At 33.6% G+C, this 115,343-nt stretch carries 108 protein-coding genes and 2 riboswitches (1 of these 110 cut by a window edge); of the genes, 46 read left to right on the plus strand and 62 right to left on the minus strand.

The genetic code is table 11. The features are described from left to right. The 6 genes from ED556_RS11920 to ED556_RS11945 all read left to right on the plus strand — a co-directional run. A protein-coding gene (locus ED556_RS11920; RefSeq protein ID WP_296324046.1) for a sterol desaturase family protein crosses the window boundary here: on the plus strand, positions 1-780 show its 3' portion. 105 nt of this gene lie to the left of the window's left edge; 780 of the gene's 885 nt are visible here — the last part of the coding sequence; the start codon falls outside the window, past its left edge; its stop codon occupies positions 778-780. Positions 781-816: 36 nt separating this feature from the next. Continuing rightward, complete coding sequence (locus ED556_RS11925) at positions 817-1,704, plus strand: DUF547 domain-containing protein (protein ID WP_296324049.1); 888 nt, start codon at positions 817-819, stop codon at positions 1,702-1,704. After that, positions 1,697-2,389, plus strand: coding sequence for a TIGR04283 family arsenosugar biosynthesis glycosyltransferase (locus ED556_RS11930; RefSeq protein ID WP_296324052.1), 693 nt, complete (start codon positions 1,697-1,699; stop codon positions 2,387-2,389). Before ED556_RS11925 ends, ED556_RS11930 begins: the two co-directional genes overlap by 8 nt. A 33-nt stretch (positions 2,390-2,422) precedes the next feature. Continuing rightward, positions 2,423-3,538 carry a helix-turn-helix domain-containing protein gene (locus ED556_RS11935; RefSeq protein ID WP_296324055.1) on the plus strand — a complete coding sequence of 372 codons (1,116 nt, stop codon included), beginning with the start codon at positions 2,423-2,425 and terminating at the stop codon, positions 3,536-3,538. Positions 3,539-3,660: 122 nt separating this feature from the next. Next, positions 3,661-4,155 carry a hypothetical protein gene (locus ED556_RS11940; RefSeq protein ID WP_296324058.1) on the plus strand — a complete coding sequence of 165 codons (495 nt, stop codon included), beginning with the start codon at positions 3,661-3,663 and terminating at the stop codon, positions 4,153-4,155. Between the two features lie 12 nt (positions 4,156-4,167). After that, complete coding sequence (locus ED556_RS11945; RefSeq protein WP_296324060.1) at positions 4,168-4,728, plus strand: YceI family protein; 561 nt, start codon at positions 4,168-4,170, stop codon at positions 4,726-4,728. On the opposite strand, the gene ED556_RS11950 is transcribed toward ED556_RS11945, so the two are convergent. The 7 genes from ED556_RS11950 to ED556_RS11980 form a co-directional block, all read right to left on the minus strand. After that, on the minus strand, positions 4,729-5,457 hold the full coding sequence (locus ED556_RS11950) for a metallophosphoesterase family protein (protein WP_296324063.1): 729 nt from the start codon (positions 5,455-5,457) through the stop codon (positions 4,729-4,731). 67 nt (positions 5,458-5,524) lie between these two features. Next, the gene (locus ED556_RS11955) at positions 5,525-6,787 is read right to left on the minus strand and encodes an outer membrane protein assembly factor (protein WP_296324066.1); all 1,263 of its coding nucleotides are present in this window, start codon (positions 6,785-6,787) and stop codon (positions 5,525-5,527) included. Positions 6,788-6,818: 31 nt separating this feature from the next. Then, positions 6,819-8,087, minus strand: a complete 1,269-nt coding sequence (locus tag ED556_RS11960; protein ID WP_296324068.1) for a POTRA domain-containing protein — start codon at positions 8,085-8,087, stop codon at positions 6,819-6,821. 61 nt (positions 8,088-8,148) lie between these two features. After that, positions 8,149-8,892 carry a hypothetical protein gene (locus tag ED556_RS11965; protein ID WP_296324071.1) on the minus strand — a complete coding sequence of 248 codons (744 nt, stop codon included), beginning with the start codon at positions 8,890-8,892 and terminating at the stop codon, positions 8,149-8,151. Then, on the minus strand, positions 8,885-9,889 hold the full coding sequence (locus ED556_RS11970; RefSeq protein ID WP_296324074.1) for a glycoside hydrolase: 1,005 nt from the start codon (positions 9,887-9,889) through the stop codon (positions 8,885-8,887). The genes ED556_RS11965 and ED556_RS11970 overlap by 8 nt, the downstream gene beginning before the upstream one ends. 36 nt (positions 9,890-9,925) lie before the next feature. Next, positions 9,926-10,837, minus strand: coding sequence for a hypothetical protein (locus ED556_RS11975; protein WP_296324077.1), 912 nt, complete (start codon positions 10,835-10,837; stop codon positions 9,926-9,928). A 54-nt stretch (positions 10,838-10,891) separates the two neighbouring features. Further along, positions 10,892-11,602 (minus strand): DUF547 domain-containing protein, encoded by a 711-nt coding sequence (locus tag ED556_RS11980; protein ID WP_296324079.1) that lies wholly within the window; start codon positions 11,600-11,602, stop codon positions 10,892-10,894. A gap of 229 nt (positions 11,603-11,831) precedes the next feature. Here ED556_RS11980 and ED556_RS11985 point away from each other — a divergent pair, with 229 nt between their 5' ends. The 6 genes from ED556_RS11985 to ED556_RS12010 are packed head-to-tail and all read left to right on the plus strand — an operon-like array spanning position 11,832 to position 18,841. Continuing rightward, the gene (locus ED556_RS11985) at positions 11,832-13,136 is read left to right on the plus strand and encodes an FAD/NAD(P)-binding oxidoreductase (protein WP_296324082.1); all 1,305 of its coding nucleotides are present in this window, start codon (positions 11,832-11,834) and stop codon (positions 13,134-13,136) included. Positions 13,137-13,138: 2 nt separating this feature from the next. Then, on the plus strand, positions 13,139-14,764 hold the full coding sequence (locus tag ED556_RS11990) for a 4Fe-4S dicluster domain-containing protein (RefSeq protein WP_296324085.1): 1,626 nt from the start codon (positions 13,139-13,141) through the stop codon (positions 14,762-14,764). Then, positions 14,764-15,234: a hypothetical protein gene (locus tag ED556_RS11995; protein WP_296324087.1), complete on the plus strand. Its 471-nt coding sequence runs from the start codon at positions 14,764-14,766 to the stop codon at positions 15,232-15,234. The genes ED556_RS11990 and ED556_RS11995 overlap by 1 nt, the downstream gene beginning before the upstream one ends. Then, on the plus strand, positions 15,231-15,947 hold the full coding sequence (locus ED556_RS12000; RefSeq protein WP_296324090.1) for a glycosyltransferase family 2 protein: 717 nt from the start codon (positions 15,231-15,233) through the stop codon (positions 15,945-15,947). Before ED556_RS11995 ends, ED556_RS12000 begins: the two co-directional genes overlap by 4 nt. Continuing rightward, positions 15,944-17,434, plus strand: a complete 1,491-nt coding sequence (locus tag ED556_RS12005; protein ID WP_296324093.1) for a cellulose synthase family protein — start codon at positions 15,944-15,946, stop codon at positions 17,432-17,434. The genes ED556_RS12000 and ED556_RS12005 overlap by 4 nt, the downstream gene beginning before the upstream one ends. 24 nt (positions 17,435-17,458) lie before the next feature. Next, positions 17,459-18,841 (plus strand): glycosyltransferase 87 family protein, encoded by a 1,383-nt coding sequence (locus tag ED556_RS12010; protein WP_296324096.1) that lies wholly within the window; start codon positions 17,459-17,461, stop codon positions 18,839-18,841. Here the strand turns inward: ED556_RS12010 and ED556_RS12015 are convergent. Continuing rightward, on the minus strand, positions 18,838-19,134 hold the full coding sequence (locus ED556_RS12015) for a hypothetical protein (protein ID WP_296324098.1): 297 nt from the start codon (positions 19,132-19,134) through the stop codon (positions 18,838-18,840). The two genes, ED556_RS12010 and ED556_RS12015, sit on opposite strands and share 4 nt — an antisense overlap. Positions 19,135-19,357: 223 nt before the next feature. On the opposite strand from ED556_RS12015, the gene ED556_RS12020 reads away from it, so the two are divergent. Together ED556_RS12020 and ED556_RS12025 are read left to right on the plus strand one after the other, a co-directional pair. After that, positions 19,358-19,774 carry a carboxypeptidase-like regulatory domain-containing protein gene (locus ED556_RS12020; RefSeq protein WP_296324101.1) on the plus strand — a complete coding sequence of 139 codons (417 nt, stop codon included), beginning with the start codon at positions 19,358-19,360 and terminating at the stop codon, positions 19,772-19,774. 5 nt (positions 19,775-19,779) lie between these two features. Next, positions 19,780-20,829 carry a hypothetical protein gene (locus tag ED556_RS12025; protein ID WP_296324104.1) on the plus strand — a complete coding sequence of 350 codons (1,050 nt, stop codon included), beginning with the start codon at positions 19,780-19,782 and terminating at the stop codon, positions 20,827-20,829. Between the two features lie 41 nt (positions 20,830-20,870). Here the strand turns inward: ED556_RS12025 and ED556_RS12030 are convergent, their stop codons facing one another. The 12 genes from ED556_RS12030 to rsgA all read right to left on the minus strand — a co-directional run bounded on the left by ED556_RS12030 (position 20,871) and on the right by rsgA (position 33,834). Then, a complete protein-coding gene (locus ED556_RS12030; RefSeq protein WP_296324108.1) occupies positions 20,871-21,974 on the minus strand; it encodes a hypothetical protein in 1,104 nt (367 codons plus the stop codon). 54 nt (positions 21,975-22,028) lie between these two features. Beyond that, positions 22,029-22,835: a hypothetical protein gene (locus tag ED556_RS12035; protein WP_296324110.1), complete on the minus strand. Its 807-nt coding sequence runs from the start codon at positions 22,833-22,835 to the stop codon at positions 22,029-22,031. Continuing rightward, on the minus strand, positions 22,822-23,385 hold the full coding sequence (locus ED556_RS12040) for an RNA polymerase sigma factor (protein WP_296324113.1): 564 nt from the start codon (positions 23,383-23,385) through the stop codon (positions 22,822-22,824). The genes ED556_RS12035 and ED556_RS12040 overlap by 14 nt, the downstream gene beginning before the upstream one ends. Positions 23,386-23,521: 136 nt before the next feature. After that, a complete protein-coding gene (locus tag ED556_RS12045; RefSeq protein WP_296324115.1) occupies positions 23,522-24,499 on the minus strand; it encodes a polyprenyl synthetase family protein in 978 nt (325 codons plus the stop codon). Positions 24,500-24,589: 90 nt separating this feature from the next. Then, a complete protein-coding gene (gene rlmN / locus ED556_RS12050; protein ID WP_296324119.1) occupies positions 24,590-25,630 on the minus strand; it encodes a 23S rRNA (adenine(2503)-C(2))-methyltransferase RlmN in 1,041 nt (346 codons plus the stop codon). Between the two features lie 104 nt (positions 25,631-25,734). Further along, on the minus strand, positions 25,735-26,784 hold the full coding sequence (gene queA / locus ED556_RS12055) for a tRNA preQ1(34) S-adenosylmethionine ribosyltransferase-isomerase QueA (protein ID WP_296324122.1): 1,050 nt from the start codon (positions 26,782-26,784) through the stop codon (positions 25,735-25,737). Positions 26,785-26,850: 66 nt separating this feature from the next. After that, positions 26,851-28,083, minus strand: a complete 1,233-nt coding sequence (locus ED556_RS12060) for a 3-phosphoshikimate 1-carboxyvinyltransferase (RefSeq protein WP_296324126.1) — start codon at positions 28,081-28,083, stop codon at positions 26,851-26,853. 37 nt (positions 28,084-28,120) lie between these two features. Continuing rightward, positions 28,121-28,447 carry a nucleotide pyrophosphohydrolase gene (locus tag ED556_RS12065; protein WP_296324129.1) on the minus strand — a complete coding sequence of 109 codons (327 nt, stop codon included), beginning with the start codon at positions 28,445-28,447 and terminating at the stop codon, positions 28,121-28,123. A 2-nt stretch (positions 28,448-28,449) separates the two neighbouring features. Beyond that, entirely contained in the window at positions 28,450-30,432 is a 1,983-nt protein-coding gene (locus ED556_RS12070; protein ID WP_296324132.1) for a DUF3857 domain-containing protein, read from the minus strand. A 20-nt stretch (positions 30,433-30,452) separates the two neighbouring features. Then, positions 30,453-32,354, minus strand: a complete 1,902-nt coding sequence (locus ED556_RS12075) for a DUF3857 domain-containing transglutaminase family protein (RefSeq protein WP_296324135.1) — start codon at positions 32,352-32,354, stop codon at positions 30,453-30,455. A gap of 73 nt (positions 32,355-32,427) precedes the next feature. Then, positions 32,428-32,880 carry a D-aminoacyl-tRNA deacylase gene (gene dtd / locus ED556_RS12080; protein WP_296324137.1) on the minus strand — a complete coding sequence of 151 codons (453 nt, stop codon included), beginning with the start codon at positions 32,878-32,880 and terminating at the stop codon, positions 32,428-32,430. A gap of 3 nt (positions 32,881-32,883) precedes the next feature. Continuing rightward, positions 32,884-33,834 carry a ribosome small subunit-dependent GTPase A gene (rsgA, locus tag ED556_RS12085; protein WP_296324140.1) on the minus strand — a complete coding sequence of 317 codons (951 nt, stop codon included), beginning with the start codon at positions 33,832-33,834 and terminating at the stop codon, positions 32,884-32,886. Positions 33,835-33,923: 89 nt separating this feature from the next. On the opposite strand from rsgA, the gene ED556_RS12090 reads away from it, so the two are divergent. Beyond that, on the plus strand, positions 33,924-34,574 hold the full coding sequence (locus ED556_RS12090) for a hypothetical protein (protein ID WP_296324143.1): 651 nt from the start codon (positions 33,924-33,926) through the stop codon (positions 34,572-34,574). A gap of 50 nt (positions 34,575-34,624) precedes the next feature. Here the strand turns inward: ED556_RS12090 and ED556_RS12095 are convergent, their stop codons facing one another. Genes ED556_RS12095 through ED556_RS12110 form a run of 4 tightly spaced genes read right to left on the minus strand, consistent with a single transcriptional unit; the run spans position 34,625 to position 38,548 of the window. Continuing rightward, the gene (locus tag ED556_RS12095) at positions 34,625-35,707 is read right to left on the minus strand and encodes a bifunctional 3-deoxy-7-phosphoheptulonate synthase/chorismate mutase type II (protein ID WP_296324146.1); all 1,083 of its coding nucleotides are present in this window, start codon (positions 35,705-35,707) and stop codon (positions 34,625-34,627) included. 18 nt (positions 35,708-35,725) lie between these two features. After that, positions 35,726-36,577 (minus strand): prephenate dehydrogenase, encoded by an 852-nt coding sequence (locus tag ED556_RS12100; RefSeq protein ID WP_296324150.1) that lies wholly within the window; start codon positions 36,575-36,577, stop codon positions 35,726-35,728. 1 nt (position 36,578) lies between these two features. Then, positions 36,579-37,724: an aminotransferase class I/II-fold pyridoxal phosphate-dependent enzyme gene (locus ED556_RS12105; protein WP_296324153.1), complete on the minus strand. Its 1,146-nt coding sequence runs from the start codon at positions 37,722-37,724 to the stop codon at positions 36,579-36,581. Further along, entirely contained in the window at positions 37,721-38,548 is an 828-nt protein-coding gene (locus tag ED556_RS12110) for a prephenate dehydratase (protein ID WP_296324159.1), read from the minus strand. Before ED556_RS12110 ends, ED556_RS12105 begins: the two co-directional genes overlap by 4 nt. A gap of 293 nt (positions 38,549-38,841) precedes the next feature. Here ED556_RS12110 and gldA point away from each other — a divergent pair, with 293 nt between their 5' ends. Continuing rightward, positions 38,842-39,735 (plus strand): gliding motility-associated ABC transporter ATP-binding subunit GldA, encoded by an 894-nt coding sequence (gene gldA / locus ED556_RS12115; RefSeq protein ID WP_296324163.1) that lies wholly within the window; start codon positions 38,842-38,844, stop codon positions 39,733-39,735. On the opposite strand, the gene ED556_RS12120 is transcribed toward gldA, so the two are convergent. The 23 genes from ED556_RS12120 to ED556_RS12230 form a co-directional block, all read right to left on the minus strand. Then, on the minus strand, positions 39,728-40,471 hold the full coding sequence (locus tag ED556_RS12120) for a head GIN domain-containing protein (protein WP_296324166.1): 744 nt from the start codon (positions 40,469-40,471) through the stop codon (positions 39,728-39,730). The two genes, gldA and ED556_RS12120, sit on opposite strands and share 8 nt — an antisense overlap. Further along, a complete protein-coding gene (locus ED556_RS12125) occupies positions 40,468-41,556 on the minus strand; it encodes an acyloxyacyl hydrolase (protein WP_296324169.1) in 1,089 nt (362 codons plus the stop codon). Before ED556_RS12125 ends, ED556_RS12120 begins: the two co-directional genes overlap by 4 nt. Before the next feature lie 38 nt (positions 41,557-41,594). Beyond that, positions 41,595-42,551: a methylenetetrahydrofolate reductase [NAD(P)H] gene (gene metF / locus ED556_RS12130; protein WP_296324171.1), complete on the minus strand. Its 957-nt coding sequence runs from the start codon at positions 42,549-42,551 to the stop codon at positions 41,595-41,597. A gap of 39 nt (positions 42,552-42,590) precedes the next feature. After that, the gene (gene metH, locus ED556_RS12135) at positions 42,591-45,260 is read right to left on the minus strand and encodes a methionine synthase (protein WP_296324174.1); all 2,670 of its coding nucleotides are present in this window, start codon (positions 45,258-45,260) and stop codon (positions 42,591-42,593) included. Next, positions 45,253-46,260 carry a homocysteine S-methyltransferase family protein gene (locus tag ED556_RS12140; protein ID WP_296324177.1) on the minus strand — a complete coding sequence of 336 codons (1,008 nt, stop codon included), beginning with the start codon at positions 46,258-46,260 and terminating at the stop codon, positions 45,253-45,255. Before ED556_RS12140 ends, metH begins: the two co-directional genes overlap by 8 nt. A 47-nt stretch (positions 46,261-46,307) precedes the next feature. Further along, positions 46,308-46,413: riboswitch (SAM riboswitch) on the minus strand. Between the two features lie 83 nt (positions 46,414-46,496). Then, entirely contained in the window at positions 46,497-46,784 is a 288-nt protein-coding gene (locus ED556_RS12145; RefSeq protein WP_296324180.1) for a rhodanese-like domain-containing protein, read from the minus strand. Between the two features lie 21 nt (positions 46,785-46,805). Then, on the minus strand, positions 46,806-47,693 hold the full coding sequence (gene cysM, locus ED556_RS12150; RefSeq protein ID WP_296324182.1) for a cysteine synthase CysM: 888 nt from the start codon (positions 47,691-47,693) through the stop codon (positions 46,806-46,808). Then, the gene (gene epsC, locus ED556_RS12155; RefSeq protein ID WP_296324184.1) at positions 47,690-48,439 is read right to left on the minus strand and encodes a serine O-acetyltransferase EpsC; all 750 of its coding nucleotides are present in this window, start codon (positions 48,437-48,439) and stop codon (positions 47,690-47,692) included. Before epsC ends, cysM begins: the two co-directional genes overlap by 4 nt. Positions 48,440-48,445: 6 nt before the next feature. Continuing rightward, complete coding sequence (locus ED556_RS12160; protein WP_296324186.1) at positions 48,446-48,766, minus strand: 2Fe-2S iron-sulfur cluster-binding protein; 321 nt, start codon at positions 48,764-48,766, stop codon at positions 48,446-48,448. Between the two features lie 5 nt (positions 48,767-48,771). Further along, positions 48,772-49,824 (minus strand): NAD(P)/FAD-dependent oxidoreductase, encoded by a 1,053-nt coding sequence (locus ED556_RS12165; protein ID WP_296324189.1) that lies wholly within the window; start codon positions 49,822-49,824, stop codon positions 48,772-48,774. Positions 49,825-49,832: 8 nt separating this feature from the next. Continuing rightward, on the minus strand, positions 49,833-50,408 hold the full coding sequence (locus ED556_RS12170) for a bifunctional precorrin-2 dehydrogenase/sirohydrochlorin ferrochelatase (RefSeq protein ID WP_296324191.1): 576 nt from the start codon (positions 50,406-50,408) through the stop codon (positions 49,833-49,835). 2 nt (positions 50,409-50,410) lie between these two features. Further along, positions 50,411-51,181, minus strand: a complete 771-nt coding sequence (cobA, locus tag ED556_RS12175; RefSeq protein ID WP_296324194.1) for a uroporphyrinogen-III C-methyltransferase — start codon at positions 51,179-51,181, stop codon at positions 50,411-50,413. Continuing rightward, on the minus strand, positions 51,181-53,262 hold the full coding sequence (locus ED556_RS12180; protein ID WP_296324197.1) for a HEPN domain-containing protein: 2,082 nt from the start codon (positions 53,260-53,262) through the stop codon (positions 51,181-51,183). Before ED556_RS12180 ends, cobA begins: the two co-directional genes overlap by 1 nt. A 28-nt stretch (positions 53,263-53,290) precedes the next feature. Further along, a complete protein-coding gene (locus tag ED556_RS12185) occupies positions 53,291-53,641 on the minus strand; it encodes a 4Fe-4S dicluster domain-containing protein (RefSeq protein WP_296324200.1) in 351 nt (116 codons plus the stop codon). Positions 53,642-53,653: 12 nt separating this feature from the next. Next, positions 53,654-54,901 (minus strand): GTP-binding protein, encoded by a 1,248-nt coding sequence (locus tag ED556_RS12190; protein WP_296324202.1) that lies wholly within the window; start codon positions 54,899-54,901, stop codon positions 53,654-53,656. Between the two features lie 94 nt (positions 54,902-54,995). Then, positions 54,996-55,901, minus strand: a complete 906-nt coding sequence (gene cysD / locus ED556_RS12195) for a sulfate adenylyltransferase subunit CysD (protein ID WP_296324204.1) — start codon at positions 55,899-55,901, stop codon at positions 54,996-54,998. 10 nt (positions 55,902-55,911) lie between these two features. Further along, entirely contained in the window at positions 55,912-56,520 is a 609-nt protein-coding gene (locus ED556_RS12200) for a phosphoadenosine phosphosulfate reductase family protein (RefSeq protein WP_296324206.1), read from the minus strand. Positions 56,521-56,527: 7 nt separating this feature from the next. Beyond that, the gene (locus ED556_RS12205) at positions 56,528-56,779 is read right to left on the minus strand and encodes a DUF2061 domain-containing protein (RefSeq protein ID WP_296324208.1); all 252 of its coding nucleotides are present in this window, start codon (positions 56,777-56,779) and stop codon (positions 56,528-56,530) included. 103 nt (positions 56,780-56,882) lie between these two features. Continuing rightward, the gene (locus ED556_RS12210) at positions 56,883-57,296 is read right to left on the minus strand and encodes an Rrf2 family transcriptional regulator (RefSeq protein WP_296324210.1); all 414 of its coding nucleotides are present in this window, start codon (positions 57,294-57,296) and stop codon (positions 56,883-56,885) included. Positions 57,297-57,321: 25 nt separating this feature from the next. Further along, positions 57,322-58,482, minus strand: a complete 1,161-nt coding sequence (locus tag ED556_RS12215; RefSeq protein ID WP_296324213.1) for an aminotransferase class I/II-fold pyridoxal phosphate-dependent enzyme — start codon at positions 58,480-58,482, stop codon at positions 57,322-57,324. A gap of 2 nt (positions 58,483-58,484) precedes the next feature. Next, positions 58,485-59,555 carry an aspartate kinase gene (locus ED556_RS12220; protein WP_296324215.1) on the minus strand — a complete coding sequence of 357 codons (1,071 nt, stop codon included), beginning with the start codon at positions 59,553-59,555 and terminating at the stop codon, positions 58,485-58,487. Next, positions 59,518-60,534, minus strand: coding sequence for an alpha/beta fold hydrolase (locus ED556_RS12225; RefSeq protein ID WP_296324218.1), 1,017 nt, complete (start codon positions 60,532-60,534; stop codon positions 59,518-59,520). The genes ED556_RS12220 and ED556_RS12225 overlap by 38 nt, the downstream gene beginning before the upstream one ends. 91 nt (positions 60,535-60,625) lie before the next feature. Next, positions 60,626-61,918 carry an O-acetylhomoserine aminocarboxypropyltransferase/cysteine synthase family protein gene (locus ED556_RS12230; protein ID WP_296324220.1) on the minus strand — a complete coding sequence of 431 codons (1,293 nt, stop codon included), beginning with the start codon at positions 61,916-61,918 and terminating at the stop codon, positions 60,626-60,628. Positions 61,919-62,036: 118 nt separating this feature from the next. Continuing rightward, positions 62,037-62,162, minus strand: a riboswitch (SAM riboswitch). Positions 62,163-62,443: 281 nt separating this feature from the next. On the opposite strand from ED556_RS12230, the gene metK reads away from it, so the two are divergent. The 3 genes from metK (at position 62,444) to ED556_RS12245 (ending at position 66,349) form a co-directional block, all read left to right on the plus strand. Beyond that, positions 62,444-63,697 (plus strand): methionine adenosyltransferase, encoded by a 1,254-nt coding sequence (gene metK, locus ED556_RS12235; RefSeq protein ID WP_296324222.1) that lies wholly within the window; start codon positions 62,444-62,446, stop codon positions 63,695-63,697. Between the two features lie 109 nt (positions 63,698-63,806). Continuing rightward, positions 63,807-65,732: a hypothetical protein gene (locus ED556_RS12240; protein ID WP_296324225.1), complete on the plus strand. Its 1,926-nt coding sequence runs from the start codon at positions 63,807-63,809 to the stop codon at positions 65,730-65,732. Positions 65,733-65,818: 86 nt separating this feature from the next. Next, complete coding sequence (locus ED556_RS12245) at positions 65,819-66,349, plus strand: hypothetical protein (RefSeq protein WP_296324228.1); 531 nt, start codon at positions 65,819-65,821, stop codon at positions 66,347-66,349. A gap of 55 nt (positions 66,350-66,404) precedes the next feature. Here ED556_RS12245 and ED556_RS12250 read toward each other — a convergent pair whose 3' ends face one another. The 5 genes from ED556_RS12250 to ED556_RS12270 form a co-directional block, all read right to left on the minus strand. Further along, the gene (locus ED556_RS12250; protein WP_296324232.1) at positions 66,405-69,152 is read right to left on the minus strand and encodes a TonB-dependent receptor; all 2,748 of its coding nucleotides are present in this window, start codon (positions 69,150-69,152) and stop codon (positions 66,405-66,407) included. A 41-nt stretch (positions 69,153-69,193) separates the two neighbouring features. Beyond that, positions 69,194-70,075 (minus strand): GLPGLI family protein, encoded by an 882-nt coding sequence (locus tag ED556_RS12255; protein WP_296324235.1) that lies wholly within the window; start codon positions 70,073-70,075, stop codon positions 69,194-69,196. A 90-nt stretch (positions 70,076-70,165) separates the two neighbouring features. Further along, positions 70,166-70,999, minus strand: a complete 834-nt coding sequence (locus ED556_RS12260) for a GLPGLI family protein (protein WP_296324238.1) — start codon at positions 70,997-70,999, stop codon at positions 70,166-70,168. A gap of 109 nt (positions 71,000-71,108) precedes the next feature. Continuing rightward, entirely contained in the window at positions 71,109-71,966 is an 858-nt protein-coding gene (locus ED556_RS12265; protein ID WP_296324241.1) for a GLPGLI family protein, read from the minus strand. A gap of 3 nt (positions 71,967-71,969) precedes the next feature. After that, entirely contained in the window at positions 71,970-72,356 is a 387-nt protein-coding gene (locus ED556_RS12270) for a hypothetical protein (protein ID WP_296324243.1), read from the minus strand. A 127-nt stretch (positions 72,357-72,483) separates the two neighbouring features. Here ED556_RS12270 and ED556_RS12275 point away from each other — a divergent pair, with 127 nt between their 5' ends. From ED556_RS12275 to ED556_RS12335, 13 genes are all read left to right on the plus strand, one after another. Further along, entirely contained in the window at positions 72,484-74,025 is a 1,542-nt protein-coding gene (locus ED556_RS12275; RefSeq protein WP_296324246.1) for a HAMP domain-containing sensor histidine kinase, read from the plus strand. Next, complete coding sequence (locus ED556_RS12280) at positions 74,018-74,701, plus strand: response regulator transcription factor (RefSeq protein WP_296324249.1); 684 nt, start codon at positions 74,018-74,020, stop codon at positions 74,699-74,701. The genes ED556_RS12275 and ED556_RS12280 overlap by 8 nt, the downstream gene beginning before the upstream one ends. A 66-nt stretch (positions 74,702-74,767) precedes the next feature. Continuing rightward, positions 74,768-75,562: a hypothetical protein gene (locus tag ED556_RS12285; protein ID WP_296324252.1), complete on the plus strand. Its 795-nt coding sequence runs from the start codon at positions 74,768-74,770 to the stop codon at positions 75,560-75,562. 3 nt (positions 75,563-75,565) lie between these two features. Then, positions 75,566-76,180: a deoxynucleoside kinase gene (locus tag ED556_RS12290; protein WP_296324255.1), complete on the plus strand. Its 615-nt coding sequence runs from the start codon at positions 75,566-75,568 to the stop codon at positions 76,178-76,180. An 82-nt stretch (positions 76,181-76,262) separates the two neighbouring features. After that, a complete protein-coding gene (locus ED556_RS12295; RefSeq protein ID WP_296324258.1) occupies positions 76,263-77,876 on the plus strand; it encodes a glutamate synthase-related protein in 1,614 nt (537 codons plus the stop codon). 3 nt (positions 77,877-77,879) lie between these two features. Beyond that, complete coding sequence (locus ED556_RS12300) at positions 77,880-78,626, plus strand: hypothetical protein (protein WP_296324260.1); 747 nt, start codon at positions 77,880-77,882, stop codon at positions 78,624-78,626. After that, complete coding sequence (locus tag ED556_RS12305) at positions 78,626-79,855, plus strand: sodium:proton antiporter (protein ID WP_296324263.1); 1,230 nt, start codon at positions 78,626-78,628, stop codon at positions 79,853-79,855. Before ED556_RS12300 ends, ED556_RS12305 begins: the two co-directional genes overlap by 1 nt. Positions 79,856-79,860: 5 nt before the next feature. Continuing rightward, positions 79,861-80,778: an adenylate/guanylate cyclase domain-containing protein gene (locus ED556_RS12310; RefSeq protein WP_296324265.1), complete on the plus strand. Its 918-nt coding sequence runs from the start codon at positions 79,861-79,863 to the stop codon at positions 80,776-80,778. A gap of 28 nt (positions 80,779-80,806) precedes the next feature. Next, entirely contained in the window at positions 80,807-82,756 is a 1,950-nt protein-coding gene (locus ED556_RS12315; RefSeq protein ID WP_296324266.1) for a thiamine pyrophosphate-binding protein, read from the plus strand. A 1-nt stretch (position 82,757) separates the two neighbouring features. Beyond that, a complete protein-coding gene (locus ED556_RS12320) occupies positions 82,758-82,967 on the plus strand; it encodes a hypothetical protein (protein ID WP_296324268.1) in 210 nt (69 codons plus the stop codon). A 2-nt stretch (positions 82,968-82,969) separates the two neighbouring features. Beyond that, entirely contained in the window at positions 82,970-83,371 is a 402-nt protein-coding gene (locus ED556_RS12325) for a hypothetical protein (RefSeq protein WP_296324269.1), read from the plus strand. Further along, a complete protein-coding gene (locus ED556_RS12330) occupies positions 83,371-84,399 on the plus strand; it encodes a Rieske 2Fe-2S domain-containing protein (RefSeq protein WP_296324272.1) in 1,029 nt (342 codons plus the stop codon). Before ED556_RS12325 ends, ED556_RS12330 begins: the two co-directional genes overlap by 1 nt. A 1-nt stretch (position 84,400) precedes the next feature. Beyond that, positions 84,401-85,198, plus strand: a complete 798-nt coding sequence (locus ED556_RS12335) for a hypothetical protein (RefSeq protein ID WP_296324274.1) — start codon at positions 84,401-84,403, stop codon at positions 85,196-85,198. Here the strand turns inward: ED556_RS12335 and ED556_RS12340 are convergent. The 3 genes from ED556_RS12340 to ED556_RS12350 form a co-directional block, all read right to left on the minus strand. Continuing rightward, a complete protein-coding gene (locus tag ED556_RS12340) occupies positions 85,185-86,165 on the minus strand; it encodes a phosphatase domain-containing protein (protein WP_296324279.1) in 981 nt (326 codons plus the stop codon). The genes ED556_RS12335 and ED556_RS12340 overlap by 14 nt on opposite strands. Positions 86,166-86,236: 71 nt before the next feature. After that, positions 86,237-88,618: a sodium-translocating pyrophosphatase gene (locus tag ED556_RS12345; RefSeq protein WP_296324281.1), complete on the minus strand. Its 2,382-nt coding sequence runs from the start codon at positions 88,616-88,618 to the stop codon at positions 86,237-86,239. Between the two features lie 112 nt (positions 88,619-88,730). Then, positions 88,731-89,258, minus strand: coding sequence for an inorganic diphosphatase (locus ED556_RS12350; protein ID WP_296324284.1), 528 nt, complete (start codon positions 89,256-89,258; stop codon positions 88,731-88,733). A 158-nt stretch (positions 89,259-89,416) separates the two neighbouring features. On the opposite strand from ED556_RS12350, the gene ED556_RS12355 reads away from it, so the two are divergent. Beyond that, entirely contained in the window at positions 89,417-90,520 is a 1,104-nt protein-coding gene (locus ED556_RS12355; protein ID WP_296324287.1) for a Gfo/Idh/MocA family oxidoreductase, read from the plus strand. 14 nt (positions 90,521-90,534) lie between these two features. Here ED556_RS12355 and ED556_RS12360 read toward each other — a convergent pair whose 3' ends face one another. Together ED556_RS12360 and ED556_RS12365 are read right to left on the minus strand one after the other, a co-directional pair. Further along, positions 90,535-93,045: a DUF5686 and carboxypeptidase-like regulatory domain-containing protein gene (locus ED556_RS12360; protein WP_296324290.1), complete on the minus strand. Its 2,511-nt coding sequence runs from the start codon at positions 93,043-93,045 to the stop codon at positions 90,535-90,537. Positions 93,046-93,130: 85 nt separating this feature from the next. Continuing rightward, positions 93,131-94,108, minus strand: a complete 978-nt coding sequence (locus ED556_RS12365; RefSeq protein ID WP_296324293.1) for a pyruvate dehydrogenase complex E1 component subunit beta — start codon at positions 94,106-94,108, stop codon at positions 93,131-93,133. A gap of 235 nt (positions 94,109-94,343) precedes the next feature. On the opposite strand from ED556_RS12365, the gene ED556_RS12370 reads away from it, so the two are divergent. From ED556_RS12370 to ED556_RS12395, 6 genes are all read left to right on the plus strand, one after another. Further along, entirely contained in the window at positions 94,344-95,090 is a 747-nt protein-coding gene (locus tag ED556_RS12370) for an electron transfer flavoprotein subunit beta/FixA family protein (RefSeq protein WP_296324295.1), read from the plus strand. Between the two features lie 18 nt (positions 95,091-95,108). Then, positions 95,109-96,071 carry an electron transfer flavoprotein subunit alpha/FixB family protein gene (locus ED556_RS12375; RefSeq protein WP_296324298.1) on the plus strand — a complete coding sequence of 321 codons (963 nt, stop codon included), beginning with the start codon at positions 95,109-95,111 and terminating at the stop codon, positions 96,069-96,071. Positions 96,072-96,241: 170 nt separating this feature from the next. Then, entirely contained in the window at positions 96,242-96,859 is a 618-nt protein-coding gene (locus ED556_RS12380; protein WP_296324301.1) for a bifunctional nuclease family protein, read from the plus strand. Between the two features lie 13 nt (positions 96,860-96,872). After that, a complete protein-coding gene (locus ED556_RS12385) occupies positions 96,873-98,591 on the plus strand; it encodes a nucleoside transporter C-terminal domain-containing protein (RefSeq protein WP_296324304.1) in 1,719 nt (572 codons plus the stop codon). 138 nt (positions 98,592-98,729) lie between these two features. Beyond that, positions 98,730-99,554 (plus strand): thymidylate synthase, encoded by an 825-nt coding sequence (locus tag ED556_RS12390; protein ID WP_296324308.1) that lies wholly within the window; start codon positions 98,730-98,732, stop codon positions 99,552-99,554. Between the two features lies 1 nt (position 99,555). Continuing rightward, positions 99,556-100,449 (plus strand): hypothetical protein, encoded by an 894-nt coding sequence (locus tag ED556_RS12395; RefSeq protein WP_296324311.1) that lies wholly within the window; start codon positions 99,556-99,558, stop codon positions 100,447-100,449. Positions 100,450-100,493: 44 nt separating this feature from the next. On the opposite strand, the gene ED556_RS12400 is transcribed toward ED556_RS12395, so the two are convergent. Next, entirely contained in the window at positions 100,494-100,790 is a 297-nt protein-coding gene (locus ED556_RS12400; RefSeq protein WP_296324312.1) for an isoamylase early set domain-containing protein, read from the minus strand. Positions 100,791-101,065: 275 nt separating this feature from the next. Here ED556_RS12400 and ED556_RS12405 point away from each other — a divergent pair, with 275 nt between their 5' ends. The 5 genes from ED556_RS12405 to lspA all read left to right on the plus strand — a co-directional run bounded on the left by ED556_RS12405 (position 101,066) and on the right by lspA (position 108,153). Continuing rightward, on the plus strand, positions 101,066-101,995 hold the full coding sequence (locus ED556_RS12405; RefSeq protein WP_296324315.1) for a dihydrofolate reductase: 930 nt from the start codon (positions 101,066-101,068) through the stop codon (positions 101,993-101,995). Between the two features lie 154 nt (positions 101,996-102,149). Then, complete coding sequence (locus ED556_RS12410) at positions 102,150-103,034, plus strand: ABC transporter ATP-binding protein (protein ID WP_296324318.1); 885 nt, start codon at positions 102,150-102,152, stop codon at positions 103,032-103,034. A 21-nt stretch (positions 103,035-103,055) separates the two neighbouring features. Then, on the plus strand, positions 103,056-106,637 hold the full coding sequence (locus ED556_RS12415; RefSeq protein ID WP_296324321.1) for a M1 family aminopeptidase: 3,582 nt from the start codon (positions 103,056-103,058) through the stop codon (positions 106,635-106,637). Positions 106,638-106,749: 112 nt separating this feature from the next. Next, a complete protein-coding gene (fabD, locus tag ED556_RS12420) occupies positions 106,750-107,643 on the plus strand; it encodes an ACP S-malonyltransferase (RefSeq protein WP_296324324.1) in 894 nt (297 codons plus the stop codon). A 12-nt stretch (positions 107,644-107,655) separates the two neighbouring features. Further along, complete coding sequence (gene lspA, locus ED556_RS12425) at positions 107,656-108,153, plus strand: signal peptidase II (protein WP_296324327.1); 498 nt, start codon at positions 107,656-107,658, stop codon at positions 108,151-108,153. 11 nt (positions 108,154-108,164) lie between these two features. Here the strand turns inward: lspA and galE are convergent, their stop codons facing one another. Continuing rightward, complete coding sequence (gene galE / locus ED556_RS12430) at positions 108,165-109,187, minus strand: UDP-glucose 4-epimerase GalE (protein WP_296324557.1); 1,023 nt, start codon at positions 109,185-109,187, stop codon at positions 108,165-108,167. Positions 109,188-109,191: 4 nt separating this feature from the next. Then, positions 109,192-110,349, minus strand: coding sequence for a DegT/DnrJ/EryC1/StrS family aminotransferase (locus ED556_RS12435; RefSeq protein ID WP_296324330.1), 1,158 nt, complete (start codon positions 110,347-110,349; stop codon positions 109,192-109,194). Positions 110,350-110,447: 98 nt separating this feature from the next. Here ED556_RS12435 and ED556_RS12440 point away from each other — a divergent pair, with 98 nt between their 5' ends. Both ED556_RS12440 and ED556_RS12445 read left to right on the plus strand, forming a co-directional pair. Beyond that, positions 110,448-111,704, plus strand: a complete 1,257-nt coding sequence (locus ED556_RS12440; RefSeq protein ID WP_366663753.1) for a glycosyltransferase N-terminal domain-containing protein — start codon at positions 110,448-110,450, stop codon at positions 111,702-111,704. A gap of 11 nt (positions 111,705-111,715) precedes the next feature. Next, positions 111,716-112,099 carry a hypothetical protein gene (locus ED556_RS12445; protein WP_296324336.1) on the plus strand — a complete coding sequence of 128 codons (384 nt, stop codon included), beginning with the start codon at positions 111,716-111,718 and terminating at the stop codon, positions 112,097-112,099. A gap of 39 nt (positions 112,100-112,138) precedes the next feature. Here the strand turns inward: ED556_RS12445 and ED556_RS12450 are convergent, their stop codons facing one another. Both ED556_RS12450 and ED556_RS12455 read right to left on the minus strand, forming a co-directional pair. Beyond that, positions 112,139-113,143 carry a LacI family DNA-binding transcriptional regulator gene (locus tag ED556_RS12450; RefSeq protein ID WP_296324339.1) on the minus strand — a complete coding sequence of 335 codons (1,005 nt, stop codon included), beginning with the start codon at positions 113,141-113,143 and terminating at the stop codon, positions 112,139-112,141. Between the two features lie 70 nt (positions 113,144-113,213). Then, the gene (locus ED556_RS12455; protein WP_366663754.1) at positions 113,214-115,325 is read right to left on the minus strand and encodes a thioredoxin domain-containing protein; all 2,112 of its coding nucleotides are present in this window, start codon (positions 115,323-115,325) and stop codon (positions 113,214-113,216) included. Between the last annotated feature and the right edge of the window lie 18 nt (positions 115,326-115,343).

A 115,343-nucleotide genomic window follows, 5' to 3' on the forward strand; every position in this document is an offset into this window, starting at 1 on the left:
TTAATCTTAATTTCAATCGCTGTTTGGCTATTAGAAATTGCTTTTCCTTGGCGTAAAAATCAGGCAATTTTTAGAAAAGATTTCTGGCTAGACACCTTTTATATGTTCTTTAATTTCTTTTTGCTTAATCTTATTGTTTTAATTGCATTATCGAACACTGCGGCAGAATTATTTAATGATATTTTAGGCATCATTGGTTTAACTGTAAGCAGTTTACAACTCTTTGATGTAGATAATTTGCCAATAGTACTGGGCTTATTCATTTTCTTCATTATTTCAGATTTTGTACAATGGAATACGCACAGATTGTTACATCGTATTCCTTTTTTATGGAATTTTCACAAAGTTCACCATAGCGTTAAGCAAATGGGGTTTGCTGCGCATTTGCGATACCACTGGATGGAACCTGTTGTATACAAATCGTTATTATATATTCCTATAGCTATTATTGGTGGCTTTGATGCTTCAGATGTTGCCATTGTGCACTTCTTTGCCTTGACAATTGGGCATCTAAACCACGCAAACTTGGGTTGGGACTATGGTTTCTTTAAGTACATATTCAACAATCCTAAAATGCACATATGGCATCATGCTAAAGACTTGCCAAAAGATGTAAGGTATGGTGTAAATTTCGGACTTACTTTAAGTGTTTGGGATTATCTTTTTAAAACCAATTATGTGCCTTATGAAGGCACTTATATTGAGTTAGGTTTTGAAGGTGATGAAAATTTCCCAAAAGATTTTTTAGGTCAAGAAATGTACCCATTAAACAAAAAATAGAGCCCTTATAGGCATTTCTAAAAATACACTAAACGCATGAAACAATTATCATTATACGTTTTTGCACTTCTTCTATTAGCGTCTTGTGGTGGAAGTAAAAAAGCGATTGAAAATAAAGCTCAAAAACAAGAAGTTACTCAACAAACACAAACTACTGAACCTGTAAAAGAGGTTGTAGAAGAACAGGTTGAAAGGAAAGAAAAAGTTGAAAAAGTAAAAGAATTTTCAAACACCAATACCGAGACTGTAAAACCATTAACAGAAGCCAAAAAACCGGTTGAGGCTTTTAACCATTCTTCTTACCATCAATTGCTTCAAACTCATGTCTCGAAAGAAGGCAATGTGGATTATGATGCCATTAAAAATAAAAGGATTGTATTGACGGAATACATTTCTTCATTAGGAGAAAATTTACCTGAAGATACCTGGTCTAAAGAAGATAAATTAGCCTATTGGATTAATGCTTATAATGCTTTGACTATAGATTTAATTTTAAGACATTATCCACTAAACAGCATTAAAGATATTAAAGACCCTTGGAAACAACGCTTTTGGCAATTGGGTGATAAATGGTATAATTTAGATGAAATTGAACATCAGATATTGCGAAAAATGGACGAACCGCGAATTCACTTTGCTATTGTATGCGCGTCTTTTTCGTGTCCAAAACTTCAAAATGAAGCCTTTACTGCAGGTAATTTAGAAGATCAATTAACTAATGCTACCGAAGAATTTTTATCTGATACCTCAAGAAACGAAATTTCAGAAGACAACTTAAAATTGTCCAAGATTTTTAAATGGTTTGCCAAAGATTTTAAGACCAATGGAACTTTGATTGATTTTCTAAACCAATATTCTGACATTGAGATTTCTGCTAAAGCCAAAAGAAGTTTTAAGGATTACAGTTGGGATTTGAATGACTAAAATTTCTATAATAATACCAGTACTAAACGAAGCCAAAAACATAGGCAGTTTACTAAATTACCTTATTGTGAATTCTTCAGGTTTAAATGTTCCTGAAATTATAGTAGTAGATGGTGGCAGTACTGATGGTTCTCAAAAAATTGTATCTAGTTTTAAGCTCGTAAAATTAATGTCTTCGGAAAAAGGGCGAGCTAAACAGATGAATGTTGGTGCTAAAGCATCTAGTGGAGACATTCTATATTTTCTGCATGCTGATTCTATTCCGCCTAAAAACTTTGACACTTTAATAATTGATGAAGTAAAAAAAGGAAATAAAGCTGGTTGTTTCAGAATGCAATTTGACTGCAATCATTGGTGGTTGAATCTTGCTAGTTGGTTAACACAGTTTAAATGGCGTGCTTGCCGTGGTGGTGATCAAAGCCAATTTATCACCAAAGCGCTTTTTGATGACATTGGTGGTTATGATGAGAACTATAACATCTATGAAGATAATATTCTGATTAATGAATTGTACAAACGCAATCAATTTGTAGTGATTAATAAAAAGCTCAAAACCTCAGCGCGATTATACAAGAAGCACGGCATATGGAAAATTCAATACCACTATTGGACTATTTACGTTAAGTGCTGGTTTGGTGCAAACTCTGATGACATCTATCAGTATTACAAAAAACACTTAAGCTAAAAAGTTCATAAAATTCTTATGTATCTTTAGTAAGTGAAACCATTCGAAATTGTTCTCGCTATAATTCTTGCCATTGGAGCTATTCAAGGTATTGTTTATGGCATTATCCTCTGGAGAAATAAAAACATAAATAAAATAGCCAATACATTCTTGGCTGTTATCTTATGGTTTTTTGCTTATCGCCTTTTAGTTGAAGTTTTAAAATTATTCGGAATTGGTAATTACGATACTTGGTATCATATTCTTCTAGAATATAATTGGATTTATGGCGCACTCATTTACGTCTTCGTCAAAGCGTATGTGACACCAAATTTTAAACTAAATCTTAAATCGGATTGGATTCATTTTTTACCCGTACTAATAGAGTTTGTTTGGAGCAACTTTATTAAATCACAAAATTTCTTTTGGGATGGTACTCGAGAAAGCCTAACGTGGCTTGGCTATTGGGGCTATGTAGTGTGGATGCATTGGCCAACACAATATATTATTAGTGGATTATTAATAATATTCTACATTATTAAGTCCGAAAAATTATTAGCCAAACCAGCAACTGAAACTTACGAGATAATACCCGAGCATAGCTCATGGATAAAAACTGTTTTAAAGGTTATGAAGGTTTATTCAGCGATTGTAATTAGTATTGTGGTACTTGACTTCTTACTCTTTGATTATGCTTTTAATCGTATTTACCATTACCCAATTTTTATAGGAATGGCCTTAATTACATATTGGCTAGGCATTGAAGGTTTTAATAAAAAAGATAAGCAAATACTAAAGTTTAAATCGGTATTAGATCCTAAAGAAAAAAATCTGCTAAATGATATTGCAGAAAAACTTAAGCTTTTAATGTCAGAGGAAAAGTTATACAAAAATCCAAATTTAACACTAACATCCTTGTCAAAATCTCTCGGTATTAAATCCTACTTAACAACAAAATGTTTGAACCTGATTTTTGAGCAAAAGTTTAATGATTTTGTAAACACCTATCGTATTGAAGAACTAAAAACGCTACTTAAAGATTCAAAAAACAAAAATTACACCCTTTTAAGTCTTGCTTTTGAAGCTGGTTTTAATTCTAAAGCATCTTTTAATCGCGCAGTCAAAAAATTAACAGGAAAATCTCCAAGCCACCTAAAAACAAGTAATTAGAAGTCTCGCTTTCTTAATTGACACCACAACTTATATTTAAATAAGTCTCAAATACAGAATTGAGACGACTCGCGTATGTAGATATGGCATCTTTGTTTCATCAAATTCAAAAAACCTAAAAAATGATGAAAACAAAAATCACAGTATTGCTTTTAATAGTTGCTCAATTATGCAATGCACAAGTTAACTACGGAACTCCACCAGAAAATGAATTACCTCAAAAACTTCAAAATATAAAAGTAGCTATTGATGTCATGCATTTTCCTAAGGAAAATGATCCAATTAAAATCAAAGACAAATACTATTGGAAACATGCTACTGGTATACTATCAAAAAGCAGTAGTATTACCATAACTGAATTTGGTGCTTATCTCTATTATAATAAGCAATGGAACCTAAGAAAATCTTACGACCTAAAAGATTTGGACAAAAACTTCGGCACTAAAAAACAAATAATGCAACAAGGGCAACCTTATGTTTGGGTAGATAATTGGCGTGTAGACAATCGTCTTTTTGGTGGCTGGGCTATGTGGTACTTTATAGGCACAACTGAAAAAGGTGAGATCGTTTGCGGCTATGAAACCATCAATACTACTTCTAATCTTTTAAATAAATAAAACTTCAAAAAAATGAAAACTCTAAAACAAATAACAACTCTTATTATAGTTCTATGCATTGCAAATGGTTTTTCGCAAAGCAAAACAATAAACACTAAAAAAAGTTCAATTAATTGGACAGGAAAGGCTGCATTTAATGCGTATTCGTTAACTGGAACACTCAATGTGAAAAACGGAAGTATTACCATTGACAACGATTCAATAACATCTTTGAATATTATTATTGATATGAAAAGCTTAGATCATGAAAATGGTGATTTAAAAAAACATCTTAGAAGTAAAGACTTTTTTGAAGTTAACACTTATAAAGAAGCTTCTTATTCTATTTCGGAACCGGTGCAAATCAATAATGGAAAAGCCATTATTACCGGTAAGATGAAAATAAAAGATATTGAAAAAGACGAAACTTTCATTGTCGCATTGAACAATGACTATTCAGAACTTACATTTAATATTTCAATGGATAGAACACTATATGGTGTGAAGTTCAACTCACCTAGCTTCTTTAAAAAGATGAAAGAAAATGCCATTGCAGACGAGTTTAAGCTTAAAGGGAGTTTGGTGTTAGAATAGCTATTTATTTCTACCCTTTTCATTGGGATATAAATTAATAAGTGTATCGCTCTGGTACACTTCTTTTGTATCTATATCCATTGCAGACAAAGGTCCAGTAAAAGCAGCTCCAGTATCAACATTCCAAACGTTTATGGCATTCATAGGCTGTCGACTATTATAATTTAGTGTTGGTGTATGGCCTATATAAATTTCACTATAATGCTTTAGTCTATTTGGGTATAAGTATGAGTGTTTTTCAATACGCTTATCCATAGTTAAAGCCATTTCCCATAATGTGCGGTCATAATATAGAGTTTGGATATTATATTCCTTTTTCACGCCATGCATTGATGCAAAACCTGCATGAACAAATAACCGGTTATTAGTATCGATATGATACATATCCATGGACTCAAAAAAGATGAAATGTTTTTTTTTGTCTTCTTCTGAAAAAGCATTGTAACTTTCTATAGTTTCTTTGCCTCCATGAGCGTACCAGACTTCATTTATAATATCATAAGCCAACCATTCTTCGCACCACGCGTCATGGTTACCTTTTATAAAAACACATTGATTAGTTTTTGATAATTCAATTAAGTACTCAATAACTTGTGCAGATTCACTCCACCCATCCACATAATCACCAAGAAAAATTAAAGTATCATTAGGTGTAACATTAGCTCTTTCTAGAACTTGAGTCAATCCTCTTAAACCTCCATGTATATCACCAATCGCAATTGTTCGCATATCAATATTATTTCTGCAAATCTAGTGGTCTAAAACTAAATAAAAATGAAGTAGAATTAAATTTGGATTAAAAATACTGCCCAATACCAAACACAAAACCATTTGTAGCATCTTGTGTAACGCCATAGCCATAATCAATCCTAAATATGGCATTAAAGATTTTTTTATGAATAAATCTTATACCAACTCCTGGGTAAATCCTAACATTTTCTGAGTTGCCAAAATCTCCAAAATCTCCACCTGGATTTCGCCAACTTCCAGCATCAACAAAGACGTTACCTTGAAGTGCAAACCAATCTTTATCAACTAGAGTATGTCTATATTCAGTATTTAAAACAATTACACCTGTACCGCGGTCAATGACGTTACCAACACCTCTAACATTAAGATTATTATCTACTGAGAATGGTGCAAAAGGGGTATCATCATTAGTTGCTAATCCCAATCGAAGTCGACTTGCCCAATTTCCTTTTTCACCAAATCGATGAAAATATAGAAAATCATTCCAACCAATAACAAATTCTGGAAGTACGTCATCCCTCGAAGTTACATATTGAAAATTAAAAACGCTCCGAAAACCCTCTAAATACTGATAGTAATAATTGATATTATTGTACTCGTATATCACCTTATACAGTAATTTTTTAACGTTCAATTCTAACGGTACATCAGGGCTTGTGATACCTTCTCTATATTCGTAATCTTCAGTAAAATAATTAAGACCTGCTTCTATTCGGTGGTTAAAGTTAGGCTGAAAAATAACCAAGCCCTCCATAGACGTATTATTATACCTATAATTTGCAGAAGAGTTATTAAAAAAAACAGGCTCTAAAGTGGTTAAGTCTTGATAATTTAATGCTAGACCCAATTTTCTTGAAAACAAATAGGGCGCTCTTAAATTTATACCGAAGGAATTGAATACGTCGTACTGGTAAAACCCTCCAAAAGTAATATTTTGTCCAAGTAAGTTATATTCGTACAAACCGACTCTAAAAGCAAATTCGTCGTCATTAGTTGTATAGACGTTTGCCGACGGAATTATAGTGAAGTTCTCTTCTATATTATAAAAGACATTATATTCATTAGGTTTATTTGCCGGAAAAACTTGATAGTAAGCATGTGCAATAGACGGTAATCGCTTCAGTAATTTTATATCTTCTTCTAAAACTAAAGAGTCTAGTTTAGTCCCAGGTTTTACAAGAGCAACCTTGAGCACAAAAGAAGATTTAAGCTTTTTATTACCTTGGACAGTTACATCTACTACTCTATCTTCTTGGCCAGATAGTGATAGTACAGATAATAAAAGTAATACAGCAGTGATTAAGCGCATAAGTTGGGAAAAAACCAAAGGTAAGATTTATCTAAAAATATTGGCCAATTCCAAATACAATTCCGTTGTTTGATTTATCTCCAAGGCTAACACCATAATCAATTCTAAATACCGCATTAAAAATTCGCTTATGAATAAAGCGTAATCCTAAACCAGTAAATGCACTTGCATTTTTACCTTCTATTAAATCACTGAGATTTTCACCTGGATCCTGCCATGTACCAGCATCAATAAACACATTACCTTGCATAGCGAACCAACCTTTTTCATAAAACGTATAACGATATTCAGTATTTAAAACTATTGAAGCTGTTCCTCTATCTATGACATTACCTACTCCACGAATATTAAGCTGATTGTCTAACGCAAATGGCGCAAATGGAGTCGTATCATTTGTTGCGTATGCTAAGCGTAAACGATTTGCCCAATTCCCTCTTTCTCCAACACGCTTAAAGTACTCAAAATCATTTCTGCCAATGAAAAAATTTCGAAGTAAATCGTTATTGCCACTACTATTTAGTGTAAAGCTATAATTAAAAATACTTCGGAAACCTTCTACATACTGAAACTCATTTGTAATGTTATTATATTCATATTGACCAACAACAGACACTCTATCCACACCTAACTCTAATGGTAAATTGGCCGGCAGATTACCATTTATAAAGTCGTAATCAATGTTGGCAAAATTTAAACCTAGCTCAAAACGGTTTTTAAAATTGTGCTCATAAAATACTGTAAATTCAAAAGCTCTACTATCAAACTTATAATTTACCTCATCATTATTATCTAAGAAAATGGGTTCTTGTAAAACATTATTTTGATAGTTAACACCTATTCCCCATTTACGCGTAATTAAATTTGGAGCTTCCCAGAAAAACCCATAAGAATCGAAAACATTTTTACTATAAAACCCACCTATAATTTGGTTTTGACCTAAAAAATTAAAATCGAATAACGAAACACGATAAGCGATATCATCGTTAACATCTTGAGATACATTAAGCCCTGGAATTATAGCAAAGTTTTCCACAACTTTATAGACTATTCTATAATTATCTTCATCAATTTTTTCTATTTGAGAAGATGCGCTCGCAACAGATGGCAACAATCTAAAGCGTCTTTCATCTGATGCAACTCTTGAAGTGTCTAAAACACTGCCTTCTTTTACAAATGCCAAACGTTTTAAAAAATGAGTACGTGTACGTTTGTTACCTTCGATTTTTACTTCCGTGACTATTTGCGCTTGTGTAGATAAAAAGAAAGCCAAAAATAGCAACAGAAGAGCAGATTTTTTCATAATTAAATTCTTACTGCTTTTGTCGCTAATAATCAGCATACTTACACCAAAGTGCAAATTCTTATTCTGCAATAAAATCTAATGTAAAAATTGCATTAACCCAGTTGTCACTGCTAACATCCATTACTGTAAATTTATATGGAATCCCAGATGTTAATGCCGGTGGTATCTGTTCTGTAATATTTAATACCACGTTAGAAGTGTTGTAATACTGAAATTGATTTTCTAGTGTGTAAGTTCCAGATAATACGCCATTATCTAGGGTTGACATAACTTGGAAAAAAATAGCATTATCAACGTCTGAATTAATGTCCCAATTAAAAATTGGCATTGTAGTTATATCCTGGTTTATTGCAACATTATTAGAATAAGTAGTTGGCTGCGATACGTTCTTAGTCCTAATAGGTTGAGAAATCTTAATTTCTCCATCTAATTCGTAGGTAACTATAATCCATTGTTCTGATGCTGAAGATCTAATAAACCTATCTAAAAATCCATTAAAAAAAGGGGAAGTTTCCAAGTCTACAAACCTGTAATTTGAAAAATTACCAGAATCTACTGTCACAGAGTTAGTTTCATATAACTTAAAATTTGAAGCGCCTTCTTCAGAATAAAAATAGATCTCTACAACATTTGAATTCTGGCTATCGCTAGCAGCACATGCAATAACACTATTCAGTTCTATGGATCGATTTTCTAAATCCTCAGAAAGTAAATTAGTATTATTGATTATAATAGTTTCTCTATCATCCGATGCACATGAAATCACTAATAATGCAACAATAATAGTTTTAAATTTATTCATTAAATGATTTATAATGTTCTTTTATTGTATTCTCCACAGGTTTGTTTTGCGGCGTAAACATTCTATTATCTTTTCCACCAGATTTGTCATGCTTTATAAACCATTTCCAAACAAATCCACCAGCAAACCAATCTTCATTCCAAAACACATCGAACAAAGCTTTTGTGGCATTAACCTGTGCTTGTAAATTTACTTCGCCAATATTTCTGTCGTATCGCCAAGGTTCTTTCCCAGTATAGTCAACACTTCTGTATCCAAACTCCGCAAACAAAACAGGCTTTTTAACTTTGTCAGATAAGCCCGCTATAATTTTTTTATGTTTTTGCCATCCGTTTATGCAATCTTCAACTGAGGGTGTTTTTTTATCACTTACAGGAAAATATGCATCAATTCCTATATAATCTAACTGTCCCCAAAACGGAGTCTTTTCGTATTCATTCCAGTTCGCAGCATAGGTCAGCTTACCTTTATATTTAGTCTTTATGTTTTTAATAAGTTTTGTCCAATATTGAGGTCTATGCTTAACAAAAAGTTCTAGTTCAGTGCCTATACAAAAGAGTTCCGCATTTACTTCATTTGCCAATTCGGCATATTCCATAATAAAACTAGTATACGATGCTTCAAGATTTTTCCAAGATTCCTCTGACGTCATCTTTATATTACCAGTAAACTCACCTCGCCAAACCCATATTTGAGGCTTTATCATAATTTTGATACTCGCCTTACGAAGCTCTTCGATATATTGTTTAGTACCATCTCGTGTCTCTCCAAACCACTGGCGCTCTGTATTGTGTATAATATCTGGATGCTCTAAATTTCTAATAAAGCCAAAGGGCATTACCGTGGCATAATTTGCGTGTATCGCTACTACTGGTTTTACATTAGAACTGGTTACAGCATCAGGTGCAGCTACAAAACTTACACCATTAATTTTATTTTCTTGACCTACGCATGACGATAAAAACACCACTAAAAAAAGACACTTAAAAATTTTCATTTTTTGAGATTTTTAAGTGTCCAATTTATAGAAAACCTAGAATAAAGCTCTTAAACCTATATTAAAAGTTTGTCCAAGTCCTGTATCGTTTCCTCTTACAAAGTTTGTATATAGAGTTTCTACATTTAACTCTTTAGTTAATTGGTACTTAAATCCTCCACCTACTGCAGTAAAATCTTGAGAAAAATCATTATTAATATCAATTAACTGAGAGTGTTGAACTAAAGCTAAAACAGTAAACTTCGAGCTTGGGAAATAACTTAAAAATAACCCTGGTGTTAACCGCAAACTATCATTAGCAAAACTATCGTTATCATCTCCAAAATTATACTCAGTGTTTAACTCCGTAAATAATTGCCAATCTCCATTTCCAAAACTATAATCGTAGAAAAAGCGATTTTGTAATATAAATCCGTTTTGGTCTAAGAATACACCATTATTAAGTTGATTCCCATTTTGATCAAAAATAAAATCTTCACTTTCATTATCAACCAAAGGAATTTGTAATGCTGTTTGAATGGTAAAATTCGATACACTCTTAATTGGATTAAACTTAATTGCTGGTGCAATAGATGTAAATCCTGAACGTGCTGAACCAAATTCTCCATCAAAAGAAAACACATCTAGTGCATTTCTTCCACCAACAACATTAGATCTAAACTCAAGTAATAACCCAATATTAACTCTATTGCTTTCAGAAATTCCAGTAAAAATATCTAATGTGGATGTAAAAAACGTGTTTCTTGGTATATCAGCTTCATTCCCATTAAAAGTTGCTCGTGTTTCGGTATATAAGTTATTAAACCATTTAATGTCCCATTGTCCTTTTTTAAGTAATATAGAAGGTGTGTATTCTTGAATTACACTTTTTTCTTCCTGATCTTCTTCTTGAGAAAATCCATTAAAGGCAATTAATACTATAAAGAGTAAGGTTGTTAGTTTTTTCATTGTTGTTATTATTATGTTTTCGATGTATAGAAAACCTGTTATTATTTTGGTTTGTTATTGTTTGTTTAATTTCCAATTGTATGAGAAATAGCTCAGCTTATAATCTGCCGGTATTTTTTCGTTTCTAAACGTGTTGATATAATCAATTTCAGATGTACCATTCATTGTAAAATCTTCTTTGTACCACTTTAATATTTCGGACCCTTTTATACTTTTCTTTTTTGAATTTATTTGAAGAAAGTTTCCGTTTAAGGCAATCTTTGTCTGTGTATCTAATTGAGTATTTAATGTACTTGGTAAGTATGCCTTATTAATTAATGGTGGGCATCCAATTGCGCCACAAACTAAAACAAAATGAAAACGTGCATCATTAAATTTAGCTCTCAATAATTTATGTTCAATATCATTAAGTGTTATCTTTTTTCCACCAATGCTATGCTTTGTTTTATCGAAAAAACCTGCATTATCTAAAGGAGATTTTGTTGGGTAATTATCCACAACACCTTTTATTACCGATAAATTGTAAGCATTAATCCAAAAGGCTTGGTAATTATTTGCATCGGATTCATTCACAGAAATTGCAGATGCTAAATCTAAAATTTCATTAAGGTCTGAAGGATTACTATGTATCCCTTTATAATCTACTAATCCATTTTTTACATTCTTAGATAAGAAGGCGTCTGTTTTAGAAAAATAGTCTTCAAGACTTTGTGCACTTACTATTGTTGACATAAAAAAGAGCACTGTGATAATATATGATTTCATGACTTTTTGTTAATTAAAATTATTTTTTATGGCACTTCTGTCGTGCAAAAAACTCAGGTCTTACAGCGGGTTTCAAAAGTTTTTGCCTGTCGATTTTTTAACAAAAGCCTTACAGAAAATGATTAATTTAAACCAATTCTAAATTAATTTCATAGGTTAAGTTATTATCTTTAAATGCGACTCAGTAACCACTAACAATCATAACCCAACCAATTTCTCTTAAGTAAAAATGGAACACATTGTAATTATTGGTAATGGTATTTCTGGAGTTACCCTTGCAAGACATGTAAGAAAACTATCAGACAAAAAAATAACCATTATCTCAGCCGAGACCGACTATTTTTTCTCTCGAACAGCGCTCATGTATGTCTACATGGGGCATATGAAATTTGAACATACACAACCCTACGAAAATTGGTTTTGGGACAAAAACCGAATTGATCTCGTTAAGGCTTATGTCAAAAATGTAGAAACGAAGTCTAAGACATTATACTTTGATAATGGCGGTTCTTTACAATATGATAAATTGATTATAGCAACAGGAAGTAAGCCTAATAAGTTTGGCTGGCCAGGTCAAGACTTAGATGGTGTTATGGGTATGTATCACAAACAAGATTTAGATAATCTCGAAAAGTACGCACCAAACAACCAAGTATGTAAACATGCAGTAATCGTTGGCGGTGGTTTAATTGGGATCGAATTAGCAGAGATGCTTAATAGTCGAAGTATCCCAGTTACATTTTTAGTTCGCGAATCTAATTTTTGGAATGGCGTTTTACCTGAAGGTGAAAGCGGAATGATTAGTAGACATATTAAAAACCATCATATAGATTTACGACTTTCTTCAAATTTGAAAGAAATTAAATCTGACGAAAACGGGAAGGTAAAATCAATAATTATAGAAGAAACAGGAGAAGAAATTGCATGCGATGTTGTTGGATTAACTGCTGGTGTTTCGCCAAATGTCGATTTCTTAAAAGATTCTGATATAGAACTAGGACGCGGTGTAAAAGTTAATCGCTTTTTAGAAACTAACATCCAAGATGTCTACGCTATTGGAGATTGCGCAGAACAGCATGAAGCTATTGGCAACAGACGCCCAATTGAAGCCGTATGGTATACAGGTCGTATGATGGGAGAAACCTTAGCGCAAACCCTTTGTGGCAATCGTATTGAATATAAGCCTGGTCATTGGTTTAACTCCGCTAAGTTTATGGATATCGAGTACCAAACTTATGGTTGGGTATTTAGTGAAAGAGGTAAAAAAGATTTTGAACAGCACTTTCATTGGAGGCATGATGACGACACCAAATGTATCACAGTGGCATACAACAAGAACACTAATGCGTTTTTAGGTATTAATACTTTTGGTATTAGAATGCGACATGAAACTTTTGATAAATGGCTTACTGAAAAACGTGATGTAGATTATGTAATGCACAATCTGTCTGAAGCCAACTTCGACCCTGAGTTCTATTCAAGATTCGAAAAAGATATTTTAACCGCCTACAAAAACCAACTACAAACCGCATAATTATGAGCAATAAATTAAACCACAGTATGTCTTTAGCAAGACCTGACGCTTTAAACATAACAACAAAACAAAAAATTGCTTTAGCCCTTGGAATAGTTGGATTATTTATACTGACTTTAGCACTTTTCAATGTTAATTTCCCAAATAAAGGTTTATTCCTAACACTCGCTTTAGGCTTAATTGTCGTTGGTACTATCTTATATTCCAGAGATGCTTATCTAAATAAATTAGAAGGCATTAAAAATGATGGGCAATGGTTTAAATCAGTTTCTTCAAGAGGAATTTGGGGATGGATTTTAGGGGTTATTTTAACAGCTTTTTACATCGTTCTTTACTTTTTTGCCGAATATCTGGGATTAGGACAAGGAACTGATGGAAGTAACACCGGATTAATACGCCTTTTTGATCCATTAAGTCAATTATTAAGCGGACGAAACGCCAGTCAATGGTTTGTTTACGGTACACTTTATACTGTAGCGATATTAGCCTTTGGATATAAATTTATTTTAAAATATAGGCACAATCGCTACCAGCAATTAAGAACTGTTTCAGTTATGTTCTTTCAATTAGCTTTTGCATTTTTAATTCCAGAATTTATGTATAGGCTAAACAGTGGTATCCCATATTACGATCTAAAAAATATGTGGCCACTCAGTTACTATAATTTTGAACAATATAGGATTGAAGGCTTCTTAACTACTGGGAACTTAGGACTTATAATGTTGATTTTCGGTGTACTTTCAATCTTTGTTATTTCTCCTATTTTAACTTACAAATATGGTAAGCGCTGGTATTGTTCTTGGGTATGTGGTTGTGGTGGATTAGCCGAAACAGTTGGTGACCCATTTAGACATTTATCTTCAAAAAAACAATCGGCATGGAAATTAGAACGATGGTTAATTCATACTGTATTAGTTTTTTCAGTAATAATGACTGTTGCAGTTGTGAGTTCTTATTTAAAAGCTGGAGGCTTTTGGACAGGAGAAGAAGGAAACAAACGCTTTATAGAATATTGGCTAAGTAACGAAGCTTTTCTTATAGGAATTGGCATATTCCTAACAATTTTATTTGTTGGCGTTATGGTTTTTAAAAGAAATGAGCTTGGTAAAGACGCTAAATATGGTGCCATCGGATATTTCGTAGTTATAGCAGCATTAGTGTTATTGTTTTATACTGGTACTACTGAAGAAATATTCTTTATAAAATCATACAAGCTTAAATCTGCTTACGGATTCTATATAGGCTCTATATTTTCTGGGGTAATTGGCACAGGTTTTTATCCAATTTTAGGAAGTAGAGCTTGGTGTCGATTTGGCTGCCCAATGGCTGGTATTCTCGGTTTTCAACAACGCTTATTTTCAAAGTTCAGAATTACAACTAATGGCGGACAATGTATCTCTTGCGGAAATTGCTCTAACAGTTGCGAAATGGGAATTGATGTAAGACATTATGCTCAAAAAGGTGAAAATATAGTACGTTCAAGTTGCGTTGGGTGTGGAATTTGCTCTGCAGTTTGTCCAAGAGGAGTGTTAAAATTAGAAAATGATGGTATGGAAGGACGTATTAATCCGACTGAAGTTTTGTTAGGTAACGATGTTGACCTAATGAAACTTGTAAATCAAAAGTAATGCGTCTTATAATTATCTTCTGTCTTATTTGTACTTTTGCGTTTTCGCAAGAACATTATCAAAAAAACTATTTTGAAAATGGCACTTTAGAATCCTGTGGTTGGATATCTAACGGTAAAAAAGTAAAGTATTGGCGTAATTATTACGCTAATGGTAACTTAAAATCAGAAGGTCATTACCTTTATGGAGAACGATCAAAGTTTTGGAAGTTCTATAGAATAAATGGTGGAGTGGAAAGTGAAGGGCATTTTAAAAATGGAAAAAAGATAAAGTGGTGGATTTTTTATGATGAAAATGGTTTAGTAAACCATAAGTGCCAATTAAAAGATGGTCAAAAAAATGGCTATTGCTTAATGTACGAAAATGAAAAATTGACATCAGCTGTAAAATACGCTCTTGGGAAAAAGATTAAACAGTGGACAGATTTTAAGTCCTTCAAAAAAGAAAATCGATTAAGAGACCTTCAATGACACCAACCAGTGCTGAGCCACTTCTAAGTATAAAAGTCATTATCCCAGCTTATAACGAAGCGGATTCTATTGCAAATGTAATTAAAGACATTCCAGAAATTGTAGACGAGGTTATTGTAGTAAGTAATAATTCTTCTGACGATACCGAGAAAAATGCAAAGAACGCTGGAGCTACAGTTCTAAAAGAAAACAGACGAGGATATGGTTATGCTTGCCTCAAAGGAATGGACTACATTGCTGAGCAAACACAAACTCCAGATATCATCGTGTTTTTAGATGGAGATTATAGTGATTACCCTGAAGAATTAACCAAAATTGTTGCTCCGATTATAGATGATAATATTGATTTTGTCATTGGTGCTAGAACTAAAGAGCTAAGAGAAGCAGGAAGCATGACTGGACCACAAATATTTGGGAATTGGTTAGCCACAAGTTTAATGCGACTGTTTTTTAGATCTACTTTTACAGATTTAGGTCCATTTAGAGCAATTAACTATGATAAACTCCTTTTGCTCGAAATGGAAGACAAAACCTACGGTTGGACCGTAGAAATGCAACTTAAAGCACTTAAGAAGAAATATAGCTATCGAGAAATCCCTGTAAACTATAGAAACAGAATTGGGGTCTCAAAAGTTTCAGGAACGATAAAAGGTGCTATATTTGCAGGCATTAAAATCCTTTGGTGGATTTTTAAATATAGCTTTAAAAAATGATCATAGAATCTATAATAATTGTAGTATACACTATAGCTATCGTACTCATTTTTATGTATGCTTTAGCACAGCTTAATCTGTTGTACAATTATTTATCTTCTAAAAAGAAACAAGACAACTGCAAAACCTTTGATTTATCTAACCCAGAAGAGGTTCCATACGTTACTATTCAGTTACCTGTTTTTAATGAAATGTATGTTATGGATCGGCTTCTTGATAACATTGCATTAATAGATTACCCAAAAGATAAGCTTGAAATTCAAGTACTTGATGATTCTACTGACGAAACTGTAGTAAGCACAAAAAAGCATGTCGAAAAAATAGCAAAAACAGGGCTTGATATAGTTCATATTACAAGAACAGACCGTAAAGGATTTAAAGCCGGTGCACTTAAAGAAGGTTTGGAAGTAGCAAAAGGAGAATTCATTGCCATTTTTGATGCGGATTTTTTACCACAACCAAACTGGTTACAACGTACTATTCCTTATTTTAAAAATGAAAAAATAGGTGTTGTTCAGACACGTTGGGGACATATCAACAGAAATTACTCTTTGCTTACACGCATACAAGCATTTGCGCTAGATGCCCATTTTACCTTAGAACAAGTAGGACGAAACAGTAAAGGTCATTTTATAAACTTTAACGGTACTGCCGGTGTTTGGCGAAAAGAGTGTATTATAGATGCTGGTAATTGGGAAGGTGATACACTTACCGAAGATTTGGATTTAAGCTATAGAGCGCAATTAAAAAATTGGGAATTTAAATATCTTGAAAATGTCGAAACTCCTGCAGAGCTTCCTGTTGTAATTAGTGCGGCCCGTTCTCAACAATTCCGCTGGAATAAAGGTGGAGCGGAGAACTTTAGAAAAATGCTATGGCGTGTTATAAAATCGAAAAACATCTCGGCTAAAACCAAAATTCATGGGTTATTACATTTATTAAATAGCACCATGTTTTTAAGCATTTTTACAGTAGCTATTTTGAGTATTCCAATGCTTTATATAAAAAATGAATACGCTCACTTGCGTAACTATTTTTACGTTATGAGTTTTTTTGTAACAAGTACTATTATCTTCTTTGTGTGCTATTGGTTTATGTACAAAAACATTTATGGCAGTGGCTTCAAAAAATTCTTCAGTTATATAGGTATGTTTTTTACCTTCTTCTCAATAGCAATGGGATTTTCGCTACATAATTCCATAGCAGTTTTAGAAGGCCATATCGGAAAAAGAAGTGAATTTGTTAGAACACCTAAGTTTAATATTAGTACGCTAAAAGACTCTTGGAAAGGCAATAAATATCTTAGAAAAAAGGTATCTCCTCATGTGGTGATTGAAGGTGCACTTATGTTTTACTTTGGCTTCGGACTTTACAGTGCTTTTATCGTTGGTGACCAAGGTGGCGATTTTGGATTATTCCCATTTCACTTAATGTTATTTATCGGGTTTGGTTATGTTTTCTTTAAATCTTTAGGTTCTAAAGCCTAATTTCATTATATCTATATTTGGTATATGGTATTAAACACTGCCTTATTCAAATATCGTAAAACACCTCTTTTTTGTGTATTGGCAAGCATCATCTTATATGCAATATTCGCATATAATTTAGTTAGAACTGAGGCTTTAAAGCTTGTTTCATTATACCTATTACTTTTTGCATTTGCATATATTTTAAAAAAGTCCGCAGGTTTTAATTTTCGCTTTCTAGTAATAGCTTCAATATTACTTAGACTAGTTTTCCTAGTCGCCACACCAAATTTGTCACAAGATTTTTACAGGTTTATTTGGGATGGCCGTATGCTATTAGAAGGATTTAATCCCTATTTATACACACCTGAGTCTTTTATTAATGAAGCAGTGTTTCCTATAAATCAAGCGCAAGAATTATACAATGGCATGGGCGAGTTAAATGGATCTCATTTTACTAATTATCCGCCATTAAATCAATTGTGTTTTTATATTGCGGCGGTATTGTCTAATGATAGCATTACTGGAGCTATAATCACTTTTCGGATATTAATTATTGCTGCTGATATTGGCACACTATATTATGGAAAGAAGCTCTTAGAAGGATTAAAATTACCCTCTAGTAATATATGGTTTTACATATTAAATCCATTTATAATTATTGAGTTAACGGGCAATCTTCATTTTGAAGGTGTCATGTTATTTTTCCTTATTTGGAGTTTGTACCTGTTGCATAAAGGAAACTGGAAATGGGCTGCAGTTATATTTGCCTGTTCTATATCTGTAAAACTAATACCGTTATTGTTTTTGCCCTTATTTTTTTGGTGGTTCTTGGATAAAAAAGATATTGAAACCTCCACTTTAAAAAAACGAACACATCTAGTTCTATTTTATACTTTGGTTGGTGTAACAGTAGTAGCGTTATTTCTTCCGTTTTTCTCAATGGAATTTGTAACTAATTATGCTGAAACTATTGGTCTTTGGTTTAGCAATTTCGAATTCAATGCTAGTATATATTACATAGCTAGAGAAATCGGGTATGCAATTACTGGCTATAACGAGATATATTATATAGGAAAGATTCTACCTATAATTGTTATTATAATCACTTTAGGCTATACGTTTTTAAAGAAGAATAATTCTATTAAAATCTTAATCAGTTCAATGGTAATTGTATTTACGTATTATTTGTTTTTAAGTACAACTGTACATCCATGGTATATAGCTTCACCACTTATTTTGTGTGTATTTACAAATTATAGATTTCCAGTTATATGGAGCTTAGCTATTATATTAAGCTACCTTGCATATTTAAGTATTGGTAATGCTAGTAAATCTGAAAACTTATGGGTTATTAGCCTAGAATACTTAATTGTATTTAGTTCTTTTATCTGGGAAGTTTTCCTTCGAAGAAAAATTAAAATTTAATCTTCGGTAATTTCTGGTGGATCAATTGCACCAGAATCACTAGTCTCTAACTCATCATAATCATCCTCATCATAGTTCTCCATAGTTAAAGCCAATTTTGAACTTACCTTGACTAAATATTTAGTATCATCTGTGGTTACCTCTACAGCTTCAATATCCTCATCTTTTATATTTCTAAATGAAATGATCTGACTATCGTCATAACCATCAGGATACTTTTCTACAAGCAGCGCCAATATTTCTGGTGTCAGTTTTTTAAAATCTACTATGACCCTTTTTAAATTATCTTTCATGACTAAAGACATTTTAATATGTATGAAGATACGAAGGATTTTAATCAAAAAAATGCAATGTGCTGTTTATTATAATAAATCCGCATTAATAATACATTTATATTGATATCCGTTTTAACTCAATAAAACACTATATTTACTACTAAAAAATATACTATTACTCATCTTAAGTTGATACTAAACTAACTTGTTCTTAGTTTTGAGTAAATTAAAATTGTAGATTATGAAGACACATTTAAAATTAGGAGAATTAACTATCTATAAACCAATTATCGTATTAAGCTTATTTCTATTCACCGCACTATTATCAAATCCATTGTCTGCGCAATCAGACCAGCAAACTATTTCAGTTAAGGGTGTTGTAAATGGTGAAGAAGGTCCTCTAGAAGGTGTTAATATATATATTGATGGCTCTAATACCGGGACGGTTTCAAAGTCGAATGGCTCATTTACGTTTCCTGGTAAAGTTGCCATTGGAGATAAACTAGTATTTAGCTATTTAGGATACGTCACCAAAACTATAAAAATCAGTTCCAATTCTTTATTCTTGGATGTTAAGTTGACCGAAGCACCAATAGAAGTTTTAAGCAGTATAAATCTTGACAAACCATATAAAAGTAAACGTGGTAAAAAAGATTAAGGGCTGTGAATTTACGTCTATTTTTCTCGTTGTTAGCTTTAATATGTCTTAACAAAACTATTGCACAAATTGAAGATTTTGAGACTATTGATTTTAAAAAAGCTGATAGCATAGCAACCTTGTACAAAGGGAATTCTCTGGATAATTTACCTGAGTTGGTCTTTAACCTTACTAATGAATTAGAAACTGATGTCGAGCGATTTCGAGCGATTTACTATTGGGTATGTACTAATGTAAAAAATGATTATTCGCTTTATGCTAAAAATAAGAGGAAACGTAAAAAATTGCGCCTCGATAGTTTGAAACTTGAGCAATGGAATGAAAAGTTTAAAAAGAAAATTTTTGCTACACTATTAAAGAAAAAACGTACCATCTGCTCGGGCTATGCCTTTATTGTAAAATCCTTGTGTGATATAGCAAATATCAAATGTACAATCGTAGATGGTTGGGGTAAAACTAGTACTACTGAAGAAGATGAATTAATCGATCCTAATCATAGCTGGATTGCTGTCAATTTAGAAAACAAATGGTATTTGTGCGATCCAACTTGGGCCGCTGGCTCTCAAAATTCAAAAAATGGTAGGTTTAAGTTTAATTATAATGACGGTTTCTTTCTTGCACCACCAAAATTATTTTTTGTAAATCACTTTCCGTTATACAAAAACTGGTTTTTAAATGTTGAAAATGAGAAAACATTTCAAAAGTTTATGGAGGCTCCTATAATCTACAACGCTACTTACAACAAATTAAATAGTTGTGATTCACCAAATAAACTATACAACTTAATACATAAGAATTATACAGTAAACCTTAAATATAGTCTTAAACACAATATTAATATAAGACAAATTAAGCTTGTATTAGACAATGGGACTGAGAGTAAAACTGTTAGACCTGATAAAATAAGTTTAGATAATAAAAATCTAATTGTTTTTTATTTAATGAAAAAGACAGGTGTTTATGACTTACATTTAAAAATAGACGACAAGTATATCGCAAGTTATACTTATGAGGTCATCCCAAAGCCAAAGCATCAAAATAGCCCTAATCAATAAGATTAGAGCTATTAGAGATTAATTATTGATTGATTTTTAATTTAATCTAAATCCCATCGTAATCCGAGTGAGATGTTATGCTGATCAAATGCCTGATCTTTAAATAATGGATTTAAATCATACTTTGCATAGATTGACCAATCACCCCAACCTATGTAACCACTAAGTCCATAAACAAAATTTGAAGCATTGAAGTTTCGCTTTTCTTTACTTCTTACTCTATTTCCATCAGCATCATCGTATCTTAATTTTTGCATTGACCCTAAGCGTACACCTCCATAACCTCCAATTCCAACTTTGAAATGATTATCTTCAAAATAGCGTATTCTATTATCATATTCACGCTTGGTAGAAGGCCCAAATTCTAAATGCACTGGTACTACTAAATTGGTAACTCTAAACTTCGCTTGTTTTAAATTAAGCGGAAAGTTTTGAAGTGTTGTTTGGTCTCCATTTTGTACAAAATACTGATTGTCTTTTATGTCTAACTTATTCCATTGAAAAGAAAACCCATAATTAAGTCTTACAAAATTTGAATTCTTAAACAGTCGTGTTTGCCATAACCACCCGAGTTCAATAAAGCCAGAACCGCCTAATTTATATGGTGTGTTATCTAAATCCTGACCATCACCTATTGCATTGTTAAAACCAAAAGCAAATACCATCTTATTAGTGGTCCTGATGTCGTACTTTGGAGGTCTCTTGCTATTACCTTTTCCACTCCAATCTATCTTGAAACCTCTAGACCCAAGACTTATTTCAACTTTTTCAATGTCTATTTCTTGTAGATTTTCATTGTAATCGTTACGTTCCCATAGAGCAATACGTTTGTCTATAATGGCAAGGCGATCTTCGATATTAGCGGCACGTTTTTTTGCTGCTTCCTTTTTTAAACGTTCTGCTTGTGCAGGAGTAATTTCCTTATTATCGAGTCTTCTATTAATAGCCTCAACATCTGCCTTTAGAAACTCTCGTTCTTGAATTTTAATATTCTCTTTTTCTCTGGTTAATCGATCTATTCGCTCTTTTTTTAATGTACTAATAGAATCTTTTGAAACTGTATTATCCTCCGTTTCTTGTGCACCAATACTGGTTACGAATAGGCATAAGATTAGTGCTACAACATATTTAGTAATTGTTGTCATTGTTTTGTTTTTTAATTAATGATTAAGGTTTGTTCGGTTTATTGATTGATTGATTTACTGGTCGTTACGTTTAGCAACAACAGTCTTTACGCGTTTGTAACCATCTTTTAATGTTTCATAAATCAGTGTTCTAAACGATTGTCCCATTTCGTCTTCAACGTCTTGAAGCAGCGCGTCCGCATCTACAATGGTATTTCTTTTTTTAATCTGTTTATCCATTAAAAGTTCTCGATTGGCTATTTTCAATAGCGAATCAATATCTTTGTCACTAACAGCGTATTCTTTTTGAGATTTTATTTTATCTAGCTCGGTAATAATATCTTTAATTTCTATTTCGGGTGTATTGATTACATCTCTTGAAGAGTTATTAATCACTTCATCAGTATTTGCAGGACTACTTTTCTCTTCTAAAGATGCAACTGCATCAGTATTACGCTTTGATGGTAATAGTACTTTGTATGCTTTTTTACTAGTGTTGTTTAATTTCGAATCTTCAACTTCCTCAATAGATTTGTCAGTTTTTATCTCTTCAGATATTGCAACTGCATCTTCTTGTGTTGCGTTTACTTCTTCATTGATAGTATTTACATCATTTTCAGGAGTAGTAATGACTTCATTTTTGTCCTCAACTAAAGTATTATTTATCGGTTCGTTATTTGATTTGTCAAAATATAGGATAGACAAAAAAACTAAAGCTGCTATACTTGCTGCAATACCAAACCACCAAAATGCAGTTCTCTTCTTAGACTTCTCATCAGCATCTAATCTGTGAGATAGTTTAGACCAAGCATTTGTTGAAGGCGATACCGTTCGCTTTTCTAGCTTGTCTTTTATTTGCTCTTCAAATTTAATTGGTGCCATAACTGGTCTTATTTAATTCTTTTATTTTATGCTGAAGTAATTTTCTTGCTTTAAATAATTGCGATTTTGATGTGCCTTCAGAGATATTCAACATTTCAGCAATTTCGTTATGCTTATAACCTTCAATTGCATACATTACAAATACCATTTTATAACCTTCAGGTAGTGCATCAATTAGGCTTTGAATTTCAGCTACTTCGATGTTAGAATTTATACTATCTGTAGAATTTTGTTTAAAATTTACTTCATCTACAGAAAACTCCAACTGCTTTTTACTTCTCAGATAAGATATGGCTTCTCTAACCATAATACGTCTTATCCAACCTTCAAAACTGCCTTCATTCCTAAAGTTTTTCAAATATTTAAAAACCTTAAAAAACCCATTAAGCATTACTTCTTCTGCTTGATGAACATCTTTAATATAATAACGACAAACACTTAACATTTTTGGCGAATGTAACTCGTATAACACATGCTGTGCTTCGCGATTTTGTTTTATAGCCTTAGCGATTAGCTTCTTTTCGTTATTATGAAGTTGAATGACTTTCATTCTTAGCAATTCACTGTTCAGTTTCGTTTTCTATTTATAAAGACGACTAAATTTCAGTTTTGGTTGTCTGAGCAAATTATTTTTTTCTAAAAAATTCGTAATTAGCTTAAAATAAGAGGAATATAAAGAACAAAAATTATTTTTTTCTTTCAATAACGTAGTTAACCATTAAGATTAATGCGTCTTTAAACTCAGAGTTTGGATACGCTTCTAACAGCTTTAAAGCTTCGTTTTGAAAAGAAATCATTTGTTCTTCTGCATATACCAAACCTCCATTATCTATGACATAGGCAATAACCTCTTTAACACGCTTTTTGTCTTTATTATGATTTTTTACAGAGTTAATTAACCAAGATTTTTCTTTTTTTGAAGCATTGTTAAGAGCATAAATCAATGGTAAGGTCATTTTTTGCTCCTTGATATCAATACCTGTTGGTTTTCCGATTTTGGTTTCACCGTAATCGAACAAATCGTCCTTAATTTGAAACGCCATACCTATAAGTTCGCCAAACTTACGCATGTTTTCAACTTCTGGTGAATTGGGTTTTACAGATGCAGCACCAAGACTACAACATGCGGCTATTAGCGTTGCGGTCTTTTTTCTTATAATATCGTAATAAATATCTTCTGTAATATCTAAGTGTCTTGCCTTTTCTATCTGCAAAAGCTCACCTTCACTCATTTCTCTTACAGCTACAGATATAATTTTGAGCAAATCGAAATCGTTATTATCAATAGATAGCAATAAGCCCTTAGACAACAGGTAATCACCAATAAGGACGGCGATTTTATTTTTCCAAAGTGCATTGATAGAAAAGAAACCACGACGGCGATTACTATCATCTACCACATCATCATGGACTAAAGTTGCCGTGTGAATTAACTCAATTACCGAGGCGCCTCTATAAGTCCGTTCGCTGACCTGGCCATTATTTAGCATTTTACCAACGAGAAAAACAAACATGGGCCGCATTTGTTTGCCCTTACGATTTACAATGTAGTGCGTAATCCTATTTAAAAGTGCTACTTTACTAGACATAGCAAGCCTGAACTTTTTCTCAAAAAGTTCCATTTCATAGGCAATAGGTTGCTTTATTTGTTCGGTAATTTTCACTCGATAACCGAGGTTTATTTATTTGTGACACTTATTGTCTCGAGTTGCGAGATTTCAAAGATACAATCTAATCTATTTATCTACTACCAATTAGCTTTTATTTGCTAGTTGCCCACAAGCTGCATCTATATCTTTTCCACGACTTCGTCTTACTGTAACTGTAATATTATTTGCTTCTAAAACTGAAACATACATATCCAAAGCTTTTGAATTAGCTTGTTGAAACATACCGTCGTCTATTGGGTTGTACTCTATAAGGTTAACCTTACTAGGTGCAAACTTGCAAAATTCAACCAAGGCATCAACATCTTTACGCTTATCATTAATGCCATCCCAAACGACATACTCATAGGTAATTCTATTTTTTGTTTTAGAATACCAATATTGTAAAGCTTCTCGTAAATCCGTTAAAGGAAAGGTAGCATTAAAAGGCATAATAGATGTGCGAACCTCATCTATTGCAGAATGTAGAGACACTGCAAGCTTAAACTTCACACCATCATCTGCCATTTTCTTTATCATTTTTGGGACGCCAGATGTAGAGACTACAATGCGTTTGGGTGACATTCCTAATCCTTCGTCAGAGGTAATCTTATCGATAGCTTTCAAAACATTTTTATAGTTCATGAGTGGTTCTCCCATTCCCATAAAAACAATATTACTCAAAGGTCTATCGTAATACAATCGACTTTCATTATCAATGGCTACAACTTGGTCATAAATTTCGTCAGGATTTAGATTACGCATTCTTTTTAGGCGTGCTGTTGCACAGAATTTACAATCTAAACTACAACCAACTTGAGAAGATACACATGCTGTTGTTCTCGTATCTGTTGGGATTAATACCGATTCAACCACCAAATCGTCGTGAAGTCGAACAGCATTTTTTATGGTACCATCAGAACTGCGTTGCATTTGATCAACACGAATGTGATTTATCACAAAATTGTCTTGTAACATTTGACGTGTTTTGAGCGAAATATTGGTCATATCCTCAAAACTATGTGCTGATTTCTGCCATAACCATTCGTAAACCTGGTTTCCTCTAAACGCTTTATCGCCTTGCTCAACAAAAAACGTTCGAAGTTGGTCTTTGGTTAATGCGCGTATGTCTTTTTTATCGGTTTTCATGACATTCAAAAATAGTCAAAAGCAGATGATCTTATAATAACAAAGCCTCTTGCACTTTGATTTCGTTTAGTGAACAAGAGGCTTTCAATTTTATAGTATTCTAATTAGATGATTAACATTGCATCTCCATAAGAATAGAACCTATATTTTTCTTTAACCGCTTCTGCATAGGCTTCTTTCATAAAATCATGACCAGCAAAAGCAGAAATCATCATTAATAATGTTGATTTTGGTGTATGGAAATTTGTAATCATACAATTTGCAATACTAAAATCGTATGGTGGAAATATAAATTTATTAGTCCAACCTGTATATGGGTTTAATGTGCCGCTCGAAGACACAGAACTCTCGATAGTACGCATAGAAGTTGTACCAACAGCACAAATACGCTTTTTAGTTGCAATACCTCTATTAATTACTTCAGCAGCGTCCGGTCTAATCTCAATTTCTTCGCTATCCATTTTATGCTTAGACAAGTCTTCAACCTCAACTGGATTAAATGTACCTAATCCCACATGAAGTGTCACTTCAGCACGCTCAACACCTTTAATTTCTAAGCGTTTTAATAGGTGTTTAGAAAAATGTAATCCCGCTGTTGGTGCAGCTACTGCGCCTTCTTTACTAGCGTATATAGTTTGGTATCGTTCTTCATCTTCTGGCTCAACATCTCTCTTAATATATTTAGGAAGTGGTGTTTGCCCTAATTCAGTCAGTTTATTTCTGAAATCATTATACGATCCGTCATATAAAAAACGAAGGGTACGACCTCTAGATGTTGTATTATCTATAACTTCAGCCACCAAGGTTTCGTCATCTCCAAAATATAATTTGTTTCCGATTCTTATTTTACGAGCAGGATCTACAAGTACATCCCAAAGGCGTTGATCTTGATTTAATTCTCTTAGTAAAAACACCTCAATACGTGCGCCAGTTTTTTCCTTATTACCATATAATCTTGCAGGAAATACTTTTGTGTTGTTAAGAATCATTACGTCACCTTCGTCAAAATAATCAATAACATCCTTAAACATTTTATGTTCAATAGTCTGATTAGCTCTATCTAAAACCATTAAACGAGACTCATCTCTATGTTCTGCTGGATGCTCTGCTAATAATTCTTCAGGTAGATTAAAGTTGAAGTGTGATAATTTCATAAGTACATGTAGTTTTTTTCAAGCTGCAAATATACAATCTCGACATAGGCCTTGTCAAGTAATCGGTTAATTATTTAATTGGAAACCTAAATGTTTTAGATCGGTCCAAAAATCAGGGTATGATTTCGACACTACATTGGCCTCTTTAATTATAATTGGCACTCTTAATGCTAATGGTGCAAATGCCATTGCCATTCTATGATCGTTATAGGTTTCAATTTCAATATTACTATTGATTTTATCTGAAGACAAAAGTGATAAACTGTAATCGGTAACTGTAATTTTAGCACCTAGTTTAGTAAGTTCAGTTTTTAAAGCTTCTAACCTATCTGTTTCTTTAATTTTTAAAGTATGTAATCCAGATAAATTACACTCTAGACCTAACCCAAATGCTGTAACGGCTATTGTTTGAGCAATATCTGGCGCATTACTCAAGTCTAACGAAATAGAAGACTTAGAGTCTGTTTGGGCTATTTTATTAAGTATTATAGAATTATTTACAAACGTAGTTTCTACATCAAATACTCTATAAATTTCTGCTAATACTGAATCCCCTTGTAGTGATTCTTTTTTGTATGAAGACAATTCAATACTTGTCCCTACAGGACTCATTGCTACAATACTATAAAAATATGAAGCCGAAGACCAATCAGATTCTACAACCCATGTTTTGGACTCTACTTTGGAGGCTTTAGGATTAACTGTAATGACATTATCTATAAATGTATTCTCAACATCAATTTCGTCTAACAAACGTAAGGTCATCTTTATATAAGGGACAGATGTAACTTTACCATTCAGTGTTAATTCAATGCCATTTTCAAGACGACTACCAATTAGTAATAATGCAGATATGTATTGACTACTAACATCTGCTCTGAGCTGCACTTTGTTTCGGGTTAATTGTTTACCATTTATTTTTAATGGCGGATAACCTTCATTCTCCAAATATGCGATATCAGCCCCAAGTGATTGTAATGCTTCGACTAATACAGCAATTGGCCGCTCTTTCATCCTTTTTGAACCTGTAAGTATGGTTTCTCTTCCGTCTTGAATAGAAAAATAAGCAGTTAAAAATCGCATGGCCGTACCAGCATGATGTATATCAATCACCTCAGAAATTGAGCATAAAGCTTCCTGCATTAACGTTGAATCATCAGAGTTAGATATATTATCTATATTAATATTTGGATATAATGCTCGAAGTAAAAGCAATCTATTAGATTCACTTTTTGAGCCTGTTATCTTTATTCTTGATTGATGGCTTTGTATAAGTGACTTGTGAATTTTAATATCCATATCAGAAAAAAATAGTCCCTCTTTCGAGGGAACAAAACTACTTTAATTTATCGTTATTATGATGCCTTTCGTGGTCTCGTTTCGCTTTTTTATCCATCTTTTTATCAAACGCTGTCTGCAAATCTATACCTGTCTGGTTTGCTAAACACAATACTACAAAAACCACATCGGCTAATTCTTCTCCAAGGTCTTTGTTTTTATCACTTTCCTTTTCACTCTGCTCTCCGTATCGACGTGCAATAATTCTTGCGACTTCTCCAACTTCTTCGGTTAGCTGCGCCATATTGGTAAGCTCATTAAAGTATCTTACACCATGTGCTTTAATCCAATTATCTACCGCTTTTTGAGCATCTGAAATGTTCATAATTATAATTTAGTTAATATAATTTGTTCAGCTTGTTTCTCAACTATCTTACCGTAAAATTCCTTAAAAACTTTATAATCTTCAGGGTCAATTATTGGTGTTTTTAAATCAAACTCTGTGCTTAATTGTATAAAGTTGCCATTTTGTTTTAAAATAAATGAATATTTTACATCTCCATCTTTGAACTGTATAACCTCACTTTGTGGAATTGAAGCTATCGCATACCCATTTGGCAACATTATATTTACTTTATACTTTTCTTTTATTGGCATTGAAAAATCTATTGGGTACTTACGCTCATTAAGCTTAAAAGGGTTTTCTTTCTCGACCATAAAAAGTAATGGACTAAAATACAGTTTTTCTCCAATATCATCAATTGCATCATTTAGGTTGTAGTCATAAGCCAATGATAGATTTCCATTATCCTTATGTTCTATTTGCAAGTTTGAAACTTCGAAGTCACCTTTATCTGCTTCTAGAGATTTTATTTTATCCGCTTCACTTAATCCTGAATATGTTTTTCGGTAACGCAACGCAAGATTAGAAGTTATCATTTGACGTACTTTACCAGAAATACTAAAATCATCCTCTAGTTTAACATTTAATGAAGTTGAGTATTGCGATTGTTTGCTTGGCATTAAAGATATCCAACCTGATGTCCTATCCTCTTTGATTACTCGTCCTTGCCAGTTCAAAACACGATCTGGTAATACATTTAACGGTGCAAATGGTTCTGTAGCATCCACTAATACATAACTGCCATTATCTTCAACCATGCAAATCACATAATTGAAACCATCACGGGTTGGATACAATGGTATACCATGATTTTTTGTACTTACCAATACAGGATTGGCATTTACACCTATTGACTTGAGCATAGAAATTAATAACAGATTAATATCACCTACATTTCCTTCACCTTCTTCGTACGCTTTTTTAATTCCCTTTCTGCTATACATACCATAATTACCATTCCATTTTACCTTAGACTTTATGAGGTTCGATGCTATGGCGGTTTTTTCGAAAGCATTATGGGTGTCATTAACTACAAGCGCTAAATCGTCTTTAAAGAATTTTGTCTTTTCTAATTGCTTGCCAAATGCTGAACTCTCATAAATAGATTGAGAAACTTTTACCCAAGTATTAGATATTAATTTTTCTACTATACCATTCCCATTTTTAATTTGAGTTAATTCAAGACTCAATTTTTGTCTGTAATTATTAAGATTTCCTGAATAAGCTTCTTTGATCAAAGAGGGAACATTGTTTTCCTTAATTATTACTTCATTAATGACATAATTACTTTGCTGAACGATATCATTATATTGTTTAACAGTATTAACTCCATCTCGAGATTTAAAATTGATTTTGGGAGAATATGATGACAACGTATTTAAAAGGCTGCTGTAAGTAAAATACTTATCGTAACTAAAAGTTACCTCTAACCTATTTATTGGTATTTCATACTGTAATAAAATATCGTCAACAGAAGTGTATGGCGAACTAATAGTATATTCATATTCAATAATACAACCATCTTCAATGTTTGGCATGGTAAATATGTGTTGTGATATGGCATCATTTATTTGTTCCTCAAAGATGCCATCTTTTTTAAGCTTAGTTTTTACAACTTTATTGTTTACTAAGTTGTAAGTATAGCCCTTTAAATCTCTTATTCTTTCATTTTTCACATCTTTACCCTTATACAAGAGAGTTCTTTTAGTTGCCCAATCAAATCCATTTTTATTATATATTTTAACTCTCTCTAAAATGTATCTTGTTTGCTCTAATTTGCCGTCCATATAATTATACCCAACATAAGATTTAACTTTTCTATATAATAAAGCAGCATTTGCGCTTGAATCGACAGGATGTATGTTTTCTATTAATTCTTCTTTGCTAACCTTACCAAATTTATAATCCTGAGCATTAATTGAACTAACAAAAAATGCAATACTAATTAAGGTTAATAAATGTTTCATATTGATTGCTTGGTTAATGTTTAGTCTATTTTGAGTACAATTTTTGTTTTATCTAATTTTACAACACGTTTTCTAAAATCTCTAAACGCATTATAATCTTCTTTACTAAAATCACCTTTATTCATTTTATAAAACCGTGTGTACTTTAATTTATTCCCTTCTATTTCTTCTAATTTATATTTATAGCTTCCAAACTTTGACTCAATGCTTTCTCCTTTGCTCATTGCTTCAAGTTTTATGCCTTCAGGAATAGTGATAACAAATTCATCCTTGTCCTGATAAGCACGTTGTAGTTTAAACCCTAAATTACGTTTTTCATATCTGGTAGGAATATTAGTAATTCTATTAAACATGTTTGGCATAAGAATTAAACGACTCCCACTTTTTGAAGCGTAATTGTTGGCCTTAACTTTTATCGTTTCTGTAAGAACAACCTTATCTTTATCATTCTTAAAATCAAATGAAGACACGTCCAAATTATTAATATAATCCCAATATTCTTTATAATGTAATTTTTGGTCTCTCGGTGATTTTCTTAGTAATTCCTCGTGCAAATTGTATTGGTAACCTGTGGTTTTTATATTTATATTGGCAGATATATCACCTGTTTTTGATATGTCTATAACTGCATTAGTTATTTGCTCACTATCTTCTGCTTCGTAAACTTTAGTGTGCACAATTTTACCACCTTCTGGAGTAATGAGAAGCACATCTCTATCGTCGGTGAAACCAGCTGTAAAACCAAATGGGACAGTTTGACTTGTACATTCTAAAAAGATGTTTTCGTCATTAATTGGGACACATAAAATAACATGGTTACCTTCAGTAACTGAAAATTCTTTATCTATATTTTTAAGGTCATTATCTCCCCAAACCACTGTGTAATACGATGGAACTCCAACTGCTTCAAGTAATGCTTTTGTATAATTAGTTAAGCCTTTACAATCTGAGTAACCCAATTTATCTACATCCATAGCATCCATAGGTTTCCAACCACCTATACCTACCTGCACACTAATGTAGCGTGTTTTGTCTTGCATGTATTGATATACTTGTTTTGCCTTTTGTATAGCATTAGTTGTATTTGCTGTTAAAGCTTTGACTTCATCAATGGCCGTTTGCGGAATAGCATCTGTACCAGTAATTAATTTATTATACATCCATTTTCCAAAGTCTTCCCAATTATTGTTTTCACCTTTAACACCTTCCATATTAAAAACAGTCAGCGCTGATTTTAAACTTGGAACAATATTAGTAATTCCTGGATTGTATACTTCGTACTTTATACCTGCTAAGTTTTTTGCCTTAACATGGTAGTCCGAGAGTGCTTCAATATTAAAGTTCTCAAAATTTTGTGGCTTGGTTCTAATACTAATATCAGAATTGTTTACAATTTGGTATTCCGACTCTTCGACGGAAACATAATAACCATCTATTGGATACCACTTTGGAATAAAAGCAGTGCTTCTCATTTGCACTTCTGAGGTATACTCTACTGTATATGGGTATTTTACAGGCGTATAGTTTAAATATTTTACGCGACTGTCTGAGTATAAAGTTCCGCCGCTTACAGCGCTTTCATCATTAAAGTCTCTTAGTTTTACCTTTTTAATTTCTTGACCAGATTCATTATAAATCTTGGCCTCCATTTTCTTTATTTTAGTATTATTATCGTAAGCTTCAAAGGCATTTTGATGACGATTACCATATTCATTTAAAACTGTTACAATACGTTTGGTTGAAACGAACACATCGTCAAAATCGTTGATAGTTATAATCTGTTTATCATATCTTACTACAGCATTGGCTTTTACCTTGAGCTCTATTGGTACTGTATTAGCATTATAGTAAACATCTTTTTGCGAATAAGATGTTGCAAATACAATAAGTATAAAATATGTAACTAATGATTTAATACGCATTATTGACCTAAAATGATATAATATACAATATAGTAAGCAATTTCCTATAAACAAATCTAATTGATACTAAAGGCTAGACTTTTTGTTTACTATCTATAATAATAGTAACTGGACCATCATTAATGAGGCTAACTTTCATGTCGGCACCAAATTCTCCTGATTGAATTGGTCTAGATAAATACTCTTGTAATGTAGATTTAAAGCTCTCGTAAATAGGAATTGCAATATCTGGTTTAGCAGCCTTAATATAGCTAGGCCTATTCCCTTTTTTTGTACTTGCGTGAAGTGTAAATTGACTAACAACTATAGCATCTCCTTCGCAATCTAAAATAGACTTATTCATGACTCCATTAGCATCAGGAAAAATTCTTAAACCCGATATTTTACGACATAGCCAATCAATATCCTCATGGCTATCGTCATCAACAATGCCTAATAAAATCAGTAATCCATTATTAATTGAAGCAACAACTTTATTATTAATTGTTACTGTTGCCCCAGATACGCGCTGTATTACAACTTTCATATGTTAATTCTCATCCCAATTATCGGTTCTATAATGCTCATCTTCGCCTTCTAAAATTTGCAAGTAGCTTCTATAACGTGAGTATGATATTTCATCGTCTTCAAGTGCATTTTTAACTGCACATTTAGGTTCTTTTAAATGAAGGCAATTATTAAACTTACACTCTTGTTTTAATCTAAAAAACTCAGGGAAATAATCACCAACTTCCTCCTTTTCCATATCTACAACTCCAAATCCTTTTATACCCGGTGTATCTATAATTTTAGCATCAAAACTCAAATCGAACATCTCGGCAAATGTAGTTGTATGTTGCCCTTGCATGTGTTGTTCTGATATTTGTTTTGTTCTTAGGTTTAATGATGGCTCAATTGCATTTACCAAAGTAGATTTTCCTACACCAGAATGACCTGCAAACATGCTAACTTTACCTTCCATCAGGTGTTTCACCTTGTCTATATTTTTACCTGTTTTAGCAGAAATACCAATACATTCATAACCAATTTTTCTATAAATGCTTGCCAGATATTTTACTTCAAGAAGCGTTTCATCATCATACGTATCAATCTTATTGAATACTAGCACTGTTTTTATGCTATAGGCTTCGGCAGTCACTAAAAACCTATCAATAAAACTGGTAAATGTTGGTGGATTATTTATTGTTACTAATAAAAATACAAGATCAATATTAGATGCAATTATATGTGTTTGTTTAGATAGGTTTACCGATTTGCGTACAATATAATTTTGCCGTTCTTCTATACGTTTTATAACGCCTGTTTCTTTGTTGTTTTTGGTTTCTATATCAAACTCAACAACATCACCTACAGCAATAGGGTTAGTACTTTTGATGCCTTTAATTCTAAATTTACCTTTAATTCGACATTCAAAAAACTTACCATTTGGTGTTTTTACACTATACCAACTACCGGTTGATTTGTATACAGTTCCTGTCATCTCACACAAAGAAACAATATTTCAGAAAATAATTAAAAATTAAAATAATTGTATATTTTGGTCCAACTTAATTTAAACCAAAAAATATCATGAAAAAAATTTTCCTTTTAGGAACAATGCTACTTCTTTTTTGTTCAAGTTTTGCACAAACCAATCTTTATGAAAATCCAGAGTTTGATGAAATTGCAAAGAACCATAAATCAATAGCAATTATAAAGTTTAAAACTCAGGTCAAACTCCGCCCTAAACAGATGAAAGACATGACTCCTGAAAAATTAGAAAAACTCGAACAGGCTGAAAGCGAAGGTTTGCAAGCTGGTATGTATTCTTGGTTTTTAAAACGAAAGAAAAGAGGAAAAATGACCTCAATAGAAGTTCAAGACCCTAAGCGAACTAATGCTCTACTTGCAAAGCAAGGTATTACCTATGAAAATCTTCAAGATCAATTACCAGAAGATTTGGCTAAAATTCTTGGAGTGGATGCCATAATTAATGGTGACTACGAAACTAACAAGCCAATGTCTGAAGGAGCATCAGTAGCCTTAGGTCTTGTATTAGGATTTTGGGGTTCTACGAATTCAGCAACAATAAATATGAGTGTTTATAATGGTGCTGACGCTGTTTTATTATGGAATTATAATAAAAAGGTTAGAGGCAGTTTTGGAAGTACTCCAGAAGATTTGGTAAATGTATTAATGAGAAAAGCCTCTAGAAGATTAGCTTACACTAAGAAAAAATAAATTAAATTTTAAACATAAAAAAAGCTCGCTAAAAGCGAGCTTTTTCTTTTTTAATGGTTAATAATCTTTTCCTGATGATTAATAGATTCTTGGTGAATTGCTTTAAATACTCTTAATATAAACTCTTCACTTAGATTCTTTTCTTCTCCTTGTAATATCATTTTACCCAAAATCTCATTCCAACGTTTAGATTGTAATACTGCTACGTTATGGTCTTTTTTAAGTTGACCAATAGTATCTGCAATAGTCATACGTTTCCCCAGCATTTCGATTAACTGATGGTCAACTACATCGATCTGAGTACGTAATGTGTTTATCTTATTTTTAAATTCGGTAGCCTCTCCAACTTCTTTTCTGATTCTTAAATCCTCAGTGTATTGGATTAAGGTATCAGGTGTTATCTGTTGTGCTGCATCACTCCAAGCATTATCGGGATCGTGATGAGTTTCAACCATTAAGCCATCATAATTTAGATCTAAAGCTGTTTGGCTTAAATCAAAAATAATATCTCGTCTACCAGCAATGTGTGATGGGTCTAAAATTAACGGCAAGTCCGGAAAACGATTTTGTAAATCTACTGCTATTTGCCACTCTGGATTGTTACGGTATCTCGTTTTTTCATAAGTTGAAAACCCTCTATGAATAACCCCTAAATTTTTAACATCGGCAGTATAGAAACGTTCTACAGCGCCTAACCATAAGGCCAAATCTGGGTTTACAGGATTTTTAATTAGTACAGGCTTGTCTGTACCTTTTAGCGCATCAGCTATATCTTGAACAATAAATGGACTTACAGTTGTTCTTGCTCCAATCCAAAGAATATCTACATCATGCTTTAAAGCTAGCTCCACATGGTTGGCATTTGCCACCTCGGTTGTAATTAACATCCCTGTTTCTTCTTTAGCTTTTTGTAGCCATTTTAAACCCAAAGCACCCACACCTTCAAAATTCCCTGGGCGCGTCCTAGGTTTCCAAATACCAGCTCTAAATACCGTAGCATCACTATTTTTTAGTTGGTGTGCTATATTTAAAACCTGAGCTTCTGTTTCTGCACTACATGGACCTGCAATTACAAGTGGATGTTCTAATCCAAATGCATCAAGCCAATTTCTTAATTCCTTTTTATTTTCCATTACTATTTTTTTCTTATTCTATTTAATTCCGTTTAAAATATCTTTTATATGATTTGTGTCTTCCATTTCTTTATAAACGGCTTCAAAATCGTTTTGCTCCATTAGACTTTTAAATTGTTTCAGATTATTGATGTACTCATCTAAAGTCTCTATAACATTCGTTTTATTTTGCTTAAAAATAGGCGTCCACATTGCTGGAGAACTTTTTGCCAAACGCACAGTGCTCTCAAAACCACTACCTGCCATATCAAAAATATCGCGTTCGTTCTTTTCTTTTTCAATTACCGTTTTCCCAAGCATAAATGAACTTATATGTGACAAATGAGATACATAAGCAATATGCTTATCATGTGCCTTAGGATTCATATATCGAATTCTCATTCCCAGATCTTTAAACAATTGTATTGCTTTTTCTTGAAGCTTAAATGTTGTTTCTTCAACTTCGCAAATAATGTTTGTCTTATTTTTAAACAAACCTTTCACTGCTGCAGATGGTCCTGAGAACTCAGTACCTGCAATTGGGTGAGCTGCTAAAAAATTTCTTCGGTTAGGATGATCTTTAACTTTAAGGCATATGTCTTCTTTTGTAGAGCCTACATCAAAAACAATTGCATCATCAGAAACATTATCTAATATAATTGGCAGAACAGATAGTGTAACATCGACAGGTATTGCCACAATAACTAAATCGGCATTACCAATATTATCGATGTCTGTGACTTTATCAATTATTCCAAGATTAATAGCTTCTTCTAGGTGATAGTGATTAGCATCTACACCATACAAAATAGTATCTGGGAATTTTTCTTTAATATCTAAAGCAAAACTACCACCAATTAATCCAACACCTACGACTACTACATTTTTCATTTTATCTCACTCTTGCTATTGCTTCTTCAATTACTTCTTGTTCTTGACATAATGAAAATCTTACATAACCTTCACCATTACTTCCGAAAACTGTGCCAGGAGCTATAAAGATGCTATGTTCTTTCAACACTAAATCAGTAAATTCTTCACTTTTCATATGAGGTGGTAATTTTGCCCAGACAAATAATCCACTTGTCTCATCGGAGTAAGTACAATTAAGGGCATCAGCCAATTCCCAAATTAATTTTCGACGATTTCTGTATATACTATTCAGACTTTCGAACCATAAGTTTGAACTGTTAAGTGCTTCAATTGCTCCTTTTTGGATACCATAAAACATACCTGAGTCCATGTTACTCTTTACTGTTAAAACAGCATTGACATAATCATAGTTACCTACTAACATACCTACACGCCAACCAGCCATATTATATGCCTTACTCACTGAATTTAGCTCTAAGCATATGTCTTTGGCTTGCCTATACTGTAATATACTTTTAGGTTTATCATTAAGTATAAAACTGTATGGGTTATCATTAACTATTAAGATATTGTGTCGTTTTCCAAATGCAATAACATCATCATAAAACTTGTGGGTTGCATTACTGCCAGTGGGCATATTTGGGTAATTAACCCACATTATTTTGACCTTACTTAAGTCCATGCGTTCTAAAGCAACAAAATCTGGCAACCAATTATTTTCTTCATTTAAATCATAGTACATTGGTTTAGCTTCAAGAAGATTGGCAACACTAGCATAAGTTGGATATCCTGGGTTAGGTATTAAAACTGCATCTCCTTTATTTAAAAAAGCCATTGAAATATGCATAATACCTTCTTTACTTCCCATTAATGGAAGAATCTCTGTTTTTGCACTTAGATGAACCTTGTAATGCGATTTATAAAATTCGGCCATAGCATCTCTTAGTTCCGGAAGGCCTTGGTAACTTTGGTATTTATGCGCACCGTCTTGATTTAAACTATCTTCTAAAGCCATGACTGCTTTAAAAGGTGGATTTAAATCTGGGCTACCTATTCCTAAATTTATAATAGGTTTTCCTTGAGATTTCAAGAATGCAACTTCCTTAAGTTTAACAGAGAAATAGTATTCCTGTACATTCTTTAATCGATTAGCGACTTCTATCATAACCTAGCATTTTTATATTCACCTAACAGTTTAAAATTCTCTGCCATTATTTTGATGATTGCAAGTGCTTTTTCAAAATCATTGTATGTATTAAAAGTTACATCAACAAAAAAAGCATACTTCCATGGCGTATCGATTTTTGGCAAGGATTGAATTTTGGTTAGGTTTAGTTTACAATCACTCATTACATTGAGTATTGTGGCTAAACTACCACGTTTATGATCTAATTCAAATTTTAAGGATGCCTTATTAATAGAATTTCGTTCAATTTTGGAATTTTCACGCTTAACTATTGCAAAACGTGTCTCGTTGTGTTTTATAGTTTGTATACTTTTAGCTAAAATCTTTAGGTCATATAATTTTGCTGCAGTCGCACTAGCAATTGCTGCAATTCCAGATAGATTTTGTTCCTTTATTTTTAGAGCTACTTCTGCAGTGTCTTTTGCTTCAACTAGTTTAATATGCGGAAAATCTTTAAAAAAGACTTTGCATTGTAAAAGTGCCATTGGATGTGAGTGCACTTCCTTTATTGTATCCATAGTCTCACCATGAAGTGCCATTAAATTATGCTGTACATCCAAATAGTATTCACCTACAATCTGTAAATTATTAGTATCAATTAACGCATAATTGGGGATAATAGAGCCGGCAATAGAATTTTCTAAAGCCATCACCATAGCATCCGATTTTCCAGAAAGTAAGCTCTCAACTGCATTATCAAAAGTCAATGATTCATGCACCTCTGAAGTCATATCAAAATAGTTCTCCACTACTTGATGATGAAAAGAGCCTTTAACGCCTTGTATTGCAATTGGTTTTACCATAATAAAAAAAGTCTCGACTAAATCGAGACTCTATAATTATATTTTAATAAAACATACTAAGCCTCGTTTCTTTCTGTAAAAAAGAAATAAAACCAGTTATAATATGTTTTAGTATTACTCATATTTAATTTTCTATTATTCAATAGCTAATTATGTGGCTAATGTAATTATTATTTTTACAAAACAAAATATCGGAAAGTATTTTTTACACATATCGTTTTAAGTTTTAAAGATTTAACAATAAAACTGTTCTAATATTAGATTATACTTATTTTTGATTAAAGTTTTACCTTATGTCTATAGAAGTCTTTAATATTTCAAAATTATATAATGGTCAAAAAGCCCTAAACGACATATCATTTAGTATTGATAATCCTGAAATTGTTGGTTTTTTAGGACCAAACGGTGCAGGAAAATCTACAATGATGAAAATCTTGACTACCTATATTAACTCCACTAATGGTGAGGCTAAGGTGAATGGATTCAATGTTGAGACAGAAAAAAAAGAGGTCCAACAATCTGTTGGTTATTTACCTGAACACAACCCTTTATATACTGATCTTTATGTAAGAGAATACCTTAGCTTTAATGCCAATGTTTATGGCGTGTCTAAATCTAGAATTGATGAGGTTATTGAAATGACTGGATTAAAATCTGAGGCACATAAAAAAATTGAGCAACTGTCTAAAGGGTACAGACAGCGTGTTGGTTTAGCAAATGCTCTATTGCATAATCCTGAAGTTTTAATTTTAGACGAGCCCACTACAGGATTAGATCCAAACCAACTTGTAGAAATCAGAACTCTAATAAGAAACATCGGTAAAGAAAAGACTATTTTTTTATCTACACATATCATGCAAGAAGTTGAAGCAATGTGCGACCGAGTTATAATTATTAACAAAGGCGAAATAGTTGCAAATAAAAAGCTTGAAGACTTGCGAGAAGGTCAAGAACAAATCGTTATCGTAGAATTTGATTATAGAGTTGAAGATGCTTTTTTACTTAAACTGCCTAAAGTGTCTTCAGTAAAAAATACACATGATTTTATATACGAAATAACCTTCTCTACAAAAGAAGACATGCGCTCTCATGTATTTGATTTTGCTCATGATAATGAACTAAAAATATTACAGCTTAATCAAAAAAATGCGAGCTTAGAAAGCTTGTTTAGAGCGCTTACTAATTAAATATTAATTGGCCCGTAAATGCATTAGTGACATCTACAAGTGGTGGCTGATTTACTGAAATTACATTCCCAGTAGCTAAGATTTGTCCTTCTAATGATTGCTGAGGATTTACAACCATATCATTAGAACCACGATGCAGCAAGGTAATATGCTCAGCAATTAGGCTTTCTCCTTCAAACCTACCATCACCTGCCGGAAAACTAATAGAAACATTATCGGCTTCTCCAGAGAGATAAAAAAAAGATAGATTATTTGAGACAACACTTAGATCATCAACATCTAACTCCAATCTAAAATCTCCGATTGGGAAGCTATCGGGAAAATTAAAATCTTCAGATATTAAATTTAATTCGTTAAAGTTTAAAATCCCTTCAGACCTAATTTCAAATTGGGTTGAACATCTAATCTCTGTCAAGGTTGGAGTTGTAACATATACTTTTGTAATTCCAAATTCGCGAACAAAATTACAGGTGTTATTATCGGTTAATACAAGCTGATTTCCTTGAACTGTAGCAGTAATATCATTAATCAAATTTTCACCAGTTTCAATAATTACTTGTTGAGGCCCTTGCTTTATAATAAGCTCTACATCACGATTTACCAATATTCTTTCAAAATTAGGCACATCAACCTGTTGCTGAATGGTTGATCCCGATGTCTGAAAACAATCAAAAGCACTTTCACTATCGCATGCTAAACAAATAAAGAGTGTTAATATAATTGCTACTTTTCTCATATTCTTATACCTATTCCAAATTCTACGGCTTCTGCTCTAAATCCGTGAGATTTAAGTGTAACTGCTCCAAACCATTTTTTTCCGAAATATCGTTTGAGCCCAGCTCTAATATATGTTCTAGATTCAAAATCATAAGGGTAATACACATAATACCCAAATTGGGTCACCAGAGAAAGTTTATTCACAAATAATTCATGCCCCACAAAAACTCCTACACGTTTAAAATCTTCATCGCCAGTAACATCATTATTAAGTAAAGCCGTACTATCAACTCTTATCAACTGTTTTAGAAAATTTGAAAAGAAAATTTCGGTTCCAAACTGAATGGCACTCTTATGGTTTAAACGCTTATCTGCATAAGCCGAAATAATATAAAACGGAAACTGCGAAGACCCAACTATATCACTTTGGTTAATACCACTTCTAAAAACAAAATTATAGCGTATTGGCTCTGTAAACTTCTCGTCAGTTAAATCACTTATCATTTCTCGTTCGCCATTAAGGTTGTAGGTCAAGCCTGCATTAAGTGCAATAGTATTTATACTTGTATTTGGTGCTTTTACATTAGCGTTAGAGTAATGAATAAATGATAAGCCCAACTGCAAACCAAAACGATTAATAATTCTTTCCTTTTTATAATTGAGCATGACATAGGTACTACTTAATAATCTTGAGCCAAATGCAATATTTTTCGGATTGGTAATTCTGTCATAAGGATTAGAGGTATGAGCAATCCCTTGACCAATTCGCATCATTAAATGTCGTTTGAAGAAGTAAAAATTATAATGGGCATACAACCCAAAATTGTTGCCAAGACTTGTATTCTTTAAATCTTGATAAATAAAAGAGACGCCATAATCTGGATAGTTATAGCGTTGTTGCCATTTTTCAGAGCCATTAGTTTTAATATTATAACTAAATATAGCGCCTTCAGGTTGACCCGTTATAAGGCCAAGAATATCATTATTATGAAGCGGTATATAACCCTTGAAATAATTTAAATCAAAATAGGAGTCGGTCGTTTCTTTTTGTGCACTTAGCACAAAAGAAAACATCAAAAATAAACCTAATAGCTTCTTTTGCATTAGAAAATTTTAGTTGCGCAAAAGTAACAGATTTATTATTAAAACACTTGAGATGCTATAGCTTTAATATTATCACCCTTACCCATAGAATAATAATGTAAAAAAGGTGCCTTTTCTTTTACCAGTTCTTTGCTTTGATTTATGCACCATTCTATGCCCACTTGTCGTACTTGGTAATTATCCTTGCACTTAATAACTTCTAATATCAAGTCTTGTGGTAAATCTACTTTAAATCGATGTGGAATAAGGTTAAGTTGTTTTTTGGTTGCAATTGGTTTTAATCCAGGTATAATTGGCACATCAATTCCCTCAGCTCTACATTTTTCTACAAATTTGAAAAACTTAGAATTATCAAAGAACATCTGCGTTACTATATATTTTGCGCCATTTTTTATTTTCTTTTTTAAAAAATGAATATCACTATCCAAACTTGGGGCTTCCATATGCTTTTCTGGATAACCAGCAACACCGATACAAAAATCTGTTTTTGATGAATTTAGAAGCTCTTCATCCAGGTATTTACCAGCATTTAAATTTTGAATTTGTGATACTAATTCTCCTGCATATTGGTGACCTTCTTTTTCTGGTTTGAAATACGTCTCACTTTTTACAGCGTCTCCTCGTAATGCCATAACATTATCGATACCCAAGAAATCAAGGTCTATTAAAAAGTTCTCGGTGTCTTCTTTTGTAAATCCACCACACAATATATGCGGAATAGCATCTACCTGATATTTATTTTGAATAGCCGCACAAATACCAACTGTTCCTGGGCGTTTTTTTACCACTTGCTTTTTAAGCAATCCATTATCTAATTCTTTATAGATATACTCTTCTCTATGATACGTCACATCAATAAAAGGAGGTTTAAACTCCATAAGTGGGTCTATATTGTTGAATATAGAATCGATATGCTGCCCTTTTAAAGGTGGTAAAATCTCGAAAGAGAACAAGGTTTTTCCGTTAGCGTTTTTTATGTGGTCGGTTACTTTCATGTAATTACAATTCAGCTTTAGTTTATCTATTTAAATTTATTATGCTTCTACTAAATTAGGGTTAAGCCACTTTTTGGCTTTCTCAACAGAAATTACTCTGCGTTTAGCATAATCTTCGAGTTGGTCTTGAGTAATTTTTCCTAATCCAAAATATTTTGCGTCTTCATTGGCAAAGTAATACCCAGATACACTAGCTGCAGGCCACATCGCTAAACTTTCGGTAAGCTTTACGCCTATTTGTTCTTCTACTTGTAGTACTTTCCAAATGGTTTCTTTTTCTAAATGGTCTGGACAAGCCGGATACCCAGGTGCAGGTCTAATACCTTTATAAGTTTCCTTAATTAAATCTTCGTTCGATAAGTCTTCATTTATGGCATAAGCCCAATGATTTTTTCTTACATCTTGGTGTAAATACTCGGCAAAAGCTTCTGCCAATCTATCAGCTAAAGCCTTCACCATAATTGAGTTATAATCGTCATTATCTTTTTCGAATTGGGTGGCTAACGCATCGGTTCCAAAACCTGTTGTTACGCAAAAGCAGCCTATATAATCCTGAATTCCAGAATCCTTAGGTGCAATAAAATCTGCTAAAGCCAAACTAGGAACACCTTCTCTCTTCTTTAACTGTTGTCTAAGTGTCAAGAAGGTGTTTTTTAATTTTCCTTTCTCATCATATATTTCGATATCATCATCGTTAATTGTATTGGCCGGAAAAAGTCCGAAAACGGCTTTTGCTTTAAGTAGTTTTTTATCTAAAATATCATTTAGTAAAACCTTTACATCTTCGTATAGTTCTGAAGCTTGTTCTCCTACAATATCATCGATTAAAATATTTGGGAATTTCCCATGCAAATCCCATGACCTAAAAAACGGACTCCAATCGATATAATCTAACAGCTTATCTAAGTCTAAATCCTCAATGACTTGAACACCTAATTGCTTTGGCTTAGTAATCTTAGTGTCTTCCCAATTGATTTTATATTTGCGGTCTCGTGCTTCTTCAATAGATATATATTCCTTTTGCTTACCTCTACTTAAAAACTGTTCTCTAAAGCGATCATACTCTTCTCTTATTTCGTTTTTATAAATCTTATTGTTATTCTGCAATAGATTACCAACAACAGTCACAGCTCTTGAAGCGTCATTAACATGAACCACCGTATTTTGATATTTTGGCGCAATCTTAACTGCTGTATGTGCTCGAGAAGTAGTGGCTCCACCTATCAGCAAAGGGATATCCATATCTTGTTTATCCATTTCGGTTGCCAGATACACCATTTCGTCTAATGAAGGTGTAATAAGACCACTAAGTCCAATAACATCTACCTGTTCTTTTTGAGCAGCTTCAATTATTTTTTCTGGTGGTACCATAACACCTAAATCTACAATCTCATAATTATTGCAGCCTAGTACTACACTCACTATATTTTTACCAATATCATGTACATCACCTTTTACGGTTGCCATCAAAATCTTACCTGCTGATTGTGCTTTTCCATCTTTTTCAGCTTCAATGTATGGTTGCAAATAGGCAACAGCTTTTTTCATTACTCTTGCAGACTTAACCACTTGTGGCAAAAACATTTTTCCACTTCCAAATAAATCACCTACGACATTCATGCCAGTCATTAAGTGGCCTTCTATAACTTCAATGGGTTTAGAAACAGATTGTCTAGCTTCTTCAACATCAGTTTCAATAAATGCATCAATCCCTTTTACCAAGCTATGCGTTATTCGTTCTTGAAGTGAATTACTACGCCATTCTAAAGCTTTACTTTCGTCTTGCTTTTTTGTTCCTTTTACTGTTTCTGCAAATTCTAGTAAACGTTCAGTAGCATCATCTCTTCTATTAAGTAAAACATCTTCAACATGCTCTAATAAATCTTTTGGAATATCATCATAAACTTCCAACATTGCAGGATTTACAATTCCCATGGTCATTCCATTTTGAATTGCATGATACAAAAATGCTGAATGCATAGCTTCGCGCACTGTATTATTTCCTCGAAATGAAAAAGACACATTACTTACACCTCCAGATACATGCGCATACGGCAGATTTTCACGAATCCACTTTGTGGCGTTAAAGAAGTCTACTGCATTTTTACGATGCTCTTCCATACCTGTAGCTACTGGGAAAATATTAGGGTCGAAAATGATATCCTCAGCAGCAAAACCTACGTTATCTACTAGTATTCTATAAGAGCGTGCACATATTTCTATACGTCTTTTATAGTTATCAGCTTGACCGACCTCATCAAAAGCCATTACTATTGTTGCCGCACCGTATCGTTTTATGAGCTTAGCTTGTCTTATAAATTCTTCTTCTCCTTCTTTAAGCGAAATGGAATTTACAACAGCTTTACCTTGCACAACTTGTAAACCAGCTTCAATAATCTCCCATTTAGAGCTATCTATCATTATAGGAATACGTGCAATATCTGGCTCCGAAGCAATAAGGTTAAGAAAATGAACCATAGCTTCTTTGCCGTCAAGCATGCCTTCGTCCATATTTACATCTAAGATTTGTGCTCCACCCTCAACTTGGTGTCTTGCAACTTCTAGGGCTTCATCAAACTTCTGTTCTTTTATTAGGCGTAAAAACTTACGTGAACCTGTAACATTGGTGCGTTCACCAACATTGATAAAGTTACTCTCAGGTGTTACCACCAAAGGTTCAAGACCAGATAATTTTAGATACCTACCCATATACTTCTGTCTCTAATTGTCTTGGTTTATACTCTTTGACGATATCTGCAATTTCCTTTATATAACTTGGGTCCGTTCCGCAGCAACCTCCGATAATATTTATGATGCCTTCTTCTAAATAATTTCTTATAAAATCTCTCATTTCTTCAGGAGTTTGGTCATATTCACCAAATGCATTTGGTAAACCCGCATTAGGGTGTGCAGAGGTATAAAATTTGGTTTCTCTAGATAGGCGTTTCAGGTATGGTTGTATCTGCTCTGCTCCAAGAGCACAATTAAATCCAACACTTAATAAATCTATATGAGATACCGAAATTAAAAATGCTTCAACTGTTTGCCCTGATAATGTACGGCCACTAGCATCAGTAATGGTTCCAGATACCATAACAGGTATATCTAATTCTCTTTCGTCCTTGACTTCTTCTATAGCAAACAATGCAGCTTTAGCATTGAGTGTATCGAAAATAGTTTCAACAAATAAAACATCTACTCCACCATCAATTAATGCCTCTACTTGCTGCTTATATGCAATTCTCAATTCATCGAACGAAACAGCTCTATACTCTGGTCTATTAACGTCTGGTGATAGGCTTGCAGTGCGGTTAGTTGGACCTATGCTACCAGCTACAAATCGTGGTTTCTCTGGGTTAGCAAATGTAAATTCATCCGCAACTTCTTTAGCAATTTTTGCAGATTGGTAATTAAGCTCGTATACCAAATCTTCCATTTGGTAATCTGCCATTGCTATGGTTGTACCAGAAAAAGTATTGGTTTCTACAATATCTGCTCCAGCCTCAAAATATTGACGATGAACATCTTTAACAGCATTAGGTTGAGTAATAGAGAGTAAATCGTTATTCCCTTTCAATGGTAAATGAAAATCTTTAAATCGTTCTCCTCTAAAATCTTCTTCAGAGAAGTTATGGCGCTGCAACATGGTGCCCATAGCACCGTCTAGCACTAGGATTCGTTTTTGTATTTCTTTATGTATATCGGACATCCTGATATTTTATATAACGTTATCAGGAAAAGGAAGTATAATATATTCCGTTATCTATTCTGTTTTTACAGTAGAATTTAGCACCTTCTTAATAAAGTTTAAGGGTTGCTAAGGCTTCTAAGGGTCTATTCCCTCCACCTTTCTTGATAACTACAATTATTTTAAATGAACTGTTGAGCGAAAATACTATCTTAATTTATTATCTGCAAAAGAAATAAAAACTTTTGCCTAATTTGTTACAAATAGCTTTCTACATTTTCCCATGGACCGCCATTAATAGCATCTAATCCATGTGTAAGCAGTAGTTCTTTAGCTCGTTCACTACGAGCGCCACTTCTACAACACGTAATAATTGGTTTGTCTAAATCTAGTAGTTGATCTATCTCGTATTCTAAATCGTCGAGTACTATATGGGCAGAACCTTTAACATGACCATCTTCATATTCTGCAACTGTACGGACATCAAGCACTATTGCACCTTTTTCTAAGTAAGATTTTATATCTCCAAATTGATTTGAACTCATATCACTTTATAATGTTTTAGTTTAAAATAAATTAGACGATAAGTAGCGATCTCCACGATCACAAATAATTGCTACAATGACACCTTCTTTAATCTCATTGGCAATTTGTAATGCTGAAAATGCTGAACCACCACTACTCATTCCTGCGAAAATACCTTCAAGTTTTGCCAACTTACGCGTAGTTTCTTGTGCATCGTTTTCTGTAATCTCAATAATTCTATCTACTTTTTTAGGGTTAAAAATTTTAGGTACATAGTCTGGTGACCATTTTCTTATTCCAGGAATTCGAGCACCATCTTTGGGTTGTGCTCCAACAATAGTAATATTTGGATTTTGCTCTTTTAAATATGTAGATACACCCATAATAGTTCCTGTTGTTCCCATAGCGGAAACAAAATGGGTTATTTTACCATGAGTTGCGTTCCAAATTTCTGGGCCTGTGGTTTTATAATGTGCTTTCCAATTGTCATCATTTTCAAATTGATTTAAAATAACATAACCCTTAGATTGTTGTAAATCTAAAGCCACATCTCTGGCGCCTTCTATCCCTTTATCAGCATCTGTTAAAATGAGATTTGCTCCATATGCACGCATTGTTTTAATACGTTCTTCAGTAGAATTTTCGGGCATAACAAGGTTCATTTTTACACCTAATAAATTTGCTACATATGCTAGTGCAATTCCTGTATTACCACTAGTGGCTTCAACCAATTCACTACCAACTTTTATATCGCCTCTAGATAAAGCCTGAGAAATCATATTATACGCTGGTCGGTCTTTTACACTGCCTCCAGGATTATGACCTTCCATTTTAAAGTATAATTCAATACCAGGTTTATCGATTATACCTTGTGCTTTTACCAATGGTGTATTACCCACAAAATTTAAAAGACTTACTGGTGTTTTCATTGCTTAGTTTTAATTATGGTTTCTTTTTTCTGTGTTACCACGCTGTTGTTAGGAACAGATTCTGTAATACATACATTTGCACCTATAACACTATTAGCACCTATGGCAACATCACCTCCTAACACTGTTGCATTTGCGTATAACGTAACATTGTCCTCTATGGTTGGATGGCGTTTAGTACTTGCTAGGTTTTTAGCCACTTTAATTCCTCCTAGTGTAACACCTTGATATATGCTGACATTATCTCCTATAACTGTTGTCTCGCCAATGACTACTCCTGTACCATGATCTATAAAAAATGAATTCCCAATTTGTGCACCCGGATGTATATCTATACCTGTAAAACTATGAGCGTGTTCTGTTATTAACCTTGGAAGAAATCTCACCTTATTTAAATGAAGATGATGTGCTAATCTATATAATGAAATTGCATAAAATCCAGGATATGCTAGATAAACTTCAGCGAGTTCCTTTACTGCGGGATCGTTAAGTTCAAAGGCTTGAGCATCTAAATCTAATTGTGATCTAATAGCAGGAATATCTTCTATTAAATTCTGAAAAGCATTATGCACACTTAAGCTATCTCCAAAAATATCAGCATATTTATGTATAATCTTCTTTGACAGACTCAACAACCGTTTTTGTCCTTTTTCATCTGAAAACAAAGATTCGAATAAATGCTTACTAAGTGTTTTTACTTTCTTTCTTAGTTTAACTGGGTAACTCTTATATGTTAGGGTATTCATTAATAATTAATATTCTGGTGCCAATTCTATTTTAAGGCCATGTAATTCTTTTGTAACAGGAATTTGGCATCCTAGTCTGCTATTATTTTTAACATAAAATGCTTCGGAGAGCATCGCTTCTTCTTCTTCCTGAATTTCAGGTAATTCGGTTTCTGAAAGCACGTAACATTGGCAAGAGGCACACATTGCCATTCCGCCACAAGTGCCTTCTACCGGTAATTCGTAAGCTTTGCAAACTTCCATTAAGTTCATAGCCATATCTGTAGGAGCTTCAACAGTATGTAAAGTCCCTTCTCGGTCTTTAATATGAATTGTTACGTCTTCCATTATGGTTAATTAATAGCTTGAACTACAGGTTTTGGGGCTTGTTTACGTGTCCCATCAAATCCATTAATACCACTAACAGTAGTATACTTTAAAACGTATTTTTTGTTTGGATTTAAGATTTTATAAGCTGCTTGACACATTAGTGTTGCCTCATGAAAGCCACATAAAATCAATTTTAATTTCCCAGGATAAGTATTGACATCACCAATAGCAAAAATGCCTGGGATATTGGTTTGATAATCTAATGCATTATCTACTTTAATAGCATTCTTTTCTATCTCAAGACCCCAATTTGCTATAGGTCCTAATTTTGGAGAAAGACCAAATAATGGAATAAAGTGGTCGGTTTCTATAACTTGTTTTTCTTCTCCTTTGGCTAAAACAACAGCCTCAACTTTATGTGTTCCTAAAATATCTGTAACCTCTGCAGGAGTTATAAGATTAATTTTACCTATTTGAGTTAATTCTCTTACTTTCTCAACAGAATCTAAAGCACCTCTAAACTCATTGCGTCTATGAACAAGTGTTACCTGTGATGCGATATCGGTTAAAAAAATACTCCAATCTAAGGCAGAGTCGCCACCACCTGCAATAACTACTTTTTTACCTCTATAGTGCTCTGGGTTTTTTATAAAGTACTCAACACCGTTTTCTTCATATTGGGTGATATTATCTATGAGTGGCTTTCTCGGTTCGAAAGAACCTAATCCTCCAGCAATAGCTACAATTGGCGCTTGATGTTGTGTTCCTTTATTGGTTGTAACTATAAAAGTACCGTCATCTTGCTTTTCGATAGTTTCTGCACGTTCGCCAAGCGTAAAGCCTGGTTCAAACTGCTTACCTTGTTCTAATAGATTCTTTGTTAAATCTCCAGCCAAAATCTCTGGAAAACCCGGAATATCATAAATCGGTTTTTTAGGGTATAACTCCGAGCATTGACCTCCTGGTTGTGGTAAGGCATCAATTAAGTGGCACTTTAATTTTAACAATCCTGCTTCAAAAACAGTAAATAACCCTGTTGGTCCTGCTCCTATAATAAGTAAATCTGTTTTAATCATTTTTAAGTTTATTTTTCAACCAATGATTTGGTGAATTCGTTCAACACCTCAACTTTTTTTTCAAAATTCCCCTTAATGGTTTTTCTATATGTGTTTAGATTTGTTACTAAGTCGTCAATATTTTCTGGAATTACATCTTCGAAAAATTGGCGTAATCGTTTTGCTGTTGTAGGTGATTTTCCGTTTGTAGAAATCGCCACTTTTACATTTCCTTTCGTTACAATACCACCCATATAAAAATCGCACAATGGCGGATTATCCGCTACATTAACCAACTTGCTTTGCAATCTACAATCAACATAAACCTGCATATTAACATCAGGTTTATTGGTTGTTGCTATAACAATATGTTTTCGATTTAAATATGAAGAATTATAGACATCATGGATTAAGGTTACATTTCCTTTATTAGCAATTGCAATCGTTCCTTCTCTATACATTGGTGCGACCATCGTAACTTTTGCATCTGGACTTGATTTTAACAAAAATGTGAGTTTTTCTTCCGCCACAAATCCACCACCAACAATAAGTATATTAAGGTTTTTAGCCTTTAAAAAAATTGGATATAAATTATTACGTTCCATGCTTAATTTACTACTGTTAATGGTTCGACATATTGTTGTTTTAATGCATCTAAAACTGCACGTTTTGCAACAACTTCTCCAATTACAATAATAGCTGGCGCTCCTAAATTCTTTTCTTTTACAACACTTTGAATAGTTTCTATAGTAGCAATACCAATGTTTTCTTGAGGAGTTGTTCCGTTTTGAATAATAGCTATTGGCATTTTTTGTTTTCCTTCTGTGGAGAAAATGGAAACTATTTCGTCTAGTTTTCCCATACCCATCAATATCACAACCGTTGCGGTAGATTTTGCAGCTAAAGCAACGTCTTTAGATATCTGATGCGATTTTGTAGTTCCTGTGATTACCCAAAAACTTTCTGAAGCTCCACGTTTTGTTAGAGGTATACCCTGATATGCAGGTACTGCAAGTGCTGATGATATTCCTGGCACCATATAAGTTTCTAACCCATAGTTACGGGCATAATCTATCTCTTCTGCACCACGACCAAAAATAAATGGGTCACCGCCTTTAAGACGCACAACATGACCGTGAGATTTTGATCTACTTACTATAAGCTCATTAATTTGCTCTTGCTGGTAGCGATAACATCCTTTTCGTTTACCCACAAATATCAGTTCTGTATTAGTGGCAGCATATTCTAAAAGCTCGGTATTAATTAATGCATCGTATAGAATTACATCAGCATCTTTAATCGCATTTATAGCCTTTAAAGTAATAAGCTCCTTATCTCCTGGACCTGCACCTACAACTGTCAATTTTGCTGTTTTCATTATTCAAAGTTTGTTCTAAAAGATTTTACTTCTGTTAAGAAACTTTGAGCATTACTTATGTAATTGGTAGCAAATTCTTTTTCTGGTGCATAGAATTTTAGCTGATATACCAAATCTGCAAAAGACACACCTAATTTAATCTTATCTGAAGCGACATATAATTCATCAAAATCTGAAATTATTTTAGCCTGAGAATTGGTTTTTACATCATCAGCAATTAAAATAGCTTTAGCTGAATTTACCATAGAACTATATGCATGATAAATAGCGTTAGAGAATAAGCCTTGTTCTAAGTCTATTTTAGCATTCTCGATTTTTTCTTCACTTTCTAAAAATAACGTTGCAACTAAATCTATAACTACGCCTGCACATTCACCAATTCCGATGGCTTTTTCATATTTTTCTTCATTACCCCAATCGATAAAATCGCTTTGTGACAGATTATCAAGATTAGATAAATCTTTAAGTAAATCGTAAAAATATAGTTTACCTTGTTTTGTGTAATAATCCACAAAGTTTAGACCATTGGCATTTGTTTCAAAATCATCTAAAATGCGTCTCAATGCTTGTGGCCCACGTTTACTTGGCATCTTTATAACCTTATCCGCAAATACACCATTTCCATCACCTAAGTTGCCACCACCTAATAGTACTTGTACTGCCGGTGCAACGAGTTTATCTTTTGTACGGACTGACATGCCTTGAAAACCTATGTTAGCCATATTATGCTGTCCACAGGCATTCATACAGCCACTAATTTTTATAACTAAATCTTGATTATTTTGATATTGTGGATATTCGGTCTTAATAATACGTTCCAGTTCTTTGGCAATTCCTGTACTACTAGCAATACCTAAGTTACAGGTATCTGTCCCAGGGCATGCTGTAATATCTACTGTTTTGTTATAGCCTGCATCGGTAAAGCCTAATCGACTAAGCTGCACATAGAAATACGGTAAGAGTTCTTTTTTTACAAAAGGAATAAGAATATTTTGTCTTAGCGTAAGTCGCAATTCACCTGCAGCATAGTTACTCACTAAATCTGCTAATAACCGCGCTTTATCAGTATAAAAATCACCTAATAATACTTTAATACCAATAGCAACATAACCTTCTTGTTTTTGAGGTATAACATTGGTTTGTTTCCACAAATTATAAGATATAACATCATCAATTTGTACTTGAGGAGCTTCAATATTTACAGGTTGAGATACCTTATAATCTTGAATATTTATTGGTACAATACTATTAGGTAAAGCTTTATGTTCTTCATTAACTAAATTTATAAAGTCCACTAGTCCAATATCTTTAATCAGAAATTTTAATCGGGCTTTAGCTCTACTCTTGCGTTCACCATAACGATCAAAAATCCGCAATACACCTTCCATTACAGGAATAATCTTATCTTCCTGAAGAAAATTGTAAAGTACATCAGCATGGCGTGGTTGTGCACCCAATCCACCGCCAATTAAAACTTTAAACCCTCTAACACCATCTTTAAGCTTTGCAATAAAACCTAAATCGTGCATATAAGCTAAGCCTGTATCTTCGTCTGAAGCAGAGAACGACACCTTAAATTTTCTACCCATTTCTTGACAAATTGGGTTACGTAAAAAGTATTTAAATACTGCATCAGCATAAGGAGACACATCGAATGGTTCATTAATATCAATACCTGCAGTTTCTGAGGCTGTAACGTTTCTTACAGTATTACCACAAGCTTCTCTAAGTGTAACCTCATCTTTTTCTAATTCAGTCCAAAGTTGTGGTGTGCGGTTTATATCTACATAATGAATTTGTATGTCTTGTCTGGTTGTGATGTGCAATCTTCCTGTTGAGTATTCATCAGACACATCTGCAATTCGGTGTAGTTGCTTGCTGGTAACTTTACCGTAAGGTAGTTTAATACGGATCATCTGCACACCTTGCTGGCGTTGACCATAAACACCTCTAGCCAAACGAAGGCTTCTAAACTTTTCTTCGTCTATTTTACCATTATGAAAAAGCTCTATTTTGTTAGCTAATTCTATAATATCCCTTTCAACTACTGGGTTTTCTATTTCGGTTCTAAAACTTTGCATTTTTTTTATGTTCTATCACTAGAACTTATTATTGGTGTAAAAAGGCCTGTTTTGCAAGCAATTCTTCTTCTGTTTCTTCATGATCATCATCTGGCACACAACAATCAACCGGACATACAGCTGCACACTGTGGTTCTTCATGAAAACCCATACATTCTGTACACTTATTAGGTGCAATAAAATACACCTCATCAGAGATTGGTTCTTGTTCTGCTAATGGATTAACAACTTCACCATTTGGTAGAGTAACTTGATTACCTGTTAGGTTAGTTCCTTGAGTATATGTCCAACTTTCAGCACCCTCATAAATGGCTGTATTTGGGCATTCTGGTTCGCAGGCTCCGCAATTAATGCATTCATCTGTTATTATAATTGCCATAGCATATTCATTTTACTGGATAAAACCAGCGCCAACAGTATTATTAGTTTTATTGTCAATAATGATAAACGAACCATTAGTACGATGAGCTTTAAAAGCATCATAATACAGAGGTTTATTAAATTTGAAGTTTACCAGAGCTATATCATTAAGATTAAGACTTGAAGCTTCTGTATCAACTCCTGAAAAATCTGGAAGAATTCTATGCTCAATAGAACCTACTTTGGTCAATACTTTGTTTACACCATGCTGTATAATATACTTGCTGCCTTCACGTAAAGGTTCTGTATCCATCCAAGATATTATGGCATTGCATTGCTTATTTATAGTAGGTAAATCATCAACTTTTACTATCATATCTCCGCGAGATACATTAACATCATCTGCTAAAGTGATTGTCACTGATGAACGTCTAGAAGCTGTTTCATAATTCTCATCATAAAAGAATATCTCCTTAATTGTTGATTCTTTTTGAGATGGAAGTACAACGACTTTATCTCCTACACTTAGGTCACCACCATATACTTTACCAGAATACCCTCTAAAATCGTGAAAGTCTTTAGTTTTAGGTCGTATAACGTATTGGACCGGGAATCGAGGCGTACCTATATTGTATATATCTTCACTTTTAAGTTGCTCAAGATGTTCTAAGATCGTTTGCCCATTATACCATTGTGTATGTTCAGATTTAGTAGCGACATTATCTCCGTTTAAAGCACTAACAGGTATAAAAGTTATGTTTTGCTCTTTGTAGTCGCTATTAGCAATAAGCGTTTCAAATTCAGATTTTATAGCATTGAATACCTCTTCTGAAAAATCCACTAAATCCATCTTATTAATGGCAACTATTATGTCTTTAACACGTAATAGGTTATTGATAAAAAAGTGACGATAGGTCTGTTCTATTACACCTTTTCTAGCATCAATTAGTATAATTGAAGCCTGTGATGTTGAAGCACCTGTAACCATATTTCTGGTATACTCTATATGGCCAGGTGTATCTGCAATAATGTAGCTTCTATTTTGTGTTGAAAAATATATATGAGCTACATCGATAGTAATGCCTTGCTCACGTTCTGCAACCAACCCGTCAGTTGCTAGAGAAAAATCTAAATAATCGTATCCTAACTGTTCACTTTTATTTTTAATTGCTTCAAGCTTATCTGTAGTTAGAGATTTTGTATCGTAAAGCAGGCGACCAATTAAGGTACTTTTGCCATCATCTACACTTCCTGCTGTTGCTATTTTAAGTACGTCCATTTTATAATAAGTTTATAGAGCTCAAACTGTGAGCGTAAAAACAACTCACTAATTTTTACCTCACAGTCTTCCGCTCTTTTAATTCTTTCAGGTTTTAAAAATATCCTTGTTGTTTTCTTTTTTCCATAGCGGCTTCGGAGCGTTTATCGTCGATACGTGCGCCACGTTCTGAAATTGTCGAAGCTTTAATCTCAGCTACTACGGCTTCAATATTTGTAGCACTTGATAGTACTGCTGCAGTGCAGCTCATATCACCAACGGTTCTAAAACGCACTTGACGTTCTTCGACCAGCTCATCTTCATCTCGATAAACAATATTGTCATTAGAAGACCATATCAATCCATCTCTCAAAAACGTAGCTCTGGTATGTGCAAAGTAGATGGAAGGAATTTCTATTTGCTCTTTTTGAATATATGACCAAACATCAAGTTCAGTCCAATTTGAAATTGGAAATACACGTACATTTTGTCCTAACTCAATCTGGCCATTAAGTATATCGAATAGTTCCGGGCGTTGGTTTTTTTCATCCCATTGTCCAAAATCATCGCGAACAGAAAATACACGTTCTTTAGCACGAGCCTTCTCCTCATCACGCCTTGCACCACCAATACAGGCATCGAAATCAAACTCTTCAATAGCATCTAAAAGTGTCGTAGTTTGTAATGAATTTCTGCTTGCATATCGTCCAGATTCTTCTTTTACCTTACCATCGTCTATAGCATCTTGCACGTGACGAACAATGAGATTTAAGCCGAGTTCTTCTACTAGCTTATCTCTGAATTGAATCGTCTCAGGGAAATTATGCCCTGTATCTATATGCAGTAATGGAAATGGAATACTAGCTGGATAAAAAGCCTTTTGAGCTAAGCGAACTAATGTTATAGAATCCTTTCCGCCTGAAAATAAAAGTACTGGCCTTTCGAACTGTGCAGCTACTTCTCTAAAAATATAAATAGCTTCATGTTCTAATGGGTTAATATGTGCTGTATTTGTCTTCATTTTGATTGTGTTAAATGTGTAGTCCACATTCTCTATTTGCCAACTGTTTTGTTGGGTCAAAGTATTTGATTTCGTTTGGTAGATTGTGCTCCAATAAATAGTGGTCTAAGTCCTCATCTGAATAATGATAGAAAGGACTTACTTTGACAATTCCATCTTTACTAAGAGACACAACATCTATATTATCTCTGAAAGCTGTTTGACCCTTTCTTAGATTCGTAAACCATACATCTGGCTGATGTTCTTTCATGGCTCTTCTAAAAGGTTCAAGCTTTACTTGGTCTGTAAAAATTGCATGTTTTGGGTCCTCTAGAGATGGTAATCCCAAAGTGACATTTCTATGAGCAACCGTTTGCTTAGGTACATATAAATAAATGTTTAGGCCTAGTATTTCTTTTAATTCTTCAGCATGTTTATATGTTTGAGGTGTATTATAACCTGTATCGCACCAAATGACCTTGATATCTTCTTTTTCTTTAGTGACAGCATGAAGTATAGTACTTTCATACGGCCTAAAATTGGTTGTAATCACCGGTTTTTTTGCTATCGACAGCGCCCAAATAATTATGTCCTGTGGTGTTGCACGACTTAGTTTACTATTTATATCTTTTATATCCATAATGTTTTTATTTACCCCATTTAATTTTATTCCAAGTACGCTCGTGGAAATAATACAAGAGCATTTTACTTACCAATTCTATCAGCCCAATAGAAAACGCTAATGTTAGCGTTCCTGTAATTAGCCAAGAAATTACTATGGTATCAATCGTTCCTATAACGCGCCAGCTAACCGTTTTTGCTATACTGCGCTTTATATTTTCGCCTTCTGTTTTACCAACATCTTCTTGTTTGCTGTCGACAATAATTTCTGTTATCATATTAATTATTCTTTTTATCCTATCGATTTAATAGGGTATACAAATTTTAAAATATTATTTTAAGTATGCAACATAAATTTGACAAAAATTAAATTTTAACTAATTATTGATTTGCTAAGTCTGCCAGCGTCGTATTTCTAAAGACATTTAAGGTGTTGTCTCTTACTTTAATCATGAGATTATGTACTGAGCATTTACTTTCATCAGGGCAATCATCGCACTTTTCGTAAAAATTAAGACTAACGCATGGTACCATGGCAATTGGTCCTTCTAGGATACGCATAACTTCGGTCATCTTAATATCTTCAGCCTTTTTCAGTAGATAATAGCCACCGCCTTGTCCTTTTTTAGATCCAAGAAATCCATTTTTACGTAATGTAAGTAATATGCTTTCTAGGAATTTAAGCGAAATATTTTCGTTTTCGGAAATGGTCGCAATTCTTACCGGAAGATTGCCTTCTTGTCTCGCTAAAAATGTTAGCGCTTTAATACCATATTTAGTTTTCTTGGAAAGCATTGAGCTAAAATACCATTTTTCATTTTCATTTTAAAGCTTGTTTTAAATCGTTAATAATATCTTTTGGGTGTTCCAGTCCTACTGAAAGTCTTACTAAACCATCAGTAATTCCTGTTTCTTTTCTATCTTCAAGACTTAGTTTACTATGTGTTGTTGAAGCTGGATGTGTTATAATAGAACGTGTATCACCAAGATTTGCTGATAGTGAGCATAGTTTGATTTTGTCTAATACATTTCTTCCTTTTTCTATGCCACCTTTTAACTTAAAAGCAATAACATTACCGCCATATCGCATCTGCTTTTTTGCTAGTTTGTACTGTGGATGTGATTTTAAAAATGGATATTTCACTGATTCTATTTCGGGGTGTTCTTCTAAAAACATAGCCACTTTTAATGCGTTTTTACATTGTTGTTTAACTCGTACCGGTAGCGTTTCTAAACTTTTTGATAATACCCATGCATTAAATGGTGACATCGCTGGACCTGTATTACGAGAAAAGAGATAAATTTCTCTAATTAAATCTGCTTTTCCGACAGTAATACCTCCTAAAACTCGGCCTTGTCCATCGATAAGTTTTGTAGCTGAATGGATTACCAAATCTGCACCAAACTTTATAGGATTTTGCAGGTATGGAGTAGCGAAACAATTGTCTACTATAAATAAAAGGTTATGCTTTTTAGCAATCTTTGAGAGTGCTTCTAAATTTAGAATATCAACTCCTGGGTTTGTTGGAGATTCTACATACAAGATCTTGGTATTTTTTTGAATTAGAGATTCTATTTTGTCAACTTCATCGACTTTAAAGTAAGATGTTTCTATATTCCATTTAGGTAAATATTTATTAAAAAGCGTATGCGTTGAGCCAAATACAGAACGACACGAAACAACATGATCTCCAGAATTTAATAATGCAGCGAATGTTGAAAAAACAGCAGACATACCTGTAGCAAATGCATAGCCAGCTTCTGCTTTTTCTAGCTTACATACTTTCTCAACTAATTCAGAGGTGTTAGGATTAGTAAAACGACTGTAAATATTACGTTCTTTTTCTTCTGCAAAAGAAGCTCGCATATCTTCAGCATCTTCAAAAACAAAACTTGACGTTAAATACAACGGATTAGAATGCTCCAAAAATTGAGTTCGCTCTAATTGAGTTCTTATTGCATCTGTTTCAAATCTGCTCATTGCTAATTTAGATGTTTTGCTACTTTAAAAATATCATTCAGAACTCCTCTTGCAGTGACAACACGTCCTGCCCCTGCTCCCTTTAAAACTAATGGTTGCTCAATATAAGATTCAGAATAAATTTCGAATACATTGTCAGTATGATTTAATTGACCCAACGAAGATTCTTTATGAGTTGAAATTAACTTCACCTCCATGTTCTTGTTAGACACATCTAATTCTCCTACATATCTTAAAACAAAACCTTCTTCTTGTTGGTTTTTACGTTCGTCGAAAATATTATCAAGAATATTTAGATTATTATTAAACTCATTAAGTGAAGTCTTGCCATTGAGTTGTTTTGGAACAAGAGACTCTATTTTAACGTCTGAAATTTCCTTTGTTATTCCTAATTCTCTCGCAAGTATTAATAGTTTTCTTGCTACGTCTTTACCTGACAAATCATCTCTAGCATCTGGCTCGGTAAAACCAAGTTCTTTGGCCTCGTTTAATACAGCAGAAAATGATGATTTAGTTTCTGAAAACCTATTAAAAATATAACTTAATGAGCCAGAAAATACACCTGTGATTTTATGAACTGTATCTCCCGATACATAAAGATTCTGCACAATATCAATTATTGGTAAACCTGCACCTACATTAGTTTCGTACAAAAATTGCTTCTGATTTTCTTTTAGAGCTTTTCTCAATCTTTTATAAAAATCATAGCCTAAGGTGTTTGCTGTTTTATTAGCTGAAACTATATGAAATCCATTTTGAATTAACGCAATGTAGCTCTGGGCAAAATCTGCGCTTGATGTTACATCTACCGCAATTAGATTGGTAAATTTCTGTTTATGCCCATATTCGATAACCTCATCTAAATCATAGGGTTTAGAGGACTGCTCAAAATTGGCTTTCCAATTTTGTGTATCACCTATATCATTAAAAAAAGCAAATCTAGAATTAGTAATAACAGGAATATTTAAATCAATTCCCTTAGAGTTAAAACTTTGCTTCGCTTTTTCAATTTGATGAATAAGCGTACTACCAACATTACCTATTCCGAACAAAACTATATTTATAGTCTTCATGTTTTTCTTCTTTAATTTCAAATATTGGCTTCAAAAATGTAGTTAATTGCTGATACTCAATTAAAAATGCATCATGCCCATGTATAGACTTAATCTCATAGATACTAAGGTTATCTTTTAAAGGTTTTAAATCCACATAGGTTTTCCAATTTTCTTCAGGTTTGAAAAATAAATCAGAGTTTATGGTAACGATATGTATAGTGCTAGTTATCTCTTTTGCTGCATCTAAAAATGTCTCATTATCATTTGCAACATTAATCGTTTTTAGTACCTGATTCATTATTTTGTATGCTGAAAGTTGAAACCTATTCGACAATTTTTCGCCATGATGATTAAGCCAACTTTCTACATTATAAGTTGCCTCCTTAGCTCGAGTTCTATTAAATTTCTGAGATAAAGATTCTGGTGTTCTATATAACATCATAGCATGTGATCTTGCATCAGCAATTGGGTCTAATGAATTTTCTAAAATTCGTTCTTGGACATAACAGTTAGCTACCAACCAATCAGTAGCTTTCCAGTCTGATGCAATAGGAATTAAATGCTGTGCTATTTTAGGGTTTAAAAAAGCCATATGCCAAGCAATTCCTCCACCTACTGATCCGCCAATAATAGCAAAAAGACTTTCTATTTGTAATCGTCGTAAGCCTTCTAAAAATAACCTAGCTATATCTTTAGCCTTAAACGCTTTATAATGCTCAGTGCAAGAATCTAAGACTCCACCAAAGCCATTTCCAGGCACATTAAAAGCAAGTACTGCATAATGATTTGTGTCTATGGTTTTATCATTACCTATTAAAGAGTTCCACCATCCATTAGTTCCTGATACTTGAGAATTTCCGGTTAGTGCATGGTTTACTAATACAACTGGTGCGTCATTTAGAGACTTACCAAAATGTTGGTAACTCAATCTTAAGTTAATTACTCTACCGGAATCAAGTTCGAAGTGGTCTATTTCAATGTGCTTTAAAACACTCATCTGCAAAATTTTTAACTATTAAATCAAGCTGAGTACGATATTTCATACCCAACTTGAAATAATTGAAACACTAACTAATAAATTTGGAAAACTATACTAATTCTGGACTTTGGATTGATACAAAAGCTGCTTTTAAATCGGCCTTTAAATCTTCAACATCTTCGATACCCACTGATAATCTTATAAGATCTTTAGTAACACCCGTACTTTCTTGTTCTTCATCAGAAAGCTGCTGATGTGTTGTACTTGCAGGATGAATAATTAACGATTTTGTGTCTCCAATATTTGCTAACAATGAGAAATACTCTGTAGTATCAGCAACATGCTTAGCCGCGTCATAACCGCCTTTTAATCCGAAAGTTACAATACCACTTTGACCATCTGGAAGATATTTATCTGCTAAAGCTTTATAGTTACTAGACTCTAATCCTGGATAATTTACCCAAACTACTTCATCCTGATTTTGTAACCATTTGGCAAGTTCGAGTGCATTTTCACTGTGTTTTTTAATTCTCAGCTCTAAAGTTTCAAGTCCTTGAATAATTTGAAATGCATTAAAGGGACTCAATGCACCACCGTAATCTCGAAGACCTTCTATTCTTACCTTTGCAATGAAAGCAGCTGCTTCAAGAGCTTCACTATATACTAATCCGTGATAACCTGGTGATGGCTCAGTAAATTCTGGAAACTTGCCATTTGCCCAATCAAAAGTTCCTGCATCAATAATAACACCACCCAAAGCTGTACCGTTACCGTTAATGTACTTTGTAAGCGAATGAATAACAATGTTAGCACCATAATCTATTGGGTTTAACAGATATGGAGTGGCAACTGTATTATCTACAATTAAAGGCACCTTATATGCTTTAGCTTCTTTTGAAATTGCTTCAATATCTAGTACATCTAATTTTGGATTTCCTAAAGATTCAATAAAGAAAGCTCTTGTGTTTTCTTGAGCTGCTTTATTAAAATTTTCTGGATCAGATGGGTCAACAAAAGTTGTGGTGATACCATGTCGTGGTAAAGTAACACTCAATAAATTATAGGTGCCACCATATAAACTATTAGACGCTACAATGTGATCTCCTGCTTTTAACAATGTTAATAAACTTGTTGCTATGGCAGATGTTCCCGAGGCTGTAACTACAGCGGCAATACCACCTTCTAAAGCCGCTAGACGCTGCTCTAAAATATCGTTTGTAGGGTTATTGATTCTTGTGTAAATATTCCCTGTTTCTGCCAAGGCAAACAGATTTGCAGCATGGTCAGAATCATTAAAAACATATGCTGTAGATTGATAAATTGGGACTGCTCTTGTTCCTCCATTAAGATTGACATCGTGTCCTGCATGCAACGCTTTTGTTGCGAATTTTTTTGTACTCATTTTTCTAATTTTTTGAGTTAATAACGAATTAAATCAAAAGTCAAATCCACCACTTAGGTGTACTTAATAGAAAAATGTTATAAAGAAATAATACAACTACAGATGAGTAATTGCATGTTGGTTATCTATCCATAATCAACGAGAAATGATTCGCTTCTTAAAGTAGAATTTAGCACCTTCTCAGTAATTCTGAGGGTTGCTAAGGCTTCACAGGGTCTATTCCCTCCACCTTTCTTGATAACATTTCAGTAAGTCTTTGAACTTTGTGAACACAAATATTCAGTATAAAACTTTTAAAAAACAAATCTTTTTAAAAAAATTTAATTCAATTTAACAATTTAGGTATAGCGTAAAACATTATTTCTAGGAAAATTATAGTGCATTATTTTATAAGAAATATGTACTTTTGCACCTGATAAAAATAAGAGGAATGATTTGACTGATTGCAACCTCTGGAAAAAATGCTAAAGACAGTGTTAGACTTCCTGCGGAAATACGTCAAATCTTCAACATAAATTAAAACAAATGGCGTATTTATTTACATCAGAAAGTGTCTCAGAAGGACATCCAGATAAAGTAGCTGATCAAATTAGCGACGCATTAATTGATAACTTTTTAGCCTTTGATCCAGAGTCTAAAGTTGCTTGTGAAACCCTCGTTACAACTGGGCAAGTTGTACTAGCTGGTGAAGTAAAATCTACTACTTATTTAGACGTACAAAAGATAGCTCGAGATACTATTAATAAGATAGGATATACTAAAGGCGAGTATATGTTTGATGCCAACTCTTGTGGTGTGTTTTCAGCTATACACGAACAGTCTGAAGACATCAACCGTGGTGTAGATAGAGACTCTAAAGATCAACAAGGTGCTGGTGACCAGGGTATGATGTTTGGGTATGCGACTCGTGAAACTGAAAACTACATGCCTCTGGCTTTAGATTTATCTCATCTTATCTTAAAAGAATTAGCAGAATTAAGACGAGAAAATAAAGACATTAGGTATTTAAGGCCAGATTCTAAAAGTCAGGTAACCATTGAGTATAGTGATGACAATACACCTCAACGCATTGATGCCATTGTAATCTCTACCCAGCATGATGATTTTGGAAACGATGAAGAGATGCTAGCAAAAATCAGAAAAGATATCGTAGAGATTTTAATACCTAGAGTAGTGGCAAAAGTACCTGAACACATCCAAGTACTTTTTGATGATTCTATTACTTACCATATCAACCCAACAGGGAAATTTGTTATCGGAGGACCTCATGGAGATACTGGGTTAACGGGTCGTAAAATTATTGTAGATACTTATGGAGGAAAAGGTGCTCATGGTGGTGGTGCATTTTCTGGTAAAGATCCTAGTAAAGTAGATAGAAGTGCTGCTTATGCCACAAGACATATTGCTAAAAATTTGGTTGCTGCAGGGCTTTGTGATGAAGTTTTAGTACAAGTTTCTTATGCTATTGGTGTTGTAGAACCAATGGGAATTTTCATTGATACTTATGGCACTTGTCCATTTAATTTAACAGATGGCGAAATAGCACAGAAAGTATCAGAGATATTCGATATGCGTCCAGCAGCTATCGAAGAGCGCTTAAAATTACGCCAACCAATGTATAGCGAAACAGCTGCATATGGGCATATGGGACGCAAAAATGAGACTGTATCTAAAACCTTTATCCAGCCTAATGGTAATTCTAAAACACTTGAAGTAGAATTATTTACTTGGGAAAAATTGGATTATGTGGATAAGGTGAAAGCAGCTTTTAACATATAAAATATTCTATAAAGCGTAATAAAAAGCCTTCTCAATGGAGAAGGCTTTTTTGTTTTATACGCAACCATTTCTATCTTTATATATCTTATAAGCACTAAATCAACTATTTATGAATTATTCTAAGACATTTTCTAATCCAGGTATTTTATTTATTGTTTTAATCACTGTCCTATCAATTCATAGTTGTGATGATGTAGAAAGTATAGGCGTTACACCTGACCCGGTATTTGTATCGAATGTGGATTTAGAAACGTTTTCAGATAATTTTGGCTCTGATATTCAACGAGACTTTTTAGGTACAATTGTAGATACCAATAACAATCCTATTGCTGGAGTTTCTGTAAGTGTTGGTGGCTCTAATGCCACAACTGATAACAATGGTGTTTTTATTATTAGAGATGCTAATGTTCAATCGAGATTTGCTTATGTAAAAGCTGAAAGAGCTGGTTATTTGAATGCCTCTCGTTCGCTAGTGCCAACTACTGGCACTAACAAAGTGTTCATTATGATGTTACCAGAAAACAATGTGGGTACAGTATCAAGTGGCACTCAAGAAACTGTTAGCTTATCTAACGGTACAAGCGTTACACTTAACGGGAATTATGTCAATGAAAATGGAGAAACGTACTCAGGAAACGTTAGTGTTATTATGCATTATCTTAATCCTGATGATGAAAATATGACACAGCAAATGCCAGGTATGTTGTATGCCGCCAATGCCGATAATGAGGAGCGTATATTACAGACTTTTGGAATGCTTGCTATAGAACTTCGTGGTGATAGCGGTGAAGATTTAAATCTTGCTAACGGTTCAGCCGCTGAAATTTCTGCGCCAGTACCACAAAGTTTATTAAACGATGCTCCAGCAACAATTCCGTTATGGTCTTTCAATGAAGAATTTGGGGTTTGGGTTGAAGAAGGTACTGCCACATTAGATAATGGTAACTATGTCGGTACGGTTACACATTTTAGCTTTTGGAATTTCGATATCCCTTTTGATGGTACAAATCTTTGCATAACTTTTGTTGATGAAGACACTAATCCCTTATCAAATTTAAATATTAGAATCACAAGCCAAACAATAGGTTCTGGCGGTGGATTCACTAATGAAGATGGTGAGGCATGTGGACCAGTTCCAATTGGAGAAACACTTGAGTTAGTAGTAAGTATAGTGGATGCATGTGGAATTAATGAGATATTTACATCCACCATAGGACCTTTTAATTCAGATTCCAATTTAGAGATTATTATTCCTAATTCAGCCCTAGTAGACTTGACCATTGAGACCGTTAAAGGAAGATTTGCTAATTGTAATCAAGAGCCTGTTACTGATGGTTATGTTAAACTATCTTATGGGAGTATTGAAGTTGCGGATATGGTTACAAACAGTGATTTAGGTAACTTTGAAATTAATTTTGTTAGATGTAACGAGTCCAATGAATTTACATTAACTGGGGTAGATTTCACTACATCACAATCTTCAGACATTATTGCTTATAATTTCTCTACACCTTTAACAGATGTAGGCTCAATCGCCGCTTGCAATGACTATGCTTATAATTATATAACTTTTCAAGTAGGAAACTATCCTCCAATACAACAAATTGAAGCACCATTTCCTATAAGTTTAAATACAGATAATAATTTTGGTTGTAGTGATGGAGACATATTTGGTGCTGGGTTTTTTATACTATCATTCTCTCCATTTGAAATGCACTTAGATATTAATAATTTTAATGGTGTCGGTACCTATAATGGAGATGATGGTATGGGCGATTTTAACAGTTCTGATTCTTTCGCACAATTACGAATAACCAATATGATTCAATTAGGTAATGGGATTTCTCAATCAAGAGGATTAAATTTTGTTGGAACAGCAGAAGTTTTAACCTTTGGTGAAGTTGGTGAGATTGTTGAAATTTTAGTCACGGGCACTATAGATGTATTCGAAGCCATGCCTGGTATTGGTAATGATATATTAGTTGAAGATAATGTTCCGATAACTGGGTTTATGCATCTAGTAAGAGATAATTAATAAAAAAAAACTTCTCCATTGAGAAGGCTTTTTTGTTTTATACGCAACCATTTTAATATTTATGTATCTTTTATAAAATCATCAGGATGAAATCATCATTACCACTATTAATTCTGATACTTTGTATGTCGCTCTTGACCTCTTGCGAGAGTGAAGAAAATACATTTAATAGAGAGTTTATCACTTTCACAATCAATGACGATTATACTTACACCCTAGAAGTAACTCAAACTCAAAATGACAGTTGTGATTTACTACTTAGTATCAATAATGATTTAACCGTTGTAAATAACAATTGTAGTTTTGATGATAATAGCCTTATAGATTTTAGAATTACAAATTTTGAACCTGCTCAAGACATCGACATTCAACTTAACGGTAGTTTTGCTGGAGGTGAACTCGAAGCTATACTAGGATTCCGTATACCTTATGAAGGCTCTCAAGGTATCATAAATCCTACTCTATTCATGATGGTTAACGGAAGTTTAAATGTTTTAAATTCTGGATCAGTTAACGAATTTATAGATTTTGAATTTAATGGAGAGGCATTAGCTCCAACATTTAGTTCAGAGTTATTTTCAGTCTCATGTACTGCTCATATTCTAAGAGATGAATAATAAAAAACCTTCTCCATTGAGAAGGCTTTTTTGTTTTATATAACGTCTTGATATTTTACAATGTATAAATCGCTCTAAATGTTATAAATCGTGGCTGTAAAAATGTTGCCGAGTTTATTACAGAGAAGTTGGTAACATTGTTATTAATATTAGCATCAATATTAAGTATGTTATTTGCTCTAATTTCAAACTCCCATTTCGCATCTCTATCTTTTCTATAACCTAAACGCGCACTCCATGTTTGGAATGATTCAGAGGTACCATCAAAATCCTGATTCGTATATGTGTAATCTGTTACAAAAGTTACAGAATCCCAGATGTAAGCGTCAAAACGTATCGATGGTGCATTTCTAATAACCTTTGTACTTCTTGTACCTTGATCTGTATTAGACACAGAATACGAGTATCTAAACCTCACGTTTGGTGCTTCTCTAAAATTAGTGCGAATCTCAGGTCTGTAAGTTTGTGTAAATGTTTCATTGGCAGATTGTCTACCTTGAATAAACTGATTACGTAAACTATAGTTGAAACTAGCCTGCATTGTACCTCTTATTTTTCCAAAAGTACGTTGCCAGCGTCCGAAAGCTGTAAGCGTCTCATCAGCAAATTGTGAGTTAAAAAATGTATTAGTACTAATCACGTTATTAAAATTAGCTAATGATCGGATTTGATCAATATTTTTGTTGTAATTAATACTTGCTATAACATTGGTGTAATTAAACAAGTTGAAACTTCTGTAGAAAAGCGATAGATTATGAGACAATCCGTTTTGTAACTCTGAATTACCAAAAGAGAGATTATCAAAACTGTTAAGCACAATGCCTTCAGCAAGGTTAGTAACATCTGTAAATTGGTTAGACATTCGGTAATTAAATTGAAGGCTTTCTGACTTTTTAAACTGCACTCTAGCTTCAAATTCTGGTAATACTCTAAAGAAATTATCTTCAAACTTATTTCCAAACTGAATATTTTGGTTCCCATAGGCATGTAAAGACACTCCAGGTCTAAAGGTAAATTTACCTGTGCGCACATTGTATCTAGTACCTACATATATATCGCTAAAATTATATTGTGTATCATTTATTAAACCTAATGGATTTCCATCCAAATCATTAATTGTTGGTGTTGGATCTAGCGTATTACCATTATTTAAAAACTGGAAAATATTAGAATTATAATCTTGACGACTAAATATGGTTCCTAGCGTAAAGCTGATATTACTTTTTGGATTCAGAATATTGTAATAGTCTAGTTTAGCATCTAACTGGTTTGTTTTTACGTTTTGATTTTGATTTAGATTATAAAAGTTCAAGCTCGTATCCAAACCTAATTCCTCAGCAGTTCCGTCGTAGGCATCTTCATTAGGTGTGCCATTATTTGTTGGGTCATTATTTAAAATAGCATTATAAAATGGGTCTTCATCACGGATCAAATGTTGTGCTTCAAGAGCAAAAATGTTGTTTTCATTTAGTGTATAGTAATAATTTAAGTTTTGATTAATACTAAAAGGTGTTACCTCGTCTAATTGTGATGTTGTTCCAATTACAGATGAAATTTCAGTTTGTCGTTCTTCGTCTTTAGATAATCTTGCTAATACATCGTAATCTAATTGATTATTTGGGTTAGGCTTATATGTTGCACTTAGCTTTGCTAATCCTTGATCTGAAGCCTCACGACCAGTGTTAATTGTTTCTTCGTCTGGGATTCCTAAATCAGAATCTGTATATCTAATAAAACTCTCTTGACGTGTTGTTAATCGTGTTGTATTATAAATTAAGAACCCACTTAAATCCAATGCCTTATTCGGTGAGTAACTAAAGTTAGTTGCTAATAATTTAGACTCCACCTGTTGCGCATTTTGGGCCGTTGTTAATCCGCTTAGACCATTATTTCCTAAGTTAAGATTAGTACCGCTATCTCTACTTGGTGCTCTAAAACCGCCTCCAAAATTTCGTACATCTCTATTGGATAATGCTGGTTCTCCAATATTATTTAAATCTCCAATAACATTAACACTATACTTTGGACTGTAATAAAATAATTTAGGTTGAACCAAATATAACTCGTCATTTGGAGATGGTGCAGCTCCTGCTCCAACAGTAACATCACCAAACCAGAAATTTTCTTTTCCTTCTTTAAGTTTAATATTAATGGCTACACTATTCTGGTTATTTTGTACGCTTCGTAATTGACCTACTTCAGAAAAATTACGTAATACTTCGACCTTGTCTACTGCATTTGACGGAATATTATCTGTTGCTAGTTTAGAATCACCATCAAAAAAATCTTTACCATTTACGGTGACCTTTTGTACGACGTTTCCTTCTACTTCAATTTGTCCATTATCGTTAATTTCAACTCCAGGAAGTTTCTCAAGAACATCACCAAGTTTTCGTTCAGATCCGTTTTTAAAAGAATCTGCATTGTAGATAATAGTATCACCTTTAATGGTAACTGGCATTTCATAAGTAAGTTCTACCGCATCTAAGGCATTGTCGAGTTGCATTGTAAAATCGCGATTGATATCTACTTCTTTAGTCTCTAAAATAAAATCGATAGTCTTCATACCAATGTATGTGACTTGTACTTTGTACTTACCATTTTTACCTAAAGCCAGTCTATACTTACCGTTACTATCTGTAATTCCGTAGGATTCTAATGCACTGGTAGCTTGATTTATAGCAATGACATTGGCGAGCTCTAATGGTTGACCTATACTATCTTTTACAACTCCAGATAGTTTAATTTGAGAATAGGATGTTAGAGCTACTATCATTGCGAGTAGCGTAAATATTTTTTTCATGTTTTGGTTTGTTAATTTTGGATTGCGTTTATTAATGCATCTTAATTTCTTCCTCGACCACCGCGTCTTCCTCGATACATACTACGCATTTCTTCCATTTTTTTGGTTGTAATTTCTGTGTATTCTTGTTGCGTTACAACTTCCCCTTTTACAGGTTTCTTAATATTGTCTTTTTCTTTAGGATTCATTACAATCTTAGTGCATAAAATTGTAGTTCTGTCAGCATTAACTTCTAAGATTAAACCTGGTAAACCCCAATATTCGTCAGGCCCTTGATTAATTGGAATTTGCGGTGTATACCAAGCAACAACTTCGATAGTTTCTGGTATTTCTATCTCATCCATTGGGTCGTCAGATTTTTCCGTTTTTGTAGAATCATTCTCTTTTTTTCTATTTTCAGGATTTCTTCGACGCATGCTCCTCCAATCAAAACCAGTAACCTTTTTTGAGGCTGTAGCTTTGAACACAGTATAGTTTCCTATCTGTTTTGTTTCTGTTCCCATTTTCCATTCGAGATTTGACAACTCATCTGTAATTAAAAACTGTTTTCCAAAGAATTCTTGATCTTGAATCATCTCTTTAGATTTTACATTCTTATATCGTGGCCCACCAGTAAAACTGCTAGCAAATCCGCCCCAACCACCACCAGAGTTTCCTGCTGCTAGAGTTTCTTCTTCTTTGTAAATTGACTCTTCTTTATTGAATGTTAAGACATATTGCTTTTCTAGAAATTGCTTCATACGTTCTTCCCATCTCTTCATTTGCTCAGGGCTTACTTGTCTATTGCCTGCAAATTGACTCATGTCTACTGTCGTTTTGGATTGATAAAACGCTTTACCTTGAAACGATTGACTGAAGACGCTAGTACTCACACTAAATAATAATGCTAATCCTAAAAATTTAATTGTAGATAGTAGTTTCATTTGTTATGGTTTAATCTTAATGTTACAGCATTAAGACTATCGAAATAACGAAAAGTTAAATGGTACTTTGTTAAACTTGAGTTAAAGAAATTAACCTCTACGTCTTCCACCTCGATTATTTCTAAAATCTTTCATTTTTTCTACTATGGTTGCCTGATAATCTAGCTTATTAATTTCTTCGCCGCGTTTAGGAGCTTCAATCTTAATAGTCTCTTTAGGATTGATTACTATTTTAGAACAAAGCATGGTATTATTATCAGCACTTATCTCAAGTATTAAACCTGGTAAACCCCAGAATTCTGACGGCCCATGATTAACTGGTACTTGAGGTGTATACCACGCTTCAACTTGAGTCATTTTGAGTTCTGGCTCTATTGCATTACCAAGAGAATCGACTTGTGGTTCTTGGCGTCTTAACTTATCCCATGAAAAATTATACCAGGACAACTCATCCGAGGGAATTAAAGCCATGGCTTTAAAACACGTATAGTTACCAATCTGTTTGGTCTCAGACCCCAATTTCCAGTCAATCTTTTGTAGTTTATCTTTTACCAGAAACTTTTTCCCATAAAATTCTTGAGTTTGAACCAACGCCGTGTCTTTAACGTTTTTGTATTGATCTCCTTGAGCAAAGTTTTTTCCCCAAGAATCCGTGGCACCAGACATAGCATCTAATTTCTCATCTTCCTTAAAAAAGGATTCTGTTTTATTAAATGACAATACATATGTTTTTTCTAATCGATTTTTCATACGCGCCATAATCTGCTTCTTTTGAGCTTCACTAAATCTTGCACCCCAACGACCTAAGTCCATTGTTGATTTAGAAAAATAATATGCTTTCCCAACAAACTCTTGTGCTGAGCTTTGAAATGATACAGAAAAAAGAATACAAATGATTCCGAGTTTTAGAGTAAGTGATTTCATGGTGTTACTTTTTATTAGTATTGTTTAACAAAAATAATTAAACATTAAACAAAATAATCTTGTTTATAAAAACATTAACACCCAATCACTTATTTAAGCTGTTTCTAAATTAGCCTCCAATTCGAATTTCGATACCTTCTCCTCTACGATTACCTTTTCTAGGGGCAAAACGTTCCATCATCTCCTTGCGTTTCTTCTCCATAATCTTTTCATATTCTTCTTGATTAATTTCTTTGCCTTTTTCAGGTTCTGAAATCTCAATCTTTTTCTCCGGGTTTAAAGTTATCTTACTACATACAATTTGCTGCTTTCCTGCTGTAACTTCTAAAATTAATCCAGGAAGTCCATGGTAGTTTCCTGGCCCACTGTTTATTGGAATTTGAGGTGTATACCAAGCTATAACTGTTTGAGTCTCTGTTTTAGTTTCTGTATCAGAAGTTTCATCAGAATCATCATTAGCACTAAAGCTAGAGTTACTTACAACCTCTATATCTCTAGTGAAGGTTGCTTTAAAACATTGATATTCTCCTATATATTTTGTTTCAGATTCTAACTTCCACTCTATGGGTTGTAACTCATCTTTAACCAAAAATATCTTTCCGTAAACATCTCTTTGGTCTGTAAATCGTTTGTCTTTGGTATTCTTATATAAGATATCACCACCGCCACCATCGCCAACTACCATAACTTGAATGTCTGAACTCCCAACTTGAGGTGGTGCTAATGTTTCATCTTCTTTATAAACCGAAGCTTCTTTATTAAATGATAGTTTGAATGTTTTTTGAAATTGTTTTCTTAACATCTCTTGCATCTGCTTATGCATTTCTGAGTTTACCTGGGTACTATCTAGCTTTATATCAAAAGCTCGACTTGTTTTGTACACCGCAACTCCTTGAAAATCTTGTGCATATGCGTTAGTAATTACTAACGCAATGCCAAGAACAATAACTCTAATTACTGTTATCATGATTTAGTTTTTTGATTGATAATATTTAATTGCTGCTTTTCGCAGTTTTTTAATACTCTTAATAAAATTTTCCCTGTCATCAGTATTTCCTTTAATCTCGTAAGTCATACTCGCTTTTAGGCCATTAGTCATTTCTTCACCATTACATTTAATCGAAAAAGAAAGATCTTCTCCGGCACCAGTCTCATCGATAAGTTCTTGAATATCTTCAATGGTAAAGGTAGATTCTAATTCCTCTTGCGAATCCACTTCTACTTCAATTTTAATGTCGGTAGTCTTAACTTCTTTCTCTACCTCAACGACTGAACCAGAAATATTAGATTGGGCAAATGTTGTTCCTGTTGCAATAAATGCTAATACTGCGAATAATTTTAATACTGTTGTTTTCATAATATACATACGTTTTTTGATTAGTACACTACAAATATGACAACACTGAGTCTACTTTTCAGTTAAGCAACGTTAACGTGTGTTAACCGATTGATAGACTTTAAATATTTAGGTCTACTTTTGAAACATGAACGATTTAAGGTACAGATATATATTATATGCAATTACCATAGTCATTATAACTACTATAGGCATACAGGTCTATTGGAATTATAATAACTACCTTAATAATAAGCAGCAATTAATAAATGATGTGCAAGTAAGTTTGGATAAGGCTGTTGATGACTACTATTCAAATTTAGCTATGGAAACTAAAGTTGGATTTTCTTTTGAACAAACATCAATGGATTCAATATTTAATGATGATAGTGCGTTTACAAATCTACTTAAAAACATTGATGAGGAAAATGGTATAATTAAGAGTATAGATTCAGTAGATACAAGTAAAATAAAAAACTTAACTGTATTTAGAGGTCTTAGCGCAGACTCTTTAATGGACGACTTTAAACGAAAAAACAACCCAATTCGAATTGATTCTTTTAAAAATACTGTAAAGGAATTAAAACATAATAACACATCACTTGACACTTCTGATATTGAGTTATTATCTACAAAGATTTTTATCTCTATAAAAAATGACTCCTTAGATGTTAGAGAGGTCAATAAATTGCTAATGGAGGATTTTAAAAGAAAAAAAATTGATCTTGATCACCATTTAGCGTATTACGAAGAAAAGCCAGATAGTATAACGACTGCTATGTTTAAGAAAATGAAGAAAAACTTGCCTAAAGAAGCGTTCGAATATTACGATTTACAGGTTGAGTCTAAATCTAATTTTTTACCTCAAGGTAGTTTATTAAAACTTAGCTTCGCAAATGAAACTTTTAATATCCTTAAAAGAAGTTTAAGCGGTATTTTATTCTCAACTCTGCTTATCCTAGCTGTTATTAGTTGTTTGTTTTATCTTCTTAAAATAATTAATAACCAAAAGCAACTGGCAGAAGTTAAAAACGATTTAATAAGCAACATTACCCATGAGTTTAAAACACCAATTGCTACTATTGGCGCTGCTTTAGAAGGTATTAACAATTTTAATGTAATTGAAGATAAGGAAAAGACAAAAAAATATATTGATATGTCTTCGAATCAACTTACGAAGTTGAATATTATGGTAGAAAAACTATTAGAAACCGCAACTCTTGATAGTGATAGTCTTAATCTAAACAAAGAAGAAATAGATATTGTTGCGTTATTAATAAGCTTATGCAATCGATACCAAATGCATAATCCGAATAAAGTTATACAATCGAGCTTTAAAGTTGAAAGCCTTAGTGCAACTGTTGATATTTTTCATTTTGAAAATGCCATAAATAACATTCTAGATAACGCCATTAAATATGGTGGTGATATTATTACTGTAGATTTAATCCCAAATAAAAGCAGTTTTAATATCAATATTTCTGATAATGGGGCAAGCTTAACCAAAGCTAATAAAGAACAAATTTTCGAAAAATTTTACCGTATTCCTAAAGGTAATCAGCATGATGTAAAAGGATTTGGTATTGGGCTTTATTATACCAAAAGTATTTTAGAAAAACATAATGGAACTATTCATCTAGATTTGAATAATAAACTAACCACCTTTAAAATAGAACTACCTAATGGCTAATCCGATAAAACTATTACTAGCGGAAGATGAAGCCGCTTTAGGGCAAATTATAAAAGAGAGTTTAGAAACTAGAAATTTTGAGGTTCTACTCTGTGATAATGGTGAAAAAGCCCTCAAAACTTATAATAGTGAACAACCCGAAATTCTAGTCCTTGATGTAATGATGCCAAAAAAAGATGGTTTTACATTAGCTAAAGAGATTAGAGAAATTGATGATGCCATACCTATCATTTTCCTTACTGCAAAATCACAAACACAAGATGTCGTTGAGGGCTTTACTATTGGAGGTAACGACTATTTAAAAAAGCCCTTTAGTATGGAAGAGCTTATTGTTAGGATTCATAATCTGGTGAACCGCACTCGTTTGCAGAAAACCTCAGAGGTTTTATCAATTGGCAATTTTACTTTTGATTTTCCAAAACAACTTCTAACTTATAAAAACGAAGATGCTTTGCAACTTACACATCGTGAAGCACATCTTTTATTTCACTTAATAAAGAATAAGAATAGCGTCTTAGATCGCTCAATAATACTAAATAAGTTATGGGGTAATGACGACTTCTTCACAGCTAGAAGCATGGACGTGTTTATCTCTAAACTCAGAAAAAAATTAAAACAAGACGACAGTATTCAGATACTAAATGTAAGAGGTTTTGGTTATAAACTAACAGTTTAAGCATATACTTATTTAAATTTAATCACGTTAAAAAAGTGGTTCAATTTTTGTACTTTTCAAGTCACTATGCAACGCTTACAGTATCTTTTGTTTTTTATATCAATCTTTGGCTACACACAAAATAACATTAGCCTGCACATTGAAGATTCGCTAAAAATTTCGGCAGACAAAGTTTTTGGCGTTGATACCTTTGGCACGCTTTATTACTCAGATAATAATCAAAGTTTTTATAAAAAAACGGCAGACACTACTATTAGTTATGCCAATTTTCAATTAGGAAAAATCACGTCAGCTAATACATTTAATCCGTTAAAAATAAACCTATTTTATCAGGATTTTAATACTGTTGTCATATTAGACAATCGTCTTGCGGAAGTATTTAAAATTGATTTTAATACAATTCAAGATTATAAAAACGTATCACTTGTATCTACTGGTTACGATAATACCATATGGTTGTTTAATCAAGATTTACAGCAGTTAGAATTGTTTGACTATAGGGATAATTCTACTCGGGTAAGAACAGTTCCAATTCAATCTCAGATATTAGATTTAAAAAGCGATTACAATTATTGCTATTTACTTACAGAGGCGTATTTATATGTCTATAATTACTTTGGAAGCCTAATTAGAAAAATTGAAAATCAAGGCTTTTCAGAAATGGCATTTAGTAAAGCAAATTTGGTTCTAAAGCGCGATAATGGTGATAAAAGCGAGTTGTTTTTACTTAAAAAAAATAGCGATCAAATTGTAGCAGTAAAAAGTAGCGATTTGTTAATAAATCAGTTTTTGGTAACGAATGAAACCTTGTATATTTACAACGACGAAAAGCTACGTCGCTACCAACTAAAATTTCAATAGATTATGCATGTTGCTATTGCCGGAAACATTGGCGCAGGGAAAACTACGCTCACAAAATTACTAGCAAAACACTACAAGTGGGAAGCTCAACTCGAAGATGTAGTTGACAATCCTTACTTAGATGATTTTTACAATCAGATGGAGCGCTGGAGTTTTAACCTACAAGTCTATTTTTTAAATAGTCGTTTTCGTCAAGTAAATCAAATTCAGCAAAGCGGGAAAGATATAATTCAAGATAGAACTATCTATGAAGACGCATTTATATTCGCTCCAAACTTACATGCTATGGGCTTGATGACTAATCGTGATTTTGAAAATTATTCTTCACTTTTTGAGTTGATGGAATCATTTGTAAAAGGCCCAGATTTGCTAATTTACTTACGCAGTTCTATTCCTAATCTAGTTGCACAAATCCACAAAAGAGGTCGCGATTATGAAAACTCAATAAGTATCGATTACCTAAGTAGACTTAACGAACGTTATGAGGCTTGGATAACCAAGTATACTAAAGGAAATCTTCTTATAATAGATGTAGACAACTTAGATTTTGTTGCAAATCCAGAGGATTTAGGTGGTATTATTAATAAGATTGATGCTGAAATTCACGGTCTATTTTAGATTGCACTTCCTAGTTCTGTAAACTCTGTCCTTCTTTTTCGTCAAAAGATTGTAACTTTAGTAATCAACTAAAATCAATCTTATGTCCAAAAAAATTGAAATTGCCAAGGTTTCAAATCTAAAAGACAAACAACCTACTTACGCCTTAGTTAACAACACAGATTTAGTAATTATTAAACATGAAAAGGGTATTTCTGTACTCTATGGTAGATGTCATCATCGTGGTGCATTATTATCTGATGGGCATATTGATGGTAAAAACCTAATATGTGGAGTTCATGGCTGGGATTATCGTTACGATACAGGAATTAGTGAATATAATAATGATGAACAACTACATAAATTTCAAGAGTATATTGAAGGTGACGCAATTTTAATAGATGAATCTGAAGTCAAAGCTTTCGAAATAAAACATCCACAACCATTTAATCGCGAAGATTATCTTGGCACTTATGCAGATACACATCCAGAAGACACAGAACCTTATACTGGCTATATTAAGGAACTAGCTAAAAATGGTTTAAAAAACATTGGACATCATGGTTTTTCTGCATCAATGGGTGTTGACAGAAACACTTTACCAAAATGGGCAGATATTCAATTTTTACCAGCGCAATTAGCTACACGACCATTATTAGATCATGAGGACGTTGCTACCAAAGTAATAATAGGACCTAATGCAAAGAAACCTCTTGAATTAGACATCCCCATTTTTGTTAGTGATATGAGTTTTGGTGCTCTGTCTCGTGAGGCCAAAATTGCATTAAGTAAAGGTGCCGAAATGGCAAAAACAGGGATTTGTTCTGGTGAAGGTGGTATGTTACCACAAGAACAAGCCAATAACTCTAAATATTTTTACGAACTAGCTTCAGCACAATTTGGTTTTTCTTGGGACAAATTAGATAATATTCAGGCGTTTCATTTTAAAGGAGGTCAAGGTGCTAAAACTGGAACTGGCGGACACTTACCTGGCAATAAAGTAAGTGCTGAAATAGCAGAAGTACGAGGCTTAAAAGAAGGTGAGGCAGCTATATCACCTGCAGCAAATCCAAACTTCCATACTGTTGATGATTTTAAAGAATTCTCTGCAAAAGTAAGAGCGCGAACCGGCGGTATTCCAATAGGTTTTAAAATTGCAGCTAGCCATATTGAGAAAGATATTCAATTTGCACTAGATGTGGGTGTAGATTATATCATACTTGATGGTCGTGGCGGCGGAACTGGTTCTGCTCCTACTATTCTAAGAGATAACATTAATGTACCTACAATTCCTGCTTTAGCTCGAGCACGAAAATATTTGGACAAGGTTGGTGCTACTGATATCACTCTAGTTATTACTGGTGGACTTCGTATTGCTGAAGATTTTGCAAAAGCGATGATGATGGGCGCAGATGCCATTGCCGTATCAAATTCAGCATTACAAGCAATAGGTTGTTTAGGTATGAGAGCTTGTGGCACAAATAATTGTCCTGTAGGTATAGCAACTCAAAAAGAATCTTTAAGAAGTAGATTAATTATAGACTCATCGGCGAAGCAATTGTATAATTATTTTGATGCTACAAACAATTTAATTAAGGTCATTGCAAGGTCCTGTGGTTATGACAACATTTCGAAATTTAATCAAGATGACCTATCGACCTTTGATTTTGAAATGCACAAACTTACTGGTATTAATTACGCAGGTATTACGCCTTAAAATATGATAAATACAATGCATTTGGCTGCGCAATATTTAGCGACTGCAGCTATAAGTTTTATTCTTAAAAAAAACGATGATAGTCATACAAATTTAGGATGGAGAAATCATACATTACTTACGCATCCTTTTCCTAATGGAGATGCTTTAGGTTTAAACTATGAGAATTTTTCATTAGAATGGATTACACAAAATGGAAATAAAGAACATTTTCTATTAGATGGAAAGACGCATCAAGACATTATAAGTTGGATAAGCAAAACAAGTTCAGTTTATATCGTAGAGGTTCCTTACAATTATAACCTGCATTATGACCTGCCATATGAGGAAATTAATACCGAAACACGGTTTGAATTAGCCAACCCAGAAGCGCTTAACGCATTAATTAAACAAAGAGATGTCGCACAACGTGTAATTAGTCAAATTCTAAAGTCTAATGCATTACACAGTAGTGTCAGAATTTGGCCTCATCATTTTGATACTGGGGCATTTACTATTGTAAACGATAAATTAGCTATTGGTATTGGCTTGGCTATACCCGATACTTTGATTGATGATTTTTATTTTTATATCAGTGGTTATAATGGACATGATGCTGTTGCGTTAGACTTTAATGACAATACACCTCATGAAGATTATTACTCTAATGGATGGAAAGGTTTTGCTAAGCCATTAAGCGAGCTCAATGAAGAGTCTGCTATTGCATTCTGCCAAATGGCTATTGATACTTATATAAATTCGGTAAAATAATGTTTGAAATATTTGTAGTTATTATAGCGCTTTCTGCATTTCTAAGTTATTTAAATGCAAAATTCTTAGAGCTTCCAGAAACTATAGGAGTAATGATACTTTCTATAATAGTATCTTTATTATTTGCAGCAAGCTACTTTATAGATAAAGCATATTTTAATCAGGTTACCATTTTTGCAAGAAGTATCGATTTTAAAACGATTCTGTTCGATTTTCTATTGGGCGTTCTTCTCTTTGCAGGTGCTATTCATGTTAACCTAAAAGTGCTTTTAAAAGAAAAACTAACAGTAATCATTTATGCAACATTTGGTGTGTTAGTATCAACATTTATGATAGGTACTATATTCTATTACGCTGCATCACTTATTGGCCTAGAGATAAGTTTTTTATACTGCTTAGTGTTTGGTGCTTTGATTTCACCCACTGACCCAGTCGCAGTTTTAGCATTGCTAAAAAAAGCAGGAGCTCCAAAACATATGGAAATAAAAATTATTGGTGAGTCATTGTTTAATGATGGTGTTGGCATAGTAGTTTTCCTTTCAATATTATCTCTTGCATCTATGATGCATGAGTTTAACATATCTCATATTTCTGCTGAGTTTGGAAAGGAAGCTGGTGGTGGATTTATAATAGGCTTTATTCTTGGTCATTTGGGAAGAGCCTGTATTAAAAGTGTAAATAAAGAAGCTATAATCGCTGTTCATATTTCGTTGGCTATTGTACTTGGCGGATATATATTATGTAACATGCTTCATGTATCTGGTGCAATTGCAATGGTTGTTGCAGGTCTTATTATTGGTAATAGCCTACAAACAAGTAATCTTTCAGAAGATTTAAAAAATCATATGACTGTTTTTTGGAGAGTTTTAGATGAAATATTCAATGCAGTATTATTTGTCCTTATGGGTATTATAATGATAACATTAGATTTTAATATCTATCATCTATTATTAGGAATAGTATCGATCTTTTTAGTGATTCTATCACGATACGCAACTATACTACTATCTAATTTATTTCTTAAAAAGACGCATAGAGCAAATAAAAATGAAGCGCTAATTTTAACTTGGGCTGGATTACGAGGTGGTATTTCTATAGCATTAGCATTATCGCTTCCTGAAGGCGAAGTAAAAGACATTATAGTTTATGCAACATATGTGGTAGTGGTCTTTTCGATTATTGCCCAAGGATTAACTGTAAAACAATTGGTCATTAAATTATTAAAATAGAATACGTGGAACTAGCATCGCATAAAGTCAATTTATTTAAAGAAAACATCACAATTGAATGTACTTCTGAAAATACTATTTTAGAAGCAACACTAGCCAATCATATTAACCATACACACGCTTGTGGTGGTCAAGGAAAATGCTCTACGTGTCGAGTAAGTGTTATGGAAGGCATTGAGCATTGCGGTTCAAGAAACGATATTGAACAAAAAATAGCTTCGATTTTAAACTTTCCTTCAGAAATTCGTTTGGCTTGCCAGACAAAAATAACTGGTGATATTGCCATAAGAAGAATGGTTTCTGATAAATTAGATATGGATATTATTTCAGAGCAATTTTCTGAAGACTCCAACAGTGCTATTGGTAGTCAACAAAAAGTAACCATTGTATTTACAGATATTGTTAACTATACATCTTTTGCGGAAAGATTTCCACCTTACGATATTGTACATGTACTAAACCGATATTATCGCATAATGAACAACGTAATACAAAACCACAACGGACTTATAAGTGATGTTGCTGGTGATGGTATTTTAGCTGTTTTTGGTATAGATGGTGATGATGAAAATTCAGTTTTATGTGCTATTAAAGCCATTGGTGAAATGAACGTAAAACTAGATTCGTTCAACAAATATTTACTTGATAATTTTAATACTAAATTTGGTATTAGAGCTGGAGTTCACTACGGAAATGTTATTGTTGGCCCTTTCGATACCGGTGCGATGAAAAAAACTGCTGTTATTGGCGATAATGTCAATTATGCCAGTAGAATAGAAACTTCAAACAAAGAATTTGACACACAATTATTACTTTCTGAAGAAGCTTATAATCAAGTAAAAGACAGCTATCCAAATTATAACACCTACAAAACCGAATTAAAAGGAAAGACAGGAGTTTATAATCTATATGAACTCATCTAACTAAAATCTATTACAACCAACAAATCAAATGGAGAAAAAAATCATCTGGCATAAAGTACTAAACAACAAAAGAGAATTACCTGAAGGTCGTGTAAAAACAGTAACTGCAGACCATAAAGGCATCTGCTTAACACATTTTAAAGGCAAGTTTTCTGCTTTAGATAATCGTTGCCCACACCAAGGTGGACCTCTAGGAGAAGGCTCAATAGAAAATGGATTATTGCGTTGCCCGTGGCATGGTTGGGATTTTGACCCTTGTACTGGCAAACCTCCTGGAGGTTATGATGATGGTATTGATACTTTTCCTATTAAAGAAGAAAATGATGCCATTTTTGTTGGTCTTGAAGAAGAAGAACCTCACGAAACCACAGTATCAGATATCATGGCAGAAACCATGATAAATTGGGGCGTTACTAAAGTTTTTGGTATGGTTGGGCATTCCAACTTAGGATTTGCAGATGCTATGAGACGACAAGAAGAAAAAGGAAATCTTAACTTTTATGGTATTCGTCACGAAGGTGCAGCAGCTTTTGCAGCTTCAGCTTATGGAAAGTTAACTGGTAAACCAGCAGCATGTTTTTCAATTGCTGGTCCAGGAGCAACTAACATGTATACTGGTCTTTGGGATGCTAAAGTAGATAGAGCTCCTATTTTGGCCTTAACTGGTCAAGTGAAGACACAAGTGGTTGGCACAGGAAATTTTCAAGAGGTTGATTTAGTACAAGGATTTAATACTGTTGCAGAATTTAATCAGCGTGTACAACGTGATAGTCGTCACGCTGAGTTAATGTCTTTAGCAGTTAAACATGCTATTTTAAAACGTGATGTTTCTCATTTAACGTTTCCAGATGAAGTTCAAGAACAAAAGGCAAAACCACATGTTAAAGCCAAAGGTCCTAAAAACAGGATTACAACCTTAGATATTGCGCCTCCAAAAGAAGCTGTAAATGATGCTATAGAACTTATTAAAAAATCTAAGCGACCAGTAATTATAATGGGTCATGGTGCACGAGCTCATAAAAAGGCCGTGGTTAAATTTGCTGAAAGTCTAAATGCAGCAGTAGTAACAACATTTAAGGGTAAAGGGCTTATTGCAGATAATCACCCACTTGGTGGTGGCGTTTTAGGACGAAGCGGAACACCAATTGCTTCTTGGTTTATGAACGAAAGTGATTTGCTTATTGTATTCGGAGCTTCTTTTTCGAATCATACAGGAATTACACCTAAAAAGCCTATTATTCAAGTTGATTTTGACCCATTAGCATTGAGCAAATTTCATCAGGTAGAAGTAGCTGTTTGGGGAGAAATATCAAGAACATTAGAAATTTTTGAAACTGAATTAAATGGCAAATCCCAATCTATAGACCAACGCGATGAAATTGCAGAACGTTGGCATATTTGGAAAACCGAAAAAGCAAAACGTCTATTAGAAACTTCTGATACAGGTATCAGCTCTATTGCTGTATTTGACACCATGAACAAACTTACTCCTGATAATGCAGTAATGTGTGTTGATGTTGGTAATAATGCTTACTCATTTGGCCGCTATTTTGAACCTACAAATCAAGATTTCTTAATGTCTGGGTATTTAGGCTCTATTGGTTTTGCCTTACCTGCTGCCATTGGAGCTTGGGCTGCGGTAGGAAATTCCAGACCAGTAATTGCTGTGGCTGGTGATGGTGGTTTGTGCCAATATTTGGCAGAGATTACCACACTTGTAAAGTATAATATGCCTGTTAAATTAATTGTTCTTAACAATCATGAATTAGGAAAAATATCAAAAGAACAGCGTGCTGGAGAGTTTGACGTATGGAAAACATCTTTATCTAATCCAAACTTTGCTGAATTTGCTGAATCTTGCGGTGCTTGGGGAAAACGTGTAGACAAACAAGAAGATTTAGAAGCTGCAATGAAAGAGCTGTACGAGCAACCAAAAGCCGGAGTATTAGAAATTATAACTGATGTTAACTTAATATAAAATGGAAACTGTTATCAATATTTTTTTAACCTTTTTAGGAGTTTACTTTTTAATTGGGATTCTCTTTGGAATATTCTTTCTTTTTAAAGCTCCAAAGATTGACCCTTTAATGGCAGATAGTAAAAAGAAAGTACGTTTTCTTTTGTTTCCTGGAGTGATTGCCACTTGGCCATTTTTAATTGGCAAATTGTTTAAATCTAAAACTGCATAACTATGACATCTGGACAAAGAAAAGCACATAAGATTATCTGGCTAGCATTAGTTGTTGTTATTCCAGTTTTTATGTTTTTTTCAATTAAAGGTTTAAATTTTGACCAAGCTAGAACTTCGACATTAGCTGAAATTGAAGAATCTAAAAGCACTATTTTAAAAGCAACTGAAAACGACCTTATTAAGACTAATTTATACAAAAGTCATATGGAAGTAATTCTAAAAGCTCCTTTGAAAACTGCTTCTGCGATAGTTTATGAAGTAGATACAGAAGGAAAAAGAGGAAAATTGCTAGGACAGTTGAAGGCCGTAGGCATTTATAAATTCAATATTACAGATTTACCAAACGGTATTTTGGTATATGACAAATTAAAAGATATAGAAATCACCAAACTTAAATTTTAATGGCATTAGATTATAAACTGGTAATTTGGAATTCATTTAAAAAGCAATACGATAAGCTTATTGTAGCAGGCATGTTACTTTATATCATTGTATTCGCAGTACTTACTTTCGTTTTTAATTCCGAAACAAGTGTAGAAACGCTTATAATAAGAGCATTTGGTTCTTTGGCCATAATCATGTTACATATTGTTTTGGTAATTGGTCCTTTAAGCAGGCTAAACGAGAAGTTTCTACCTATTTTATACAATCGAAGACACTTAGGAGTTAGTATGTTTTTGGCAGCTTTTATACATGGCGGATTTTCAATGTTTCAGTTTCATGCTTTGGGAGATGTAAACCCTATTTATTCTGTGTTCACATCTAATATGGACTATAACTCATTAAGCAATTTTCCATTTCAGGTTTTAGGTTTTTTGGCATTGCTTATTTTGTTTGCAATGGCCGCTACAAGTCATGATTTCTTTTTATCGAATCTTTCTGCTAAAGTCTGGAAGCGCCTACACATGATGGTGTATTTAGCTTATGCTTTAATTATAGCTCATGTCTTCTTAGGTGCTTTTCAACAAGAAGCATCTCTGTTTTCTGTAAGTCTGATGGCTCTAGGGTTTATAACAATAAGTAGTTTGCATCTTAGGGCAGCATTTAAAGAACGTAAAATTGATAGAGCAAAAACTATTGTTGAAGAAGGCTGGTTAGAAGTTTGTTCTATTGATGATATTGAAGAAGATAGAGCAAAGATATTTACTGTAAACAAAGAACGTGTCGCTATTTTTAAATACGATGGAAAGCTATCAGCAATACATAATGTTTGTAAGCATCAAGGCGGTCCTTTAGGCGAAGGAAAAATTATTGATGGTTGCGTTACTTGTCCATGGCATGGCTATCAATATTTACCTCATAACGGGCAATCACCACCACCTTTTACAGAAAAAGTAGCTACATATCAATTAAAACTGAAAAACGACATTGTTTATATTAATCCCGAGGCTCTTGCTGAAGGTACCGAAGTTAAACCCGTAGATATTTAAAATGGAAGATAGAGAATTTTACGTACCATATATTGAAGGAAGTCTTGGCTCCAAAACCAAACGTGTTTTAAAACGTTTTACAATTATCGCTATTGGTCTTATTATTATTGCTGCTGTAGTGTTTAGTTTGGTTCAAAGACCTTTTAAAAATAGCACCTTCGAACTTACAAGTACTACTAAAATTACAGGAACATTTCATGAAAGTCCTTATCCAATGCTGCGCGTTAAAGTAGCAGACAATAGCTATAAAAATATTTTACTACTCGGTTTTGGTAAATCTAGCGCGAATCCTTTTTTAGAAAAGTTATTGGCTGAAGTACCTCATCTTAATGGTAGAAGACTAACAATTGAAGGTAATTTAATTTACTACAACGGAAAAACCTTATTACAGATTACTGATGAAGAAAAAGTAATTCTCGAAAATCAGAAAGGTAATACGCCTGTTAAAACTGCTTTAGCTGAAATGACATTACAAGGAGAGATTATTGACCCTAAGTGCTATTTTGGTGTAATGAAACCTGGTTATGGAAAAATTCATCGTAGTTGTGCTGTACGCTGTATATCTGGTGGTATTCCTCCGGTATTAGCAACAACAGATGACAATAATATTTCAGAATACTATTTGCTCACAGATTTAAACGGAAATGCAATTAACAAAGATGTCTTACCTTATGTAGGTCAACCATCCGAAATGAAAGGTACGGTTGAAATAATGGAAGATTGGTATATTTTAAAGTTAGATATTGAAAACTTGACGGTTATTAGTGAAGCATCAAACATTTACTCTACTGACATATAAAGTCGTTTTCTCTAGCATGAATATGAGCTTCTTCGCTACTCTCAACAATCAGCATAGGCAGCTTTGTAAAGTGTTTGAATAAGTTTTGTATTCGCTTCATCCGTTTTTTATGATTGACACTTCGAAGATATATTGCTAGTATTCGATTAGGGTATTTTTCAACGACATCCAAATAGATATCTGCGTCTTTTTCACCACAATCACCAATTAAAATGAAGTTTAAATCAGGATAAGTTTCTAATATATTATAAACTTCGTTGTACTTATGAGCTAGTTCTAGTTTGGGTGTTTTATCAAAAGGTGTGCGTAAATCTCTCAGTAAAATTGGGCCTTTAGGAAAATGATTGGTCTTCAAAAATAGCTCTAAGTATCTATACAAATTCCATGGACTATTGCTTACATAAAAAATCGGGTTTTTACCATTGTGTAGTAGCTCGTAAAACTTAGCGGTGCCTTCAAGAGCTTTTCGCTTTAGCGGAGTTTTAAAGAACGTGTTTACTATTACCTTCCATTTTAACCTTGAAGTAACACCGGTGTGTAGTATCGTGTCGTCTATATCACTTATTACTCCAAAATTAGCCGTAGTAGATGGGATAAGCATTTGGCCACTAAAGCAATTGTCTTGCTGAATTTGTCGTTTTAGTAATTGCGTTTCGTATTTAACATTATAATCTAGCCAGCCTTGTTCATTAGATGGCAATTTAAGTTGAGTTTCAGAATTATATTGGTAATATCCTTCCGCATCAGTCTTCAAATCAATCAATTCTCCACTGCACTCAACCTTTAAAGCTGTATTTCGAATCTCATCTGTTTCAAAACGTTTCCATGTGTTAACTAAAAGGCTTGTCCATTTTTTCTTTGATAAGTCAATGTCTTCGTCCTCCAAAGCACGACCTCTCAATGACAACTTATTTTTTGTGCCATAAGACAAAAAAGGAATAATTTGTAATGGATCTTTTTTTAGCATTGTTCAAAAATAAAAAAACCACACTTCCTTATGTAAAAGAAAGTGTGGTTTTTAGTTAAAAAGAAGAGTTACTATTTAGTAATCTCTACTTTCTTTATTTTACTTTTTGAATATACTTTAGTTGATTCAAAAGCTTTAAGTTTTGTTTCAACCTCAGATTTTGTTCCAGTAATCACTTTTTCTCTTACAACTTCTTCACCATTTTCACTTGTTGTATATGTAATTGTTGCTGTAGCTAAATCTCCTGCTTCAACAGTCATTTCAATTGTAACTTCATCCTCTAATTGTGCATAACCTTCCTCTGTATGACCACCTAAAATTGGAGCAATAACTAATCCTACTAAACACGTCAATTTAATTAATATGTTCATGGATGGACCAGATGTGTCTTTAAAAGGATCTCCAACAGTATCACCAGTAACAGCAGCTTTGTGCGCATCAGAACCTTTTTTCTCAATCTTACCGTTTACCATAGCTCCAGCTTCGAAAGATTTCTTAGCATTGTCCCAAGCGCCTCCAGCGTTATTTTGGAAAATTGCCCACATTACACCAGACACACATACACCTGCCATATAACCACCTAATGGTTCTGCTCCAAATATTAATCCAATCACAATTGGTGTAACAATTGTTATTAATCCTGGCAATAACATTTCTTTTAAAGAAGCCTTAGTAGATATCTCAACACACTTATCGTATTCAGGCTTTCCAGTACCTTCCATGATACCAGGAATGTCTTTAAACTGACGACGCACTTCTTTTACCATTTCCATTGCAGCTTTACCAACCGATTTCATTGCTAATGCAGAGAATACTACTGGAATCATTCCACCAACGAAAAGTGCAGCTAATACATCTGCCTTAAAAATATTAATACCATCAATACCTGTAAATGTAACAAAGGCAGCAAATAATGCTAATGCTGTTAATGCCGCAGAAGCAATTGCAAAACCTTTACCAACAGCAGCAGTAGTATTACCAACTGAATCTAATATATCTGTACGTTCACGAACTTCCTCAGGTAATTCTGCCATTTCAGCAACTCCACCTGCGTTATCAGCAATAGGCCCAAAAGCATCAATTGCTAACTGCATTGCAGTAGTAGCCATCATTGCTGATGCCGCTAATGCAACACCATAAAAACCTGCCAATTCATAAGAACCATAAATTGCAGCAGCAAAAAGTAATACAGAAGCAGCTGTACTTTTCATACCTACTGCTAAACCAGCGATAATGTTAGTTGCAGCTCCAGTACCAGAATTTTCAACAATATCATTTACTGGTGCTTTTCCTAGACTTGTATAGTAAGCCGTAACCCATGAAATTAATCCACCAACAGCTAAACCAATTAAAGCACTCCAGAATACATTTGTAGAACTAATTGTTTTTGCACCTTCGCCAAAGAAATTCATAGACATTTCTGCTGGTAACATCCAATCGATTAAGAACCAACTTGCAATTAATGTAATAATGATTGCAACCCAATTACCTGTATCTAAAGCCTTTTGAACTTGAGATTCTTTAGCTTCGTTATTTTTTATACTTACTAATAGTGTACCTAATATTGAAGCGATAATTCCAACACCAGCAATAACTAATGGTAAAAGAATTGGTCCCATACCATCGAAAGCTTCTGACACTTGACCAGCAGCACGCATATCTCTAAGTACATAATTACCTAATACCATAGATGCCAATACTGTAGCTACGTAAGACCCGAATAAGTCAGCACCCATACCTGCAACATCACCTACATTATCACCTACGTTATCTGCAATTGTAGCTGGGTTACGTGGATCATCCTCAGGAATACCAGCTTCAACCTTTCCTACTAAATCAGCACCAACATCAGCTGCTTTAGTGTATATTCCACCACCAACACGTGCAAATAATGCAATAGATTCAGCACCTAAAGAAAAACCTGCAAGTGCTTCTAAAACTACCGTCATATTATCGTAAAAAGAACCTTCACCAGTCATATACATATTAAGGAAAAGTATAAAGAAGATACTTAAACCTAATACAGCCAAACTAGCTACACCCATTCCCATTACTGTACCACCACCAAAAGACACTTTTAATGCCTTAGGTAAGCTTGTTCTTGCAGCCTGAGTCGTACGCGCATTAGCATCAGTAGCGATGCGCATACCAATATTCCCTGCAAGCGCACTAAAGATAGCACCAACAATAAACGCTAGTATAATGATATACTCGGTAGAAGGTACTAAATAGGCCACTACTCCTAATAGTATACTAGCTACTATTACAAATACTAGAAGTAATCGATACTCAGCACTTAAAAATGCGAGCGCTCCTTCTTTAATACTTGCTGAAAGCTCTTGCATGCGTTCGTTTCCTGAGTCTTGTTTTCTAACCCAAGCATACTTAGCTCCCATAAAGATTAGACCAATAATTGCCAATATAGCTGGCACGTATAGAATGTATTGTTCCATTTTAATTTTTAATTAGTTATTTAGCTGGGCAAAAGTAGTAAATTGATTACTAATACAAAAGCCCTTTTAAATAAGTATTTAAAGGGCTAATTGCATATAATAGTTAAGACGATTATATCTTAAAGTCTCCATTAATTTTGTGCTCGCTATTCTCATATCTTTCAACACATTTATTAAAAATAGCATAGGCTTCATCAGCATTTCCCCAACCACCAACATCAACTTTTTTCTTTTCTAAATCTTTATAAACTTGAAAGAAATGCGTGATTTCTTTTTTTCTGTGAGGATTTAAATCCGAAATATCTTGGTAGCTATTCCAAATTGGATCAGTAACCGGCACGCAGATTAGTTTTTCATCAGGTCCTTTTTCATCTGCCATATGGAATACTCCAATTGGTTTTACTTCAACTACACACATTGGAAAAGTAGGCTCGGTACCCATAACAAGCACATCCAATGGGTCGCCATCAAGTGCTAAAGTTTCAGGAATAAAGCCATAATCTCCTGGATACATCATAGAAGAAAACAACATTCTGTCGAAGCGTATCTTATTGAGTGTAAAATCGTATTCATATTTATTTCTGCTTCCTTTAGGTATTTCTACTAATACATCAAAGGTTAACTTTCCGTTTGCTGTCATGATTATCTATTTAAAAAAGGGGTGCAAATATAAAGCATTGTTTTATCTGAACAACTAAAAAACTGAAACTCATACAGAAATAATAGAATTAGTATATACAATTCTATCAAATTAAAGTAATTTTAGATTTCACATAGAAGTTACCCTAACCCATTGTAATGAAAACAATCCTATTACTATTTTCGCTTTGGATTACATTTAATTCAACTGCACAAGACCAACCTTTACAAGTCGGTGTCATTGGGCTTACGCACACCCATGTACATTGGATATTTGGTAGTGAACCAAATGGTGATATTAAAATTGCAGGTATCGTAGAGCCGAACAAAGTCCTTGCCCAAAAATATGCAGACCAATATAAGTTTTCAATGGATATCGTTTATGATACCATGGAAGAACTTGTCTCTAACACTACTATAGAAGCTGTAACTGCGTTCGGAACAATATACGACCACTTGGAAGTTGTTAAATTTGCTGCTCCAAAAGGCATTCATGTAATGGTAGAAAAACCACTTGCTGTAAGTTTAGAACATGCAAAAGAAATGGAAGCTTTGGCAACACAACATAACATTCACCTACTGACCAATTACGAAACCACTTGGTATCCTACCACTCACAAAGCTTATGAGCTAACTAAAGAGAAAGATGCTATTGGTGAGATTAGAAAAATAATAGTTAGAGATGGCCATAAAGGGCCAAAAAAGATAGGTGTAAACAGTGAGTTTTTAGAATGGCTTACAGACCCAAAAGAAAATGGTGGAGGAGCAATTACAGACTTTGGTTGTTATGGGGCTAATATACTCACTTGGCTAATGGAAGGTAAACGCCCAAATAGTGTTACTGCTATAACTCAACAATTACAACCTGAGAACAACCCTAAAGTCGATGACGAGTCAATTATTTTGTTGCAGTACGATAAAACCGTAGCTATTATTCAAGGGTCATGGAATTGGCCAATTGGAAGAAAAGACATGGAAATATATGGACTCCATGGTGTAATATATGCAGATAACAGACATGATTTGCGCGTGAGAATATCTGAAGGCTATGATGGCTATGACGAACAAGTCCTTAAACTTGAAGAACGTAAAACCCCTTTTAATGACCCATTTGCATTGTTATCTGCAGTTGTTAAAAACGAAGTACAACTTCATAAATTCGACCTCAACTCATTAGAAAACAACATGATTGTTGTTGAAATTTTAGATGCCGCTAAAGAAAGTGCACGGTTAAACAAAACTATTTATCTGAAAAAAGAATAGATAATATATAAAGACTAGAAAAAGAATCCAAAACTTCCGGTAACACCAAATCGTCTTGCATCTGGTAAATCAAGATAATTTCCTCTAAAATTAAAGTCAATTCGTAAAATCTTGAAGATATTGGCAACTCCAAAACTGTACTCATAATATACTTTTGAGTCTGGTGCTCTTAAAACAATCTCAGCCGGATTACCTGTTGTACTCAAGAGTCTATTTTCATCTGATAATTCACCCCAAACACCACGTAAGCCTAAAACAGCTCTAAGGTTGTATTTTTTAAGAAAAGGAATTCTAGAAAATATCCTGCCGTTAAAATTATGCTCTACATGTAAAGAGGTATAAGTGTCTGTTACAAACTCGTAAAAGTCCAGTTGTGGAAATGTATTATATATAGAGAAGAATGTCTGATTTCCTGGAACTACACTTAATAATGCTAGTGGTACTTCTCCAAAAGTCTTGCCAGCTTCCAGTGACGTCGTTAAACGGCCAAAACCACCTACTTGCCAAGGTTGTACATAAGATAACTGAAGCTTTGTATAGTCGAAATCACTATTTAAAAACCCTTCATCTCCACGACTAATTTGAGCAAATATTCGTGCAAAATTATCATTCTTTTCTAGTCGCTCAACACCGTAACCTGTCATCTGTCGCTTTGGATAATACCCAATAGACAAGCGTGTTTCAAACTGATTTACCTGCGATGAAATTCCTGTTGGAGAACTTGGGTTGTTATAATCAAGACTAAAGGTTGGAGACGCTGAACGTAGCTCCCTATAACTTCCGTCTAATCTAAAAACGACATTTTTAAAAGGCTCAATTGAAAATCCTAAATTAGTGAGATTTATATTGGTTAATCTATCATTAGCTCCAGTACCAATGACTGCAGATGAAGCTAAACTTCGCCCTAATACATCTGTTGAACTCGTTAAACTGGCTCCAATCTGTTCTACATCGCGTCGATTACCTCCGAAAATGGTGAGCCTACTTTTCTTATCTAGCAACCATTTTCCTGAAATACCGTATTTAAACTTATCGTCTCTAAACCCATAAGCCAGGAAACCTTCGAGTCGCCATAAATCGTTACGTCCAAAATAAGTGCGCCCTCCAGTCCTTAGTCTTAAACCTTCAACATCATTAAATCCAAAAGTTGAAAAAATTGGTCCGTAATCAAAGTTAATACTCGGAAACTCGATATAGCCTGAAGCCAATATAGTTCCTAGATTGTAAAGTCTCTTGAACTTCTTTACAGTCTTTAAAGTATCTAGCATGGTGTAAACACCTTTTTCATCTTTATTTAAGGCTTCTAACCTATTCTTTTCCCAAAAATCATCTTCCCTATTGTAGACATCTGCATCATAGTCATAAACTACTTTATCATAATATTTTGGGTCTTTAGGACTATCAAATTTGTAGTTATCGTATAAGGTGGTACGCTTACCATAAACACCACGTGACTTTTCCTTTTTATTTAATGCGAAATCGGATAGAAAATAATCACGTTTTATCAAAAATAAAGAGTCATTAAGTACATCAAACTCCTGCTCTATGTATATCTCTTTTACCCAATTGATATTTGCACTTTTCGATGCTTGGAGGTTTATCTCTTTAATAGCATACGTAGAATCATTTACCCAAAAATCGCCTTTAAACGTTAATTCGTTCTTTCGTCTAGGATAATAAATAATATTGTAGCACCATTTATTATCTATATATGCACTATCTGAAAGAACATAATTATAAGTTTGAATTCCGGTTCTACTTAATGGGCTAATAAAACTCTTATCGAAAAACTTTAAATAATTATCATAAACATTATAGTCTGAGTATAAATCATCTATAAAATCTATAATGATTTGATTATTACTAAAACCCGAGTTTTTATTTCCAATTAAATCCTCTCGTTTTTTATTTATAGTATTATCTCCTGAAACTTTCTTTACGGATTCATTTAGAAAAATAGGTAAGTAAGTTTTACCAGTAACTCGAGATGTATCGACTTCATTAAAAACAAATTCCATACCTCTAAAAAGTCTACTCTTAATTAACGCACTATCAATTGTATTTAAATCAAACTCAACTTTCTCGTACTGGTCGTACTCGTATTGTTTAAATTGTTTTAAACCATTTTTACGTTTTCGCTCCCAAATTTTCTTAAGAATTCTAATCGCTGGGTTTTCTGATGCTTTTTTAGATTGTTTACCAGTAACAATTACAACTGCATCTAATGCTGCAGCCTCTTCTTTTAATGTGAATTTTAAATCGTAATTAACACGCTTAGGTAACTGATACGTCAATATTTCGAATCCTAAAAAAGAGACCTCAACAGTGTCCCAATTTTCATCAGACTCTAGATAAAATCTACCATTTTCATTAGTAATTGTGCCAATTGTAGAGCCCTTGAATATCACATTTGCAAAAGCAACTGGTTGATTACTTTCATCAAACACATAGCCACTAACCTTGGTTTGTGCATAAGCAACAATAGATGTTAGGGTTATTAAAAGGAGTAATAATTTTTTTTTCATACTAAAAAACTTCATCAACTATTGTGCTAAGTTTTCATCACAACAGTAAATGAAGTTTATTTAACGCAGAAATCTGCAAATTATGTTATTTGTACATTACTTTTTTTACAGCCTTTATAACATCGGTATGGTTTGGTAACCATTCTGCTAATAAGACTGGAGAATAAGGAGCTGGAGTGTCAGCAGTATTGATTTTTACTACAGGAGCATCTAAATAATCAAATGCTTCAGACTGAACCAAATAAGTAATTTCAGTTGCGACATTACCAAATGGCCAAGCTTCTTCTAAAACAACTAACCTATTTGTTTTCTTTACTGAATCAACTATTGCCTTTCTGTCCATAGGACGCACAGTTCTTAAATCTATGATTTCACAAGAAATACCATCTTTTTCTAATTCGTCAGCAGCTTTATATGCTTCTTTAATTATTTTTCCGAAAGACACTATAGTGACATCAGTGCCTTCACGCTTTATCTCAGCTACACCTAAAGGAATAGTGTACTCACCTTCTGGAACTTCGCCTTTATCACCATACATTTGTTCACTCTCCATAAAAATCACTGGATCATCATCTCTAATTGCAGATTTTAATAATCCTTTTGCGTCATATGGATTAGATGGTACAACAACTTTAAGACCTGGTGTATTTGCAAACCAATTTTCGAAAGCTTGAGAGTGCGTTGCTGCAAGTTGACCTGCAGAAGCTGTTGGTCCCCTAAATACTATTGGGCATTTAAATTGCCCACCAGACATTTGTCTGATCTTAGCAGCATTATTTATAATCTGATCAATACCGACCAAAGAGAAATTGAATGTCATATACTCAACTATAGGTCTATTACCAGTCATAGTTGATCCAATAGCTACACCAGCAAAACCTAGCTCAGCAATTGGCGTATCAATAACACGCTTAGGACCAAATTCATCCAACATACCTTTAGAGGCCTTATAAGCACCATTATATTCTGCAACTTCTTCACCCATTAAATAAATGCTTTCATCTCTGCGCATTTCTTCACTCATTGCTTCGGCGATTGCCTCTCTAAATTGAATCGTTTTCATCGGTTTTCTTTTGTTAGAAAAGCAAAAATAGGAATAAAAGAAAAACTTTATTACTGAAATTAATTTAAAATTTATTATGCATGCATAGTAAATATTATAAAAAAAGTGATTATCTTCGTATCCGCTTTAATTTCGATCTATTTTTATTCGTAAATAACTGTAAATTAAGGTTTTAAATGAAAATTTACTATAACGTTTTCGTTGAAAACATAATATTTTAAAAAAGATAAGAATTATGAAAATTCTAGTTTGTATTAGTCATGTACCCGATACGACTTCAAAAATTAACTTTACTGATGGCGATACCAAGTTTGATACTAATGGTGTTCAATATGTAATCAATCCTAACGATGAATTTGGATTAACAAGAGCCATGTGGTTTAAAGAAAAACAAGGTGCATCTGTAGATGTAGTAAATGTTGGTGGACCAGAAACAGAACCTACATTAAGAAAAGCTTTGGCAATCGGAGCAGATTCAGCAATTCGTGTAAACACGGCTGCTACAGATGGTTATGCTGTTGCTAAGGAACTTGCCAATGTAGTTACCAGTGGAGGTTATGATTTAGTTATCGCAGGTCGTGAGTCTATTGATTATAATGGTGGTATGGTACCTGGAATGCTTTCTGCCTTAACTGGAGCAAATTTTGTTGCCAATTGTATAGGTTTAGAAGTTGATGGAACTAGTGCAAAAGCTGTTCGAGAAATTGATGGCGGAAAAGAAACCGTCGCTACATCTTTACCATTAGTAATTGGTGGTCAAAAAGGTTTAGTAGAAGAAAGCGATTTACGTATTCCTAATATGAGAGGTATTATGATGGCACGTAAAAAACCTTTAAATGTTGTAGAACCAACTGGTGCAAATGCTGAAACTGCTGCTAGTAGTTTTGAGAAGCCAGCACCAAAAGGCGCTGTAAAACTTGTAGAGCCTGATAACATAGACGAATTAATTAATTTACTTCATAACGAAGCCAAAGTAATTTAAATTTTAAAAAAGAAGAAGATGTCAATTTTAGTATATACAGAATCAGAAAACGGAAAATTAAAAAAAGGAGCTTTTGAATGTGTTTCTTATGCAAAAGCTATTGCTGATGAAATGGGAACTGGTGTAACCGCAGTTACTATAAATGCAGAAGATGCAGGAACATTAGGCAACTATGGCGCTTCCAAAGTTTTGGCTATAAGCAATGGTGATCTAGATAAGTTCAATGCAAAAAAATACGCATCAGTTTTAGAACAAGCTGCTAAGCAAGAAGGATCTAAAGTTGTTGTTGTAAGCTCTAGTGCAGACAGTAAATATTTAGCACCCTTATTAGCAGTTGGTTTAGAAGCTGGTTATGTATCTAACGTGGTAGAAAAACCTTCAAGCTTATCTCCTTTTACTGTAAAACGTACTGCTTTTACAAACAAAGCTTTTGCTAATACAGAAATCAATACTGATGTAAAACTTGTAGGTGTTTCAAATAATTCTTTTGGATTAGTAGAGTCTGGTGGCTCTGCTTCAGTTGAAGATTTTTCGCCTTCAATTGCCGAATCTGGAGTTACGGTAGAATCTGTTGATAAAGTTGCAGGCAAAGTAACTATTGCAGATGCTGATATTGTAGTTTCTGGTGGACGTGGACTTAAAGGTCCAGAAAATTGGGGATTAGTAGAAAACTTAGCAGAAGTATTAGGTGCTGCAACAGCATGCTCTAAACCAGTTTCAGATTTAGGATGGCGTTCGCATAGTGAGCACGTTGGGCAAACAGGTAAGCCAGTAGCAACTAATTTATACATAGCTATTGGTATCTCTGGAGCAATTCAGCATTTAGCAGGTATTAGTGCTTCAAAAGTAAAAGTTGTAATTAATACAGACCCTGAAGCACCATTCTTTAAAGCTGCTGACTACGGAATTGTTGGAGATGCCTTTGAAGTTATCCCAGTTTTAACCGAAAAACTAAAAGCGTTTAAAGCTCAAAACGCATAATTTTTAGTAACTTTATTACACACAAGAACTGTTTAGATGATACCAGTAGTTGGTAAATTCAAAATTTAAACAGTTCTTTGTGTTCTTTAACATTCCGAATACGATAGACCTTCTTAGAATGTAGATAGTATTGATATTTGGATATTAAACCTCTCGATTATCGAGCAATTATGAGTTTAGTACGCTTAAATATAAAGGGCATTTCTTATAGCCAGACCCAAAATGGCGCTTATGCTTTAATATTAAATGAAGTTGATGGTGACCGAAAATTACCTATAGTTATTGGTGCTTTTGAAGCACAATCTATAGCCATAGCTTTAGAGAAAGAAATTAGACCGCCACGTCCGCTTACTCACGATTTATTCAAAAATTTTTCTGACCGTTTTGACATCGTTGTGAAGCAAGTTATTATCCATAAGCTTGTAGATGGTGTATTCTATTCTAGTCTTATTTGCGAGCGCGATAATATTGAAGAAATTATTGATGCACGTACCAGTGATGCCATAGCACTGGCGTTAAGGTTTCAGGCACCTATATTCACTTATAAAAACATCTTAGACAAAGCTGGAATTTATCTTAAGGTAAATCCTAAAAAAGAAGATGATGAATCTCAAGACAGTATTTTGGTTGATGATTTAATTGCCGAAGAAATTGAAACAGCTGCACTTGGTGATGATGCCTATAAGAATAAAACACTAGAAGAACTTCATACATTGCTAGAAGAAGCAGTTAATAATGAAGATTACGAAACCGCTGCTAAACTAAGAGACGAAATTTCTAAACGCTAAATCAACCTAATCAATGAAGCATTTTTTACTAGCTATTACAGCTATTTTTTTTGGATTACAGCTTAATGCTCAGGAATTAGAAAAAACATGGGGATTCGACGCTATAGAAAATGAAAGTGGTGAAACATTATTTGAAATCAATGACTCTGATAAAATTGAACTCAAAAATGGTAGATTTGAATATTCCCTTTTAGCGAAAGACAGTTTACAAGCTTCGGGCGATTATCACTATCAGAATAATTTACTTGTTTTTTACTACAATACCCCAAATGATACGATTAGGAGATATCGTATTGAAGAACTCACAGATTCTACACTTGTTTTTAAAGAGAAGTCAACAACTTATAAGTTTAAGTACTCAGATAAGGTTGAAGCCGTTCAAGCTGATAGCAACGTAGAATATTTTGGCAACGAAATCATTCCAAGTCAAGGTTTTTCTTTTGACAGCTTATGGCGTGGAATTTTGGGAATGCTGGTTTTAGTTTTTATAGCGTATTTATTTAGCAGCAATAAAAAAGCAATAAACTGGAAAACTGTTGGTATTGGCCTTTCTTTCCAATTATTAATTGCTATAGGCGTATTACGTGTCGGTTTTGTAAAAGCAGCATTTGAATGGGTAGGAAGTTTGTTCGTTAGCATTTTAGACTTTACTAGAGCTGGAAGTAAATTTTTATTTGAAGGCTTGGTCGTCGATATGGACACGTTTGGTTTCATCTTTGCATTTCAAGTGTTACCAACTATTTTATTTTTCTCTGCACTAACATCAGTATTATTCTATCTAGGCATCATTCAAAAAGTAGTAAAAGCAATGGCTTGGTTACTATCTAAAGCCTTAAAAATATCTGGTGCTGAAAGTTTAAGTGTTGCCGGTAATATTTTCTTAGGACAAACAGAAGCGCCATTACTTATTAAGGCGTATCTAGAAAAAATGAATAAGTCTGAAATCTTGCTGGTAATGATTGGTGGTATGGCAACCGTAGCTGGTGCTGTACTAGCCGCATATATTGGATTTTTAGGAGGTGATGACCCAGAATTAAGGTTATTCTATGCAAAACATTTATTGGCTGCATCGGTTATGGCAGCTCCTGGAGCAATTGTGATTTCGAAAATCTTATTTCCTCAAACTGAAGATATCAATACAGATGTTTCTGTTTCTCAAGAAAAAATTGGAGCCAATATTTTAGATGCTATTGCTAACGGTACAACTGAAGGCTTAAAACTAGCTGTTAATGTTGGCGCTATGCTATTAGTATTTGTCGCATTTATCGCAATGATTAATGGCGTTTTAGGTTGGGTTGGAGATGTAACATCATTAAATACTTGGATGGCTGCAAATACACCTTATTCGTCCTTTTCTCTCGAAGCAATATTAGGTACAGTTTTCGCACCTTTAATGTGGTTAATAGGCGTTGCCTCTGAAGATATTATGATGATGGGACAGTTATTAGGAATCAAATTAGCAGCGAGTGAATTTGTAGGTTATATTCAATTAGCAGATTTAAAAAATGTGGCTAGTGCTACACACTTGACTTATGAGAAATCAGTAATTATGGCAACGTATATGTTATGTGGTTTTGCCAATTTCGCTTCTATAGGTATACAAATTGGCGGTATTGGTTCTTTAGCTCCTGGTCAACGTAAGCAGCTATCTAAATTTGGAATGAAAGCACTTATTGGTGGTACAATAGCCTCACTAATTTCTGCGACTATTGCTGGTATGATTATCGGCTAGTGACGAATCGCCACAGATGCATCTTGAATAGTTTTTCGTAAGACATATGGTTAATAACTTTTAATATCATTAAAAGCCTTGAACTTTATCGTTTAGGGCTTTTTTTTATTTTTAACTTCAATAAAATGACGACTATACATGAAGCAGTATCATGATCTTGTAAAGCATGTTTTAGAACATGGAAACGAAAAAGGCGACCGCACAGGCACTGGCACAAAAAGTGTATTTGGCTACCAAATGCGTTTTGATTTGAGTGAAGGTTTCCCTATGGTCACTACAAAAAAATTACACCTTAAATCTATCATATACGAACTACTTTGGTTTTTAAAAGGGGATACAAACATTAATTACCTTACTGAAAATGGTGTTCGTATTTGGAACGAATGGGCAGATGAAAATGGAGATTTAGGACCAGTTTATGGACATCAATGGCGCAATTGGAACAGCGAAGAAATCGACCAAATAAAAGAGGCCATCGAAACTTTAAAACATAATCCTAATAGCCGTAGAATGTTAGTGTCTGCATGGAATCCTTCTGTTTTACCAGATACTTCTATTTCATTTTCAGAAAATGTAGCTAATGGAAAAGCAGCACTACCGCCTTGTCATGCGTTTTTTCAGTTTTATGTTGCCGATGGAAAACTTTCATGCCAGCTATATCAGCGTAGTGCAGATATATTTTTGGGAGTTCCTTTTAATATTGCTTCTTATGCATTATTTACCATGATGATGGCTCAGGTTTGCGGATATCAGCCAGGAGATTTTATTCATACGTTTGGTGATGCTCATATTTATAACAATCATATGGAGCAGTTAGAGTTACAACTCTCGCGTGATCCGAGGCCTTTACCAAAAATGATACTTAATCCTGAAGTAAAAGATATTTTCGATTTTGACTTTGAAGATTTTACTTTAGTTGATTACAATCCACATCCACATATTAAAGGTGTAGTTGCTGTATAGTATGCAAAAACTGACAATTTTAGTTCTTTTATCTTTTTATTTTTGTGGGTTTTCGCAAAAGTCTACAATTAAATACAATAGACCATTCGTCATCTTTGAGGGTTGTGATGATGCCGTTGACAAAGAGAAATGTTACACTACTAAATCGTCAGAATTTATCTTTAATCAGTTATCAGATTCACTTAAAACTAAACTGATAAAAAAATCAAAGTCTGACACAATTACACTTAGTTCAAGATTATACTTTGATGAAAAAGGTTATGTTTTAAAAGACCTGTCTAAGCTATATTCTTCTGTAGATAGCACAACTAAAGATGTAAACTATTTAATTAAAAAGTTCCCACAAATCAAACCCGTTTTAGATGAATTTGACCGAGGTGTTGCAAGCAATGTCACCTCTTTTTATGGATTTAAAATTGATTCATCGAGAACTGACTTAGAATTAATTCCTGATTTTGAACCTACTGACGTTCCTTTTGAGTTTTTAGGCAAGCTTCCTGTTTTTGAAGGTTGTAGTGAACAGTTAAATGATGAAGACGCATTCAGGTGTATGAATTATAAGCTCATGAAATATATTCAGGAAAATTTTAGAGGCGATTTAATAGCAAGTGCTGCTGGATTATCTCCAGGAGTTAATTCAATATTTTTATTTTTTAAAATAAATACTGAAGGAAAAATTGAATTGAATTATGTAAGAGCTCCAGACCCTATGCTCGAAGCTGAAGGTATACGATTAATTGCAGGCATGCCGGATGCAAAATCTCCAGGAATGTTAAATGGTAAGGCCGTTAATATTCCATTTTTTCTGCCTATTAAATTTGTGGTAGAAGGTGATAATAAATCAGAAAAAGAGAAGAAAAAGTCCAAAAGACGGAAGAGAAGAAAAAAATCTTAAACACAGCGCCTTTAAAAAGGCGCTGTTCTAGATAAAAGCTTTCCTTATAAATTTATAACACTATTATCAGCTGCAGCAAAATCGCTCCAAACATAAGCATCAGCTGCTTCGTCATTGATGTAAGTTCCATCAACAACATATCTAAACTCGTAAGATTCATCTGCTGGTAAATCTAGAGTTGTTTTAAATGTTCCATTTTTTAATTTCTTTAATTCAGTTGCTTCAGTATTCCACTGATTAAAACTACCAACAACAGACACAGTATTTGCTTCTTTTGCTGGAACAGAAAATGTAACCTTACAAATTGGTTTGCTTTTTAAATATTGTTTTTTAATAGCCATAATAATCGATTTAATTTTGGGTTAAAATTATAAAAGAAAAAATCACAAATTCTAGTTTTAATACACAATAAGAAAAGAATTATGGCTTTGATAAAACGAGATGCTTTTTTAGTTGAAATTGATATTTTGAAAGGGGAAATATTACGAGATTAATAATCACTCTAAACCGTTATTAAGTCTTGATTTTCAACTACATCGATGTCGAAAACTTGAGCAAAAAATTACGACATCGATGTAGTAAAAAAAGAAGTATCTTTACTTTACAAATTATTACAATGTTCGGTAAAAAGAAACAAACAACTTCTATAGATAAAGACCAATTAGAACTCATTGAAAATGCCCAAAAACGCATTCGTCAAAAAAAACGCTTATACGTTCATTTTGTCGTCTTTTTAATTGGTGCTGTATTTTTAATCATTGCTAATACCATTCTTGGTATCGGTGAAGATTTCACAATTGCTGGTGTAAACTGGTTTGTTTATGCTATTCTAGCATGGTTATTCCTTTTTGCTTATCATTTTATAAATGTATTTATCACTCATAAGTTCATGGGTAAAGATTGGGAAAAACATCAATTGGAACGCTTGGTATCGAAGCAGCAGCAACGTATAGATGAGATTAAAAAGACACTTATAAAAGAGGAGACTGAGATGGCTAAATCTCAACTATTTCAAGACCAAGATTCTGCTGCAAATCTTGACGAAAAAAAAAAGACTAACTTAACTATAATTGTTGCTGCTGGTGAAGATAATGCTATCGGTAAGGATAATGACCTCATCTGGCATTTGAGTGATGATCTTAAACGTTTTAAGCGCCTCACTAACGGACATCATATTATCATGGGCCGAAAGACTTTTGAAAGTTTTCCTAAACCACTTCCAAATAGAACACATGTCGTCATAACACGTAAAACAAATTATGAGGCTCCAGAAGGTGTTATTGTCGTGAACTCGCTAGAAGAAGCTATCGATGCTTCAAGTAGTGACAATAATCCATTTGTTATTGGTGGTGGTGAAATCTACAAGCAAGCCCTTCCTTTAGTAGATAAATTAGAGATTACAAGAGTACATGCTAGCTTTGAAGATGCAGATACGTTTTTCCCGACTATTGATGCTCAGATTTGGAAAGAAGTTAGCCGAACAACTCGTGATGCAGATGACAAACACAAATACGCCTTTTCATTCATAACTTATGAAAGAAGATAAATTGCTTAAATACTAAGGCAACTTTTTACTTGATTTTTACGTCTTCATAATTGTAGATTCTTTTTTATAACTTGAATCAAATTTTAATTATAACTGTAACAGTTACGATATACCATCGTCTTACTGAAAACTATCAATCAAAACATATCAACTAATGAGCACACTCAAAATCTCTAATTTATCAAAAACTTATCCTAATGGTGTAAAGGCATTAGATAACGTTAGCCTAGAACTTGAAAACGGAATGTTTGGTCTTTTAGGACCAAATGGCGCCGGAAAATCTTCTCTAATGAGAACTTTGGCCACCTTGCAAGATGCAGATTCTGGAACAGCAAGTTTAGATGACATTGATATATTAAAACAACCTGCCGAACTAAGAAAAGTATTAGGGTATTTACCACAAGAATTTGGAGTTTATCCAAGAATTACGGCAGAACAATTACTAAATCATATTGCGGTACTAAAAGGCATCACCAACCCTAAAGAACGAAAGTTATTAGTAAGGTATCTTTTAGATAAGGTAAACTTATTCGATAAGCGTAATAAATCAGTAAAAGGATTTTCGGGCGGTATGAAACAGCGTGTAGGTATTGCGCAGGCGCTTATTGGTAATCCTAGACTTATTATTGTGGATGAACCAACAGCTGGTTTAGATCCAGGTGAGCGTAACCGTTTTTATAATCTCTTGGCAGATGTAGGTAAAGATGTCATTGTTATTTTATCTACTCATATTGTGGATGATGTGCGAGAATTATGCACTAAGATGGCAATAATGAATTTTGGCGAAATCGTATTTCATGGTTCTCCACAAACGGCTATTGATGATTTAGGTGGTAAAGTGTTTCAGAAAATAGTAAGCAGAGACAATTTAAAAGACTACGCTAGAGATTACAAAATAATATCTAACAAGATGGTTGGTGGACAACCATTAATACATGTATATAGTGAAGACCATCCTAGCAATGGTTTTGAGCAAGTAACTCCAAATTTGGAGGATGTTTTCTTTTCAAAAATCAACACGTCTAACGTACTTGTTTAATCATCATTAATCCTATATATCATGTTTAAGACATTTTTTCTTTCGGAATTAAAGTATACACTTAGACAACCTATGGTGTATATTTTTATGCTCATATTAGGTTTGATGGAGTTTTTTGCTACGGTAAGTGACAACGTTCAAATCGGTGGTGCAATTGGTAATGTTTATAGGAATTCTCCATATACATTAACTATTCATATTACAGTATTTAGCATTTTTAGCTTACTAATGGCTGCCGCTTTTTTTAACAATGCAGCACTTAGAGACCATAATAATGAGTTTAACGAAATATTATTTACGACACCATTAAGTAAACCTGGTTATTATTTTGGACGCTTTTTTGGAGCATTATTCATCTCTACATTACCATTAGTTGGTGTTTTCATAGGGATGCTTTTAGGAACCTACCTCAACTCTATTTTTAATTGGATAGACCTTGAGCGCTTTGGTCCATTCTACCTAAAAACTTTTGTAAATAATTATCTATTATTTATTCTACCCAACATGTTTTTAGCAGGCACTATAATTTTTGCTATGGCTAATAAATGGAAAAGTACGGTCATTTCTTTTGTAGGTGCTTTAGTTATTATTGTCGCCTATATTATTGCTGGTTCGTTTGCTTCAGATGTTGATAATGAATCTATAGCTGCACTTACTGACACCTTTGGTATACGAACATACTCTATAGAAACTAAATATTTTACGCCTGTCGAGAAAAACACGATTAGTCCTAGTTTTTCTGGCTTATTGCTTTATAACCGTCTAATATGGATTGGTGTTGGATTAGTCGTATTACTAGGTTCATACTTTAGTTTTTCTTTCAGACAAAAGAACAAAAAGGTTAAAAAGGAAAAAGAAAACACTTCAAGATCTGAAACGACTTATATAATTCCAGAATTAAATCCTGCATTTAATGGTGCTACCAATTGGCAACAGTTCAAAAGCTTTTTCTACACTAATTTTTTAAGCATCATTAAAAGCGTAACCTTTAAAATTCTTTTCTTATTCTGTGTTATAATTCTAGTGGCTGATCTATCTGGAGGTTTTGAATATTTCGGACTACAATCTTATCCGGTAACATACAAACTCATTGATTCTATTAAGGATAATACAGATATTTTTATCATAATTATTGTGGTGTTCTTTAGTGGTGAACTTATTTGGCGTGATAGAGATAATAAGATAAATGAAGTGATAGATGCCACTGCGCATACATCATTTATTTCTATGGCTGCAAAGACATTATCTCTAGTCAGCATAGCAACCATATTAAATATATTTTTCATTGCTATTGGTGTTATCTATCAATTGCTAAAAGGATATACTCGTATAGAGCTAGATGTTTATCTGTTAGACTTCTTCTACGATAACCTGCCCTTGTTCTTTATCTTCGGTGCAGTTACGATTTTAGTACAAGTACTATCAAGTAATAAATACATCGGTTACTTTATTGCTGTTTTAATTTTACTAGTTTGGGAGATTATTCTAGGTATTCTTGATATTAATTCTAATATGCTAGATGTTGCTGGTGGACCATCTGTCTTCTATTCTGATATGAATGGTTTTGGACCTGGAGTTAAAGGTGCGCTTTGGTTTAATTTATATTGGGCGTTGCTTGGTATATTAGCCCTGTTAATTGCTGGTGCTTTATGGAACAGAGGTTCAAAAAGTTCTCTAATAAGTAGAATAAAAACTGCCAGACAAGAAGTTCCTAAAAGCTATAGAGGTGTTATTATAATAGCTACTGTTGCATGGTTAGGTGTTGCAGGTTTTGTGTATTATAATAGCCAAGTCCTTAACACCTATAGAACTGGTGATACCTTAGAACAATTATCTGCTGATTATGAGAAGAAATATGGGAAATATAAAAACGTCTCATCTCCAAAAATTACTGAAGCTAAATATTATATAGACATATTCCCAGATGAAAGAAACATCCATGTAAAAGCGGAGTTAGAAATTACGAATGCTACTGATAAACCTATGGATTCTGTTCATGTTTATAATCAAAATGAATGGGACACCAAGCTCGTAATTCCTAATGCAAAACCGGTTTACAAAGACTCTACATATTTGTTTACAATTTATAAGTTGTCACCTGCATTACAACCTGGAGATACCATAAAAATTGATATCGATAACAAGTACACGACCAAAGGATTTAAAAATGGTAGAGGTAATACAACTATAGTTAATAACGGTACATTTTTTAACAATGGCAGTATGCTTCCTACATTTGGTTATAACGAAGGTTATGAAATTAATGATAAAAATACTCGTAAAAAATACGATTTACCTGAGAAAAAACGCATGCCAGACTTAACTCCCGGAGTTACAGATTTACACATGGGGAATTACATTTTTCAAAAGCAAGGCGATTTTATAGATGTTGAAACCATAATATCTACCTCTAATAGCCAAACTGCTATCGCTCCAGGTTCTTTACAAAAGAAATGGGAAGATAATGGTCGAAACTATTTCCATTATAAGACAGATACACCATCCTTAAATTTCTATTCGTTTATGTCTGCAGAGTACGAAATTGCGACACGCAATTGGAATGGCATTGACATTGAAATATATCACGATAAAAAGCATGCTGTTAATATAGAAATGATGTTAGATGCCGTACAGCGTTCTTTAAAATATTTCACAGAGAATTTTGGTCCTTATTATCATAAACAAGCTCGTATTATTGAGTTTCCTAGGTATAGTAATTTTGCACAAGCATTCCCTGGAACTATGCCATATGCTGAGTCTTTTGGGTTTATCATTAATCTTGAAGACGAAACCGAAAACAACGTCATTGATGCCGTAATAGCACACGAAATGGGTCACCAATGGTGGGCACATCAGGTTATTGGTGCATACATGCAAGGCAGTACGATGCTAAGCGAAAGTTTCTCTGAATACTCTTCATTAATGACCTTAAAAAGCATTACTGAAAATCCGATGAAAATGCGTGAGTTCTTAAAGTATAATCACGATAGATATTTACGTGGAAGAAGTGGTGAACGTCTTAAAGAATTGCCATTGTACAAAGTAGAAAATCAAGGATACATTCATTATGGAAAAGGAAGTGTTATTCTTTATGCATTGCAAGATTATATTGGCGAAGAAAATGTGAATACCGCAATGAAGAACTTCCTTGAAGAGTATCGTTACAGAAATACACCTTATCCAAGTACGCATGACTTTTTACGTCATTTAGAACCTCAAGTTCCAGATTCCTTAAAGTATCTTATAAAAGATTGGTTTAAAGAAATTACACTTTACGATAATAGACTTAAAGACGCTACTTACAAAAAGTTAGATAACGGAAAATATGAGGTGAAGCTCGACATTGAAAGTTACAAGATTAAATCTGATAGCTTAGGTAACGAAACCAGAATAACTATGGATGATTGGGTTGATGTAGGTTTCTTTATGGATAGTGAAGAAGAAGAATTATACGAAACACAACGTTTAAAATTTAATAAAGAAAAATCGTCATTAACCATTGAGTTAGATTCACTTCCTGTTAAAGCGGCAATCGACCCAAGACATATTTTGATTGATCGTGTTTACAAGGACAATATTAAAAGCATAAGTTTAGAAGAATAACGTCTATTATTTCTCACAAACACCTTAAGTAGTAGACACTATTTAAGGTGTTTTATTTTAGAGTTGATAAACAATTTAATTCCTATTTTTGCAGCATAAATTTGAATAAAAAATGAAAGCATATATATTTCCGGGTCAAGGTGCTCAATTTTCAGGAATGGGATTAGACCTTTATGAAAATTCTCCATCAGCACAAGACCTATTTGAAAAGGCTAATGATATTTTAGGCTTTTCTATCACCGACACTATGTTTGAAGGTTCAGCCGAAGATTTAAAACAAACCAAAGTTACACAACCAGCTATTTTCTTACATTCAGTTATACTAGCAAAAACACTTGGAGATAATTTTAATCCAGATATGGTTGCAGGTCATTCTTTAGGAGAATTTTCAGCACTTGTTGCTTCTGGCGCTTTAAATTTTGAAGATGGTTTAAAACTCGTATCTCAACGTGCTCAAGCAATGCAAAAAGCTTGCGAATTACAACCAAGTACAATGGCTGCTGTATTAGGGCTTGATGATGATATTGTTGAAAAAATTTGCGCAATGACAGAAGGTGTTGTCGTTGCTGCCAATTACAATTGCCCTGGGCAACTTGTTATTTCTGGAGAGATTGAAGCGGTTAATAATGCTTGTGAAGCCCTTAAAGAAGAAGGTGCTAGACGTGCATTAGTATTGCCTGTAGGTGGTGCATTTCACTCACCAATGATGGAACCTGCTCGTGAGGAGCTAGCTGCTGCCATTGAAAATACAAACTTTAGTAAACCTAACTGTCCTATATACCAAAACGTTACTGCAAGCGCCGTAACCGATGAAACAAGTATTAAGACTAATTTAATTTCCCAGTTGACTGCTCCTGTAAGATGGACGCAATCTGTACAACAAATGATTGCTGATGGCGCAACTCATTTCACTGAAGTTGGTCCAGGTAAGGTATTACAAGGACTTGTAAAAAAGATTAATCGTGAGGCAGAAACAGCTTCGGCAACACTAGAAACTAACATTTAAAATTTTATTGTTTTGAATAAAAATCTGACTACTGCTTTAGTAGTAATTATCACAATAGCTATTGACCAAATATCAAAAATATGGGTTCGCGGCAACTTTATTTATGGTGAAGAAAAAGAAGTTTTTGGACAAAAATTCATAATGAAATATGTAGAAAACGAAGGTGCGTTTCTTGGCATGGGAAGTGATATGAGTCCATTATTACACTTTATATTTTTAAAACTATTTCCCTTGTTAGTGTTAGGGTATGTGGTCTATTATATTTTTACAAACTCTAAATTAGATAGAGTAAGTTTAGTTGCCTACAGTCTTATTGTTGGTGGTGGCGTATCTAATGTATTTGATAGATTTATTCATAATAAAGTCACAGACTTTTTCTTTATTGATTTAGGAGGTGTTTTTAAGACAGGTATTTTTAACGTTGCAGATGTAGCTGTAACAACCGGCTTATTTATGCTTATTTTCAGCAACTTTCTATTTAAAAAGAAAAAAGTAGTGGTAACGGAATAATAATGTAAGATCTATTTTTTAGTTCTTATCTTTTTTTCCCAATTCCAAGCATCTCGCATAGCATCATCTAATGAAAATCTCGCTTTCCAACCTAAAATAGTATTGGCTTTGGTAGTGTCTGCATAAGCTGATGTTACATCGCCAAGTCTTCTATCTACTATTTTGTAATTTAATTTTTGGTTAGTAACTTCCTCAAAAGATTCTATGACCTGAAGCACTGAACTTCCATTACCAGTACCAATATTAAATACTTCATAGTTAGATTCTTGTTGACTATTTAGCAAACGGTTTAAGGCAACGACATGCGCCTTGGCTACGTCTACGACATGTATATAATCTCTAATACAGGTGCCATCCTCAGTTGGGTAATCATCGCCAAAAACTGGGAGTTGCTCACGAACACCAATAGCTGTTTGTGTAATATAAGGCACTAAATTTTGCGGGACTCCTAACGGCAATTCTCCTATATAACCAGAACTATGTGCACCGATTGGGTTGAAATACCGTAGCGCAACGGTTTTAAATTTTCGATTTATAACACATATATCTCTTAAAATCTCTTCTGAAATTTGTTTGGTATTACCATAAGGTGAAACCGCTGGTTTTATTGGCGACGTCTCTGTTATTGGCAAACTATCCGCTTCACCATAAACCGTGCACGAAGAACTAAAAATAAAGTTTTGACACTCAATAGATTTTAGTTCTTGCAATACATTGATTAGGGTCGTAACATTATTTTGGTAATAAAATAATGGCTTTTGTACACTCTCTCCAACTGCTTTACTAGCAGCAAAATGAACAACGCCTGATATATCTGAATGGGTTTTAAAAAAAGGTTTAATGTCTTCTTTAGACCTTAAGTCTAGTGAATAGAAATCAGGAGTAATTCCAGTAATTTTAGTTATACCTTCTAAAACATCAATTGTAGAATTTGAAAGGTTATCTAAAATAACAACATTAAAGCCTGCATTTTGTAACTCAACAACTGTATGCGACCCTATATAACCTAGTCCGCCTGTAACTAATACTTTTATGTTGTTAGTTTGCGTCAATAAAATCTATGACTGTTTTTGTAATAAAGTCTATTTGCTCATCATCTAACTCTGTATGCATTGGCAAAGAAATTACCGACTTTACTAGTTGGTTGGTAACTTTAAAATCGTCTTCATTATAGCGTTCATCTACATAAGCTTTTTGCTTATGTAATGGAATAGGGTAATATACACCGCAAGGAATGCCGTTTTCATTTAAGTGTGCTACAAGCGCATCTCTATTTACATCTTTTAAATTCAACGTATACTGATGAAAAACATGGCAATCACAAGCATCGCAAATACCTTGACAATCAGATTTTCCAGATGGCGTTATAATCTTAGGATGGTTCTTAAATGCTTCTGTATATTTTCGAGCTGCATTTCTTCGTGAGTCATTGTAATTATCTAGGTGAGGTAATTTTGCATCAAGAACTGCTGCTTGTAATGAATCCAACCTTGAATTTACTCCAACGACATCATGATGGTATCGCTTGTACATACCATGGTTTACAATACCTCTTATAGTATGTGCTAAATCATCATCATTTGTAAATATAGCGCCACCATCACCATAGCATCCTAAATTCTTAGATGGAAAAAACGATGTAGATGATACATGACCTATAACTCCTGTTTTAGTTTTTGAACCATCATTATGTGTATAATCAGCACCTATACCTTGGGCGTTATCTTCAATAACATATAAATTATGCTTATGAGCTAATTCCATAATCTCATCCATATTAGCTGCTAAGCCAAATAGATGAACCGGCACAATAGCTTTAGTTTTTGGAGTGATTGCTTTTTCTACAGCATCGACATCTATATTAAAAGTAATGGGGTCTACATCAACTAATACTGGAGTTAGTTTTAGCAGTGCAATAACCTCTACAGTAGCAGCAAAAGTAAAATCGGCAGTTATGACTTCATCGCCTTGCTCAAGGCCTAAACCCATCATTGCAATCTGCAAAGCATCAGTACCATTTGCACATGGAATAACATGCTTAACACCAAGATAATCTTCAAGGTTTTTTTGAAACTCATGGACCTTAGGACCATTAATAAAAGCTGTATTCTCGATGATTTCATCAAAAGATGGTTTTATAACATCTTTAATGTTTTCGTATTGACCTTTTAGGTCAACCATTTGAATTTTCTTCATTCCGCTAAACTATTGCTTATGGTTACTAGCGAAAGTACAAAATACTTATGTGTCATCAATACAATTAATTCAAAAGAAATGTATTTTAGCACAAATAAGTGCTATTGAAATTACTTTACTCTATAGGGATACACATTGTCAATTCGGTTTTAAAACCTGTTTCTCTTTTTAATGACAAAATTAAACTGGGAGTTATTGGAAGAAAAGAAACGTTTAAAATTCTTGAGTCTTCAATATCTAAAACCGATAGAACAATTTGGATGCATTGTGCATCCTTAGGAGAATATGAGCAAGGTCTGCCTGTTTTGAAAGCTCTAAGATCTCAATGCCCAAATCATAAAATAATAGTGTCCTTTTTTTCACCTTCAGGGTATGAAGTAAAAAAGAACACAAAAGATGTTGACGTTGTCGTTTACCTGCCTTTTGATACTAGCACTAATGCGAATAAATTTTTAAATCTTGTACGACCAGATTTAATCTTATTTGTAAAGTATGAAATATGGCCTAATCTGCTTTTAGAAGCTAAAAAAAGAAATATTCATACGCTATTGATTTCAGCTACTTTCAGAGTAAATCAATCTTACTTTAATTGGTATGGAAGTTATATGAAAAAGGCGTTGTTTTCGTTCAACCATATTTTTACCCAAGATGAAGCCTCTAAAAACATCTTAATTGATAATGGTTACAAATCTGTTTCTGTATCTGGTGATACACGGTTTGATAGAGTTACTGAACAACTCCAAGACAATAATACTATAGAGTTTATAGACGAATTTATAGACGATAAAACTACTGTAGTGTTTGGCAGCACATGGCCCGCAGATGATGAGTTATTTGTTCCTTTTATAAATTCAAACATAGGTAAAGCGAAATACATTATAGCTCCTCATAATATAAAGCCTAATTATATTGATTCAATAGAAAATCAGCTTGAAGGAACTGTTGTTCGGTTTTCTCAAATGAAAGGAAAAAAGCTTTCAGAATATAACATCTTTATTTTAGATACGATTGGTTATCTAAGTCGTGTATACAGCTATGCAGATATTGCCTATGTTGGTGGCGCCGCAGGACAGACAGGTTTACATAATATTTTAGAACCGGCGGTTTTTGGAATTCCTATTATCATTGGTAAGAATTACGATAAGTTTCCAGAAGCTAAGACTTTAATTAATCTTGGCGGTATTAAAAGTGTGACTAACACCTCAGAATTGGGTCTTAATTTAAAAGTACTAGTAGAATCAAAAGATTTGAGACTAAAGCTTGGTGCAATAAGTTCAGAATTTATTTCAGAACATAAAGGCGCGGTAGTCCAAATATTAGATTATATCCGTACTTATACCAATTTAACTAAATAATACGTGAACAAATGAAAAAAATCGTAATGAGCTTAGCGCTTTGTGCGTTAGTAGGGTTATCTTTTACATCGTGTAGAGAAACAAAAGAGGAAGCTAATAAAGCTGGAGATGACATTGAAAACACTACAGAAAACACAGTAAACGCTACAAAAGATGCCACTAAAGACCTAGCAGACAAAACTGTGGATGCAGCCAAAGATGTTGCAGATAATGTAAAAGATGCAGCAAATGAAGCAGCAAATAATTTGAAAAAAGATGCCGAAAATATGGCGAATGATACAAAAGATGCTGTTAATAAAGCAACTGATGATGCTATAAAAGCTGGAGAAGACATGGTTGACAAAGCTAAAGATGCCGGAAACAGCGCTATCGATAAATTGAAGAAAGGCAATTAATCGTCTTTTGATTTAAACTAAAAAAGGTCTAGAATTATTCTAGACCTTTTTTGTTGTATCATTTAGTTCAAGTTCGCTTTTAACGACTATCGTTTCGTAAGGAACATCATTTGATGGCTTAAGGTGGTTCAGCAACATCTTGGCTGAATTTTGCCCTATTTCAAACCCTTTTTGATTTATGACGGATATTTTTGGGCTTGACACATACTTTGCATCTTCATAACCAAAACCAATTACTGATATATCTTTTGGTATGTTTTTACCTAACATCTTAGATTTATTTAATGCCATTATACCTGTAATATGGTCTATAGAAATAATAGCGTCAACTTTAGTATGCTCATTTAAGTAATTATAAATTACAGGTCTTGGGTTTTTCTCTCTGCCCAGCTTTAAAATTTCGGGAGTCAACCGTGCTTCTTCCATCGCTTGGGTATAGCCTCTTATACGATGTTTACCTACACTTAATTCTTCAACATTACTTAGTAGTAATATATGTTCTCGATTTTCTTTTTCGATGAGATACTTTGTAGCGTCGTAGACAGATTGATAGTCATCTACGACCACTTTGCTGCAATCTACGTCGGCAACAACTCTATCGAACATTACCAAAGGTGTAGATTTACCTAAGTCATTGAAATGGTTAAAATCATTTTTTACTTGAGTTTCCCTTGCAACGGCAATTATAAAACCATCCACACTTCCAGAGGATAATAAATCAAAACTTCTCTGTTCTTTTTCTAAACTTTCGTTAGAAATACAAATGGTCATATCATAGTTATTATCACCAAGTGTTTTTTCAATACCATGAACGACCTCAGCAAAAAAAGGAATTACTAAGCTCGGAACAATTACTCCTATCACTTTTGTTTGGCTAGACTTTAATTGCTGAGCTATTCTATTTGGTTTATAGTTTAATTGATTAGCTAACTCATTAACTCTACGCTTTGTAGCCTCACCTATTTCACTACTATCACTTAACGCCTTAGAAACCGTGGAAACGGATACGTTTAATAATTTGGCAAGTTCTTTTAGTGTCACCATAGGCTTATCTTTATAGTTATAGCTAGTAAAATCAAATATAACTATACTATTTGATTTTTGTTTAATATTTTTATTTCAAAAGTTGAACAATTGCTCTTTCAACAGAATTCACAGGTAATCGACACGTACCATTTACACATACATAAATATAGGTATCATCCTCATTATAACGATTTTTAAGTATAGGAATACTACTTTCTTTAGTTGATCCGGTTACTAAAATATTTGGTAGGTAATACGCGTTAAATTCATTAAGCTTAGCATGAGCGTCCTTTCCAGAAATGGCAACTTCATAATAGGGATTTGAAAAGTTAAGATACAGATTTAACCAATTTGAAAAACTAGAAGGTGATTTTTTGATATTAGCGACCATATTATTAAGCATTTGCTTCGCAATGTTTGCATAATTTTCTTCCGAATAGTAATGACTAAGCTTGTATAAATTGTCTGCCATAACTGAGTTTGAAGATGGAATTGCGTTATCAATGGTCTCTATTTTATTCGTAATTAAATTGTTTTCAGATTTTGCATTAAAGAAAAACATACCAGATTCTTGATCAAAGAAATTGTTTAAACAATAATCCGTAAGTTGTTTTGAACTGTTCAACCAGTCTTCATTTAAGGTGACTTGATATAAACTTATATAAGCAGAAATCACTTGGGTATAATCTTCTAAAAACCCATTAATTGAGGACTTCCCATTTTTATAGTTTCTATAAAGTGAGCCATTAGATGTTAATTGATTTTCTTTTATAAATTCAGCATTAGCAATTGCCTTTTCTAAGTAACTTTCATCTCCAAACACTTTGTAGGCATCAGTATGAGCCTTTAACATCAATGCATTCCATGACGTTAATATCTTATCATCTGTATTAGGTTTATCTCTTGTATTTCGAGCATCTGATAATTTGGATTTCCAGGCAACAATTTTCTGTTTTAAGTTAGAAATTTCAATAGTATTCGATGTACAAAATTCTTCATCTGTATTTGTCTTATACAAGACATACTTATCCTTCTCCCATCTACCAATAGAGTTTATATTATAATATGAAGAAAACAATGCAAAATCTTCTCCTAGAACTTGTTTCAATTCGTCTTTAGTCCAAACATAAAATGCACCTTCTTCTTTTTCACCTTCTTTGGTTTTACTATCTGCATCTAGAGAAGAAAAATACGCCCCTTTAGTATTTGAAAGTTCTTTATCGATAAAGTTTAATGTTTCTGTAACGACAGTTTTGAAATATTCATTTTTAGTTAATTGATATGCTTTTGCATACAAACTCACTAATTGTGAGTTATCGTATAACATCTTTTCAAAATGAGGAATGTGCCATTTTTTATCAACTGAGTATCTGGAAAACCCGCCATCTAATTGATCATAAATTCCGCCATTAGCCATTTTTTCAAGTGAATTCATCACATATTGTTTTAGGGCATCGTTTTCAGTTTGAAAACTGTAGCGCAATAAAAAATTCAAATGGCTTGGTAATGGAAACTTTGGCTCTTTATCAATGCCGCCATAAACGGTATCAAGTTGTGTCTTCCAGTTATCTAAATTTGAACTTAGAAAATCGGTAGTAAATTCCTCTTGGGTTGTATTAAAGGTAATAAGCTCAGAATTCTTAATGCCTTCAGTAAGGTTTGTGGCATACTCCACAACCCGTTGAGGGTTGTTTTTATAAAGCTCAGACATATCTTTTAATATCTTTGCCCATTGCCGTTTTGTAAAGTAAGTGCCTCCAAAAACGGGTCTGCCATCGGGTAATGTAATACAGTTTAACGGCCATCCGCCACTACCATTCATTAGTTCTACGGCATTCAAGTATATTTTATCTACATCAGGTCGTTCTTCTCTATCGACTTTTATGCTAACAAAATTATCATTCATCAGTTTTGCGATGGAATCATTCTGAAAGCTTTCTTCTTCCATGACATGACACCAATGGCAAGCAGAATATCCAATAGAAACAATAATGAGTTTATTTTGAGATTTAGCTAACTCTAAGCTCTTATTATTCCATGCTTTCCAGTCTACAGGATTATAAGCATGCTGTAATAAATAAGGACTAGTTTCATTGATTAAATCATTAGCCAACTGCGTATTTACCTCTTCATTCTTTTTATTGCAACTAAGCATTAAAAGAACGACAAAGCCTAAGAGTGATTTTTTTAAAATAGACAAAATTATATATAGAATTAA

Source organism: Winogradskyella sp., from assembly GCF_003712105.1.
In the GTDB taxonomy this organism is placed as follows: Bacteria; Bacteroidota; Bacteroidia; order Flavobacteriales; family Flavobacteriaceae; genus Winogradskyella.

Excerpts from the sequence above, each read along its gene's own strand:
- ED556_RS11925 (WP_296324049.1), top strand. The coding sequence starts at position 817 with ATGAAACAATTATCATTATACGTTTTTGCACTTCTTCTATTAGCGTCT.
- ED556_RS11930 (WP_296324052.1), top strand. The coding sequence starts at position 1,697 with ATGACTAAAATTTCTATAATAATACCAGTACTAAACGAAGCCAAAAAC.
- ED556_RS11940 (WP_296324058.1), top strand. The coding sequence starts at position 3,661 with ATGATGAAAACAAAAATCACAGTATTGCTTTTAATAGTTGCTCAATTA.
- ED556_RS11945 (WP_296324060.1), top strand. The coding sequence starts at position 4,168 with ATGAAAACTCTAAAACAAATAACAACTCTTATTATAGTTCTATGCATT.
- ED556_RS11950 (WP_296324063.1), bottom strand. The coding sequence starts at position 5,457 with ATGCGAACAATTGCGATTGGTGATATACATGGAGGTTTAAGAGGATTG.
- ED556_RS11955 (WP_296324066.1), bottom strand. The coding sequence starts at position 6,787 with ATGCGCTTAATCACTGCTGTATTACTTTTATTATCTGTACTATCACTA.
- ED556_RS11960 (WP_296324068.1), bottom strand. The coding sequence starts at position 8,087 with ATGAAAAAATCTGCTCTTCTGTTGCTATTTTTGGCTTTCTTTTTATCT.
- ED556_RS11965 (WP_296324071.1), bottom strand. The coding sequence starts at position 8,892 with ATGAATAAATTTAAAACTATTATTGTTGCATTATTAGTGATTTCATGT.
- ED556_RS11970 (WP_296324074.1), bottom strand. The coding sequence starts at position 9,889 with ATGAAAATTTTTAAGTGTCTTTTTTTAGTGGTGTTTTTATCGTCATGC.
- ED556_RS11975 (WP_296324077.1), bottom strand. The coding sequence starts at position 10,837 with ATGAAAAAACTAACAACCTTACTCTTTATAGTATTAATTGCCTTTAAT.
- ED556_RS11980 (WP_296324079.1), bottom strand. The coding sequence starts at position 11,602 with ATGAAATCATATATTATCACAGTGCTCTTTTTTATGTCAACAATAGTA.
- ED556_RS11985 (WP_296324082.1), top strand. The coding sequence starts at position 11,832 with ATGGAACACATTGTAATTATTGGTAATGGTATTTCTGGAGTTACCCTT.
- ED556_RS11990 (WP_296324085.1), top strand. The coding sequence starts at position 13,139 with ATGAGCAATAAATTAAACCACAGTATGTCTTTAGCAAGACCTGACGCT.
- ED556_RS11995 (WP_296324087.1), top strand. The coding sequence starts at position 14,764 with ATGCGTCTTATAATTATCTTCTGTCTTATTTGTACTTTTGCGTTTTCG.
- ED556_RS12000 (WP_296324090.1), top strand. The coding sequence starts at position 15,231 with ATGACACCAACCAGTGCTGAGCCACTTCTAAGTATAAAAGTCATTATC.
- ED556_RS12005 (WP_296324093.1), top strand. The coding sequence starts at position 15,944 with ATGATCATAGAATCTATAATAATTGTAGTATACACTATAGCTATCGTA.
- ED556_RS12010 (WP_296324096.1), top strand. The coding sequence starts at position 17,459 with ATGGTATTAAACACTGCCTTATTCAAATATCGTAAAACACCTCTTTTT.
- ED556_RS12015 (WP_296324098.1), bottom strand. The coding sequence starts at position 19,134 with ATGAAAGATAATTTAAAAAGGGTCATAGTAGATTTTAAAAAACTGACA.
- ED556_RS12020 (WP_296324101.1), top strand. The coding sequence starts at position 19,358 with ATGAAGACACATTTAAAATTAGGAGAATTAACTATCTATAAACCAATT.
- ED556_RS12030 (WP_296324108.1), bottom strand. The coding sequence starts at position 21,974 with ATGACAACAATTACTAAATATGTTGTAGCACTAATCTTATGCCTATTC.
- ED556_RS12035 (WP_296324110.1), bottom strand. The coding sequence starts at position 22,835 with ATGGCACCAATTAAATTTGAAGAGCAAATAAAAGACAAGCTAGAAAAG.
- ED556_RS12040 (WP_296324113.1), bottom strand. The coding sequence starts at position 23,385 with ATGAAAGTCATTCAACTTCATAATAACGAAAAGAAGCTAATCGCTAAG.
- rlmN (WP_296324119.1), bottom strand. The coding sequence starts at position 25,630 with ATGAAAACCGATAAAAAAGACATACGCGCATTAACCAAAGACCAACTT.
- queA (WP_296324122.1), bottom strand. The coding sequence starts at position 26,784 with ATGAAATTATCACACTTCAACTTTAATCTACCTGAAGAATTATTAGCA.
- ED556_RS12060 (WP_296324126.1), bottom strand. The coding sequence starts at position 28,083 with ATGGATATTAAAATTCACAAGTCACTTATACAAAGCCATCAATCAAGA.
- ED556_RS12065 (WP_296324129.1), bottom strand. The coding sequence starts at position 28,447 with ATGAACATTTCAGATGCTCAAAAAGCGGTAGATAATTGGATTAAAGCA.
- ED556_RS12070 (WP_296324132.1), bottom strand. The coding sequence starts at position 30,432 with ATGAAACATTTATTAACCTTAATTAGTATTGCATTTTTTGTTAGTTCA.
- ED556_RS12075 (WP_296324135.1), bottom strand. The coding sequence starts at position 32,354 with ATGCGTATTAAATCATTAGTTACATATTTTATACTTATTGTATTTGCA.
- dtd (WP_296324137.1), bottom strand. The coding sequence starts at position 32,880 with ATGAAAGTTGTAATACAGCGCGTATCTGGGGCAACAGTAACAATTAAT.
- rsgA (WP_296324140.1), bottom strand. The coding sequence starts at position 33,834 with ATGACAGGAACTGTATACAAATCAACCGGTAGTTGGTATAGTGTAAAA.
- ED556_RS12090 (WP_296324143.1), top strand. The coding sequence starts at position 33,924 with ATGAAAAAAATTTTCCTTTTAGGAACAATGCTACTTCTTTTTTGTTCA.
- ED556_RS12095 (WP_296324146.1), bottom strand. The coding sequence starts at position 35,707 with ATGGAAAATAAAAAGGAATTAAGAAATTGGCTTGATGCATTTGGATTA.
- ED556_RS12100 (WP_296324150.1), bottom strand. The coding sequence starts at position 36,577 with ATGAAAAATGTAGTAGTCGTAGGTGTTGGATTAATTGGTGGTAGTTTT.
- ED556_RS12105 (WP_296324153.1), bottom strand. The coding sequence starts at position 37,724 with ATGATAGAAGTCGCTAATCGATTAAAGAATGTACAGGAATACTATTTC.
- ED556_RS12110 (WP_296324159.1), bottom strand. The coding sequence starts at position 38,548 with ATGGTAAAACCAATTGCAATACAAGGCGTTAAAGGCTCTTTTCATCAT.
- gldA (WP_296324163.1), top strand. The coding sequence starts at position 38,842 with ATGTCTATAGAAGTCTTTAATATTTCAAAATTATATAATGGTCAAAAA.
- ED556_RS12120 (WP_296324166.1), bottom strand. The coding sequence starts at position 40,471 with ATGAGAAAAGTAGCAATTATATTAACACTCTTTATTTGTTTAGCATGC.
- ED556_RS12125 (WP_296324169.1), bottom strand. The coding sequence starts at position 41,556 with ATGCAAAAGAAGCTATTAGGTTTATTTTTGATGTTTTCTTTTGTGCTA.
- metF (WP_296324171.1), bottom strand. The coding sequence starts at position 42,551 with ATGAAAGTAACCGACCACATAAAAAACGCTAACGGAAAAACCTTGTTC.
- metH (WP_296324174.1), bottom strand. The coding sequence starts at position 45,260 with ATGGGTAGGTATCTAAAATTATCTGGTCTTGAACCTTTGGTGGTAACA.
- ED556_RS12140 (WP_296324177.1), bottom strand. The coding sequence starts at position 46,260 with ATGTCCGATATACATAAAGAAATACAAAAACGAATCCTAGTGCTAGAC.
- ED556_RS12145 (WP_296324180.1), bottom strand. The coding sequence starts at position 46,784 with ATGAGTTCAAATCAATTTGGAGATATAAAATCTTACTTAGAAAAAGGT.
- cysM (WP_296324182.1), bottom strand. The coding sequence starts at position 47,693 with ATGAAAACACCAGTAAGTCTTTTAAATTTTGTGGGTAATACACCATTG.
- epsC (WP_296324184.1), bottom strand. The coding sequence starts at position 48,439 with ATGAATACCCTAACATATAAGAGTTACCCAGTTAAACTAAGAAAGAAA.
- ED556_RS12160 (WP_296324186.1), bottom strand. The coding sequence starts at position 48,766 with ATGGAAGACGTAACAATTCATATTAAAGACCGAGAAGGGACTTTACAT.
- ED556_RS12165 (WP_296324189.1), bottom strand. The coding sequence starts at position 49,824 with ATGATTAAAACAGATTTACTTATTATAGGAGCAGGACCAACAGGGTTA.
- ED556_RS12170 (WP_296324191.1), bottom strand. The coding sequence starts at position 50,408 with ATGGAACGTAATAATTTATATCCAATTTTTTTAAAGGCTAAAAACCTT.
- cobA (WP_296324194.1), bottom strand. The coding sequence starts at position 51,181 with ATGAAAACAGCAAAATTGACAGTTGTAGGTGCAGGTCCAGGAGATAAG.
- ED556_RS12180 (WP_296324197.1), bottom strand. The coding sequence starts at position 53,262 with ATGCAAAGTTTTAGAACCGAAATAGAAAACCCAGTAGTTGAAAGGGAT.
- ED556_RS12185 (WP_296324200.1), bottom strand. The coding sequence starts at position 53,641 with ATGGCAATTATAATAACAGATGAATGCATTAATTGCGGAGCCTGCGAA.
- ED556_RS12190 (WP_296324202.1), bottom strand. The coding sequence starts at position 54,901 with ATGGACGTACTTAAAATAGCAACAGCAGGAAGTGTAGATGATGGCAAA.
- cysD (WP_296324204.1), bottom strand. The coding sequence starts at position 55,901 with ATGAAGACAAATACAGCACATATTAACCCATTAGAACATGAAGCTATT.
- ED556_RS12200 (WP_296324206.1), bottom strand. The coding sequence starts at position 56,520 with ATGGATATAAAAGATATAAATAGTAAACTAAGTCGTGCAACACCACAG.
- ED556_RS12205 (WP_296324208.1), bottom strand. The coding sequence starts at position 56,779 with ATGATAACAGAAATTATTGTCGACAGCAAACAAGAAGATGTTGGTAAA.
- ED556_RS12210 (WP_296324210.1), bottom strand. The coding sequence starts at position 57,296 with ATGCTTTCCAAGAAAACTAAATATGGTATTAAAGCGCTAACATTTTTA.
- ED556_RS12215 (WP_296324213.1), bottom strand. The coding sequence starts at position 58,482 with ATGAGCAGATTTGAAACAGATGCAATAAGAACTCAATTAGAGCGAACT.
- ED556_RS12220 (WP_296324215.1), bottom strand. The coding sequence starts at position 59,555 with ATGAAGACTATAAATATAGTTTTGTTCGGAATAGGTAATGTTGGTAGT.
- ED556_RS12225 (WP_296324218.1), bottom strand. The coding sequence starts at position 60,534 with ATGAGTGTTTTAAAGCACATTGAAATAGACCACTTCGAACTTGATTCC.
- ED556_RS12230 (WP_296324220.1), bottom strand. The coding sequence starts at position 61,918 with ATGAGTACAAAAAAATTCGCAACAAAAGCGTTGCATGCAGGACACGAT.
- metK (WP_296324222.1), top strand. The coding sequence starts at position 62,444 with ATGGCGTATTTATTTACATCAGAAAGTGTCTCAGAAGGACATCCAGAT.
- ED556_RS12240 (WP_296324225.1), top strand. The coding sequence starts at position 63,807 with ATGAATTATTCTAAGACATTTTCTAATCCAGGTATTTTATTTATTGTT.
- ED556_RS12245 (WP_296324228.1), top strand. The coding sequence starts at position 65,819 with ATGAAATCATCATTACCACTATTAATTCTGATACTTTGTATGTCGCTC.
- ED556_RS12250 (WP_296324232.1), bottom strand. The coding sequence starts at position 69,152 with ATGAAAAAAATATTTACGCTACTCGCAATGATAGTAGCTCTAACATCC.
- ED556_RS12255 (WP_296324235.1), bottom strand. The coding sequence starts at position 70,075 with ATGAAACTACTATCTACAATTAAATTTTTAGGATTAGCATTATTATTT.
- ED556_RS12260 (WP_296324238.1), bottom strand. The coding sequence starts at position 70,999 with ATGAAATCACTTACTCTAAAACTCGGAATCATTTGTATTCTTTTTTCT.
- ED556_RS12265 (WP_296324241.1), bottom strand. The coding sequence starts at position 71,966 with ATGATAACAGTAATTAGAGTTATTGTTCTTGGCATTGCGTTAGTAATT.
- ED556_RS12270 (WP_296324243.1), bottom strand. The coding sequence starts at position 72,356 with ATGAAAACAACAGTATTAAAATTATTCGCAGTATTAGCATTTATTGCA.
- ED556_RS12275 (WP_296324246.1), top strand. The coding sequence starts at position 72,484 with ATGAACGATTTAAGGTACAGATATATATTATATGCAATTACCATAGTC.
- ED556_RS12280 (WP_296324249.1), top strand. The coding sequence starts at position 74,018 with ATGGCTAATCCGATAAAACTATTACTAGCGGAAGATGAAGCCGCTTTA.
- ED556_RS12285 (WP_296324252.1), top strand. The coding sequence starts at position 74,768 with ATGCAACGCTTACAGTATCTTTTGTTTTTTATATCAATCTTTGGCTAC.
- ED556_RS12290 (WP_296324255.1), top strand. The coding sequence starts at position 75,566 with ATGCATGTTGCTATTGCCGGAAACATTGGCGCAGGGAAAACTACGCTC.
- ED556_RS12295 (WP_296324258.1), top strand. The coding sequence starts at position 76,263 with ATGTCCAAAAAAATTGAAATTGCCAAGGTTTCAAATCTAAAAGACAAA.
- ED556_RS12300 (WP_296324260.1), top strand. The coding sequence starts at position 77,880 with ATGATAAATACAATGCATTTGGCTGCGCAATATTTAGCGACTGCAGCT.
- ED556_RS12305 (WP_296324263.1), top strand. The coding sequence starts at position 78,626 with ATGTTTGAAATATTTGTAGTTATTATAGCGCTTTCTGCATTTCTAAGT.
- ED556_RS12315 (WP_296324266.1), top strand. The coding sequence starts at position 80,807 with ATGGAGAAAAAAATCATCTGGCATAAAGTACTAAACAACAAAAGAGAA.
- ED556_RS12320 (WP_296324268.1), top strand. The coding sequence starts at position 82,758 with ATGGAAACTGTTATCAATATTTTTTTAACCTTTTTAGGAGTTTACTTT.
- ED556_RS12325 (WP_296324269.1), top strand. The coding sequence starts at position 82,970 with ATGACATCTGGACAAAGAAAAGCACATAAGATTATCTGGCTAGCATTA.
- ED556_RS12330 (WP_296324272.1), top strand. The coding sequence starts at position 83,371 with ATGGCATTAGATTATAAACTGGTAATTTGGAATTCATTTAAAAAGCAA.
- ED556_RS12335 (WP_296324274.1), top strand. The coding sequence starts at position 84,401 with ATGGAAGATAGAGAATTTTACGTACCATATATTGAAGGAAGTCTTGGC.
- ED556_RS12340 (WP_296324279.1), bottom strand. The coding sequence starts at position 86,165 with ATGCTAAAAAAAGATCCATTACAAATTATTCCTTTTTTGTCTTATGGC.
- ED556_RS12345 (WP_296324281.1), bottom strand. The coding sequence starts at position 88,618 with ATGGAACAATACATTCTATACGTGCCAGCTATATTGGCAATTATTGGT.
- ED556_RS12350 (WP_296324284.1), bottom strand. The coding sequence starts at position 89,258 with ATGACAGCAAACGGAAAGTTAACCTTTGATGTATTAGTAGAAATACCT.
- ED556_RS12355 (WP_296324287.1), top strand. The coding sequence starts at position 89,417 with ATGAAAACAATCCTATTACTATTTTCGCTTTGGATTACATTTAATTCA.
- ED556_RS12360 (WP_296324290.1), bottom strand. The coding sequence starts at position 93,045 with ATGAAAAAAAAATTATTACTCCTTTTAATAACCCTAACATCTATTGTT.
- ED556_RS12365 (WP_296324293.1), bottom strand. The coding sequence starts at position 94,108 with ATGAAAACGATTCAATTTAGAGAGGCAATCGCCGAAGCAATGAGTGAA.
- ED556_RS12370 (WP_296324295.1), top strand. The coding sequence starts at position 94,344 with ATGAAAATTCTAGTTTGTATTAGTCATGTACCCGATACGACTTCAAAA.
- ED556_RS12375 (WP_296324298.1), top strand. The coding sequence starts at position 95,109 with ATGTCAATTTTAGTATATACAGAATCAGAAAACGGAAAATTAAAAAAA.
- ED556_RS12380 (WP_296324301.1), top strand. The coding sequence starts at position 96,242 with ATGAGTTTAGTACGCTTAAATATAAAGGGCATTTCTTATAGCCAGACC.
- ED556_RS12385 (WP_296324304.1), top strand. The coding sequence starts at position 96,873 with ATGAAGCATTTTTTACTAGCTATTACAGCTATTTTTTTTGGATTACAG.
- ED556_RS12390 (WP_296324308.1), top strand. The coding sequence starts at position 98,730 with ATGAAGCAGTATCATGATCTTGTAAAGCATGTTTTAGAACATGGAAAC.
- ED556_RS12395 (WP_296324311.1), top strand. The coding sequence starts at position 99,556 with ATGCAAAAACTGACAATTTTAGTTCTTTTATCTTTTTATTTTTGTGGG.
- ED556_RS12400 (WP_296324312.1), bottom strand. The coding sequence starts at position 100,790 with ATGGCTATTAAAAAACAATATTTAAAAAGCAAACCAATTTGTAAGGTT.
- ED556_RS12405 (WP_296324315.1), top strand. The coding sequence starts at position 101,066 with ATGTTCGGTAAAAAGAAACAAACAACTTCTATAGATAAAGACCAATTA.
- ED556_RS12410 (WP_296324318.1), top strand. The coding sequence starts at position 102,150 with ATGAGCACACTCAAAATCTCTAATTTATCAAAAACTTATCCTAATGGT.
- ED556_RS12415 (WP_296324321.1), top strand. The coding sequence starts at position 103,056 with ATGTTTAAGACATTTTTTCTTTCGGAATTAAAGTATACACTTAGACAA.
- fabD (WP_296324324.1), top strand. The coding sequence starts at position 106,750 with ATGAAAGCATATATATTTCCGGGTCAAGGTGCTCAATTTTCAGGAATG.
- ED556_RS12435 (WP_296324330.1), bottom strand. The coding sequence starts at position 110,349 with ATGAAGAAAATTCAAATGGTTGACCTAAAAGGTCAATACGAAAACATT.
- ED556_RS12445 (WP_296324336.1), top strand. The coding sequence starts at position 111,716 with ATGAAAAAAATCGTAATGAGCTTAGCGCTTTGTGCGTTAGTAGGGTTA.
- ED556_RS12450 (WP_296324339.1), bottom strand. The coding sequence starts at position 113,143 with ATGGTGACACTAAAAGAACTTGCCAAATTATTAAACGTATCCGTTTCC.